110 protein-coding genes, 4 tRNA genes, 1 pseudogene and 1 riboswitch (2 of these 116 only partly in view) are annotated in these 115,343 nt (G+C 39.8%); of the genes and pseudogenes, 45 read left to right on the top strand and 70 right to left on the bottom strand.

The window, feature by feature from the left end:
* Positions 1-624, bottom strand: the 5' portion of a protein-coding gene (locus OCV27_RS07105) for a succinylglutamate desuccinylase (RefSeq protein ID WP_125323319.1). Its footprint begins 405 nt before the window's first position; 624 of the gene's 1,029 nt are visible here — the first part of the coding sequence; the start codon lies at positions 622-624; its stop codon lies beyond the left edge, outside the window.
* Positions 625-1,360: 736 nt separating this feature from the next.
* Here OCV27_RS07105 and OCV27_RS07100 point away from each other — a divergent pair.
* The 7 genes from OCV27_RS07100 to cdd all read left to right on the top strand — a co-directional run bounded on the left by OCV27_RS07100 (position 1,361) and on the right by cdd (position 8,381).
* The gene (locus tag OCV27_RS07100) at positions 1,361-2,020 is read left to right on the top strand and encodes an NAD(P)H-binding protein (protein ID WP_420919483.1); all 660 of its coding nucleotides are present in this window, start codon (positions 1,361-1,363) and stop codon (positions 2,018-2,020) included.
* Positions 2,021-2,184: 164 nt separating this feature from the next.
* Positions 2,185-3,561: an L-cystine transporter gene (locus tag OCV27_RS07095; RefSeq protein WP_337969423.1), complete on the top strand. Its 1,377-nt coding sequence runs from the start codon at positions 2,185-2,187 to the stop codon at positions 3,559-3,561.
* A gap of 255 nt (positions 3,562-3,816) precedes the next feature.
* The gene (locus OCV27_RS07090) at positions 3,817-4,482 is read left to right on the top strand and encodes a substrate-binding periplasmic protein (protein WP_337969422.1); all 666 of its coding nucleotides are present in this window, start codon (positions 3,817-3,819) and stop codon (positions 4,480-4,482) included.
* Between the two features lie 148 nt (positions 4,483-4,630).
* Positions 4,631-6,055: an exodeoxyribonuclease I gene (sbcB, locus tag OCV27_RS07085; protein WP_337969421.1), complete on the top strand. Its 1,425-nt coding sequence runs from the start codon at positions 4,631-4,633 to the stop codon at positions 6,053-6,055.
* Positions 6,056-6,207: 152 nt separating this feature from the next.
* Positions 6,208-6,573 (top strand): CidA/LrgA family protein, encoded by a 366-nt coding sequence (locus OCV27_RS07080; RefSeq protein ID WP_337969420.1) that lies wholly within the window; start codon positions 6,208-6,210, stop codon positions 6,571-6,573.
* Complete coding sequence (locus tag OCV27_RS07075; protein WP_171359662.1) at positions 6,573-7,250, top strand: CidB/LrgB family autolysis modulator; 678 nt, start codon at positions 6,573-6,575, stop codon at positions 7,248-7,250. The genes OCV27_RS07080 and OCV27_RS07075 overlap by 1 nt, the downstream gene beginning before the upstream one ends.
* Before the next feature lie 243 nt (positions 7,251-7,493).
* The gene (cdd, locus tag OCV27_RS07070) at positions 7,494-8,381 is read left to right on the top strand and encodes a cytidine deaminase (RefSeq protein WP_337969419.1); all 888 of its coding nucleotides are present in this window, start codon (positions 7,494-7,496) and stop codon (positions 8,379-8,381) included.
* A 50-nt stretch (positions 8,382-8,431) separates the two neighbouring features.
* Here cdd and OCV27_RS07065 read toward each other — a convergent pair whose 3' ends face one another.
* From OCV27_RS07065 to OCV27_RS07055, 3 genes are all read right to left on the bottom strand, one after another.
* Entirely contained in the window at positions 8,432-9,634 is a 1,203-nt protein-coding gene (locus OCV27_RS07065) for a cyclic di-GMP phosphodiesterase (RefSeq protein ID WP_171359660.1), read from the bottom strand.
* Between the two features lie 258 nt (positions 9,635-9,892).
* A complete protein-coding gene (locus tag OCV27_RS07060; protein WP_337969418.1) occupies positions 9,893-11,743 on the bottom strand; it encodes an RICIN domain-containing protein in 1,851 nt (616 codons plus the stop codon).
* 250 nt (positions 11,744-11,993) lie between these two features.
* On the bottom strand, positions 11,994-12,641 hold the full coding sequence (locus OCV27_RS07055) for a thiopurine S-methyltransferase (protein WP_125322850.1): 648 nt from the start codon (positions 12,639-12,641) through the stop codon (positions 11,994-11,996).
* Positions 12,642-12,957: 316 nt separating this feature from the next.
* Between OCV27_RS07055 and OCV27_RS07050 the strand changes: the two genes are divergently transcribed.
* Both OCV27_RS07050 and OCV27_RS07045 read left to right on the top strand, forming a co-directional pair.
* The gene (locus tag OCV27_RS07050; RefSeq protein ID WP_125322851.1) at positions 12,958-13,731 is read left to right on the top strand and encodes a nucleotidyltransferase family protein; all 774 of its coding nucleotides are present in this window, start codon (positions 12,958-12,960) and stop codon (positions 13,729-13,731) included.
* Between the two features lie 110 nt (positions 13,732-13,841).
* Positions 13,842-14,840: a DUF3187 family protein gene (locus tag OCV27_RS07045; RefSeq protein WP_125322852.1), complete on the top strand. Its 999-nt coding sequence runs from the start codon at positions 13,842-13,844 to the stop codon at positions 14,838-14,840.
* Here the strand turns inward: OCV27_RS07045 and OCV27_RS07040 are convergent.
* Positions 14,837-15,580: a sporulation protein gene (locus OCV27_RS07040; protein WP_125322853.1), complete on the bottom strand. Its 744-nt coding sequence runs from the start codon at positions 15,578-15,580 to the stop codon at positions 14,837-14,839. The two genes, OCV27_RS07045 and OCV27_RS07040, sit on opposite strands and share 4 nt — an antisense overlap.
* 166 nt (positions 15,581-15,746) lie before the next feature.
* On the opposite strand from OCV27_RS07040, the gene hutC reads away from it, so the two are divergent.
* The 5 genes from hutC (at position 15,747) to hutH (ending at position 22,149) form a co-directional block, all read left to right on the top strand.
* Positions 15,747-16,460: a histidine utilization repressor gene (hutC, locus tag OCV27_RS07035; protein ID WP_125322854.1), complete on the top strand. Its 714-nt coding sequence runs from the start codon at positions 15,747-15,749 to the stop codon at positions 16,458-16,460.
* A 108-nt stretch (positions 16,461-16,568) separates the two neighbouring features.
* Entirely contained in the window at positions 16,569-17,807 is a 1,239-nt protein-coding gene (gene hutI / locus OCV27_RS07030) for an imidazolonepropionase (RefSeq protein ID WP_125322855.1), read from the top strand.
* Positions 17,800-18,798: a formimidoylglutamase gene (hutG, locus tag OCV27_RS07025; protein ID WP_125322856.1), complete on the top strand. Its 999-nt coding sequence runs from the start codon at positions 17,800-17,802 to the stop codon at positions 18,796-18,798. The genes hutI and hutG overlap by 8 nt, the downstream gene beginning before the upstream one ends.
* A 93-nt stretch (positions 18,799-18,891) precedes the next feature.
* Positions 18,892-20,589 (top strand): urocanate hydratase, encoded by a 1,698-nt coding sequence (hutU, locus tag OCV27_RS07020; protein ID WP_125322857.1) that lies wholly within the window; start codon positions 18,892-18,894, stop codon positions 20,587-20,589.
* A 27-nt stretch (positions 20,590-20,616) separates the two neighbouring features.
* Positions 20,617-22,149, top strand: coding sequence for a histidine ammonia-lyase (hutH, locus tag OCV27_RS07015; RefSeq protein ID WP_125322858.1), 1,533 nt, complete (start codon positions 20,617-20,619; stop codon positions 22,147-22,149).
* 55 nt (positions 22,150-22,204) lie between these two features.
* Here hutH and OCV27_RS07010 read toward each other — a convergent pair whose 3' ends face one another.
* Positions 22,205-23,026, bottom strand: a complete 822-nt coding sequence (locus tag OCV27_RS07010; RefSeq protein WP_125322859.1) for an ADP-ribosyltransferase — start codon at positions 23,024-23,026, stop codon at positions 22,205-22,207.
* A 43-nt stretch (positions 23,027-23,069) separates the two neighbouring features.
* Complete coding sequence (locus OCV27_RS07005) at positions 23,070-25,715, bottom strand: hypothetical protein (protein ID WP_125322860.1); 2,646 nt, start codon at positions 25,713-25,715, stop codon at positions 23,070-23,072.
* An 826-nt stretch (positions 25,716-26,541) separates the two neighbouring features.
* On the opposite strand from OCV27_RS07005, the gene OCV27_RS07000 reads away from it, so the two are divergent.
* Positions 26,542-27,267, top strand: coding sequence for a DUF3581 domain-containing protein (locus OCV27_RS07000; protein WP_125320660.1), 726 nt, complete (start codon positions 26,542-26,544; stop codon positions 27,265-27,267).
* A 47-nt stretch (positions 27,268-27,314) separates the two neighbouring features.
* Here the strand turns inward: OCV27_RS07000 and OCV27_RS06995 are convergent, their stop codons facing one another.
* Positions 27,315-27,776 (bottom strand): methyltransferase family protein, encoded by a 462-nt coding sequence (locus OCV27_RS06995; protein WP_125320659.1) that lies wholly within the window; start codon positions 27,774-27,776, stop codon positions 27,315-27,317.
* Positions 27,777-27,843: 67 nt separating this feature from the next.
* Positions 27,844-30,873, bottom strand: a complete 3,030-nt coding sequence (gene ydiJ, locus OCV27_RS06990; RefSeq protein WP_125320658.1) for a D-2-hydroxyglutarate dehydrogenase YdiJ — start codon at positions 30,871-30,873, stop codon at positions 27,844-27,846.
* 202 nt (positions 30,874-31,075) lie between these two features.
* Here ydiJ and OCV27_RS06985 point away from each other — a divergent pair, with 202 nt between their 5' ends.
* The 5 genes from OCV27_RS06985 (at position 31,076) to OCV27_RS06965 (ending at position 34,963) form a co-directional block, all read left to right on the top strand.
* Positions 31,076-31,762 (top strand): DUF3334 family protein, encoded by a 687-nt coding sequence (locus tag OCV27_RS06985; RefSeq protein ID WP_125320657.1) that lies wholly within the window; start codon positions 31,076-31,078, stop codon positions 31,760-31,762.
* A 167-nt stretch (positions 31,763-31,929) separates the two neighbouring features.
* Complete coding sequence (locus OCV27_RS06980) at positions 31,930-32,625, top strand: DUF2786 domain-containing protein (RefSeq protein ID WP_125320656.1); 696 nt, start codon at positions 31,930-31,932, stop codon at positions 32,623-32,625.
* Positions 32,626-32,794: 169 nt separating this feature from the next.
* The gene (locus OCV27_RS06975; RefSeq protein ID WP_420919476.1) at positions 32,795-33,463 is read left to right on the top strand and encodes a YiaD family glycine zipper/OmpA-like lipoprotein; all 669 of its coding nucleotides are present in this window, start codon (positions 32,795-32,797) and stop codon (positions 33,461-33,463) included.
* A 99-nt stretch (positions 33,464-33,562) separates the two neighbouring features.
* Positions 33,563-34,609 (top strand): J domain-containing protein, encoded by a 1,047-nt coding sequence (locus tag OCV27_RS06970; protein WP_125320654.1) that lies wholly within the window; start codon positions 33,563-33,565, stop codon positions 34,607-34,609.
* 174 nt (positions 34,610-34,783) lie between these two features.
* A complete protein-coding gene (locus OCV27_RS06965) occupies positions 34,784-34,963 on the top strand; it encodes a hypothetical protein (RefSeq protein WP_125320653.1) in 180 nt (59 codons plus the stop codon).
* Between the two features lie 91 nt (positions 34,964-35,054).
* Here OCV27_RS06965 and OCV27_RS06960 read toward each other — a convergent pair whose 3' ends face one another.
* The 3 genes from OCV27_RS06960 to OCV27_RS06950 form a co-directional block, all read right to left on the bottom strand.
* Positions 35,055-37,253, bottom strand: coding sequence for an amidohydrolase family protein (locus OCV27_RS06960; protein ID WP_125320652.1), 2,199 nt, complete (start codon positions 37,251-37,253; stop codon positions 35,055-35,057).
* Between the two features lie 320 nt (positions 37,254-37,573).
* Positions 37,574-38,926: a S8/S53 family peptidase gene (locus OCV27_RS06955; protein WP_185759759.1), complete on the bottom strand. Its 1,353-nt coding sequence runs from the start codon at positions 38,924-38,926 to the stop codon at positions 37,574-37,576.
* Between the two features lie 322 nt (positions 38,927-39,248).
* Positions 39,249-41,057 (bottom strand): hybrid sensor histidine kinase/response regulator, encoded by a 1,809-nt coding sequence (locus OCV27_RS06950; RefSeq protein ID WP_125320650.1) that lies wholly within the window; start codon positions 41,055-41,057, stop codon positions 39,249-39,251.
* Positions 41,058-41,194: 137 nt separating this feature from the next.
* On the opposite strand from OCV27_RS06950, the gene OCV27_RS06945 reads away from it, so the two are divergent.
* Positions 41,195-41,392: a hypothetical protein gene (locus OCV27_RS06945; RefSeq protein WP_125320649.1), complete on the top strand. Its 198-nt coding sequence runs from the start codon at positions 41,195-41,197 to the stop codon at positions 41,390-41,392.
* Positions 41,393-41,637: 245 nt separating this feature from the next.
* A complete protein-coding gene (locus tag OCV27_RS06940; protein WP_125320648.1) occupies positions 41,638-42,564 on the top strand; it encodes a universal stress protein in 927 nt (308 codons plus the stop codon).
* A 137-nt stretch (positions 42,565-42,701) separates the two neighbouring features.
* On the opposite strand, the gene maiA is transcribed toward OCV27_RS06940, so the two are convergent.
* The 8 genes from maiA to OCV27_RS06900 form a co-directional block, all read right to left on the bottom strand.
* Positions 42,702-43,355, bottom strand: coding sequence for a maleylacetoacetate isomerase (maiA, locus tag OCV27_RS06935; RefSeq protein ID WP_125320647.1), 654 nt, complete (start codon positions 43,353-43,355; stop codon positions 42,702-42,704).
* Complete coding sequence (locus OCV27_RS06930; RefSeq protein ID WP_125320646.1) at positions 43,355-44,365, bottom strand: fumarylacetoacetate hydrolase family protein; 1,011 nt, start codon at positions 44,363-44,365, stop codon at positions 43,355-43,357. The genes maiA and OCV27_RS06930 overlap by 1 nt, the downstream gene beginning before the upstream one ends.
* Positions 44,366-44,379: 14 nt before the next feature.
* Entirely contained in the window at positions 44,380-45,519 is a 1,140-nt protein-coding gene (locus OCV27_RS06925) for a homogentisate 1,2-dioxygenase (protein ID WP_125320645.1), read from the bottom strand.
* A complete protein-coding gene (gene hppD / locus OCV27_RS06920; RefSeq protein ID WP_125320644.1) occupies positions 45,512-46,585 on the bottom strand; it encodes a 4-hydroxyphenylpyruvate dioxygenase in 1,074 nt (357 codons plus the stop codon). Before hppD ends, OCV27_RS06925 begins: the two co-directional genes overlap by 8 nt.
* A gap of 298 nt (positions 46,586-46,883) precedes the next feature.
* Positions 46,884-47,348, bottom strand: a complete 465-nt coding sequence (locus OCV27_RS06915; RefSeq protein ID WP_125320643.1) for a GNAT family N-acetyltransferase — start codon at positions 47,346-47,348, stop codon at positions 46,884-46,886.
* A 131-nt stretch (positions 47,349-47,479) separates the two neighbouring features.
* A complete protein-coding gene (locus OCV27_RS06910; protein ID WP_125320642.1) occupies positions 47,480-47,995 on the bottom strand; it encodes a flavodoxin family protein in 516 nt (171 codons plus the stop codon).
* Positions 47,996-48,016: 21 nt separating this feature from the next.
* Positions 48,017-48,418: a putative signal transducing protein gene (locus tag OCV27_RS06905; RefSeq protein ID WP_125320641.1), complete on the bottom strand. Its 402-nt coding sequence runs from the start codon at positions 48,416-48,418 to the stop codon at positions 48,017-48,019.
* 141 nt (positions 48,419-48,559) lie between these two features.
* On the bottom strand, positions 48,560-49,090 hold the full coding sequence (locus tag OCV27_RS06900) for a GNAT family N-acetyltransferase (RefSeq protein ID WP_125320640.1): 531 nt from the start codon (positions 49,088-49,090) through the stop codon (positions 48,560-48,562).
* 206 nt (positions 49,091-49,296) lie between these two features.
* Here OCV27_RS06900 and OCV27_RS06895 point away from each other — a divergent pair, with 206 nt between their 5' ends.
* Positions 49,297-49,818 carry a DUF2058 domain-containing protein gene (locus OCV27_RS06895; protein ID WP_125320639.1) on the top strand — a complete coding sequence of 174 codons (522 nt, stop codon included), beginning with the start codon at positions 49,297-49,299 and terminating at the stop codon, positions 49,816-49,818.
* Between the two features lie 32 nt (positions 49,819-49,850).
* On the opposite strand, the gene OCV27_RS06890 is transcribed toward OCV27_RS06895, so the two are convergent.
* The 11 genes from OCV27_RS06890 to OCV27_RS06840 form a co-directional block, all read right to left on the bottom strand.
* Positions 49,851-50,207, bottom strand: coding sequence for a VOC family protein (locus OCV27_RS06890; protein ID WP_125320638.1), 357 nt, complete (start codon positions 50,205-50,207; stop codon positions 49,851-49,853).
* Positions 50,208-50,213: 6 nt separating this feature from the next.
* Complete coding sequence (locus tag OCV27_RS06885; RefSeq protein WP_125320637.1) at positions 50,214-50,645, bottom strand: GNAT family N-acetyltransferase; 432 nt, start codon at positions 50,643-50,645, stop codon at positions 50,214-50,216.
* A 179-nt stretch (positions 50,646-50,824) separates the two neighbouring features.
* Positions 50,825-51,235: an MmcQ/YjbR family DNA-binding protein gene (locus OCV27_RS06880; RefSeq protein ID WP_125320636.1), complete on the bottom strand. Its 411-nt coding sequence runs from the start codon at positions 51,233-51,235 to the stop codon at positions 50,825-50,827.
* Positions 51,236-51,325: 90 nt separating this feature from the next.
* Positions 51,326-51,871 (bottom strand): AAA family ATPase, encoded by a 546-nt coding sequence (locus tag OCV27_RS06875; RefSeq protein WP_125320635.1) that lies wholly within the window; start codon positions 51,869-51,871, stop codon positions 51,326-51,328.
* A gap of 153 nt (positions 51,872-52,024) precedes the next feature.
* Positions 52,025-52,444: a GNAT family N-acetyltransferase gene (locus tag OCV27_RS06870; protein WP_125320634.1), complete on the bottom strand. Its 420-nt coding sequence runs from the start codon at positions 52,442-52,444 to the stop codon at positions 52,025-52,027.
* A 214-nt stretch (positions 52,445-52,658) separates the two neighbouring features.
* On the bottom strand, positions 52,659-53,006 hold the full coding sequence (locus OCV27_RS06865; protein WP_125320633.1) for a PilZ domain-containing protein: 348 nt from the start codon (positions 53,004-53,006) through the stop codon (positions 52,659-52,661).
* A gap of 184 nt (positions 53,007-53,190) precedes the next feature.
* On the bottom strand, positions 53,191-54,066 hold the full coding sequence (locus OCV27_RS06860) for an NAD(P)-dependent oxidoreductase (protein ID WP_125320632.1): 876 nt from the start codon (positions 54,064-54,066) through the stop codon (positions 53,191-53,193).
* 421 nt (positions 54,067-54,487) lie between these two features.
* Positions 54,488-54,712, bottom strand: a complete 225-nt coding sequence (locus tag OCV27_RS06855) for a hypothetical protein (RefSeq protein ID WP_125320631.1) — start codon at positions 54,710-54,712, stop codon at positions 54,488-54,490.
* An 88-nt stretch (positions 54,713-54,800) separates the two neighbouring features.
* Positions 54,801-55,277, bottom strand: a complete 477-nt coding sequence (locus OCV27_RS06850) for a Dps family protein (protein ID WP_125320630.1) — start codon at positions 55,275-55,277, stop codon at positions 54,801-54,803.
* A gap of 141 nt (positions 55,278-55,418) precedes the next feature.
* Positions 55,419-55,766, bottom strand: coding sequence for a DOPA 4,5-dioxygenase family protein (locus OCV27_RS06845; RefSeq protein ID WP_125320629.1), 348 nt, complete (start codon positions 55,764-55,766; stop codon positions 55,419-55,421).
* 189 nt (positions 55,767-55,955) lie between these two features.
* A complete protein-coding gene (locus OCV27_RS06840) occupies positions 55,956-56,327 on the bottom strand; it encodes a MarR family transcriptional regulator (protein ID WP_125320628.1) in 372 nt (123 codons plus the stop codon).
* 221 nt (positions 56,328-56,548) lie between these two features.
* Here OCV27_RS06840 and OCV27_RS06835 point away from each other — a divergent pair, with 221 nt between their 5' ends.
* The gene (locus tag OCV27_RS06835) at positions 56,549-57,238 is read left to right on the top strand and encodes a DUF2982 domain-containing protein (RefSeq protein WP_125320627.1); all 690 of its coding nucleotides are present in this window, start codon (positions 56,549-56,551) and stop codon (positions 57,236-57,238) included.
* A 56-nt stretch (positions 57,239-57,294) separates the two neighbouring features.
* Here OCV27_RS06835 and OCV27_RS06830 read toward each other — a convergent pair whose 3' ends face one another.
* The 9 genes from OCV27_RS06830 to OCV27_RS06790 form a co-directional block, all read right to left on the bottom strand.
* Entirely contained in the window at positions 57,295-57,948 is a 654-nt protein-coding gene (locus OCV27_RS06830) for an MBL fold metallo-hydrolase (protein ID WP_125320626.1), read from the bottom strand.
* Between the two features lie 84 nt (positions 57,949-58,032).
* Positions 58,033-58,590: a peptidoglycan L,D-endopeptidase MepK gene (mepK, locus tag OCV27_RS06825; protein WP_171361897.1), complete on the bottom strand. Its 558-nt coding sequence runs from the start codon at positions 58,588-58,590 to the stop codon at positions 58,033-58,035.
* Positions 58,591-58,752: 162 nt separating this feature from the next.
* The gene (locus tag OCV27_RS06820; protein ID WP_125320624.1) at positions 58,753-60,306 is read right to left on the bottom strand and encodes a L,D-transpeptidase family protein; all 1,554 of its coding nucleotides are present in this window, start codon (positions 60,304-60,306) and stop codon (positions 58,753-58,755) included.
* A 109-nt stretch (positions 60,307-60,415) separates the two neighbouring features.
* Entirely contained in the window at positions 60,416-61,498 is a 1,083-nt protein-coding gene (locus tag OCV27_RS06815; protein ID WP_125320623.1) for a DUF1513 domain-containing protein, read from the bottom strand.
* The gene (locus OCV27_RS06810) at positions 61,488-62,504 is read right to left on the bottom strand and encodes an imelysin family protein (RefSeq protein WP_125320622.1); all 1,017 of its coding nucleotides are present in this window, start codon (positions 62,502-62,504) and stop codon (positions 61,488-61,490) included. The genes OCV27_RS06815 and OCV27_RS06810 overlap by 11 nt, the downstream gene beginning before the upstream one ends.
* A 9-nt stretch (positions 62,505-62,513) precedes the next feature.
* Entirely contained in the window at positions 62,514-63,902 is a 1,389-nt protein-coding gene (locus tag OCV27_RS06805) for a di-heme oxidoreductase family protein (RefSeq protein WP_125320621.1), read from the bottom strand.
* A 115-nt stretch (positions 63,903-64,017) separates the two neighbouring features.
* Positions 64,018-65,280 carry an imelysin family protein gene (locus OCV27_RS06800; RefSeq protein WP_125320620.1) on the bottom strand — a complete coding sequence of 421 codons (1,263 nt, stop codon included), beginning with the start codon at positions 65,278-65,280 and terminating at the stop codon, positions 64,018-64,020.
* A 165-nt stretch (positions 65,281-65,445) separates the two neighbouring features.
* A complete protein-coding gene (locus OCV27_RS06795; protein ID WP_125320619.1) occupies positions 65,446-66,042 on the bottom strand; it encodes a GTP cyclohydrolase II in 597 nt (198 codons plus the stop codon).
* 197 nt (positions 66,043-66,239) lie between these two features.
* Positions 66,240-66,425, bottom strand: coding sequence for a hypothetical protein (locus OCV27_RS06790; protein ID WP_125320618.1), 186 nt, complete (start codon positions 66,423-66,425; stop codon positions 66,240-66,242).
* Between the two features lie 375 nt (positions 66,426-66,800).
* Here OCV27_RS06790 and OCV27_RS06785 point away from each other — a divergent pair, with 375 nt between their 5' ends.
* Positions 66,801-67,220 carry a BLUF domain-containing protein gene (locus tag OCV27_RS06785; RefSeq protein ID WP_125320617.1) on the top strand — a complete coding sequence of 140 codons (420 nt, stop codon included), beginning with the start codon at positions 66,801-66,803 and terminating at the stop codon, positions 67,218-67,220.
* On the opposite strand, the gene OCV27_RS06780 is transcribed toward OCV27_RS06785, so the two are convergent.
* Entirely contained in the window at positions 67,217-68,128 is a 912-nt protein-coding gene (locus tag OCV27_RS06780; protein WP_125320616.1) for a LysR family transcriptional regulator, read from the bottom strand. The two genes, OCV27_RS06785 and OCV27_RS06780, sit on opposite strands and share 4 nt — an antisense overlap.
* Positions 68,129-68,251: 123 nt before the next feature.
* On the opposite strand from OCV27_RS06780, the gene OCV27_RS06775 reads away from it, so the two are divergent.
* Together OCV27_RS06775 and OCV27_RS06770 are read left to right on the top strand one after the other, a co-directional pair.
* Positions 68,252-69,307, top strand: a complete 1,056-nt coding sequence (locus tag OCV27_RS06775; RefSeq protein ID WP_125320615.1) for an HlyD family secretion protein — start codon at positions 68,252-68,254, stop codon at positions 69,305-69,307.
* A 3-nt stretch (positions 69,308-69,310) separates the two neighbouring features.
* Positions 69,311-70,861, top strand: a complete 1,551-nt coding sequence (locus tag OCV27_RS06770; RefSeq protein WP_125320614.1) for a DHA2 family efflux MFS transporter permease subunit — start codon at positions 69,311-69,313, stop codon at positions 70,859-70,861.
* Positions 70,862-70,981: 120 nt separating this feature from the next.
* Here the strand turns inward: OCV27_RS06770 and OCV27_RS06765 are convergent, their stop codons facing one another.
* From OCV27_RS06765 to OCV27_RS06750, 4 genes are all read right to left on the bottom strand, one after another.
* Entirely contained in the window at positions 70,982-71,482 is a 501-nt protein-coding gene (locus OCV27_RS06765; protein WP_125320613.1) for a GNAT family N-acetyltransferase, read from the bottom strand.
* 152 nt (positions 71,483-71,634) lie between these two features.
* Positions 71,635-73,407 carry a putative bifunctional diguanylate cyclase/phosphodiesterase gene (locus tag OCV27_RS06760; RefSeq protein WP_337969417.1) on the bottom strand — a complete coding sequence of 591 codons (1,773 nt, stop codon included), beginning with the start codon at positions 73,405-73,407 and terminating at the stop codon, positions 71,635-71,637.
* A 133-nt stretch (positions 73,408-73,540) separates the two neighbouring features.
* Positions 73,541-74,272, bottom strand: a complete 732-nt coding sequence (locus tag OCV27_RS06755; protein ID WP_125322336.1) for a chromosome partitioning protein ParA — start codon at positions 74,270-74,272, stop codon at positions 73,541-73,543.
* Positions 74,273-74,290: 18 nt separating this feature from the next.
* Entirely contained in the window at positions 74,291-74,449 is a 159-nt protein-coding gene (locus OCV27_RS06750) for a hypothetical protein (protein WP_171360678.1), read from the bottom strand.
* A 245-nt stretch (positions 74,450-74,694) separates the two neighbouring features.
* On the opposite strand from OCV27_RS06750, the gene OCV27_RS06745 reads away from it, so the two are divergent.
* Positions 74,695-75,033 (top strand): 50S ribosome-binding protein YggL, encoded by a 339-nt coding sequence (locus OCV27_RS06745; protein WP_125322337.1) that lies wholly within the window; start codon positions 74,695-74,697, stop codon positions 75,031-75,033.
* Between the two features lie 40 nt (positions 75,034-75,073).
* Here the strand turns inward: OCV27_RS06745 and OCV27_RS06740 are convergent, their stop codons facing one another.
* Positions 75,074-75,316: a hypothetical protein gene (locus tag OCV27_RS06740; protein ID WP_125322358.1), complete on the bottom strand. Its 243-nt coding sequence runs from the start codon at positions 75,314-75,316 to the stop codon at positions 75,074-75,076.
* A 396-nt stretch (positions 75,317-75,712) separates the two neighbouring features.
* Positions 75,713-75,817: riboswitch (glycine riboswitch) on the top strand.
* A gap of 105 nt (positions 75,818-75,922) precedes the next feature.
* Here OCV27_RS06740 and OCV27_RS06735 point away from each other — a divergent pair.
* Positions 75,923-77,293 carry an alanine/glycine:cation symporter family protein gene (locus OCV27_RS06735; protein ID WP_125322338.1) on the top strand — a complete coding sequence of 457 codons (1,371 nt, stop codon included), beginning with the start codon at positions 75,923-75,925 and terminating at the stop codon, positions 77,291-77,293.
* Between the two features lie 65 nt (positions 77,294-77,358).
* On the opposite strand, the gene OCV27_RS06730 is transcribed toward OCV27_RS06735, so the two are convergent.
* Together OCV27_RS06730 and OCV27_RS06725 are read right to left on the bottom strand one after the other, a co-directional pair.
* Positions 77,359-78,012 carry an isochorismatase family protein gene (locus tag OCV27_RS06730; RefSeq protein WP_125322339.1) on the bottom strand — a complete coding sequence of 218 codons (654 nt, stop codon included), beginning with the start codon at positions 78,010-78,012 and terminating at the stop codon, positions 77,359-77,361.
* Between the two features lie 18 nt (positions 78,013-78,030).
* Positions 78,031-78,744, bottom strand: coding sequence for an NUDIX hydrolase (locus tag OCV27_RS06725; RefSeq protein ID WP_125322359.1), 714 nt, complete (start codon positions 78,742-78,744; stop codon positions 78,031-78,033).
* 259 nt (positions 78,745-79,003) lie between these two features.
* On the opposite strand from OCV27_RS06725, the gene pncB reads away from it, so the two are divergent.
* Positions 79,004-80,245 carry a nicotinate phosphoribosyltransferase gene (gene pncB / locus OCV27_RS06720; protein WP_125322340.1) on the top strand — a complete coding sequence of 414 codons (1,242 nt, stop codon included), beginning with the start codon at positions 79,004-79,006 and terminating at the stop codon, positions 80,243-80,245.
* 50 nt (positions 80,246-80,295) lie between these two features.
* On the opposite strand, the gene OCV27_RS06715 is transcribed toward pncB, so the two are convergent.
* A complete protein-coding gene (locus OCV27_RS06715; protein ID WP_125322341.1) occupies positions 80,296-80,922 on the bottom strand; it encodes a LysE family translocator in 627 nt (208 codons plus the stop codon).
* Positions 80,923-81,149: 227 nt separating this feature from the next.
* On the opposite strand from OCV27_RS06715, the gene OCV27_RS06710 reads away from it, so the two are divergent.
* The gene (locus tag OCV27_RS06710) at positions 81,150-82,631 is read left to right on the top strand and encodes a carboxypeptidase M32 (protein ID WP_125322342.1); all 1,482 of its coding nucleotides are present in this window, start codon (positions 81,150-81,152) and stop codon (positions 82,629-82,631) included.
* A gap of 213 nt (positions 82,632-82,844) precedes the next feature.
* Here OCV27_RS06710 and OCV27_RS06705 read toward each other — a convergent pair whose 3' ends face one another.
* Both OCV27_RS06705 and OCV27_RS06700 read right to left on the bottom strand, forming a co-directional pair.
* A complete protein-coding gene (locus OCV27_RS06705; protein WP_125322343.1) occupies positions 82,845-83,111 on the bottom strand; it encodes a Txe/YoeB family addiction module toxin in 267 nt (88 codons plus the stop codon).
* Entirely contained in the window at positions 83,104-83,358 is a 255-nt protein-coding gene (locus OCV27_RS06700; protein WP_125322344.1) for a type II toxin-antitoxin system Phd/YefM family antitoxin, read from the bottom strand. The genes OCV27_RS06705 and OCV27_RS06700 overlap by 8 nt, the downstream gene beginning before the upstream one ends.
* A 611-nt stretch (positions 83,359-83,969) precedes the next feature.
* Here OCV27_RS06700 and OCV27_RS06695 point away from each other — a divergent pair.
* The 4 genes from OCV27_RS06695 to OCV27_RS06680 all read left to right on the top strand — a co-directional run bounded on the left by OCV27_RS06695 (position 83,970) and on the right by OCV27_RS06680 (position 87,556).
* Positions 83,970-84,539, top strand: a complete 570-nt coding sequence (locus OCV27_RS06695; RefSeq protein WP_125322345.1) for a hypothetical protein — start codon at positions 83,970-83,972, stop codon at positions 84,537-84,539.
* A gap of 102 nt (positions 84,540-84,641) precedes the next feature.
* A complete protein-coding gene (locus OCV27_RS06690) occupies positions 84,642-85,556 on the top strand; it encodes a hypothetical protein (RefSeq protein ID WP_125322346.1) in 915 nt (304 codons plus the stop codon).
* Positions 85,557-85,731: 175 nt separating this feature from the next.
* Positions 85,732-86,196, top strand: coding sequence for a hypothetical protein (locus OCV27_RS06685; RefSeq protein ID WP_125322347.1), 465 nt, complete (start codon positions 85,732-85,734; stop codon positions 86,194-86,196).
* Between the two features lie 124 nt (positions 86,197-86,320).
* Positions 86,321-87,556, top strand: coding sequence for a hypothetical protein (locus tag OCV27_RS06680; protein ID WP_125322348.1), 1,236 nt, complete (start codon positions 86,321-86,323; stop codon positions 87,554-87,556).
* A gap of 101 nt (positions 87,557-87,657) precedes the next feature.
* On the opposite strand, the gene OCV27_RS06675 is transcribed toward OCV27_RS06680, so the two are convergent.
* The 6 genes and pseudogenes from OCV27_RS06675 to OCV27_RS06650 all read right to left on the bottom strand — a co-directional run bounded on the left by OCV27_RS06675 (position 87,658) and on the right by OCV27_RS06650 (position 94,806).
* Positions 87,658-88,395 (bottom strand): DUF3726 domain-containing protein, encoded by a 738-nt coding sequence (locus tag OCV27_RS06675; protein ID WP_125322349.1) that lies wholly within the window; start codon positions 88,393-88,395, stop codon positions 87,658-87,660.
* Entirely contained in the window at positions 88,392-90,101 is a 1,710-nt protein-coding gene (locus OCV27_RS06670; RefSeq protein ID WP_125322350.1) for a hypothetical protein, read from the bottom strand. The genes OCV27_RS06675 and OCV27_RS06670 overlap by 4 nt, the downstream gene beginning before the upstream one ends.
* A gap of 57 nt (positions 90,102-90,158) precedes the next feature.
* Positions 90,159-91,670 (bottom strand): annotated as a pseudogene (locus tag OCV27_RS06665) (BCCT family transporter); the annotation flags it as partial.
* 165 nt (positions 91,671-91,835) lie between these two features.
* The gene (locus OCV27_RS06660) at positions 91,836-92,825 is read right to left on the bottom strand and encodes a membrane dipeptidase (protein WP_125322352.1); all 990 of its coding nucleotides are present in this window, start codon (positions 92,823-92,825) and stop codon (positions 91,836-91,838) included.
* 65 nt (positions 92,826-92,890) lie between these two features.
* Positions 92,891-94,351 carry an aldehyde dehydrogenase family protein gene (locus OCV27_RS06655; RefSeq protein WP_125322353.1) on the bottom strand — a complete coding sequence of 487 codons (1,461 nt, stop codon included), beginning with the start codon at positions 94,349-94,351 and terminating at the stop codon, positions 92,891-92,893.
* A gap of 38 nt (positions 94,352-94,389) precedes the next feature.
* Positions 94,390-94,806, bottom strand: a complete 417-nt coding sequence (locus OCV27_RS06650; protein ID WP_125322354.1) for a RidA family protein — start codon at positions 94,804-94,806, stop codon at positions 94,390-94,392.
* Positions 94,807-94,960: 154 nt separating this feature from the next.
* Here OCV27_RS06650 and OCV27_RS06645 point away from each other — a divergent pair, with 154 nt between their 5' ends.
* On the top strand, positions 94,961-95,839 hold the full coding sequence (locus OCV27_RS06645) for a LysR family transcriptional regulator (protein WP_125322355.1): 879 nt from the start codon (positions 94,961-94,963) through the stop codon (positions 95,837-95,839).
* A 24-nt stretch (positions 95,840-95,863) separates the two neighbouring features.
* Here OCV27_RS06645 and OCV27_RS06640 read toward each other — a convergent pair whose 3' ends face one another.
* Positions 95,864-96,487, bottom strand: a complete 624-nt coding sequence (locus OCV27_RS06640; protein ID WP_125322356.1) for a bifunctional 4-hydroxy-2-oxoglutarate aldolase/2-dehydro-3-deoxy-phosphogluconate aldolase — start codon at positions 96,485-96,487, stop codon at positions 95,864-95,866.
* A gap of 447 nt (positions 96,488-96,934) precedes the next feature.
* On the opposite strand from OCV27_RS06640, the gene dld reads away from it, so the two are divergent.
* Positions 96,935-98,638, top strand: coding sequence for a D-lactate dehydrogenase (dld, locus tag OCV27_RS06635; protein ID WP_125323358.1), 1,704 nt, complete (start codon positions 96,935-96,937; stop codon positions 98,636-98,638).
* On the opposite strand, the gene OCV27_RS06630 is transcribed toward dld, so the two are convergent.
* Positions 98,635-99,597: a LysR family transcriptional regulator gene (locus OCV27_RS06630; RefSeq protein ID WP_125323357.1), complete on the bottom strand. Its 963-nt coding sequence runs from the start codon at positions 99,595-99,597 to the stop codon at positions 98,635-98,637. The two genes, dld and OCV27_RS06630, sit on opposite strands and share 4 nt — an antisense overlap.
* A 104-nt stretch (positions 99,598-99,701) precedes the next feature.
* Here OCV27_RS06630 and OCV27_RS06625 point away from each other — a divergent pair, with 104 nt between their 5' ends.
* Positions 99,702-101,051: an MATE family efflux transporter gene (locus tag OCV27_RS06625; protein WP_125323356.1), complete on the top strand. Its 1,350-nt coding sequence runs from the start codon at positions 99,702-99,704 to the stop codon at positions 101,049-101,051.
* A gap of 69 nt (positions 101,052-101,120) precedes the next feature.
* On the opposite strand, the gene OCV27_RS06620 is transcribed toward OCV27_RS06625, so the two are convergent.
* Entirely contained in the window at positions 101,121-101,570 is a 450-nt protein-coding gene (locus OCV27_RS06620; protein ID WP_125323355.1) for a GyrI-like domain-containing protein, read from the bottom strand.
* Between the two features lie 262 nt (positions 101,571-101,832).
* Between OCV27_RS06620 and OCV27_RS06615 the strand changes: the two genes are divergently transcribed.
* Genes OCV27_RS06615 through OCV27_RS06605 form a run of 3 tightly spaced genes read left to right on the top strand, consistent with a single transcriptional unit; the run spans position 101,833 to position 103,282 of the window.
* Entirely contained in the window at positions 101,833-102,339 is a 507-nt protein-coding gene (locus OCV27_RS06615) for a helix-turn-helix domain-containing protein (protein WP_337969416.1), read from the top strand.
* Positions 102,326-102,646 carry a hypothetical protein gene (locus OCV27_RS06610; protein WP_125322565.1) on the top strand — a complete coding sequence of 107 codons (321 nt, stop codon included), beginning with the start codon at positions 102,326-102,328 and terminating at the stop codon, positions 102,644-102,646. The genes OCV27_RS06615 and OCV27_RS06610 overlap by 14 nt, the downstream gene beginning before the upstream one ends.
* A gap of 3 nt (positions 102,647-102,649) precedes the next feature.
* On the top strand, positions 102,650-103,282 hold the full coding sequence (locus tag OCV27_RS06605; RefSeq protein ID WP_125322566.1) for a queuosine precursor transporter: 633 nt from the start codon (positions 102,650-102,652) through the stop codon (positions 103,280-103,282).
* 61 nt (positions 103,283-103,343) lie between these two features.
* Here OCV27_RS06605 and pheT read toward each other — a convergent pair whose 3' ends face one another.
* On the bottom strand, positions 103,344-105,731 hold the full coding sequence (pheT, locus tag OCV27_RS06600; protein ID WP_125322567.1) for a phenylalanine--tRNA ligase subunit beta: 2,388 nt from the start codon (positions 105,729-105,731) through the stop codon (positions 103,344-103,346).
* Positions 105,732-105,749: 18 nt separating this feature from the next.
* Complete coding sequence (gene pheS, locus OCV27_RS06595) at positions 105,750-106,733, bottom strand: phenylalanine--tRNA ligase subunit alpha (protein ID WP_125322580.1); 984 nt, start codon at positions 106,731-106,733, stop codon at positions 105,750-105,752.
* Positions 106,734-107,021: 288 nt separating this feature from the next.
* On the opposite strand from pheS, the gene OCV27_RS06590 reads away from it, so the two are divergent.
* A complete protein-coding gene (locus tag OCV27_RS06590; RefSeq protein WP_125322581.1) occupies positions 107,022-108,125 on the top strand; it encodes a PQQ-dependent sugar dehydrogenase in 1,104 nt (367 codons plus the stop codon).
* Here the strand turns inward: OCV27_RS06590 and OCV27_RS06585 are convergent.
* On the bottom strand, positions 108,122-108,700 hold the full coding sequence (locus OCV27_RS06585; protein WP_125322568.1) for a TetR/AcrR family transcriptional regulator: 579 nt from the start codon (positions 108,698-108,700) through the stop codon (positions 108,122-108,124). The genes OCV27_RS06590 and OCV27_RS06585 overlap by 4 nt on opposite strands.
* Positions 108,701-108,834: 134 nt before the next feature.
* On the opposite strand from OCV27_RS06585, the gene OCV27_RS06580 reads away from it, so the two are divergent.
* Positions 108,835-109,875 carry an alkene reductase gene (locus OCV27_RS06580; RefSeq protein ID WP_125322569.1) on the top strand — a complete coding sequence of 347 codons (1,041 nt, stop codon included), beginning with the start codon at positions 108,835-108,837 and terminating at the stop codon, positions 109,873-109,875.
* A 178-nt stretch (positions 109,876-110,053) separates the two neighbouring features.
* Entirely contained in the window at positions 110,054-110,872 is an 819-nt protein-coding gene (locus OCV27_RS06575; RefSeq protein ID WP_125322570.1) for a substrate-binding periplasmic protein, read from the top strand.
* 61 nt (positions 110,873-110,933) lie between these two features.
* Here the strand turns inward: OCV27_RS06575 and OCV27_RS06570 are convergent.
* From OCV27_RS06570 to uvrY, 7 genes are all read right to left on the bottom strand, one after another.
* Positions 110,934-111,009, bottom strand: a tRNA-Gly gene (locus OCV27_RS06570).
* Positions 111,010-111,022: 13 nt separating this feature from the next.
* Positions 111,023-111,109, bottom strand: a tRNA-Leu gene (locus tag OCV27_RS06565).
* A 70-nt stretch (positions 111,110-111,179) separates the two neighbouring features.
* Positions 111,180-111,255, bottom strand: a tRNA-Gly gene (locus tag OCV27_RS06560).
* Positions 111,256-111,258: 3 nt separating this feature from the next.
* Positions 111,259-111,332 (bottom strand) — tRNA-Cys (locus OCV27_RS06555).
* Between the two features lie 232 nt (positions 111,333-111,564).
* On the bottom strand, positions 111,565-112,122 hold the full coding sequence (gene pgsA / locus OCV27_RS06550; protein ID WP_125322571.1) for a CDP-diacylglycerol--glycerol-3-phosphate 3-phosphatidyltransferase: 558 nt from the start codon (positions 112,120-112,122) through the stop codon (positions 111,565-111,567).
* Positions 112,123-112,199: 77 nt separating this feature from the next.
* Entirely contained in the window at positions 112,200-114,032 is a 1,833-nt protein-coding gene (gene uvrC, locus OCV27_RS06545; protein WP_125322572.1) for an excinuclease ABC subunit UvrC, read from the bottom strand.
* Positions 114,032-114,676, bottom strand: a complete 645-nt coding sequence (gene uvrY / locus OCV27_RS06540) for a UvrY/SirA/GacA family response regulator transcription factor (protein WP_125322573.1) — start codon at positions 114,674-114,676, stop codon at positions 114,032-114,034. Before uvrY ends, uvrC begins: the two co-directional genes overlap by 1 nt.
* Positions 114,677-115,024: 348 nt before the next feature.
* On the opposite strand from uvrY, the gene OCV27_RS06535 reads away from it, so the two are divergent.
* Positions 115,025-115,343 carry the 5' portion of a DUF3015 domain-containing protein gene (locus tag OCV27_RS06535; protein ID WP_125322574.1) on the top strand. The gene runs 167 nt beyond the window's last position, so only the first 319 of its 486 coding nucleotides appear in the window; the start codon lies at positions 115,025-115,027; its stop codon lies off the right edge, out of view.

Here is a 115,343-nt window from a genome sequence, read left to right as displayed (position 1 = left end):
GGCACTATACCAGCTAAATGTACTAGACGGCGCATTAGAAAACATCATCGCATCTAGATGAGCACTTGCTGAAAAATCCATCAATTCTTTACTTCGAACAGGATGACGTGTTTTGGGGCTAACCCCAAATGTATAATGTTGCGAAGAACGAATCGCGCAGTGTAAGTCTAAATGCCAACGTTTATCTTGCGGTGTATTGTAATAAAAAGAGCTAACAACACGTTTAAGGTTCTGCGCAATAACTAATTCTTTTGTTGGCTGATATTCTTTTTCGTCAAATAAACGATTTAAGTTCATTTCAATAAAACGGGTATGAGCATTTGTCGATTCAGGATGAGCAATAATAAATAACAAACGCTCTTTTACGGGCTGAAATCCTGTTTGGATATCTAAAATGACTTTATCAATTAGCTCCATAGGTGCAGTTTCATTACCATGGATACCTGAGGAAAAGATAATATGTTTGCTGTTCCCATCCAATTTAGACGGAATGATTTCCAAAATTCCACGCTCATGAAGCTTAAATAGGGTCCCATTAGCAACGGTCATTTCACCGGCTAACATAGGTTGTTCTATATCTAGGCTGTCAAAAAGAAAAGATTGGCGAAAGAGGGTTTTCGTCATGCGCTACTCCTTTATTGCACAGCGAGCATGTTAATAAATTGTGTAATTAAAGTATGTTGACATGATCTCAGTTATTAAAGAGAACAGTCATGTTTATCTATAAAATTTAGCTTTAACACTCTAAACGAACTAGGTATAGAAAAACTCACTGTCCATACATAATTTTTTCAATTTAGGTAGCAAACTAGCTTATTGTCAATCATATCATATTTCTAGTGAATTGAACTTTGAACATAACAAGATTGAGAATATTAATTTGAAGGCAACTCAAGTTATCTAAACTTCGCTTAAACAACGAAAAGATGACGCTTTTATCATTATGATAATCAAATTGACAGAAAACATAAGTCATTATTCAATTTTTTGCTATCTTATTAATTGGATACAAGTTAGTAACGTTGTAACCTGTTGAAATATATAATACGACTAATTTGATGGCACGAAGGCTGCTTTAAATCTAGGGCAAAGTTTGATAGAGCATGGAGGTTTGTATGTTTGCCAATCAAAGATCTAAGAAACAGAAACACCCTAAATCCACTCCGAAAACGCTTAAACGCGTTCCGTTTTCACTCACATAGCGACTGTCGTATTCAAAGGCCTCGATGGTCGAGGCCTAACAAAACTCGCAACCTCAAAGATGGATCACAGATTTTTATAACTTGATAGTAGATTCTCTACCCATCTATGATGGTTATTGAGGACATGGTCATTGTCTGAAAAAAACGAGCGTGCAATTATGATTGCCGGAGCAACAGGCTTAATCGGTACCGAGCTTGTAAAACAGATGCTAGAAGCGCAACCTATCACACATTTATACGCATTGAGTCGTAGCTCTATACCCTTTTTTCATCCAAAGCTCGAAGTCATAAAAGATTCCCAACTACAAGTGAAAAACTGGCAAGCTGAAAAGTCTTCGCCAAAATACGGCTTCATCTGCCTTGGCACGACTATCAAGCAAGCTGGATCTAAGCAAGAACTAGAGCGCGTTGACTATCACTTAGTCTGTGAAGTAGCTCAAACGATGAAACTTTTAGGTGTCACACATATTGCTATCGCTTCAAGTTATGGCGCTTCTACTCATGCCCTTTCTCATTATTTACGATGTAAGGGAAAAATGGAGATGGCGATAGAACGTATGGGTTTTGAACATATCACGTTTGTTAGACCTGGACCTCTTGTGGGTTTAAGAGATACACCACGTAAAGATGAAGCAGTGGTTCAACTGGTGCTTAAATCCGTCCGTCCATTGATGCTTGGTAAGCTGGCCAAACTTATCCCCATTCAAGCGAGCGAAGTGGCAAAAGCAATGCAGTACAGCCTGTTCTCTGACTCTAAATATAGAATCCGAACGTTAGATAGTATTCAAATGAGAAATTTAATCAACCAATACCAATAGACGAGTTATTATTTAACTCTGTGACGAATGTCCAATTCTAACCGCCTAATAACTAATGGTTATATTTTATATCCAATTTTCATTTCATTGCTACTTGGCAAATCATTATCGTTCATTACAGAATCACATGCTGTCATAAAATTTTTTAATATAGGTTATCTGCTATGTCACTCATATCTATCGCTTCTTTGGCGATATTTTTCGCAATTTTGTTTTTTATTATGCGGCAACAAAACAAAGAAAACAGTTTGTCTCGGTTGGTTCTCCTCGGCTTAGTTTCAGGGAGTACCTTTGGACTTATAATGCAACTAGTGTTTCACCAAAATTCTCAGGTTATCAATGAAACGCTTGAATGGATAAATATTGTTGGTAGCGGGTATGTTAGCCTACTGAAGATGGTAGTCATGCCTCTAGTTTTAGTTTCGATGATTTCTGCTGTCGTGAAATTAGAAAAAGGAGGCTCACTGGGTAAAATCTCCGGCTTAACCATATCAATATTATTGGCGACAACCGCAATATCTGCGCTAGTCGGTATCATGATTACTCAAGCCTTTGGTCTAACTGCACAAGGCCTAGTAGAAGGTACTAGAGAAACAGCCCGTATTGCAATTCTAGAAAATAGGGTTGGAGCCGTCAGCGAGCTAACTATTCCACAGATGCTAGTCAGCTTCATCCCGACCAATCCATTTGCAGATCTCACAGGGGCACGTTCAACATCAATTATTGCCGTGGTAATTTTCGGCGTCCTCACTGGTATTGCAGCCCGTAAAGTAATGATGGAAAAACAAGAGCTAGAACGACCGATAAGCATATTTGTCGATGCTACTCAATCTATCATCATGCGTCTTGTTAAAATGATTATGGCCTTAACACCTTATGGTATCGCTGCACTGATGGCAAAAGTCGTCGCAACCTCTAGTGCCAATGATATTCTTAACCTACTCGGTTTTATCATTGCTTCTTATGTCGCTATCGCTCTTATGTTTGTTGTGCATGGTATTCTGGTTTCCTTTGTCGGCGTCAGCCCCAAGAGCTACTTTCAAAAAATTTGGCCAGTCCTTACGTTTGCGTTTACTTCTAGAAGCTCTGCGGCAACAATCCCACTCAGCGTAGAAGCTCAAATCAATAAACTGAACGTTCCACCAGCGATTGCTAACCTATCGGCATCATTTGGTGCAACAATTGGTCAAAACGGTTGTGCGGGTATCTACCCTGCCATGCTTGCTGTAATGGTCGCACCATCTGTAGGTATTGACCCTACAGATATTCATTTTATCTTATCTCTAGTCTCGATAATCGTTGTGAGTTCATTCGGTATCGCTGGCGTTGGTGGAGGCGCAACTTTCGCAGCACTAATCGTGTTGCCAGCAATGGGCCTTCCAGTCACTATAGCTGCATTGCTCATTTCGATTGAGCCTTTAATTGATATGGCTCGAACCGCCCTGAATGTCTCAGGTGCAATAACAGCAGGCACTATTACCAGCCGACTACTAATTGGTAAGGGATTGCCTGACGAAAAGCTAGAAACACAAAAAGCTTAAGGTGAATTTAGCCATTTCTGAGCCTCGAACCTAACTTTCGAGGACTTTGTTTTCAAGATTATATATGGCTTGTTTACCCTAGATACAATGCTGATTGTTCAAATTTGGCCTATCCTCGATTATAGAACCTTTACTTCGCCCTTAACGATACTGTGTATTATGCTCCGAACGCTTTTTGTAACAGCATTAGTATTACTGTCCTTTGTCTCGAGAGCTGGTCTGCCATTGTATGACCCGTGGGGAGAACTCAAGTTTATGACCGAAGAATACCCTCCCCTAAACTTTATCGATGCTAATGGGAATTTAACAGGGCTGTCTGTTGAAGTTTTATTGGGTACAGCCAAACATGCCAAGTCGGGGCTCAGCCGCGAAGATATCCTCGTATTACCTTGGGCTAGAGCTTATAAAGCCACACTTAAAAGAAAAGGCAGAGTGCTATTTGCTACATCTAGAAAGCCTGAACGAGAGAGTTTGTTTTTGTGGGTAGGTCCTATATCCGAAGGCACTCCTTCTTTCCTGATTGCCAGAAAGACCAGTAATATTAACATTATTTCAAGTAAGGATTTAATGAAATATCGCATCGGTGTAATAAGGGGAGATAGCTTAGAAAAACGTGTCGAGAAATTAAAAATCCCAAGCGAAAATATCATACGCTCACACGACCCAGAGCTACTTGCTCAGCAACTTATCAAAGGTCGTATCGATTTGTGGGCAACAAACTGGACAGGAGCTAAAACTCTGTTAGAAGAACTTAATGTATCTACGACGTTAATAGAACCAGTATATAAATTCAAATTCAATGACAACTACTTCGCGGTAAACAAAACCACACCAATAGAGATCGTCAACAAGATGCAAGCCGCGCTAGATGCCTTTAAGAAAACCCCAGAATATAAATTGCTAGTTGAAAAGTTTAAGTAACCCACCCTTTTTTCAATAGTGAAAAGTAAAGTACGAGTGCTTCCCCCATAACTTTAATCAGCCATACATTAAGAAAACAGCGGCCTTAGCTGACCAACTGATATACAATACTCGTGGTGAAGAATCACAAATATAGAGCAACAAGCGAATGAGCAATAAAGAACAACCTACATTCTTCTTCTTCGATTATGAGACCTGGGGAACGAGTCCAGCCCTCGATAGGCCATGTCAGTTCGCAGGCGTACGCACTGATATGGACTTTAATATTATTGGTGAACCTCTAGTTATCTATTGTCAACCACCTTCTGATTACCTCCCTTCGCCAGAAGCAGCTTTAATCACTGGGATTACCCCACAAACTGCGGTTAACCATGGCCTAACTGAACCAGAATTTATTGCTCAGATCCACCAACAATTTTCTGTACCAAATACCACCAGTTTGGGCTATAACAATATACGCTTTGACGATGAAGTCACACGCTATACCTGTTACCGCAACTTTATTGATCCTTACGCTTGGAGTTGGCAAAATGGTAACTCACGTTGGGATTTACTAGACGTTATGCGTGCCTGCCACGCTCTTCGCCCTGAAGGTATTAATTGGCCAGAAAATGAAGAAGGTTTCACTAGCTTTAAGCTGGAGCACCTCTCTGTTGCCAATGGCATAGAACACGCTAACGCGCACGATGCGATGGCCGATGTTATAGCCACAATTGAAATGACGAAAAAGCTTAAAGCGGCTCAGCCTAAGCTGTTTGATTACTTTTTAAGTATGCGCCATAAACGAAAACTCAACGATTTGGTGGATATCGTCAATATGACACCATTGATGCACGTCTCTGGTATGTTGGGCCGCGATTGTCAGTATACTAGCTGGGTTGTACCACTGGCATGGCACCCGACGAATCAAAATGCTGTGATTGTGGTGGATTTGGCCAAAGATCCTCAACCACTTCTTGACCTTGATGTAGAGCAGCTTAATCAACGACTATATACTAAACGCTCTCAACTAGGACCAGACGAGCTTCCTGTACCAATTAAGCTGATACACTTAAATAAATGCCCGATCCTAGCAAAAGCGAAAACACTCACTGCTGAAAATGCGGCAACAATTGGCATCAATCGAGAGCAATGTCTTCAGAATCTCGATATAATTAAACAAAATCCTGAAATACGTGAAAAGCTTGTCTCGCTCTACTCAATAGAACGAGAATATGTCAATAACAAAGATATTGATTCGCAATTATATGACGGTTTTTTCTCACCTGCTGATAGAACCTCAATGAATATTATTAGAGAAACGGATCCAGAAAACCTAGGTTCATTGGACATCTCTTTTCATGACCAACGCATTGCGCCACTTTTATTTCGATACCGAGCAAGAAACTTCCCATCAACATTGAACGATATTGAACAACACCAATGGGCTAATCACTGCCAAGACTATTTTGGCAGTCGTATTCAAGACTATATCCTCAATTTGGAAAACTTAGTTCATGAATATGAAAGTGACGAAAGTAAGGTTGTTATTTTAAAATCAGTCTACAAATACGTTGAGAAGTTAGTCTCTTAAACAGCTTATTACCTGCACCCTAACCAAAGCAGCGCTTATGCAATGACGTCATAACAATAATTTAGTCATGCGAAGTCGGAGAATACACTAGGCAACACCACCTAGTGTGTTTGTGTTTATAGTTAAGTTGTAATTGTACAATAGGACTAACCATGACAAAAAAACTACTCAAATATGTCATTTCTATGGGGCTAATCTTCATATGTTTATTGATAGGTAATGCAATTCAATCATTGCTTGGCACTTCAATACCAAGCAGTATTATAGGTATGTTAACCCTGTTTATCCTTCTTGTTAGTGGAATAGTATCTTCAAAATGGGTCCGTCCCAGCTCAACGCTTTTTATTCGCTACATGGTGCTGTTATTTGTTCCGGTTAGCGTTGGCTTAATGGAACACTTTGGTATGCTTTATACCAACGCATTACCTGTGCTAACAAGTGTTATCGGAGGCAGTTTTATTGTCATTATTACATTAGGGTTGATGCTCGATCGCCTACTAAAAGAGGGCAAAAAATAATGTGGTTAACCTTTACCATAATCGTTTTTTTCTCTGCTCGATGGCTTAGTCAGAAAGTGAGAAACCCTTTAATGAATCCGCTTTTAATCAGTTTAGCGGTCATCATACCTTGTCTTAGTTATCTTAAAGTGCCTTTCGACACCTATTATCAAGACAACCAGTGGATAAACTACCTACTTCAACCAGCAGTCGTAGCGCTCGCCTACCCTCTATATGAGCAGCTTCCGCAGATACGTTCAAACTGGCGTATCATTATCCTTTCATGCACAGTGGGCAGTATCATGTCTATGCTTACTACCACACTAATTGCCTCCTATATGCATGCTGATCTAAGCTTGATTGCCAGTCTACTTGGTAAATCCGTAACAACACCTATTGCTATGGAAATTTCAAGCCACCTTGGAGGAGAACCCTCTATCGCGGCCATTTTAGTGATGTTAGCAGGATTATTTGGTGCTATTTTTGCCTACCCAATATATGCCTTACTTAATATTACTCACCCCATTGCAAAAGGTTTAACTATGGGGGCTGTATCTCACGCCCTTGGTACAGCTACATGTGCGGAAAAAAATGGCCAAGATGCCGCATTTAGTTCTCTTTCACTAGTTCTATGCGGTGTCATCACATCCGTTATTTCACCTATTTTCTTTACGCTTGCAGTATGGCTAGCAGCATAAGCATGTTGGATTATATTTATCTAATTTGATTCAGTTCGCTATCCGTAGTTATGCAATCGTTAATATGTGTGAGATCACCCATAATGTGCAAAAATTATTTCCGTTACATTAATAATGCAGATCAAAATCACAGTAAAAATTTCTTTGTACCATAAAATGGACTGCCACATCAGATTGCGCCACGCTGATAACCAAAGTTTAGTGGTCTGCAGATGTTTAATAATATCAATACAAGGATTTATAATGAGAAGCCGCCTTGAACTCGTACTCGCTGAAGCACCAACAAACATTGCCGACTTCCTATCTCCTATTGTGCTTACTGATGACTTTGATGCCACACTATCAAAAGAGCAATACTCTCGGTTGCTACAAATATCTGGTATTGCCGATAAAGATCTAAGAGTCACTCTACTTCCGTTCGCAGCTGCATATGCTCATGCAAGCATTTCAAATTTTTATGTTGGCGCCATTGCTCGAGGATTATCTGGACGTTTGTATTTTGGGGCAAACCTTGAAATGGTAGGAACTCAATTAGGACAAACTGTTCACGCGGAACAGTCTGCTATTAGTCATGCGTGGATGAAAGGGGAGCAAGGCATTTCAGATATCACCATCAATTTCAGTCCATGTGGCCATTGCCGTCAGTTTATGAACGAGCTGACAACCGCCGATAAACTTGTGGTGCAGCTGCCAAAAATAGAAGAGAAAACACTCCAAAGCTACCTACCAGATTCTTTTGGCCCAGCAGATCTCGGAGTGACATCTGGTCTAATGGCACAAGCTAACCATGGCAATGTAACTACAGAAAATGATGAAATGATCGCTTCAGCTCTTAATGCTCTCAACAAAAGCTATGCCCCCTACACTAAAAACCACAGTGGCGTAAGTATTAAGGTCAAGGATGGCAAAATTTATCAAGGTTCTTATGCTGAAAATGCTGCATTTAACCCTAGTCTACCCCCACTACAAGTTGCACTTAGTCAGATCCTTCTCAATGGTAAAACATTCGACGAAATAGAAGCAATTGCATTAGTTGAAAAGTATGAAGGAAGTTGTAGCCACTTAGAAACCACTCAATCTACGTTGGAAACAATTAATCCCGATATTCCACTCAGCTATTTAGCCCTTTAATCGTACTTAGTGAAATAAAGACATCGTAAACAACGCCTTTATTTCACTAGTCACAAGTCGAAAAATGGCGTGGGATCTATCTCTAAGTCACACGGTGCTATTGCCTTTTCAATCTTGTAGCGTTTATCTTTCAAGTCCATGAACTTAACATCGATAAATCTTTTGTATTTACGAGAGTAAAAGCACTTCACCTCAGGCTTAAGTGGCTCGCTAATATTGGAGGTCCAAACAATACCAATTTTCCCGTCATTAAGCTCAACAATTGCTCCAACCGGGTACATGCCTACGCAATTAATAAACTGATACACTAGATCTTTATCAAGATGAAAAGGTGTCAACGTTAGTAGAACTTTAAATGCATCAGCAGAGCTCATTCCATCTTTATAACAGCGGTTTGCAGTAAGTGCATCATATATATCGACAATACAACTCATACGACCATGTAATGGGATATCATCTCCTTTAAGGCCATTTGGATACCCCTTCCCATCAAGTTTCTCATGATGCATCAAACATACATCTCGACTTATCTGACTAATACCTGATACTTCAGAGATAATTTGCTCAGCATATACTTGGTGTAACTTCATATGCTCAAATTCTTCAGCTGTCAGTTTTCCTTGCTTATGTAACACCTTATCATCGACTTTTATTTTTCCGACATCATGAATAATTCCACCTATCGCCATATTTTTTAGAGTATCACTCGGCAACCCAAGAAATTTGCCAAATGTAACCAGCAAAGTCGCCACATTAACCGAGTGTTCAAGCAGATACTCATCTTTATTTCGTAAAGCAGATACACAGTGAAGTGCATCCGTGTCATCCAATGCCTCACTTATAAGATCTTCCGCCCAACGTTCAAGATTTGGGACTATGAGCTCAGTATCATCGAAAGTTTCATTTAAAAGTTTATTGGCTAACTCTTTTGCATCACGGATTATCTTCGCTGCCGTCGATTGCCTTATTTTTCGGTTAGGCAGCTGGCGTTTGACTGTTGTCACTAGACGTGGAGTAGTATCTAACACGCTATCGGTAACAGGATTAAACACACTACCCTTAGTAGATAGACTCTGATCCACCCAAGCGAATTTAATTCCACTTTTTTCTAACTGTTTGATCGCTTTCTCTGAAGAAACTCTACCAGCATTGGCAAGATGGACACGCTCACTATCTTCAATGGCAGTAACAAACATCCCGACTGTCAGTGTGTTAATGGGTATCTTTATAGAATTATTTGGATCAAACTTCATCTAATCACTTCGTCAGCCAATGATAATGGCATAAATGTAATTTAAATTATAAACTCAATTTATTCAGGTCATTGGAAAGTTATTGCAATTAAAGAGAAGATTGTTGTTCAGTACGAAGCAATTCTGATACAAAACAATTACATCGGCTTAGTATTTAATTTTTAGCAATGTAGATATAGGGTGATCATATAAAAACCCAACAGATGCTGGTTCTGTCGGGTTTTGATTCATTATTTTTTGCTTTTCAGCTAACAGCTGTTATTCGATGCTACTGCACAAACATGTTGCCATACCAAAGTCTGCAAACCGGCTAGTAAATTGTGTCCCATTAGGTTTAGATTCATCATATCCAACCTTTAATATTTTAGGCTGGTTGGTTGAAGCATCGATTAAACTGATTGATTGATCTGAATTGATAGTAAACAAAACATCATTAGTGAAACGGTCTGGCTCTTCCCAATACCAAACTTGAGTATTAGAAGCATAGTCATCATTACATTCATCACTAAGTTTAAGTTGTTGATTTGAAGAATCCAAACAATGATTTAAATTGGCGACACTTCTGTAGCGTTTCTCTTGGTCATAAACAAATGCTTGTGCCTTACTACCTTCGACACACTCCCTAAATGACAGTTGATGATTGGCTTCGGCTGTTAAACACATCGCATTATCTTGGCTTAGATAAACAGACTTTATTGTTACGGCGTCACTCCCGAGAAACCAAGGACTATCCCAATCAACTAAGATGGTAAATTCATCTGCATACTCGTGTTTCTCATAATTTCTATCTTTACGCCAATTTGAGTTATTTCCTGACGAGAAAAGCTCATTAGAAATGATATATCTTCTACCTAAAAACATTCTATTTTGACCAAATAGAGATAACGTGTTCACTTTTGAGTGAATACTTATGGTGGAAAAGCCTGAAACTTGAGGTTTAGCAGCTATTTTGGCTACAAAGTCTGGTCTAAGACCTTGCAAAGAAAGTGGATTCCTGTCTCTTAATTTAGAAAAATTCCAAGGTTGATCCTCTGATGTTGCCCAGTCCCAGCACCAGCCATCTGCCGTTCCTAAACTGCAAAAACCTGCTTCTGGTTCTTTATGGGAACCATAAGTATTATTAAGATATTTAAGCTGATATCCATTTTTATGTGCTTCAGTTTTTAAACCAAATTGCTTACTACTATTAATTTGATATTTATTGGTAAGTCGATATTCTATATTTTGTATCGGAAGCTTAGGAGCAAGCCCAAGGCCAAGTTTTATCGATGAGGTGGTTTCTTTTTCAATCCTCGTATCTGTTTGGTCCTGCATCTTAGGCTCTAGATCATTGAGATAAATATCACCGTTTTCTAGCCTTTCGCTTTCATTAACATTTATGCCAATACTGGTCGAATCTATATATTCTCGATAAACATAACTGGTATGACTATTTTTTTTCCAAGATGCATATATATCTTCTTCGTCTCCCATATTAAGACCAGCTCCTTCATCAAGGATAATCTCTACAAATTTATCCTTGTCACCAAATTTATAAAAATATGGTGATTTTCTGTAGTATCTCACCTTAAACTTTAGATTTGTGTTTCCTTTCCCTTCTCTACCAATAGTAAATCTGCGGTGAAAAGCAAATTCTATAATTTGTGAATTATTAACATTTGGCACACTCCCTACATCAATCGAAGATTTGTTTGATTTATTATGAATATTGTGATCATCACTGATGACTTTAGTAATGTAATCTAGTTCTCTTTCTTCCATAATATATATTTGTCGGCGGACTACATTTTTTGGAGAAGTAATTAACGTATATGGAGATGAAAATCCAATACCTATGACCTTATTTGTAAAATCTTCCCTCTCATTAATTGAAATATTGGCTAGGTCTAAAAAATAATATTTACATCTAGCAGGGTATTTTGTTTCATAACCAAATAAAGTACATCTATCTATATCGAGAGTAGTAGTATTATCCTCAGCACATACTATATGTGTAAAAAAAACCAACACAACTAATAAAAACAGTCGGGAAGAGTATTTAGTCATCATGATTTCTCTAATTTTAATTATTATTACATTATGAAATATACTGGCAACAAAAATATCCATCAACAATTATTTAACATCTAAGATCACATTAAAATAAAATGATACTATTATTAAAATATGACCATGACGGTAAAGAAAAAATTCATTTAAATATGGGATTTAGAGTAAATATTTTAAAATTACAGCACGATTTTTTGAATTTAATCGATAAGGAAATAAATAATTGGTTTATAAATAATGATTTCTATCTACAACATTAACATCAAGTGAGTCATAAAAATATTGACTCACTTGATGTAAAAAGTAGAACTTAGCTTTCAATTAAGTAAACTTCCTCAGCAAATCTTGAAAGTCCGTGCTTTATAACTCTGGGATGCGTTTGTTCCGCATCTTCACGGTATAGCTTAGAAATTTTATACTCTGAAAACAGTTTATTGACTTCTTGTTCAGTTACAGAGAACGGTGGGCCTGCCATTTCTTCTTGCTGATACTCAGTAGTGATCAGTAATATTCTTCCACCAGCTTTGAGCAAGCTTTTAACACGTTCAACATACCCACCCCGCATAGATTCTGGTAAAGCAACTAATGCTGCACGATCGTAGATAATATCAGCAGGTTCGAGCGGTGCAGTAAAAATATCTCCAGTGTAGATAGATAGCTCATCAAACTGATACAAGTCATGTTGGCCATTAACTGTAATCACCGTTGGAATATAAAAATGCTCCGCGAAAAAAGAACGAACCGCTATTTCGCTCAACTCAACACCTTGAATATGTTCGTGCTTAGTTGCGAGCCAGACCAAATCTTCTGTTTTACCACATAAGGGAACAAACACCTTATCCTTACTACTAGGTTTGGTCTCAGGCCAGTACTGAACAAGTAGCGAATTTACGTCTTCAAGGTGAAAGCCAATTTTATTTGCCGCCCAGCGACTGTGCCAAAACTCTGCATCTTTCATTATACCTACCCTTCGTCATTTCTGTGCTTCATAGCCTATATGAAACACTGGATTAGTGGTATCCCTTAAACTGTATTAATCGTTCAGATTAGGTTCAGGTTATATGGCTATAATTGTTTGTACTTAGTATGCAGCATGTGGATGTAAGTAATTCAAACTTAATGAGGCTTACTTCAAATAATTGCATTGATGATTTTTGAATAGGTTGTTTTTGTCCAAAACCTCCCACATGTAGATAAAAGAGATAAGTACCTCTTGGCGGCCAGAGCCTTTAATATTCCCTTTGTCCAAGTAGCTACAAATCTAAGGAGAGTAAATGAGCTTATTTTTGCGAACAACTGCACTGATGCTTTTAATGCTCAGTCGTGCACCTGCTTTCGCCTCCGTTCAGACCACACAAGACACTGAGCAGAAATGCTCTATCGACCAAAATCAAGTTTGTTCTAAAGCATTCAAACATAATCTCAGTGGCTTATACAGTGTTCAAACCATGTCCACAACTCCAATTCAACCCTATACTGATTTTGATGTGCTCTACAGCAAAGCGCATCAAGCTCAAGCTGAACTTGAAATGATCTGTAAAAGTGCGGCTATGTTGACATCAACCAATGCGAGCTTTTCTGGTATCAAATCTGCCCAACGAGCAAGTGAAAAAATCATCCATGAACTTAATGGTCAGACAGAACGTATCACTGATCTTGCTCGTGCAACCATAGTTGCAAATGATATTGAAAGCCTGATGTCTGTGTATGAAGTTCTTAATCGTGAAACTACTTTAGTGAAAGTTAAAAATCGTTTCAAAAAACCAGCAGCTTCAGGTTACCGCGATCTTAATTTGCTTGTTCAGTTGCCTAAAACTAATCTTGTCGCGGAAGTGCAATTACACCTTAAAGCTATTGCTGATGTTAAGAATGGGCCAGAGCATGATCTTTATGAAAGTATCCAAACGATTGAACGTCAGGCAGCATTGCAAAACCGTATCCTAAGTGAATTTGAACTAGCGCAAATTCGCTCAATGAGAACAGAATCTAAAGCTCTTTATCAAAACGCTTGGCAGCCATACATCACTACTCATCTAAGTGCTGCCTGATTCACAAATAAATAGCCAATCCAAATGGCTATTTATAAAAAACCAATTAAGCAAACGTCAATAACCTAAGCTAACCTTATAGCAGTCATATAAGAATTAGAATAGGCATTATGAATGGCATAAAGACGTTTTGCTTTTTTTATCTTGCAGTACTGACAATTGCTGGAAATGCATCAACGCATAATGATTATGGTCCGGTACAAAGTTATACCCAGTCACCCTTTCATACTAACAGTTTGTCTCCTCAACTCCGGTCTGGATTCTCATTGAACGAAAACCAAGTTGAGGCTTATGGAACAGGAACAATTTCCAGTATCTGGGCAGTGACTCCAGACTATGAACTCGATTACTATCAAAACCAAATAGCAATTGGTGGGAAATGGCAACTGCATCAAGACTGGCAGCTTGAAATGAATTATCGATGGAACTATGCCGGTAATAATCACTTGGACCGACTAACAACTTCTTTCCATGATTGGTTTAACATCGATCAAAATGGGCGTGAAGACGTAAACAATGACCGCTTCATTATCGATATTCCAGCATATGGTATTGAACTTGAAAATTTTCGCAGTGAAAGTCTCAGTCACGCTCTTACCAGCTATTTGCAATACCAATTGATGACAAAAAAACACCATGGTCTGTCTGCTGGTCTATCTCTATATTATAACAATACTCATCACGGTATCTTTTCATCTTCTGAGTTTGAACAAGGTATCCAAGTCAACTATGGTTATCGCAGAGATAAACATTCACTAGACGCTATATTAGCTTTAACTTTCCGAAATACACCAACTGTGTTTAAAAGTATGCCATATCGTTCTAGTACTTGGACTATTGGCAGTAGCTACCGATACCAATTTTCTGAAAAACACCACCTTATAGGACAACTTGCTGTACATGAAGGTGTCTCAGGTGGTGACGATGAGTTTTCCAAACCTTCGACTGAGTTTACCTTCGGATATCGATACCAAATGGAAAACTCAGCGATAGAGTTGACAGCAATAGAAAATATGTTTAACGCTGATAACAGTACCGATATCGCATTTGGCATTGGATACCGATACCTTTTTGGTTCAGTAGATAACCTTGAACCAGAAACTCCTTAAACCGATAGTATCCGACTTAATGCAGAGCGTATTTCTGCATCTGTTGCGTTTCTATTTAACGAGAACGAAATGTATTGGTCTCCTCGAAAACTCAACGAGCGATCAACCTCAGCGAGGCAGTGAATGACATCAGCATCGAGAATAAAAGATAATTCAATCTCTTTTTTATTAATCAGACCATTATTTCTAAATTCAATTTCTTGATAACAACCCGACTTTGACGAAAAGTTACTGCCTTTTAGATAACCTTTTTCAACATCGGCTTTCACCATTGTAAAACCTGAATCTTCAACGCCAGTAATAAGTTTAGCAACTGCTGGCAAAGGTTTGATTTCCAAAAAATCTCGATCTTTAGGGTCAATAGCGAAATCAATATCAAGACTCGTTTCTAGCCAAACCTGACATTGATTTTTTAAGGCGCTCAGGGCTGTTATGGGCGTTTCTGGTTCAAGTTTAAATTGAAATGGTACTTGCTTATTTTGATTGGCTTGAATAGTAAAAGGTTGGACGGCCTGAAGTGTTCCAAGAGTAAAATGTTGGTAACTTGTTCCATCTTCACTTTCTACTTTAACTTCAGTACAAAGTTTTAAATTAATAGCATCAACCTGCTGATCAACGTCGCCACCATAGATATTCATCGAACCTTGTAGCGTATCTCCTTGAACATAAGAAATGCTATTTAGAATAGTATCGACTTTTGCAGCACCAATACCCAATGACGCTTTTAACTGACCAAACATAGTTTTCCCTTTTTATGATAATAATTAATGCTTTACTAGCATGCATTACAGTTCAACCGCAAGTAATTTCTACCAATGTATCAGTAATCGTTAAATAACTAGAGTTGCAATTTTTTCCAAAATCAATCAACATTTGTATAGTCAAATAATAATTAGATAAATCACGATGAATCAAGCACCTTTATACCTTCAAATAAAGCAGTATATTGCGAATAAGATTGAGTCAGCACAATGGCCTGTTGGGCACCGTATTCCTACAGAACTGGAGCTTACTAAATACTTTAAAGTCAGCCGAATGACTGTTAACAAGGCAGTGCGTGATCTGGTAGCAGAAGGAAAACTTCAAAGAAGACCCAGACTGGGCACCTTTGTATGTGTCGCAGATGATAAAGCAGAATCTCCTTTAATAGATATTCAAAACATCGCTGATGAAGTCAAGCTTCGTGGAAAACATTATTCGAGTAAAGTGATTAAGCAAATAGCTTTACTGGCCGATGACTCGATTGCTACTAAGCTGGGAGTAATGCTAAATAGTCATGTTTTTTATAGTGAAATCATACACTTAGAAGATAAATCTCCAATACAGTATGAACTTCGATGGATCAATAGCCTTTATGCTCCAGATTATCTCAGTCAAGATTTTACCCAAATGACACCTAATCAATATCTATCGGATAACTGTCCGCTAAGTGCAATAGAACACACGGTTGAAGCCATTGCTGCATGCGATCATGTCCGAGCTGCATTAAAATTAGGATTGAATGAGCCTTGCCTATTACTCAATCGCAGAACATGGAGTGATGACAAGCTAGTCAGTTCGGCTCTATTATACCATCCAGGAACACGTTACAAACTAAGCTCTAAAGTACTACTCATCTAGTTGTTAACATTCTTCTTGGCGATCACATTTTTTCAACAATTATCTTGATCAAATTCTAGACTTGAATGATTATTTGTATATACATTTTAATTAATGGATGAACATAAGATGCATGGTAGTACCATCTCCCCCCCTCATACAAAGAATCAAGAGTTGTTATTAACCAATGCCCGATTAGTTACCATGGTATCTGGTGAACATGGGTACACAATTTCTAATCCGACTGATTTATACATTAAATCGGGAAAAGTAGAAGCGCTACCTTCTCAAATTCCAATGCATACCAGAACTTATGATTGCCAAAACAAACTTGTTACGCCTGGCTTTATAGATTGCCACACTCACCTTATCTATGCTGGCAATCGAGCTAATGAATTTGAGATGCGCCTAAATGGTGTACCTTATTCAGATATTGCAAAACAAGGGGGTGGTATTCTTTCCACAGTAAGGGCAACGAGACTAACATCTGAAAATCAATTAATTGATCTTGCACTTCCTCGCCTCGATGGCTTGATTCGATCCGGTGTCACCACGGTTGAAGTCAAATCCGGTTATGGTTTAACGGTAAAAGATGAAGTTAAAATGTTACGCGCTGCAAAAGCATTGCAGGATCATCGCAAAGTTAATGTTGTAACAACTTTGCTCGCTGCGCATGCCGTTCCGCCTGAATATCAAGGTAAGCCTAATGACTATATTCAGCTTATATGTCAAGAGATTATCCCATTGGTAGCTGAAGAAAATCTCGCTTCTTGTGTCGACGTTTTCTGTGAATCTATTGGGTTTAGCCTAGAGCAAACTGAAAAAGTATTTAGTACCGCAAAGCAGTATGGCCTAAATGTTAAAGGTCATACAGAGCAGCTATCAAACTTAGGTGGAACTATGCTAACTGCGCAATATGGAGGCTTATCGGCTGACCATATCGAGTACCTTGATCAACAAGGTGTCAAAGCATTAGCAAAGTCTGGCACTGTTGCAACCTTATTGCCTGGTGCTTTCTATTTCCTTCGAGAAACCCAACTCCCTCCAATCGAACTGTTACGCCAGCATAACATTCCAATGGCAATCGCAACTGATATGAACCCAGGCACTTCACCTTTCTCAGATTTGACTATGATGATGAATATGGGGTGTACACTTTTTGGCTTAACACCTGAAGAAACATTACGTGGAGTGACCTCTAATGCAGCCAAAGCCCTAGGGTTTGGCTGTACGAAAGGGCAACTCAAAGCTGGATTTGATGCTGATATTGCGATTTGGGATGTCGAACATCCAGCAGATTTTAGCTATCAGCAGGGAATAAAACGGCTGTCAGCTCGAGTGGTAAATGGAGAAGTTGATCATGTCTAAACTACCGACAACGAACCAAGAGTTCCATTGGCAAGGGCGCCATGATCAAGAAGATGGCGCTTTGGGAAAGCGTGTTCACCACATAATTAAACAATTGCAAGTCAAAGATCTAGAACCATATCATAATGCGGTGAGTATATTAGGTTTTGCTTGTGATGCCGGAGTTGCTCGGAATAAGGGTAGAATTGGAGCACGAAAAGCTCCGGATTTAATTCGACGCGCACTAGCAAATATGGCTTGGCACAAAGAAAGTACAGTGATTGATCTTGGTAACATAATCTGTGAAGACGATCTACTCGAACAGTACCAGTCAGAATGCGCTGATGTCATTGCAGCAGCACTTCACTCTACCCCTGTGATCACTTTGGGTGGAGGTCATGAAGTCGCATGGGCCTCATTTTTGGGACTCGCACGCCATTTTGAATACCTCAACCCAGTTAAAGCACCTAAGATTGGTATTATTAATTTCGATGCTCACTTCGATCTTCGAACATTTGAAAGCAACAACACAGAAGTCAAACCTAGTTCAGGAACACCATTTAATCAGATTCATGACTACTGCATAAAGCATGATTGGCCATTCCACTATGCATGCTTAGGCGTCAGTCGAGCAAGTAATACCCAGGCTCTTTTTGAACGAGCTAAAGAGCTCAATGTTTGGTTTGTGGAAGATAAAGATCTCGCACATCTAAATCACATATATCATCTTACTCAACTACAACATTTTATCGATAACTGTGATTATATCTACCTCACGATCGACCTTGACGTATTCCCAGCTTCTACTGCACCTGGTGTGAGTGCACCAGCTGCGAGAGGAGTCAGTATGGATACAATGGCACTGTTTCTGGATAGGGTCTTACATTACAAAGAAAAGTTAGTTATCGCTGATATTGCTGAATACAACCCAACTTACGATGTCGACAGCCAAACCGCACGCCTTGCAGCAAGGCTTTGTTGGGATATAGCTAACGCCTTTTCTGAAAAATAACCAATAACGATTTAGCGGCCCTTTTACACAAAAGTCATGCTTTTGTGTCGGCTGTTTTCAAACCAAATAACTGGAAATAAAAGGAGTTTACTAATGACGGAACGTCAAGTTGAAGATATGCGCCTCGATACTAGCCGTACTATACGCGCCCCTCAAGGAACCAAACTTAGAGCGAAATCATGGTTGACTGAAGCACCACTTCGTATGCTGATGAATAACCTAGATCCTGACGTTGCAGAACATCCACACTCACTAGTTGTGTATGGTGGCATAGGACGTGCTGCGCGAAATTGGGAATGCTTCGACAAAATCGTAGAAGTGCTTGAGAGACTTGAAGAAGACCAAACATTATTAATTCAATCCGGTAAACCAGTTGGCGTTTTCCCAACACATAGCAATGCCCCAAGGGTTCTAATTGCTAACTCCAACATTGTACCTCATTGGGCTAACTGGGAGCATTTCAACGAATTAGATAGACAAGGTCTAATGATGTACGGCCAGATGACGGCAGGAAGCTGGATCTATATTGGTTCACAAGGTATTGTCCAAGGCACCTATGAAACTTTTGTCTCTGTTGCCAAAAAACACTTCGGCGGAAACGCTAAAGGACGCTGGGTAATCACTGGTGGCCTCGGTGGTATGGGCGGAGCACAACCTCTTGCCGCTACCATGGCAGGATTTTCCATGATAGCTGTTGAATGTGATGAATCACGTATCGACTATCGTTTACGTACTGGTTATGTTGATAAAAAAGCCACTAGCCTTGATGAAGCACTCGCCATTATTTATGAATCAGAATGTCCAATTTCAGTGGGATTATATGCTAATTCAGCTGATGTATTCCCTGAACTTGTTGAACGGAACATCACCCCTGACGTAGTTACTGATCAGACCTCTGCTCATGATCCACTTAATGGGTATCTACCTATTGGGTGGTCCATGAATCACGCTTCAGAAATGCGCCAAAAAGATCAAGCGGCTGTAGTAAAAGCTGCTAAGGAGTCCATGGCGATTCAAGTAAGAGCCATGCTTGAACTGCAAGAAAGGGGGGCGGCAACGCTTGACTATGGCAATAATATTCGCCAAATGGCACTTGAAGAAGGTGTCGATAATGCTTTTGATTTCCCAGGTTTTGTCCCTGCTTATATAAGACCCCTATTTTGTGAAGGTATTGGACCTTTCCGCTGGGCTGCGTTATCCGGAGACCCTGAGGATATATATAAAACCGATCAAAAAGTGAAAGAGCTGATCCCCGATAATCCACATCTACATAATTGGCTAGATATGGCGCGTGAACGTATTCAATTTCAAGGTTTGCCAGCACGAATTTGTTGGGTGGGCCTCAAGGATAGAGAACGCTTAGGCCAAGCATTCAATCAAATGGTTAAAAATGGAGAACTTAAAGCGCCGATCGTCATTGGTAGAGACCATCTAGACTCAGGTTCCGTTGCCAGCCCCAACCGAGAAACTGAAGGCATGATGGATGGTTCAGATGCTGTATCAGACTGGCCTTTACTCAATGCTCTACTTAATACAGCGGGAGGTGCAACCTGGGTTTCACTCCATCATGGTGGAGGCGTTGGTATGGGCTTTTCACAGCATTCAGGAATGGTAATTTGTTGCGATGGTAGTGATGATGCTTCGCAACGTATCTCACGCGTTCTACACAATGATCCAGCAACAGGAGTCATGCGTCATGCTGATGCTGGTTATGATATAGCTAAGCAATGCGCCGCAAATCAAAAGTTAGACCTGCCTATGCTCAATGAAGAATTGAGCAAACTTAAATAATCAAGGTTGAAGCAAGGAAGTATAAAAATGTTTAATTTAACGCTAAAACCAGGCTGTATTAGCTTAAAACAACTACGTCATATAACTCGTTCGTCGTTCAAACTATCTCTCGACCCAGAAGCGATACCTGCTATTGACGAAAGTACCAAAATTGTTGAACAGGTCATTGCAGAAAACAGAACTGTTTATGGTATTAACACTGGTTTTGGCCTACTCGCCAACACTCGTATTGAACCCCAAGATTTAGAAACACTGCAAAAAAGTATCGTTCTCTCCCATGCTGCTGGTATTGGTGAATATATGACGGATGAAACCGTATGCTTAATGATGGTACTAAAAATCAACAGTCTTGCTCGGGGGTTCTCCGGAATCAGACTTTCTGTCATACAAGCGTTGATAGACTTGGTCAATTCTGAGGTCTATCCCTGTGTGCCTAAAAAAGGTTCCGTTGGTGCATCTGGCGATCTCGCTCCCCTAGCACATATGAGCACTGTATTGCTTGGCGAAGGTCAAGCACGCCACAATGGCAAAATCATTTCAGGGCTTGAAGCACTCAAAATTGCGGGGCTTGAGCCCATCACATTAGCCCCTAAAGAAGGTTTAGCATTACTGAATGGCACTCAAGCCTCAACCGCTTTTGCCTTGCAGGGACTCTTTGCAGCTGAAGACTTATTTGCATCAGCAATTACATGCGGTGCCATGTCTGTAGAAGCGGCGCTAGGAAGTCGTCGTCCCTTTGATCCCCGAATTCATAGAGTCCGTGGGCATCGTGGACAAATGGATGCCGCTTTCGCCTACCGAGAACTTCTGGACGCGAAAAGCGATATTGGTGATTCACACACCAGCTGTGAAAAAGTACAAGATCCTTATTCACTTCGCTGCCAACCACAAGTCATGGGAGCTTGCCTGCAACAAATCCGCAACTCTGCTGATATTCTAGAAGTTGAAGCAAATGCTGTTTCTGACAACCCTCTGGTTTTTGCTGACGATGGGGATATTATTTCAGGAGGAAATTTCCATGCAGAGCCTGTCGCTATGGCTGCAGATAATCTTGCCCTTGCCATTGCAGAAATAGGCAGTTTATCGGAAAGGCGCATGGCCTTGCTCATCGATAGTGCGCTGAGTAAACTGCCTCCTTTCTTAGTTGATAACGGGGGAGTCAACTCTGGTTTTATGATCGCTCAGGTAACATCAGCGGCTTTAGCAAGCGAAAATAAAACCTTTGCTCACCCAGCATCGGTAGATAGCTTACCAACCTCAGCAAATCAAGAAGACCACGTATCAATGGCAACCTTTGCTGCTAGGCGGTTAAGTGACATGGCTGAAAATACACGCGGCATATTAGCAGTAGAATATCTCGCGGCTGCTCAGGGTCTTGATTTCAGAGCTCCCAATAAATCATCCACCAAAGTCGAGCAAGCAAAACACATTCTGCGTGAAAAAGTACCTTTCTACGATAAAGACCGCTATTTTGCACCAGATATTGAACAAGCGAATAATCTGCTTCTACTTGCTGTTCATAATCATCTCTTGCCCGAAAAGCTCTTACCTAGTATGTAAAAAACGCCTTACGAGCTAATTTGTCGGCTACGCAAGCGCTCAGCCGACATTTTTATCATAGGCAGCGCAATGCTGAACGTGAACGAACCGAGACCTCCTCACCACTATAACTATCATAAACATGAATATCTGGTTCAGCACTAACGTATTTTACTGGATTTTTTACTTCTCTTATTTTGATGTAATTTTTATTGGTAGACACTCGCTCTATTGCCTCAACACGAAAATAGGTGTTCGGTTTAGCTAAAATTTCAGCTTCATAGTCTTTAAACGTATAACCATTTATCGCCCGCCCAGATGATTTTAGTTCAATCTTAAATTGAGCAATAGAGCGGTCTTGAGTAACGCCTGTCGAAGCAAAATCACGAGCAACACTTGGAATAGTGGATGTGGATAAAAATGCTTTTTCGTAGAGGATATCTCCAACATTCAGTTTTTCCAATAAGCCGTTTCTAATTGACGATCCGCGATACACAGTTCCTTTGTAATTTGGAAGTTTGTTCAGTGCACTACGTATATTAGACACACTTGACTTGATTGAGTTATCAAACATTGGCCCTAAATACCGCTCAGGCTCACCCGCTCTCATATATTCATTAATCACATCGTAATCAACTCGGCCATAGCGCTCAATGGCCTTGTATTCACTAGGCAACATTTTTTTTTCCGCTCTCGCATTATGAGCAGTAGACCATTGCATTAGATCTCGAGCTTGCTGTTCTTCCTCTATACTAGTTAGGTGGCGGTCTTTAAACTCGGCAAAATCTTCTGCATTAACATAACTTTGTACAGAAAAACATAGTAAAGAAGTTATTAAGATAGTTTTAATGTTTACCCACTGCCAATTATTATATTGACGAGATAGTGTGCTGGACATATTGAAATCCTTTATTGCATTCATATCGATATTCATCCTTTATTTAACGCCAATATTCAGGGTTATTAGGGCTAAGATCACAGCCAATATTGAGTTCATTTTGCTTCATTACCGCAAATCGAATCGTGCTAAACAGCTTAAATTGCTGACGAGTAAGACTATCAAACCACTCCGAAACAGGTGCTAGCCAATATAGACTTTCATTTGCAGACACTGACATTAATGCGTCTTTAAGCCGCAAATAAACAATCGCACAATTCTGGCCGGGCATATTGGTATATATTGAGTTGACTTGCGTTAACTGCTGAATATCACCTGCTATAACTGAGTTTGAACCAAATAAAGCATCAATAGAAAAATGCAAACGAGTATCGTAGCTCATCTCGGCATAATTGTTAGTAGAGTAATAATAGCTGGGCTCCTCTTCATTAATATTCTGGTACTGGTCTAATATCATGTAACGTAAAAGATGTGCAGGTAAGGGCTCAGAAAAAATGCCCGTTGCACCTGGTTCTCCAGAAGCATAATGTCCAGTTGAAGTATTTTGGGCGTGGACAATGGATATATAGCGATGAAAGTCACCAATCTGCTGATTAAGCCAACCTTCATTTTTCTGCTCAGCTGTATTCACTGCTTCAGCAATATGTGTTTTAACAATACCTTTAGCCAAAGCTAGTGTTGCAGCCAAGTCTGTTACGTCAAGATTTGAATCTTTAAGTGCAGAAGAAATAAACGGCGCAAATTTATCTAAATCAAAGCTACCAGGGTAAATATAGCTATAAAAACCTTTGATATGATTGGCTTGCCATTCGCTTTCCAAAGCTTGTGGGATAAGACTCTCTAGCTTCTTCCTTCGTTTAGAGTGTACGTAATAGCCTGAATTTTTAGTTCTTGCATACCAATTGGCAATATGGTGTAGAGAGGAATCACGAGAAAGATGCTCTTTATTCAGATACTCAGTTGACCATCCAGCACAGCCATTACCTCCTCCGCATTCAGAATCTATTGCTTGTGAAGAGTCAAACAACCAACGCATGACAATAGATTTATCTTGTTCAGCTTTAAGAATAATTCTTTGTTTCTCGGAGAAATTTAAGATCTGTTTTTCAAGCCAATGCTCTTCTTGATGAGCGTTCCAGCCAGAATCAATTAAGTTTTCCAAAGATTGCTCAAACACTTGCTTAATAACTTCTGGATTAGGCATCACCATTTGTGAAATCACAGCATCTTTTGAAGAATCATACTTTTCAATTTCAGCTGGTATCCAAGTATATTGAGTGCACCCTCTAAAATTAGGGTCTCCGCCTAAGATACCTATCTTGGTACATTTTCGATAACCTTCCTGTACCACAAAGTATTTTTGGCGAAGTTCAGTCGCCGTAGCTTGTCGGCCAAAGATACTTCGAGACATTTCGTCGATGGCTAAATAGTCAGCTTGGTTTGTAAAATAATGGTGGGCCGATTCTACCGCACCTGATTCAAATAATTGTTCAATAACTGAATGACCTTCAGAGCGCATTTCAGCAATAAGTTTTGTTTTGATTTGTTCCAGCTGCAGAGCCGCCGTTTCAACAATAATAATTTTTGCGTTGAGAGTCTGTTGATACAGTCGGTGCATCGATTGGCCATCTAGCCCTTCAACTGAACCACTTCTCACCCTATTAAGTAAAGAGAGTGCAGAGTCTAGCTGGCCTTGTTGGCAGTGCTGTAAATTAGCAAGTGCGCGGCTGGCTTGCCGCTTAGAGGGTATAAGTGGTGGACGATTATTATTGATTTCTTGCTCGGGATATAGTGCAAGCAATGCATCGACCTCAGCCTGACAAGATGAAGAAAAATCAGATGAAAAGACACGTTTTCCTGACTCTTCAAGTGATAGTTTGTTATAGATTGCCTTGTATTTTTCTTCCTCAATTGCACTGACTAATGCCTCAGTTAATCTTGTTTGAGCTAACACCGCCTCTTGGTAATACTGCTGATATTTTAGCGCAACATCTGCAGCAAAACCTCTTACTAAATCCTCTAGCATAGCTTGTTGACCTTTTGATAAGTCTGCCCAGTGTTGTTTGTCTTTCTTATCTTGCTGCGTCACAATGTCATTGTGAACTGTAAAACTATAATGTTCTCCCGCAGCTACTTTATTCCAGCGTGAAACCAATATTTGGCGATCAATTTCTCTTTCTGGTAACCTCAATACACCAAACCAGTCAACAAGACTCATTACTGTCGCAAAACGGTCATAGCCAGTGTTTGTCTCATTTTTGAAAGACTGAGCTACCTCATTAGCCCACAAACCAACCATTACAGCATCACCAACAGGGCCTAATACTTCTATCGCACCTTTTGCAGCCCCCATGGCCGAATGTCCTATTGTCTTTAACATGCTTGCAGCCTCTTCGGCTTCAAGAGTCACAACGCTAGTAGGACCAACATCAAGTAAGGACGATGTCTCAGGGAAGATTTCTTCTGTTTCAATTAAAGAAGGTTTGGTTTCGGACTGATGAATAGGGTTTGAACCAAATAAGTTATTTGGGGTTAGGTCTTCACTAAAAGTTTGATAATTAGATTTGCGTATTTGATGCAAACCTTCACCTTCAAGCACTCGATATTCGTCTCCTATAGTGCAAACCTGCAGCGCATTTGCATAGGGAGACGTCATGGCACAAATCAGTGCCAGCTGTCGAAACTTCATATTAGATTCCTATTTAGATTGAAATTAATCTCTTCGCTAGAGCGATCAAATCAATCAGATTTCAACCTGATCTAATCCAATGCTCTTTACAATTCCCAACCAAAAAACAAATATGTGTAAAGCTGAAAAGGAGAATCGGTGAGACATTCCTAGATATATAAAAAATCTAGAAAAATCAAAGCTATGTGATTCCTGTTCAAATAAAATGTTATTTTGATTAAAAGTCAGTAATTTAAATAGTATCTATGCATTACCCACTCCTAATAAAACAAATATTAAGAATTTAGAAAATATTGTTTCTGACTCAAACTTCAACCTATCACGACTATAATTTCATGACATTATCTATTAAAAATATAAACCATTAATTTAAAATAAGATATTTTGAAATCATATATATTTATCTTACTAATTATTTTTATGGTAATAAAAACCAGTCAATTACCTGGATAAAAATTCAAGATTCATATCAAGACCAGAACCAATTTATAAATTGGTAAACATAGGAAAATGTAAGTAAGTGTTGATATATAATTATCGATTAATTTACGAACTTTCTATTTTCATACTATTAAATCAGTTGGCTTATAACATATTAAACTAACCAATATAAATCTTCTTGCAATACAATTTGCTACTATTCCATCAAATACTGTGAAATAAATCACATAATCATATGGTTTAGTATGAATTGGCAAGTTCTAAGTGAGTTACTCTCTTCATTCGGCAAACTAAGACCTAACTAATGCAACTTGTCACTGGATGGACCATTGAAAAGAAAACCTCATATATAATTCAACTCAGTTTTGGCTAATTAGCGTAAGTTATGTTTTTAAAACCCTATTTTTCTAGCAATGACAAGAAGTTCGATTTTACCCGTCAACAGGCAAGTTACTTTGCCAAACTAGTCGCAGGTGACTTCAACCCTATCCATGATGAAGATAACAAGCGCTTCTGTGTACCAGGGGATCTTCTGTTCGCTGTACTGCTGAAAAAGAAAGGCGTCAGCCAAAAAATGCGTTTTGATTTTTCTGGGATGGTTAGTGAGGGCATTGCACTACATATTGAGGACAAATGTGATAAGCAAGCAAGCGTTGTCGATTGTAATGGTAAAGAATATCTGCAAATGACGCGTGAGGGTGATATAAACAACAATCCAGCTTTTATTGAGCACATTATCACTAGTTATGTTAAATTTTCAGGTATGAACTTCCCTCATATCATGGTTCCACTGATGCTAGAGCAGCAAATGATGATTAATTGCCAACGTCCATTGGTTATCTACGAAAGTATGGAAGTGGAATTCTCACGATTGGATATAACTAACCCCGAAGTTGAATTTAACGGTGCAAGCTTCAACGTTGAAGGAAAACGCGGTGTTGTCACTCTCAACTTTGACTTTAGGCAAGGAAGTGAAATTGTTGGAAATGGTATCAAACGGATGGTAGCTAGTGGTCTCAGACAATATCACCAAGATGATATTGATGATTTGGTCACTCGCTTCAACGAGCGCAAAAAATCTTTTTTAGCGCAGCTGAACCAAGCAGCTTAAAACAATAATTTCAGCGACTCAGCCCTGCTATGGTATGTAGGGCTATTTTATAGCCAGCGTCTAACACGTTGCTTGTAATCAAGATAAGTCGCTCCAAATAATCCCTCTAACGCATTCTCTTCCGGCTCAATCTGAAACCGATTAATATACAAGACAAAACTAAATGCTATAAGCATACTAAGTATGTTTTGTTGCCAGTATGCAAAACCAAATAGTAAAATAAACATGCTCAGGTACATGGGATTTCTAGTATGTGCAAATATTCCACTATCGACAACCATTGATGCCTGCTCAACATTAATCGGATTAATCGTTGTATTTGCTTTTCTAAATTCATACACACCAGCAAATCCAATTAACATTGACACTATTAGGCATATGCATAAAACAATAGGTGCCAGCGGAACTTGTAATGACAAATTGCTAAATTCATCGCCAATAAATTTGATTATTAGACCCAAAACAATAAACACGATAGGTGGAGGAAGCTTTCTTTCAAGATTCTTCATAACCCAAGACCAACCAAACTGACATAACTAAAAAATAGCCCAGCCTCACGAACTGAGCCAAGATTATTCACACAATTTTTAGTAGTGCCTGTAACGGATGCCTCATTTTTATATTATCGAATCGCTTAACTTGGCTTCGACATGAATAACCTGTAATCAGACATCTATCTTTCGGTAGTTGTCCTATCTGCTGCTTCCAACTCAAATTATAAATATTCTTAGAAATTTCAAGCTTATCAACCTCGTGGCCAAAAGTACCTGCCATACCACAACAGCCTACAGCAACCGTATTAATATTCGCACCGAAATGGGTAAAAATCTTGCCCCATTCTTTTTCAGCATTCGGCATTTTTGTTTTTTCCGTACAGTGAACAAACAAATACCATGCTTCATTTGAAGTGGAAACAATAGGATCAAATTCACCTAAGCGGGGCTCAAACCACTCATGAACATTAAGTACTGCAAAGTCTCCTCGCTTATCACCCAAGACTTCTTGATATTCATCTCGATAACAAAGTACTAATGCTGGATCAACCCCTACCATGGCAATGTTGATATCTGAAATTTGCTGTAAAAAACTTGCGGTAGTTTTAGCACTATTGGCAAACCGTTTCAAAAAGCCCTTCACATGTTGAGCTTTACCATTAGGCTTAAAGGGCAACAAAATGGGGGTTTTACCTAATTTTATTAATAACTTAGCAAAATCTTCGACAACATCAGCATCATAATAGCTGGTAAAGGGGTCTTGTACGATAACAACATGGTTAGCTTTATCATCGTCTGACAAATACCGCAGTTCATCCAAATTAAATTGCTTATAACTCTGCAATCGTGAACACAGAGTCGGGACTGACATCAATGGAAGATCGGTATAACCTATCACTGAGGAAGTCAGTTTCTGTACCCAAACTTGTTTCAAAATACCATTTATAAGCTTTGGTGTTTTAGCCATGATAGGCAGCAGAGATTCGATATCTGCGACAAGATAATCTTTTGCTGGACGTTGATAACGGGAATAATAGATATTCAGAAATCTTGAGCGGAAGCTTGGGACATCGACTTTAATGGGGCATTGGCTGGCACATGCCTTACATGCCAAACAACCATTCATTGCCTCTAATACTTCGTGAGAAAAATCATATTCCTTATGCTTTTTCAATGAATTTCCAACTCTACCAATCATGGTTTTGATAGACACATTACCAGTAAGCACTTTATTTTCTAGATCAAGAATATCAACACCTTGTTCGGTAAGTTGCCGCAACCATTCTCTCACTAACCCTGCTCTGCCTTTCGGAGAATGGCGACGGTCAGCAGTAACCTTCATTGACGGGCACATTGGCGAAGCCGTATCGTAGTTAAAACACAGGCCGTTGCCATTGCACTCTATAGCTTGCTTGAAGCTATCTCGAACTTTGACATCTATCTGGCGGTCATAAAAGCCCCGCTTAGTACCCGAGACCTTAACCAGCTGTGATTGGCTATCCAACGGTGTACAGATTTTTCCTGGGTTCATCTTATTGAGAGGATCAAAAGCGGTCTTAACTCTCCTTAGCTCAGTAAAAAGTTCATCACCAAAGAACTCAGGGCCGTATTCAGAACGAAATCCTTTCCCATGCTCTCCCCACATTAAACCACCGTATTTAGATACCAGTTTCACCACTTGATCAGAGATTTCATGCATCAGGGACTCTTGCTTGGGATCGCATAAGTCGAGTGCAGGACGAACATGTAGGACCCCTGCATCAACATGACCAAACATCCCATAGGAAAGCGACTTAGAATCAAGCAACTGACGAAACTCAACGATAAAGTCAGCTAAATTTTCTGGGGGTACACATGTGTCTTCAGCAAAGGCAACTGGCTTTGCTCGACCTTTTGCTGCACCAAGCAGACCAACGGCTTTTTTACGCATGTTATAAATACGGCCAATACTTGCTAAGTCACGGCATACTTGATATCCAATCACGCCAGCTTCATCTGTTTCTATCATAGTATCAAGCTTTTGAGTCAGCGTGTTTAATTGCCGGTCGACTTCCTCAACATCATGGCCTGCGTACTCCACCATGTTAATGCCTTGCATCACTTTGCCTGGAACATCCGTCAACAGGTCACTCACCGTATGCCAAACAATATCTTGCTTAGCTAAATTCAATACATTGGAGTCGATAGTTTCTACCGATAATGCACTCGCCTTAACCATGAAAGGGGCATTACGCAAAGCCGAATCAAAGCTATTGTATTTAACGTTAACTAAAATTCTTACTTTAGGAATTAGAGTAAGGTTTAACTTAGCTTCTGTAATGAAAGCCAAAGACCCTTCGGCCCCACAAAGTACTCGAGTAATATCAAACTGATCACTTTTCTCGTTAATAGCATTGTTTAGGTCATAACCCGTTAAAAACCGATTGAGTGGTGGAAATTTCGCTTTAATCTGTTTACGTTTCTCACGGCAAACTCGCTCTGTTACTTGTAACGCTTGATGGACATAATTATTGTTACTTGGTTTTTGAGAAGTGTCAGATTCGAGTAGAGAGCCGTCAGCAAGTACAGCTTGTACAGATAAAACATGATCCGATGTTTTGCCATACTTTAATGACCCCTGCCCAGAAGCATCGGTATTAATCATTCCGCCGATTGTTGCTCGATTACTGGTTGAAAGATCTGGTGAGAAAAAGTAACCATAGGGTCTTATTACATCATTGAGCTGGTCTTTTATCACACCACTTTGGACCCTAACCCAACCTTCCTCTTGATTAATTTCGAGCACTTTATTCATGTGACGTGATAGATCAACCACAATTCCATGAGTGAGAGATTGACCGTTAGTGCCAGTACCGCCACCGCGTGGTGAGAAAGTAATTCTCTCATATTTCTCTTGACTACTTATCTTACCAATTAAAATAACATCTTGAGTAGATTTAGGGTGAACAACAGACTGAGGCAGTTGTTGGTAAACGCTATTATCGGTAGCAACGGCCAGCCGACTAGAGTATTGGCTTTCTATATCTCCCTCAAAGCCTGAGTTTTTCAGTACTTCGAGAAAATTGAGTACAACTGGATCGACATCAGATTGTATGTGTAATCTTGGTAACATTTGCTTCCTGCCCCTACCTCACTATTCCTAACAGTAACGGGTCCTAATAAAAGGATAAAATTTTATGATTTCCGTCACTTTACAACATTTGAAACGGTGAATAAAACAGAAATACGATTTGAAAATGGCACTTATCTAATTTCTTATCCACACTTAGTTATTATGCATTAGTTAGAACGTATCTTTTACAAGAGAGCCCTCAATGAAAAAGAATCAGATCATCACTACAGAAGATATTCTATTAAAACTCTGTCAATCCGTATCAAGTATACTTAGCGAAGCAACAGGCTCAGAGATCCATTATTCTGCAATGGTACAAAAAATCACCAAAACAGGCCTTAAACCCGACTTTGGCTGCTTTGTCTTGTTTGATGGAGGATTTTCTGGGTTAGTTGTCATCAATTTCGCATCAAAAGCAGCATTAGAGCTTTATACGAACTATATGCGTCATATGGGCATGCCAGAAGAAGAATTAGCTACATTACATACCTCAGATGAGGTAGCAGATGTATTAGGTGAGCTCATGAACCAGATCGTGGGGGGGTTTACTAACCAAATTCGTAAAGATTTACAAACTCATATCACTCAAAACCAGCCGAAAATGCTTACTTTAAATAAACAAGTGATCTTATCAGTCGACACGAACCTTGATCGACCTCAAGCTCGTCGAGTAACGTTTTCTACCGAGACTGGCAATATTTTCTATTTAGAGCTTGCCATGGATAAAACGGAGTTTATTCAGCTTGAGGAGTTTGAGACTCATGAAGAAGAAAGCGCTGACTCGATTTTAGAACAAGCCTTAATGGATATGGATACAAAAGAAGATAAAAAAAGTAAAGGGGAATCAAATGCACAAGCCTCTGATCTGTTAGATGATCTTGGTATTTAAGCTTAATATTTACATTTTGTCTCAAGCCGCTCTTTGATGCAGCGGCTTCTTGTTGTTATTTAATGAATGTTTTTTACCTCAGTTTCTTACTTCAAGAGTTCCGTTTTAATGTCAGAAGAGTTAAAATAATCGACTTCTTTAGAAAGCAGTGAGATTTTCTGTTGTCGATGGATAAACAAAAAGCCTTAAAAAAGATTGCTAAATGTCTTGAGCTTGGTAACTCTGCCAATGTCAATGAAGCCGCCAATGCGATAAAAATGGCGCATAGTCTAATGCTCAAATATGGCTTAGACAAAGATGATATTGAATTTATCAAGATGGGTAAAACCCAATCGACACATCTCTTACCTTCTAGCATAAGCTCCACCCTGCTTCGAATAATTCGTGGTATCAATACCAAATTTGGTGTTGAAGCAGTCTTAACAAACCACAAAGGGCTAAAGAGAGCCGAGTTTATTGGAGAAGCAGATCGCGCAATATTTGCTGCATTTGCATTTGATATCGTTTATCGTGAACTCAATGAACAGACAGGAAAGTTTCGCAACAGCTTCGCGGGAACTGGCACCTCAAACACAGAAGTCACTCGCCGAGTTAATTCTTTCGTTTCTGGTTGGGTGGAAGGTGCACTTGAAAAGCTACCTATGATTAATCCAGATGAAGACTCCTGTAAAAAAATCGATGATTATATAGATAAAGAGTTCAAGAACATCGATCGTGAAACCTTCAAAAAACAGTTGCAAGAAGCCATGAAAAACCTAACCGAGGACTACGAAGTCGGTTTAAAAAAAGGTCGTTCAGTCTCTGTCAACCGCCCTATTGATGGTGCACAATCTCCTAAAATGCTACGTAAACAGTCACAATAACAAGTATAACATGGCTAAATATCAGCCAGTTATGTCTGATATCAGTAAATATTTAGCAAACTAGTGTTTATATAATTGACACAAATATCATCTATGGCATTAATTGGGTTTGGTACTATGGCTTACACATAGGCACCTCTCAACAATGAGCACATATGGAGATATACTTGTGAACAAATTAGCTTTAGCAGTAGTGATAACTGCTGCACTTTCAGGTTGCCAAGCAACTCAGCGAGAAAATGCCACCACAGGCGAAAGCGAGACGAACTCAGCAACCAAAGGTGCTTTATTAGGCGCACTTGCAGGTGTTGCCGTCGGCCTAGCTACTGGTGATGATGCGACAGAGCGCCGTCAACACGCATTGATTGGTGCTGCTGGCGGTGCTGCTATAGGCGGTGGCGTGGGTTATTACTTCGATCAACAAGAAACCGCTTTACGAAAAGAACTATTAAATTCTGGTGTACAAGTTGAGCGTGTGGGTGAAAATCAGCTATTACTTCGAATGGAGAACGGTATTGGATTTCAGAGTAGTGCTTATAATCTCGACCCTAGTATCCATAATACACTGAACGGCGTAGCAAAAATCCTGGTTCAGTACCCTGATACAAGCCTTGTTATCGAAGGGCATACCGATAGTACAGGCAGCAATAAGACCAACCAAGTACTGTCTGAGCGAAGAGCTGAGTCTGTGCGATCCTATCTTATTTCTAAGGGTGTTGTCTCTGGCCGTGCAGTTGCTCGTGGTAATGGTGAACGCGTTCCCATTTGCACTAACACTACCAGTGAAGGTCGTGCCTGTAATCGTCGCGTAGAAATTAAAATATTACCTCTTAAATAGACAATCTTGACCTGACTTATTGTAGTATTTTTCTCATTATCAAGATAAATACATTACACTATAGGTCAGGTCCATTAGCTTACTTCGTAAAGGAATACATTGAAATTTGTTAGCCTTTCACTGTTATTGTTCTGCTCTTTTTGTATGGCGGAGTCCATTGACGCTTTAACAGAAAAAGCGCAAAATAATGACGTTCAGGCTCAAATACAACTTGCTGAGCAATTTTTGACAACTTCTTCACCAACTTCACGTGTCGATGCACTTTACTGGTTTGAACAAGCAGCAAATAACGGTAGTTCACAAGCAGCTGCTCGCTTAGCGGCTCTTTACTTAGAGGAAGGGGCTTCAAAACGCGATATCCAAGAAGCCATCTACTGGTTAACTCGTTTGGCACTCGAAGGCAGTACTGATGCTCAAATCAATTTAGGCAAAGTTTACGAAAGTTTGTCCCAATTTCCAAAGACACTAGACTTAGCGGAGGTATGGTATCGAACCGCATCAGCTGGAAATACGCAGGCCGAAGAAGCCTATTCTGGTGTGTTAGAAAAAAAGTTTAACGCCCAAAGGGCAAAGCAAATCTCATCAATAGAAAAGTTGGAAATTCAGTTTAACGATCTTAGCCTTAAACTTGATCCCATTGCCAAAAAAGTACTAGGTTCGTCAGTCAATAACGATAGTTTAATCTATGTCCTGTTGGGATTCACCTTCCTGCTCATCCTAGTTATTGTTTGGTATCATATAAAAATGCGCAACCTATCCCTTAAATCTGGGACCTCAGAAATTGATTTTGGTTTAGAAAAGCATCAATTCCAATCCCAGCTTAATGAGAAAAACCAACAACTTAAACAGCAGAAAAAACAACTAGAAACTCTTTATCGACAGTTTAAAAAAATTCAATCATCACAGCAACAAAGTGCGGCAAAGCCTACTCCCCCCCCAGCCAAAGATCAAAAACTTCCCCTTGCTTGTGCTTTGTTTGGCTTTCAGATCAATGCTATTCCAAATGAAAAAAATATAAAGATTCGATATAAGCAGCTATGCAAAATTTATCATCCTGATCTAAAAGGCAGCGATGATGAAATGAAACGCCTCAATGGTGCACTCAAGATTATCCTTCACCATGTTAGCGCTCAACTACAAAGATAACGTGCTTTCATTAACCATTAACCATTAACCAAAGCCTACAACCCTTTTTCTAAACACTCACTGACGTAATCGATTCCACTCGCATTTCAAATAACAAATAGTTAACTTTTATTTATTAGACATGTAATAATTCGCGCCGAAAATAACACCGAAGAATAGCTCTAGGAGAAAAGGATGTTTACTATTGAAGGTGTTTGCGACTGGTGCAAAAAGCTAAGCCTAGTTGCTAAACATGAGTATATTGATGGGTTATGCCATCAATCATGTGCAGAGTGTAATGACATAGCAAAATTAGACGTTCGCCAATTCAATGCAGACGAGCGCCAGCAGCAAGCAAAAAACATTCAGCCTTAGGTACTCAACATTTTTATAAAGAAGACCTAGTCGCGTACATACTGAACAGCAATATGTACGCTTACTATTGCTTTGCTATTTAAGCAACAGGTCAGTAATAACCCTTTGTAAACGTCGTGTTAGGTAAAGGCGATGCTATTAAGTTTAACTCGCTAATATCTATTGGATAAATATAGGACTCACTGGTATTTGCTTCTGCTCGTTCCCACATCTGTATATAAGCTTCTGCTGAACTCATGATTCCTTCATAAACTCGCTCTGAACCTTGCTCGCGCATATCTTGAATATGATCGGCCAGCATACCGTAGTGCGCCATCCCTTCCTGATTAAAATCAAACACCCGATTTCCTGATACTTGCTTGTCAAACACTAAGCCAAATTCAGACACAAAAGGATATTTGAGAGGATTGCTAGACGAATCAAACCTCGGACCCGGCTGAGTACCCAAGCCATTCATATCGGTGCCGACTCCAACTCCGGCAAGATAAGGTGTTTTTTCTAACTCATCGAGATACCTAGACACCTTGCCTTGCATTTGATACGCATCCCCATTGTAAGGTCCAACAAAGCCGCCAGCATGAATTAAGCGCTTAGTATTGTTATGTAGCCCACCTATTCTTGATGTATTCATCCAGCTGTGAGATGAAATTACACCGCTGTATTGCCTCTGCTCAACGATATCCATTACAGTTGTTGCCGTATCAGGACTCATGTGGTCCATCTCAATCATCATCTTTTTATCAATCATTCGGTTTACTAAGTACTCACCCAGTGTACTTAAACCATGCTGATTACAATGCAAAATACTTTCATCATATTGAGGGTTTAAGTCAACAGCATCAAGGATAGTCTTAATAAAAGGCAGCTGACCAATCAAAGGAAAACCAGGGTAAAAATGTTTGTCTGTACCCGTTTGCAAATCACACTCTTTGGTTTCAAAAAAGTACCCTGTCGAGAGCAGTTGGCCAATATTAATAAACTCATGTTCAACTCGAGAACCTGCGATTTGGTTATCAAACTTATGAGTAGGAAAAACCACTCTCACCCCAAAATCATAAATTTCATTGAGCCCTGCTTCAATGGTTGCACGATTACAGACATCCTTTTTACCACAATTGAAGGTTTCAGAAGCTTCCACTCCCATCAAGACTGCCATTTTCCCTTCAGAAATAACCTGTCTAGCTTGACTAGGCGAACTCACCAAGCGGAAAAAAACCTTCCCTTTGCCACCCGCTTGAGCATCGATATAGTCCTGCATTTCATTTAATCTTTGGATTTGTAACCGAATACTGTCCATTGTGTTGCAGCTATTAGGGTTTATCCAACTACCTGGATTCACTGTTGACTGGACATGACAAAGCACTTCATTTTCCACCAAATGACTGACCATTAACCTCAATCCAGATAAATATGCCCGCTCTATCCACTTGTAGTAATAACCCATATGACTCATTTCTTTATGGTTGGGCCAAAAAGGAAAATCAGGCCAACCGCGAGTATCGTATCTATGTTTAATATCATTAAAGGCGAGTAAGTTACCAATGATATCAAGTGAACCATTTGGACCGTGGGCTTCGGCGCTATCTTTTAACGCTTCTTCAACCCCCCACGGATGAAACGGCTTACCATGCATCATTTTTCCGCCCATAAACTCGTATGACGTAATATGAGTATGCGGATCCGCATACCCCCTAATTGGCTGTGTCATATCTCCAACTAATGCCAAGTGATTTCCTGTCACGTTTACTTCAACTTCAGGAAAGGGCTTACAACCTGATTGCTCAACCAATTGGAATTCTCTCTCGCTGTTTTTATATCTTGGATTTAGTAAGTCAAAAAAGTACAACCCACCATCTTGCCAGTTATGCCTTAAACCCATGTTCAGCGCCTTGTTATATAGCCCAAAACGCTGCTCACCTTCAGTCACAGTTGACGACACTACCCACTCAGTAAATGTGCCTACATAACGCCCAGCACTTAGCTGTGCTGGCAAATGACTGGCTAGAAACCGCCCTTCTCTGTCGGTCAGTAAGTAGTTTGAAAATGATGTCGGCTTAAAATAAAACCGCTCTGCTTGGCTTTCAGGGACCGGTTCAAACCGATAGCTCAGACCATCATTAACTGGCCCTCCTTGATCGTATTTGGTTAGAAAAGTTCCATTATGGGGAGATTGGATGGAGTAGCACCCTTGTGCTAGTTGGTTTACAACTTCGTTCATTGGTTCGGCATGAGTATTTGCAGAAACAGCAACAGCGCAGATCACCAAGCCAGAGCAGAAAGTATTTTTCATTGTGCTCTTTTCCTTGTTATTTGCATTAAGCCTTACTACTGACGTTTGAGTTGATATTAAGCAACAAAAAAATGTGACTCGATACATATCAACATTAACAAAATAGTCAGAAAAAGAGGCGAATGCCAGAACAAGATCACAAAGAGTTTCACTTTAAATGATAGAAGAAATCTTATATTTGTCTGAGTTGGCAGTAGTGAGGTTTACGTAAGGTTTAATACTTCTCACCAACGTATAAGTGAAGTGGTTCTTCTCGATGTGAAAAAAACCACCTTGCTTAGCTGGATCATTTGGTTGTATGCACTTGGGCTATAAATCCGTCAAAGTATGCTCTTACCCTGATGACGCCCTAAGATATATTCTAATGCTTTATCAGCATCGACCAATCCTAATCCTGTATTGAATGAACCTAAGCCAGAAGGACGTGTATTTATTTTGAGTGCTTGGACTACATTGTTGACTACATTTGGTGCTTGTTGAGGATGGTGTTCTAAATAAGCTTGCCACAATAATGCACTTATAGCGGCTAATTGCGGGGCAGCAAAAGAACTCCCTGATTCGAAATTACCAGTAGACCAAGTGTATACCGCATCAGCTGGTGTGCTTAAACTTCTTGAAATTGCCATAGCGTTATGACCAGGAATAGTTGCACTTAATGCTATTTGACGAGCAAAAGTGTCTAGATTGATCGCCAGTAATAGGTTATCGGTATTGGTGGTAATCGTTGGCAAAAATTCTTTAATTAATGTTAAGTCATAGGAAAATAAATTTCCGGTAGCTTCTAAGCCAAGACTTTGCCTTAATGGTGTCACGTTAGCATCCAAATCTGTCCCTGTATTACCAAGAGATTTGGTGACGATTGTCCGGCTGAGTATATTGCTTAATTGTTGTGAAAATTGTGGATCTAACTCGTTATCTACAGCAGAAAATGCGCGACTCATATTGATGATGTTAACGTCAGTTCTACTCTGAAGGTAAGCCATGGCTTGATGGTAGGTATTGGATTCCGCGCTTATGGGTATAATTGTGGCATAAGGAGCAATTGAGAGAATAATATCAATAACAGAATTGCCATGGTTAAGTTGTACAGGATCGCCGAAATTCTGTATTGCTTGTATATTAGCATTAGAATAGTGTTCAATTTGCTTTGCAAGTAACACAGGGTCAAATAAATCAAATACAGCTATTTTTATATTTAACCCTTTATAATCATTTGTAAGAGTATGGTGATTTAAATTAAAATTCGGATGTATACTGAGTACGATCTGATTGATATTGTATCTAAGGTTATTTATGGTGAATTTAGCTTGATCGAATTCAAGTTTTACGCTTTTCTGGTACTGTTCTGATTGAAATGATAATAACAATGTGGCCAAGTCTAAAAAATTTGTTATGTCTTGCCCCCAACGATGCATATTAAGCTCATTAATAACATAATTAGAATTTATTCTGCTATAGTCAATATTGTTATAATTTTTCAACAATACCGACACCTCCTCTTCCCATGTCCAAAACGAAATACGCTTTAATGTATTTAATGCAGATTGATGCTCAAGTTTATTATTTGAATATAGATATTCACTTGCTGATAATGGGAATGTGTAAAATAATATGGTTGCTATTAAAAGCTTCATGAAATTATTGATCTTATTATATTTAAACTTATAGTACATACACTTCATCCTTGCGTGTTTATTGTATTTAATATGTTATACACTTATGTTTAGGTGTCAAAATAAAATAATAAAACCATGATAAAAAACACCTTAACACTATTATTTCTGATTAACATAAATCAGGAACGTCTATCTAAACCACATATCGATTTATCTGCATTTTTGATAACTTACGCTAACGCTGAACCTATTCAGTTAGCCACAACAAATCGCTTAAGCAAAGTAACAACGGGTAGAAATTGTAGTAGTGTGATGGTGAATCCTAGGAGGAAAGTGCCTGTCCTCGTAAACCCTCCTAGCTGTAATGATTTTACAAGGACTAAGTAACAGCGACCCTGTAAATAGACCTATATAGGTCTTCCATTTTGATTGGTTTGGGTAGAACGTCTTCAAACCCTTTACTAAGGTAGTCCTTGATTTCACTCTCTTGTACGTTCGCGGTAACCGCTATAATAGGGATATCTGGTCGTGATAGCTTAATCTTTTGGCAAGCGGTCACTCCATCCATGATCGGCATTTGGATATCCATAAGAATTAGATGAATTTCATCAGAAACCATGTCCATAGCTTCTTGCCCATCACTAGCAATAACTGGTGAAATACCAATATTATTAAGGAATTTAGTGATAACAATTTTATTAACTCTATTATCCTCTGCCACAAGGACACCTAAGCCTTTAAGTGCAGAGTAATACTCAGGATCTTTTGTAGCATCTACCTTTACTACCCCATCATCAATAAACGGAAAATTGAGATGTAAAATAACCGTAGTTCCAGTACCTAGCTCACTTAATACTTCTATTTTTCCGTCCATTACGTCCATTAGTGATTTAACAATGGACATTCCCAAACCAGTACCACCATACGTACGTGAAATAGAGCTATCACCCTGTTCAAATTCATTGAAAAGTTTTGCTTGAGAGGTAGGGCTCATCCCGATTCCAGTGTCAGTAATATCAACCCGAAGATCTCCTGCCACACCTAACTCTTGAACGGTTAAAGTCACAGACCCGTTTGCGGTAAACTTTATTGCATTATTTAGTACATTAAATATAACTTGTTTAAAGCGTAAGCCATCACAGAGGCGAATTGGCGAGTCGATATTATTAGATAAATGAAAATCTACGCCTTTATTTTCGCATACCGTTGTATAAATCTTCTCAACGGAAGTTAACAAATCTGTTATATTATATTCTTCTATATTAAGGGTGTATTTATTTGAGTTAAGTTTAGCGAAATCAAGAATATCATCAACTAGCTTCACTAGCATGTCACTACATAAAATTGCATTCCTCACCAGTACCTGAGTTTCTTTGCCTACTTCATTAGAATCAATCAGTTGTAAACTGCCATGAATACCATTAATAGGCGTTTTAAGCTCGTGAGATATTTTCGCCAGTAAGTCAGACTTGGCATGGTTTGCATCTTCTAACTCTGATGTTAATGCTTCGAGATCTTGCACTTTGCTTTCCAGTTCTTCAACGTTTGAGCTGATAATACTCTCTGTTTTTTTGTTATAACGATAGAAATAGATTAATAATGATAAAAATAAGACAAATAATAAAAAGACTGAGCTGAGGAGCCAGTTTTTTGTTGCCGTTATTTCTTGTAGGAGCAAGACTTCGTTGTGATGTATGGACTTTCTCAGTGCTTGAAGCACGTACTTTTCGTACTCTGCTTTGATAACTGAGTATTTATTATTTAACAATAAAGATTGTGCATCAGAATAGCGCTGCTTTTTGACTAGATCAATCGCCCTCATTTCTATCGCTATAAGCTGCTCATTAGTGTGTGCAGTAGCTTCAATGACCTCTTTTATTTTAGGCTCTAAAGATTTAGCCATCTGTAACGCGTTATCTAGCCTATGCGCTGTTTCTAAGTAACGTTCTTGCCATAGAGGATTTTGAGTGAATGCATACATTCGAGCAGACATGGTTAATACTTCATCAAAATATATAATGTCTTGAGTAACTTGCTTAATCGCTGATAGGTGCTTTTCTATAGCGTTTCTCTCGTGAAGATTATTGAACAAAAATGGAGTGAGCAATAAAACACCTCCACCAAAAACACAAATCAAGATGATGATATTGATTTTGAGAGTATTCATTTTGTTCAGGTCTTGTGGCATAAATAGCTCTATAAAATATTGTATATTTTCATTTATTATAGAATATCTACAAATCTCTTATGTAATGTGGATTAGAGAAAAGAATGGGGGTTACATGACAAAATCACTCAGTAGTTAAAATACGTGAGAATAGCTTCGTGAAGACAGACAGGAAAGTCGGGAATTACGGGGACACACACCATATCGACACTGAGTTGATAAATAGTGAAAAGAACTGCGTGACGAACCAAGTGATGGGAGCCAATGTGTTATTGGCCGGCTTACTTGGTTTGTTAGCTGCTCTTCGCCAATGCCAATTTAGTGCCGAACCCAATAAATACAACACCCGTAATTGAGTTTAAACAAACTTTGAATCTAGGATGGCTCGTTGCGCTTTTCACCTTGATTAGAGTAAAGACCATAGCCGAAAACCAAACCCAAGTTTGCAACTAGATAACAGTTGTATAGGTGCTGGCAAATACATCAAAATAAGCAGCACTTCTAGGTTACTGAAGCCAATATGCCTAATATTGTTAATTTCATAAATTTAAGTGGCAATTTCATCGCCTAGCGTTAAAACTTTAACAACACGGAGGTGGCTATGAAAAAATTCAATAATATACTGTTCTTGAGTAAAGGTGTGATGAATCATAATGATTCTCTTGCTCAGTCAATTCATCTAGCTAGTAGGAACAAAGCTAAATTGACAGGCCTTGTGGTTTGCCCTCACCTTCCCGACGATATGATCGAATATGAAGAACATTATGAAGGTTCACTTATAGAATCGCTACAAAGTCAAATCCAAAGTAGCTTATTGATATCTATAGATGATATGGATATCGCAGTAGAACTGATTGTAGCCGAAAAGCCGGATATAGAAACCATTCGGTATATCCAAAAACACAAGATTGATTTAGTCATCAAAGAGGCCGAATCTAGCAAAAATCATAGTTACGGCTTACGTGCGATTGATATGAACTTACTACGTAAATGTCCATGTCCAGTCTGGCTTAACCGTCCAAACAATCAGCCAAGTGGGAAGCAAAGAGTTGCCGTTGCCATTGATGCAAATGTAACCACAGAAGAAGAGCGAGCCCTATCTATTGATCTTCTTCAGCTAAGCCGCACAATTACCGACAATTGTGATGGTCAGCTTCTTATTATTTCTTGCTGGGAATATGTGCTAGAAAGTTATTTGAAAGATAATGTGTGGCTTAAACCTTCTGAGGAAGAGCTAGAAAACCACATAAAGTCAGCTAAACAGAAACATTCAGTTGCATTAAAAGCGCTAATCGATGATTCAGGTATTGGGGGAGATATTAGTGTTCATCAACTTCATGGCACACCAGATGATGAAATTCCCACTTGTGTTGAGCAGAACAAGGTAGATATTCTAGTTATGGGTACTTTAGCTCGTACAGGAATAGAAGGTGTCATTATAGGCAATACCGCCGAGAATATTGTACAAAATGTCAGTTGCTCACTTGTAGCATTGAAATCAAAACAATTCAGCTCTTCGATAGAGTAGCCAGATTTTGCTGATATAGATTTTTAAACACTGTAATTTAAATACTATGTAAAAATTGATGCCATCTTGCAGGCTAACCCACAAGGTGGCATTTTTATTTATGATAAAGAGAAGAACGAACTTACGATATAGCAATTTTAAACAACAACAGCATCAGGCTGTTGTTCTGGCGCTGCATCAATAAAAGCGGGTAACTCTCTTAATGCAGCTGTGACATCTTTTATCATTGGAAATCGGTTTAAATCAACGTCAAAACGCTCGGCGTTATATACTTGTGGGACAAGGCAAACATCAACCAAACTTACATCGTTACCAACGCAATATGAACCTCTGGTGCTAGCCAATTTTAGTTCCAAACCTTCAAAACCAAGAGAGATCCAGTGCCTGTACCAACTCGATTTATCAGATTCTCCAACCGACAATTTGCCCGTCAAGTATTGCAATACTCTAAGGTTATTAAGCGGATGAATATCTACAGCAATATCCTGAGCCATGGCTTTGACCAAGTAGCGTTTCTGCTTATCCAAAGGGGTCAATAAAGCATTTGGATAAGCTTCATCAAGATAATCAATAATCGCCAGAGACTGGTTAAGCTGCATATTGCCATCAATCAACACGGGTACAAGCTGACTTGCATTTAGAGACTTGAATTCACTCGCATGTTGTTCACCACCATTTTTAACTAAATGAACAGACTTTTGTTGATACTCAAGCCCCTTATGATTTAATGCGATCCTGACTCGATAAGCCGCCGACGAACGCCAATAGCCATAAAGGATGATATCCGACATTAGTATTTCACCACTTTCTGTTCGATTGAACCAAAAATAGAGTCACCAGCTTTATTCTTCATTTCAATCTTTATCGTGTCACCAAACTTCATAAATTGCGTCGAAGGTTTGCTGTCTCGAATAGTTTCAATCATTCGCACTTCTGCAATACAAGAGTAACCCACTCCACCTTCTTTTATTGAGGTACCAAACTCAGTACCCTGTTTATTTGATACTGTGCCAGAGCCAACAACCGCACCAGCTGAAAGAGGCCTAGTCAAAGCCGCATGTGCCACCAGATGAGGAAACTCAAACGTCATATCAACACCCGCATTTGGGCAGCCAAATGCTTCACCATTGTAGTAAGTCAACAAAGGTAAACTTACCTTACCACCGTCCCATGCATCCCCTAATTCATCAGGCGTAACGGCAACAGGTGAAAATACCGATGAAGGTTTAGATTGAAAAAAACCAAATCCTTTTGCCAATTCATTAGGGATCAACCCCCTTAAAGAAACATCGTTAACCAACATGATTAGGCGAATAGAGTTGGCCGCTTGTTTAAGACTTGCGCCCATAGGTACATCATCAGTAATCACCGCGACTTCACCTTCAAAGTCGATTCCCCATTCCTCACTTGCTACCGGAATATCGTCACGTGGGCCAATAAAAGCATCAGACCCACCTTGATACATCAAGGCATCATTCCAAAAACTTGGTGGCATCTCAGCACCACGAGCTTTACGCACTAACTCAACATGATTCACATATGCACTGCCGTCTGCCCATTGATAAGCTCTTGGCAATGGTGATTCGCACGCCTCTTGCTTAAAAGGCATAGAGTCGGCAACATGCCCATCGTTTAACGCGATATAAACCTCATTGAGTTGATATTCCACTTTCGACCAATTATCAAGTGCGGACTGTAATGTTGGCGCAATATCTTTCACTACCGAGCAGAGAGTAAGGTTTTTACTTACCACGACAAGTTGCCCATCACGAGTTCCATTTTTTAGGGTAGCTAACTTCATTCTGATTCCCTTTTTTATTTCTCTGGTTGCGATTTCCAGCTGTAAACGTATTCCTGATTTTCAACCGAATGAGCTTCATCACTAAAGCTGAGCGCATGACGAGTATCTACCATTACCGCTACTTCATCGGTAAACTTCTTCTTATATTCTCGACCAGCCTTGAACGCTTTCGGATGAGGCCCGTGTGTAAAGCCTGCTGGGTGGAAAGTCACCATACCTGCTTCGATGTTATCTCGGCTGAAAAAGTCTCCTGCATGATAGAAAAGCACTTCATCATAATCATCATTATTATGATAAAAAGGCACTTTTAATGCGCCCGGATCGCTTTCAATTGGACGAGGTACAAAGGTACATACAACAAACCCTGTCCCGACAAAAGTGGTATGGGCAGAAGGCGGCAAATGATATCGATGCGACATCAATGGCCTGATATCACGCCAGTTCAGTTTTACAACCGCTAAATCACCATGCCAACCGACAGCATCAAGCGGGTTGAACGGATAAGTAATAACACTCACCTGACCATGCCTTTTAATTTGCACTTGAGTATGTTGCTCTGAATATTGGTCTTTGAATTGCTGGTTGATTGACGGGACTTCTAATACCGCTGGGTCAAAAACAGCATGGTTACCCACCATGCCTTTCTCCGGTAGCGAGTATGCCGCATCAGTGTTTTCAATCATTAATATGAACATCGGCGCTAATGGTTCAATGCGCCAATTAGTCGAACGTGGAATGACTACATAATCACCCTCACCGACTTCTAAATGACCGTAATCACTATATAGGTTTGCTTTACCTTGGTGAATAAAAAGTAATTCATCACCATCTGCATTTCGTACTAAAAAATCCATCCTTTCTTCAAGACGCCAAGTACGGATCTTACAGTCATTATTAAACAACAGATCAGGTACAGCCCATGGCGAGATCTGCGCCGCTTTCTCAACCAGATTAAAGTTGAACGCTCTTGGCCGCAGATCGCCCTCCCATTCAATCCAACCTGTGGGAGCATGTTGGTGATGGAAATGTGAGGCAGGTCCGAAGAAACCGCTTCGGCCTGTTTCACGCTCATATATGGCCTCATCCGGAAAGTCTGCGTGTGCCTGTTTTGAACACACTCCCTCCCGGTGAGGGAATGTAATCCACTTATGCATCGCTCAGAACTCCTCGGCGAATTTGATCTTCTTCGATTGATTCAAACAGTGCTTTAAAATTACCTTCTCCAAAACCTTCATTGCCTTTACGTTGAATGATTTCAAAGAACACTGGTCCTATCACTGTTTGGGTGAAAATTTGCAATAAGATGCCATCTTTCATCGGCGCACCGTCAATTAAGATTTGCAGCTCCTTTAGCTTGTCGACATCTTCCGTATGCCCTTCAACTCTGGAGTTTACCTTCTCGTAATAAGTATCAGGTGTTGGCATGAAATCCATGCCTCTGTCACGCAGTGTCTTAACCGTTTGGTAGATATCATCAGTTGACATCGCAATATGTTGAATTCCCTCACCATTGTACTCACGAATAAATTCTTCAATTTGTGATTTATCGTCAGACGACTCATTAATAGGGATACGGATTTTTCCACATGGCGCGGTCATAGCACGACTGACTAGCCCTGTTAATTTACCTTCGATGTCAAAATAGCGGATTTCACGGAAGTTACCGATTCGCTCATAAAAACCTGACCAAGTATCCATATTGCCTTGCTTAACATTATGCGTAAGATGATCAATTTCAAACATACCCACATTGGCTTTTTTCAAACGTTCTGCGGCGTCATCATAAAATTTGAAGTCCACATCATAGATGCTCTTCTTACCATAGCGATCAACAAAATAAAGCAGGCTTTGACCAATTCCATATACTGCTGGAATACTTAATTCCATTGGCCCTACTTCCGTTTTAAACTCCTCTGCTCCATTTTCAAGTGCATGTTCGAGTGCAACTGCCGCATCTTTGACGCGAAATGCCATACCGCAGACTGACGGGCCATGTATTTTAGCAAACTCTTCTGCTTGACTATGCGGTTGGGCGTTGATGATAAAACTAATATCACCTTGGCGATATAACCATGCTTCTTTAGAGCGGTGTTTGGCTATTTCTGCAAAACCCAAAGAAACAAACAACGCTTTTAATTGACCAATACCCTCTTCTGACGCGGCCGTATACTCGACAAATTCAAATCCATCTGTTCCAAGTGGGTTATATTCTTGAGTCATTGCTTTTTCCTCTGTGATTTATTGATGTCCTTTCCTATTAACTTGTACTAACTTTTACGTTAAGGGAATAAGAGACACTTAAATTATCAGCTCAGGAAAATGCTTGGTTTTTGTAAATAAAACGTAACATCCTACGATTGGGCCATAGAGGGTCTGTCGGATAAGGAAAAACTCACATATATATGTAACATTTTCTTTACAAATTGTATCCTTATATCTCAAGATTATACTTATTCACATGGATATTGATAAACTTACACTGCTGCTGGCGTCCACTCCTTTTACATTTGGGGTGTATTCATAATTGTTGCTCCATAGCAAAATTTGTCAGCCATTGGCCTCGCATTTCTACCTGTTGTTCTCGTACAAGTTTAAACCCCATACGTTCATAGAAAGGCCGGGCTGTTATACTGACTTCAGAATAAAGCCTTGAGATACCGCGCTGAATTGCCTCTCGCTTGATATGCTCCATCAATGTTCGTCCAACACCTTTACCTTGAAATTGATAATGACAAAAGAAATGGTCAATTAAGCCAGAATCTTGCAGATCTGTGTACCCTGCTATTTGACCATTAATTTCCGCGATATAGGGATTGATTTGCAGCATTTTCTCATGCCAGATGTCTTGATTCCAACTATCCTGTGCCCATGCTTCAACTTGTTGCTGGGAATAGTGCTGACGATTAATCTTACGTACCGTGAAGAAAAACACCTCCCACAAGGCCTGCGTATCTTCAATTTGATATCGGCGAATTGTGATCATAAAATACTCCCTAACACTCAAAATAGACTCACACATTCTGAGCTATAAGTATTTACAAATCAAAGAAATAGTATAGTCATCAAGTACATATTGAGTGATAATAACGAATTAAAAATATTAGGATAATAAATCTAATCAACAGACTCATGACAAATACTTTCACTAAACCACTGTGCAATCGTAGCAGCTCGTAATACGTCATTTTCCTGATTAACGGGAAGGTAGCCAAAGCCTCTGAATATCAGTTGCATGTATTTGGCTGTCAATTCAAATGGCTCAATAAAACAATCTGGTAGCTCTTGTTCATAACCCGTAGAGAGGACAGAAATTTCTTTGCCCTGTAACTTGCGTCCAAGTGGTTTTTCTATAGTCAACAAATCGGATAGACGATCAAAAAAGATTTTGAGCTGTGCTGACATTGAATACCAATAAACAGGGGATGCGAAGACAATATGATCATAATTTTTTAGCATACGAATCAATGGAATAAAATCATCATTTCGATTTTCATGAAAATAATCGTAATACGAAAGCTTGTAATCTGATAAGTCAAAGACTTCAGCTTGGGTCAGTTCAACAAACTGATTAACCAAATAACGAGTATTACCATCTGCTTTCGACGTACCTACCACTACTGCTATCTTCATTGGAACCCTCCAATAATTTAGCTATTCCACATTTTCACAAAAATGCTCACATTCACTACATCGATAACCATGCTTATAGAAAAACAGTGGAAATCCGAGCAATATAAACACCAAAAAAGCTGACCGTTTTCCTTTGGTAAATGGTTCAATATTTACACTACCACATTCTGGACAACAATCTTGTGAAGTGGCGCTTTTTTCAGCACTTAATGCTGTAGAAAAGTCGGTATCTAGAATGAGCGAAGCTTGTTCTAAATCCTGTTCAGCGATCATTAGGCGTACCCCGCCGATCGCATTTGAATACAACCATTGCGTATTCACAGTGTGCTCATCGGCAATGTAGCTTTCAATACCAGCAGCCTCAAGGCTTGTTTTAGCAATATGAGCTTCGTGTGGAAACGAAAAACGCGCAACAACAATCATACTTCACCCTCCGGTCCTAGACCTTTAGAACAAAAGATAGCATTAATAACTATTAAAATTATTCATACTAACCAAATCAATACTAAAGCAGCCGAGAGTAAAGATTTTTACATGCTTCTAACATAAAGACTCAACAAAGAGCTAGTTTTGTAAATCATACGCCGTTTTTTGATCAATAGAGAATGTAATGAGTTCATCGCAATCCTGATAGATATTTAAATTTGGTTCTGGTGTCATCCCAAGTTTTCTAAGAACTGAAACCGATGGTAAGTTTTCTATCATGGATACGCCATATATCCGTTTGTGCTTGTTCAAACCGAATGTTTCTCTAATAACTGCTACTGATGCTTCTAGAACATAGCCTTTACATTGATACTCTTGCAGCATACCATATCTGATATCACTAAAGTTTGGATCTTCACATAGCTCAACGCCAACATAACCAATTTTTTTGTCTGGGTGAGACTTTAAGTTTATAACGTACGATCCAAAGCCATGGACCCAGTGTGCAATTCTATTTCTATGTGTACATTGGATTTCAGTCTCAGTATAAGCCTTACCTTTAGGTAAAAACTTGGTCAGATGAATTGAACTAAGTATTTTGCGATAAATATCTATATCAATCTCTTTGACTTGGCTCATCACTAGCCTCTCTGTCTCAATCGTCTTCATATTCCCTCTATATATCCCCCACTTTTCTCAGCACTTAACTAATAACAAAGGTTATAATAATGTTCGAACTTAGCACAAAAGAGCCGAATGAAACAGGTCAACTTTAAATTTGAAGAAGCCATAGAATTGAGTAAGTTAAACCCTCTTTATTTGCTCGCCATGTATCTATAAAATAGCGGCATTTATTTATTAATAATGGAAACACCATGGCAAAGCTATCGCTGCAAGAACAAATGTTGAAAGCTGGTTTAGTTAATGAAAAAAAACTAAAAAAGGTCAAAAAAAGCTCCAAAAAATCGCGAGTTCAGGCGCGTGAAGTTAAAGCGGCTGTTGAAGAACAAAAACTTCAGCAACTAGAACGCGACAAAGCGCTCAGCACTGAACAAAATGAACAACGCCTTAGCAAAGAGATCCAATTCCAAATCAGACAACTGATTGAAATGAACAAGCTCAACCTGAGTAATGGTGATATCAAATACAATTTCACCGATGGGACTCTGGTTAAGTCATTGTACGTAGATACTCTAATGCGTGAGCAGCTCATAAAAGGAATTCTCGCCATTGCACGTTGTGGTGAAGGATATGCCGTAATCCCTAGTGTTGTTGCAAACAAAATCACTCAACGCGATAACCAGACCATTATTGAGCTAAAAGAGCCTGAATCTGACATCCCGGCAGAAGACGATCCGTACGCAGACTTTGCCGTACCTGATGACCTTATGTGGTAATTCAAACAGCCACTCAATATTGAGTGGCTGTTTTAAACATTAAAACCACGCAAGCCTATAAGATTGCCAAACGGGTCTTCCATCTGGCATATAGAAATACCTCCCTTTATCTCCATAGGACCGCGGTATAAGGTTGCTCCGATAGAGTGCAGAAAATCCATCGACTCCCTAAGATTTTCTACCGACCAATAAAGAACGATTCCTGATTTCCCAGACGGGACCTTGTCATCTGCTTGGACAAGCTCTAATGAAAAGCCTTCGATATCGAGCACAGTAAAATCAAACTCTGGCAAATACCGAGAAGAAGCAAAAGGAAATGCTTTTTGGTACCATTTAAAGCCTTGAGATACATCAGGCACATGCACAAGAAGTGCAACTGGTTTGTGCAAAATACTCTATTCCTTATAGGTTAAATAATGGTATTCACCAAATTCATCCATGTGTTGTGATTGGCTAATAAAGCCCTGAGATTGATAGAACTTTAACGCTGGTGTATTGGGCTGCATGCATTTTAGGCTTAATCTAGCGTAACGGGATTTAACAAACTCAAGTAACTTGAAACCAACTCCTTTTCTCAAATATTCAGGCGAAACATAAAAATGATGTATAAAGTATTCTGGCTCCCAGATAGAAACAAATCCAATTGGTTTACCTTTATATAGGGCTACCCATATCTGCTCGCCTTCCACATCTTCATCATAGTCAGAAATACAAAACTGATCGGCATTCAACCACTCGAAAGTCGCTTTTCTTGAAGCCAAATATATCTGTCTAAGCGTTGGCAAAAATGTATTTTCATTAGAAGTGATTATAACGTCATTTAGCAATCTATTTTCCTTATACCTCACAATAAATATTTTGGCCTTAAATAAAGTGGGACGTTATTGGCATCCCATTTGTTCAATCTACCAATAAAAACGATTATAATTCGTGACAAGAGCCACTTATGAAAACTATATGTTAGTTTGAAACGGATGGAATAGATTCTACATAACTACAAAGAAAATTATTGCTTAGTTGACTGACTGTTCAACCCATTGTAGTTTCCGATACCAAGTGCAACATCGCCTGAGTCCGTTTTCTGGGTCTTATTTTTGCTCTTTAATACCATACGATAAGACTCCGTTATATAATGCTTCAGCTCGTCATCTCGATACCAAGTCGTATCAAGTTGCTGGATCCATTTCCCGCCACGGCTCCCCGCATGAGGGGCTGGAGAATAGCCTTTATGGCCTTTCAAAAATTCGTAATTTGAATCTGACGTTTTGAAACTAAAAGAAGGTTTACCACTGCGGCCTCTACCACCAATAGCAAAAATTTTTTCGTTAATTTTCCATATGTGGCTATTACCACCTTGAACGGCATATGATGTATCCGGGAGCGAACGACAAAATGCATTAAACTGCTCATAATTCAAAGTAAATTCCTCTTCACTTAATAACTCACTCTAAGAAAAAGGTGCAGCAAAAGCATTAAAGTGGCACAAAGAGCTAAGAACGATAAATACTTAAACTATTCCCCTGACGGACAATTGATTAATGATAAACTCTGCTCGCTCGACAACTGAAGTTTTGGGTACCTCAATCAATTTATAGCCAAAATTTCTGTATGCTTTTACCATCTCATAATACGTCGCAACCGCTTGACTAAAATCTTGCCTGCGCTCAGCATCATTTTCATAAATTTCCTCCCAAGGAGGAAATATAAAAACCTTTGGGTTATACATGAGTTCATTACATCGATTTATCAGATCTGTAGATAGGAAGATTTGCTCAAGTTGACTGTATCCATAACAATCTATGATGCTTCGATCATAAAACATTATGTCTGAGCCGGTGTATTGTTTGTGGTTAAGAATCTCCTGCATAGCCATTTGGTCGCGAAATGCTGTCTTGTCTTTCCATGGAAGCGCCATGCCACCTGATGCCGTCTGATCTTGGATCACTCGCCGCCCTGATTCTGGTGCGCACTCATAACCCAAGCGATGTAAATACGTTAATACTGATGTTTTACCGCCACCTGGACCACCTGTAAAAACAATTCGTTTATTCAAAATAATTTCCTCCAAAAATATTTACGATCAATTATTTTTAAAGAATGGAATGCACCACTAAGTTGAGAGAATTAGACTTTAGAGAAAAATACCGTGACCAAAGCTTAGCTTTCAATAATGACAATATCTGTTACTAAAAAAAAATTACATACACTACAAGTTGAATTGCATACAATAAAACTTCTCTTCTTCCTTCTCGACAATAAAACCTAATCGCTGATATAAATGATATGCAGGACTAGTTTTAAACACTCTCAATCTAACTATGTTTGCACCTGCGGAAATAGCTAAACGTTTAACTTCTTCGAAAGCTGCCGCACCAATGCCCCTATTTTGGTGGCTTTCACTAACTTGTAAATCTCGCAGATAAAAGCTTTCAGAATCTTTCTCTAAACGAATAACCCCAACCACTATTCTGTCAAACAAAATATCAATATTCTTTAACGTTGAGATCTTCTGCTTTATGGTATTCAGATCCCAATCTGCTCCATAACCCAGGTAGTATGGTTGCATATTGCTGTAGGTTATCTCAGCGGATTTACTCAAATCAGACGTATTCTGGAATGTAATCACTTGATGTCCTTATTAGTGCATATGGGTTAACTGTATAATATCTACTTTTGGTAAAATGCAGAACCTCTATCATATCGTTAGATTAGTGCTCAGAAGCAATATCGATAAAAATAAAGATTGTAAACAGCCCTTAAAATAACAATTAACTTTAAGTGAGGAGTGTAATAATTTTTATTGTGGGAGTGTGAAACAATTGATTACTGCATCATTCTGTTTAAGAAGCCACACGAACAAAATGCGTCGGATATTCTTGGCGGATATGTCGTTGCTCTTCTACCATATTCTTGAAAGTAGGACCTTGCTTCAACTTGACAACTACTTCTCCATTGTCAAAACGCAACACAGCACCTTCAACATCTATTTTTGTACTACTATTCAGCTCAAGGGTACCCGACATTGAAAGACCTTTATACCAGTCAGTAAACATGTTCATGACTACACGTATCCCACCCTCAGAAACCTCGGTTACATAGAAAATCTGATTATATAAACGTACACAAGGCCTAGCTTTCTTAGGATACTTTAAGCGATAAAATTCTCGTTTTTGCTCTAACTCATTCATCAACTACCTCCTATCACTCCAGTTAATCAAGCTTATGACCTTATCTTCCTAACAATATAGTCTCTTCAACCTACATTAGTATTATCGACTGTTATAAGAATAAGTTTAGTGCTTTCTATAGTTTCAAATTCTCAAAAATAAGAAATTAATTGCATTTAAATCATAATGCATTACCAATATCATATCACGATTTTTTATAATATTTAATTAAAACAGATGTATCCATTCGGCCCAGACCTTGCTCCTGAAGAGAAGCATACTTAGCATCTGTCTCTTTTGTCATTGGTAAGGTCAAATTCTTACTTTGTGCTTCATTTAAACAGATTCCGAGATCTTTTCGCATCCAATCAATGGCAAAACCAAAATCAAACTTTCCTTGTGACATAGTCACAGCACGGTTTTCCATCTGCCATGAGCCTGCTGCTCCATGCTTTAAGACATTAACTACTTTTTCTATATCTAAACCAGCAGACTGTGCAAGTTGTAGCCCTTCACTCAGTCCCTGTAAGACACCTGCGATACAGATCTGATTAACCATTTTGCAGCGTTGACCTTGTCCATTATCACCCAGTAAAACCGCTTGTTTTGCATATACCTCAAATATTGGAGACACTATGTCAAATGCTTCGGGGGCTCCACCGCACATAATCGTCAAAGTACCACTTTCTGCACCTGCTTGACCTCCGGATACGGGAGCATCAATAAAATATACACCTTTATTGTCACAGGCTTCAGCCAGTTCCAGAGCTAGTTCTGCTGAAGTAGTAGTGTGATCGACTAAAATAGCCCCTTGTTTCATTGCTGCAAGTACACCTTCCTCACCCAAAACGACGCTACGAACATCATCGTCATTACCAACACAGACCGCAACAAGATCACAACCTTGAGCTGCCGTGTTAGGTTTTGAAGAGAACTCACCTTGATACTGTGCAACCCACTGCTCGGCTTTTGCTTGAGTACGATTGTATACTCGCGTTTCAAAACCTGCATTAGCAAGATGACCCGCCATAGGATACCCCATCACACCTAAGCCAATAAACGCCACCTTTTTTGCAATCATGAACTTACATCCTAATTCATTAGACAATTCAACTAATTGAGTATGATATCACATACATTAATGCTTCAACTAGGTTGGCGGTAAGAAAATTTTTTATCTCATATGAGCTCATACATTAGAAATGCCAGCTTTACGAGTCATTTTTTAAACCAAGTTGAAACTACTAAAGGGAGTATATCAATATTGCCGATACTGCTGGTTGCACTATCTAGTAAAGGTAAAATACAAGGGATAAGCAGTAGTAACACCGCAAGTTGGATGGTTGCTCTATTCGGCAGAAATGATGAAGCAAAAGCTACAGTAACTTCAATAATTTCTTCAAAGTCCCACTGCGATAAAAAACTTGCAACAGACGCAACAATGAAGGCCTATTTTTACACGTCATAGACAGGAAAAGCAGGGCTTAGCCTGCTTCTTCTAATTAATGAGGTGAATCACATGGGTCATATCCAAACTCTGACTGCTGGTAAATATCTGATAGAGCCTTTTCTTTTCTTGATTTAGCTGAACATTTTAAAGCCTTAGCATTATCAGTTTCCTGCGAATCTAGCGCTTTTTCATGTGCTTTAGCCGAACGAATAAATTCTGGGTTATTTAACGCCACTTGACGTAGGCGATTAACGCGTTCAAGGGTATCCCACAACATAATTCACCTCCAGTAACTGGTCATATACACAGTATATGTATCCTTACCAATAACTCAAGAAATAACTGATCATTTAACCAAATACATATTAGTTCATATATGCATTAAACATCCACATTAATTTTTCTTGTTCACGAATATAATCACCCATTAAAGCTGAAGTTCCTTCGTCATCTGCATCTTCTGCTTGAACTAAAATTTGGCGCTGTTGGGTTAGTAGCGTGCTAAACCCCTCGACAAGCCCGTGAATACACTCTTTACCAGTTGTCGCATTTTGATGTTCTTGAATCTTACTTCTTGATAAATATTGGCTAAAACTATGATCTGGCGTAGAGCCAATAGTTAAAATACGTTCTGCTAGCTCATCAATTTTAGTTTGAAGATCAACATAGATTTCCTCAAATTTTTCGTGAAGTTCGAAAAACTGTTGGCCTTTAATATTCCAGTGATAGCCACGTGTATTCATATAAAGCACCTGATAATGGGCCAACAAACCATTTAATTCGTTTGCCAGTGCTTGTGATTTTTCGTTGTTTAGGCCGATTAAGTTTACTTGATTTGTCATAACCTATTCCTCATCAATCTATTTAATTACTCAGGCATTTGCCTTTCTTTAAGTTCAATATACGCACTTCTTTTTGATTGATGAAAACATTCTTATCTATAAAATCAATAGGTTTAAACTATCAAGTATAAAGGTCGTTCATTAAGAAAAGTTAAGGGCCGTAAGATCAAGTTCAACCTCTTTTCCCAGCCAATAGGCAAAGTCTGTATGATCTTTAAAGTCATCACCCGTAAGAGCATGAACCAAGACTGAAAGCTTGCCACGAGCACTATCTAGCCATGGGACCAATACCTCAAAGTCTTCTTTCTTAAAAGTGATGGAAAAGCTCCACATTGTGTGTGGCCCCACAAGTTTTCGATTGAAACGCCCCACCGATAACGTGAATTTTTGAGTAACTTGTGATCTTAACTGGGCTGCAAAATCACTACTCTTATCGTTAAAATAAACGTGGGCATGATACGACTGATGGATATTAGTTGGAAAAGCCATAGAGATACTCTTTCAATGGATATATTTTCTACTGTATCACAGTATTATTACGCCAGACCATGAGCCAAATTATCGCGTATTTTCACTTGACGCAAAAAAAGAGCCTCGACATTATCGAAGCTCTTTTTGCAAAATACACAATGTAGCAAACAAAACCGATTTACTACATTACGCTTTATACTGTGTAAATCAAATAGGCTTGTAAATAACTTTGTTTCCCGCAAGTTGTTCTTTTGCTACTAAGTTTTCTTCTAATAGTTTTTTAAGTGCAGTGGACGCCCAAGAAGCGGCTTTGGCTTCTTCCTGACCAGCAGCAAGGCCAATACCTTTAGGGTTGATGCCATCAGCATTTTCAGCAACAATTTCTAATACTTGTTTCTGTTTTGGTGTCAATGAAGCGTTCGTATCTTTAGCTGCACCTACTTTCTTTTTTGCAGGAGCGGCTCCAATTTTTTTCTCGACCAGCGGTTTATCTTCTATAGGGGTTTCGACTTTTGCAACCGTTTCTTTAATTCGTTTTTGCAATTTCATCTGCACTTTACGCTTGTGAGCTAATCTCATTGAGTATCTCTCCATTTCACTGCATCAGGCGCAGTGGTGAAAATTTTAATGGCGTTTTATAGCAAAAATCTGACTCAATTTACAGTATATAGGAAGGTTAATAGCGTAAAAATACGTGATACGCTGTGTTAAGACTACAATTTAATCAATACTAATTGTGATCCTTATAGACCCTATTGAATATATAATAGAAGTTAAGGTTCTTCGCTCTGGAACGGTTTATGAAAACATTACATATAACTCATCAACCCATCCAACTCTCTTCTCCTGGGGCTAGGTTTATAGTAGCGGTCATTATAATTAGTCTAATTTGTCTGGTCGTACTATCTCCTAATTTACAGCTAGCAATTCTTACATTAATTGCTGTTTTAGTATTGCTTGGATTCGCTCAATGGCTCGTATTAAAAAGTACGGTGTCTTTTACCCTAACCGCCTCTCATTTCCAGCAGCATTTATTCAAGGGAGGGTGGGTCGTAAAATGGAATAATATTCACAAGATCGGCATTTGCCATTATGACAATCAAGGTTGGCAACAGCCACTACCTTGGATTGGTATCAAACTTAAGAACTACTCTCCTTATCTAGACAGTATATGCCCAAGAATAGCAACTGATATTCTTTTAAATCAACGTGCTTTGCTTTATGTAGGTATGAAGCAAAGCTTAGTCAATGCTCATTTTGAAGATATTGTATTGGATTCACAGCCTTATAGAAATGAGCAAGGAAATGAATATCGAGGATTACAGGCAATGTTAGCTAACCGTATGAATTACCAGAGGAGCTATTTTGATTATGATATCTTTATTTCGGCTCAAGACTTAGACCGAACAGCTGAAGAGTTCATTGGCTTAGCAAGGCGTTACATTGCATCAGCAGAATCTGAAACAGAAAATACGCCAACACCTTCTTAAATAGCATAAGGCGATTTAACCTCAAACCAAAGCTCTCCAACAATTAAAGCTAATATCTAATATGGTAAATCGTCTGCAACGAATGGGTTGGATAAACGCTCATGTCCAAAGGTTGACTCTGGTCCATGACCTGGAACAAACCGAACATCCTTACCTAATGGCCATAGTTTAGTTTTAATCGAGTTGATTAAAGTATCAAAATCACCTTTAGGAAAATCTGTACGCCCTACCGAACCATTAAATAGAACATCTCCAACAAACGCTAATTTAGCGGTTTCACTATGTAATACAACATGCCCCGGAGTGTGCCCCGGCGTATGGTAAACATTCAATGATTCATGACCAAAACGTATTACATCACCGCCATCAAGCCATCGGTTTGGCTCAAAAGCTTGGGTTGGAGGGAAACCAAACATCTGACTTTGCTCTGAAAGCCCCTGAAGCCAGAAACTATCATCTTTATGCGGTCCAACAATATCAACCGTATCCAACAATTTTGAAAGTGATTGAGTACCACCGACATGATCTAAGTGCCCATGAGTTAAAACAAGTTGAGTTACCTTAATGGCACGATCTTTTATCACCAACAATAACTGTTCTACATCTCCTCCGGGATCCACAACAATGCCTTCCATTGTCTCGTCACACCAGACAATAGAACAATTTTGTGAGAAAGAAGTAACAGGAACAACTTGGTACTGGAGGGACATATGGTAGCCTTAATCAATATCGAAACTGGCAAGACTATGACATTTGGTAAGGTTTTTGACAACCTTATGGCTAAAATCTATGGTCTACCAGTAGCGAACAGGCCCCGTGTCTATATGAATAAAATCACTTTGGGGATAATAACCAACACCACCTACTTTAAAATCCATTGCCACATCACGCACTTGTTTCAAATTGACACCATCTAAGCGAAAATCAATTGCTTGGCCTAACATGTGGTAGCTTTTCTTAGCAACACCAATTGATGAAGAACGTAAAGCTTGGTTAGTTTCAGGTGAACGATAACCGGAGATAATTTGGACTTCAGTTTTAACACCTAATTCAGATTGGATCGAAGAAATTAAATCGAATAGATTCTTATCCATCTGATGGACTTCATTTTGACGAAAGTCACGACAGATATTATCAAGCCGTGCTAACTCATGATTAACATAATTGTTACCATCAAAATAACAGGCTTCTAAAGCTTCACCGGTGTGAAGATTGTTAAGTGCCAGAGTTCTAGGTTGATTGACACAAGCTGCCAAAGTAAGAGACGGTGTGCAACTTGTCACAACAACGCTACTACCAACAAATTTAATAAAATCTCTGCGAGATAACTTCACAGGAAGGCCCCATAACATCTTTAAGTGAGTTAATTTTGAGCGGCGACCTTACCTAACAATAAATCGAAGTGCAAACTAACAAAGTAACTATTCAAGAGGATCACAAAATCAGCCAGGGCTTAGTTCCTGACTTGATTAAAAAAATACAGAAATATGAAGAAATCTTATTTTTTGTTAACTTCAGATTTTTCCATGGATTCGTCTATCAAAACGGTAGATATCGTCCCTATACTGAATTTTGCCACCTTCTGACCACGCAGTTTGATAAATAATGTGTACTGGAACCTTTCGCTTAAGAGGGATAGATTGATTTGCAGCTAGTTCGTCCTCTCCAACAAAAGACATGTCTGCTCCCTGGCTTTTAAGGAGGACTGATGCAAACTGCTCAGCGTTCTCGACTCGAACACAACCTGAACTAAACGCCCTACTCACTTCTTCAAACAATTCTTTACTCGGTGTGTCATGCAAAAAAATAGCCCGTCGATTTGGGGTGTTAAACTTGTATAAGCCTAAGGCATTGTTGTCACCTGAAAGTTGCGTCATTTTATATGGAAAAGAGCTTGGGCGAAGATTTTGCCAATCGATTTCTTCTGGATTTATTAATTCTTTAGAGCCCCATCTAGGGACGATGGTAATATTTTCTTTTACTAAATATTCCGGATCTTTTTTAATTCTAGGGATGATGTCACGCACCATTATTCTCCATGGAACATTCCATGTAGGATTTAATATCAGCGATTCAAGTTCAATCGTCATTAGAGGCGTGGGTCTTCCTCTTCGCCCGACCACTACTTTGGATTCAAAGACTTCTTTTCCCGATGACCAATATTTCATTTCAAAACCGGGAACATTAACAATGATAATATTGTCAAAATTGATTGGCCACAAGCGGCTTCGCTCTGCGTTAAGCGCAAGAATGGAGAGCCTTTTTTCAGGCGTTATATTTAGCCAACGGAGAGTCTTTGACCCAATCACACCATCATCTTTAAGCCCATGAAGCCTTTGAAATTCCTTCACAGCGGATTCTAATGTTACATCATACCAATCGATATCACGACGTACTTTAGATAAATCAACATCAACCATTTCCATTCGAACAAGCAGTATCTCTCGATCGTCCAATGGCTCACCAACTCCTCTCAAGCCTTCTTGCGTATAAACTGGCAAATCTAGTTTTGTAAACTTGACTACGTGCAAGTAGCTATCGAGCAATTTTTGGTAATCAGAACTATCTGGGGTGTAAGCTTCTATTAGTTCGCTCAGTTGTTTTTGTGTGATAGATTGAGTCACAATCTGCAAGAGAGAGCTGCTCAACCTGGGAAGAGGTTTATAGAGCATGGATTTGAAAAACCAATCATACCCTAACAGCTTGGCCTGCTCAGCATAACTAATGTAAAGAAGAAGAGTATCAGTTGCGAGCACATCATATTCATGCCAGCGATTACTCTTGCGGTAGTATTCCAAGTATCTTAGTTGCCGAGAAAAAAGAGGACTAAACCCAGCACTTGCTATAACTTCCAACTGAAATTCAAGCCGAGTACTTTGCTGAAGATCAAACCAGATAAAACGATTATTGTGTCCATGATATATATTTTCAACATCTTTCGAAAACTGTAGAACTCGGAGAACATGGCTATCTTTTTCCAACCAGCCAATACGTTCAAAATAGTTAGCTGACAAAGCTTGAAATGGCATCAATATTAGCAGTAGTAATAAGGGGTACAGCCTAGCCATCTTACTCTCCGATTCCTTCATTTAGAATGAAAGTATGGCAGAGAAATATAAGGCCAGTATGAAATGTTGATAAGAAAGTTAATTTCTTTTGGCGATACAATAAGCTAGGTTAAAAAATTAATGACCAGTGGTTATCCCATTGAATTTTAGAATAAATTTTCTCCTTATCACCTGGGGAAGATTGAGTCACAACCCCGCCAGTACCAGAGCTTACTTGGAAATAGCCTTCTTTGGCTATCACGCCTGAAGCATCAGGTAAAACATTCAACTCCTCTAGTTGCCCTGTGTGCTTAGACCAAATGCCGTAACAATTTCCTCTTGGAGATGTCGCAAGAATCCATTGGTCGGTCGCTGCAATGCTTGCAATATAATGGTTAAACCTTGCCCATTGCTCTGGTGCTGCTATAAGAGGCCTCATTTGTCCTCCTGCCGTATGCATAGCTAATAGTGACGGGGATTCATCTGGCTCACCTCTATATTGCTGCCCACAAAGAACCGTTTTGTCTCCATCGTGAGCAAGATGGCGGATGCTCAAATGATGATCTGGCAAAGAAACTTGTTCAACCAGTTCACCATTAGAATCTAGATAACTCAAACTGGGCTTCATTGATGACAGGTTTAGCGGGTTTCGTCCATCGGTATGAACACCTCCCACACCTATAGCAATTTTATCATCAGGCATAACTATCACTTCATGAGGACCAAGGCCAAAGCCCGTGAACTCAGCAACCTTATCATAGCCCGCTAGTACATCATAAACCCCAATAATACCTCGACTAGTATCTCGCTCCCCTTCGGTTGCATATAACCACTTGCCATCATTCGAATACACCCCATGGCCATAATAGTGGCGTTGAGGGCTTGCATTTAAATGTGCAACCACTTCACCAGTCATATAATCAAAAACAACAAAGTATTCACCGGGACGGCGGGCAAAAGCAACCGCATGGTTCAGTGTTTTATGGGTAGCAACGCCATGTCCACGAGAAGGAAGTGGCAGTTGTTTGAGCGGTAAGCCTTGCTGATCTGCCACCACTAGTGAATATTTTCCTCTGCCACGCAAAGCACAGCCAATAAGTGCTGGCTGAGCAGGTGAAGTCCCTTTGCTGACGCACCCAAATGGTAATATAGGTGTCGCAATACCCAATAATGCCGCTTTTAGTAGAGTTCGCCTCGTATTATCAGTCACCATCTGTTGCGTTAAACCCTATCACTACACCCAGTTTAATGGCCACTTCTTCGTGGATCAGATATTGAAGCTGTTCTAGCTTATTGTATTGTGCATAAGCTCTGCGATAGCCTTCTTTAGTCTGGAGTAAATCAAACAAACTGCTATCAACTGGCCATGTTTCCAAAGCTGTTGAAAATTGACGGGTGATACTGTCAGCTAGTTGAACATGCCCTTGCTCACGCAGCATATGGTCTAAGCCATGGCCGTAGGACAGATACAATGCTTGCATCGCAGTTATGTTCGCTTTTAAATTTACCATCGAAGTACCAGAGCGCCATGACTCTGCAAAGTAAGGCCTGGGATTGCCAAAACTTGCAAGAGGGCGGCTCATTTTTTTCAGGCTGTATTCCAATTGGTTGGATAGCAAGGATATATACTCTGACGTCCAAGCCTGTTTATCCAACTCATACCAAGGGTTTACATCCCATTCAGAAGCAATAACCTCAGCGTTGGTAGAAATGTTATTGGCAATCGCTATCGCGACTTCGCAACTCTTAGATGAAGAACCAAGGGTGGAGTGCTTGTCATATAAAAGCCATTCGATTGAACCTAGTCCTTGTACAGTAACACTTTGCTTAGCAATATTTTCTTGAGTCCAGCTTTCTTCGCTGTTAAGCAATGTCATCATTTTACGACCAGTTGTATTTTTTTTATCAGGCCAAAACTGGATACTCCAACTTTTCTCGAGTGCGCGCTCAGGTCCCCTTTCTTGCCCTTGCAACGCCATCCACGACAGCATAGTTTTATGCCACTGGTCTTGAACCTCATTTATTTCAGCACCTCGGCAAAAAGCCAATATTTCACTCTGTAACTGATTAGCTTGGTTCATAAAATTTTGTGCGGCAGCATACTCAACCTGGTAAACCTCTTTACTTGGATGTTCAACCTGAGATGCCCCTGACATCATTTCACATCCAGACAGACCCGTTAGCGAAATGGCGATAGCTAATAATGATAAAGGCTTCATTCCTCTTCCTTACAATGAATTTAAAAATGCTATCAAAGCATCACGTTGCTTTTGGTTAAATGTAAGTACGACCTGTTTTGACGATTCAGCTTCGCCACCATGCCAAAGCACTGCTTCCATCAAGCTGCGAGCTCTTCCATCATGAAGAAAATATGTATGCCCATTAACTTCACGCGTATAACCAATCCCCCATAGAGGTGCCGTTCGCCATTCTCTTCCATTAGCTCGATACTCAGGTCGATTATCGGCTAAGCCCTCTCCCATATCGTGAAGTAGTAAATCTGTATATGGGTGGATGGTCTGATTAGACAAAGCAGGCAAACCTTCACGCATTGTGGTGGTGACTTGGCTTTTATGACAACTATCACAACCCGCTTTAACAAATAGATTTTGTCCAAGTTTGACATTAGATTGCTTCATATTCCTTCGAACTGGCACCGCAAGATGTTGCGTGTAAAACTCAACAAAATCAAGTATGTTATCACTTACTTCCGGAGTGCCTCCACTGGGAAGCTCCGTACAAATAGTTTGCTTTGAAGTACAGTTTTCATTTGGAAATAAGCGACTAGTTAAACCGACATCACCATTAAACGCTGCTGCATTTTGCTGCATCAAAGTAGGCTGACCTGACTTCCAGCCAAACCTTCCTATTGAAAAGTCATTTTTCTCTATATCCCAAACTTTGTTAGCTTTACCTGAAATACCATCATTATTTGCATCATGTTCATCTGCCCATGATATGAGAGTTTGTTCGGAAATACTCTCTAATAAACCCAACCCAATCATTGGTGGTGCAACACGAGCAGAAAACTGCGTATCTGGATGCATCTCACCATAGCCAAGCTGTGTAATTTCTAAATTCGGTTTACGTAGAATGAGTTCTGTACTATCAGAAAAACTCACAGGAACATCGCTATAAGTAATTTTAATCTGACCTTCAGGCACTTGGTTTTGCAATGCAAAATCTTGAAGCTGTCCCCCATAAGTGGGCTCAGGGATAATGCCATTCTTAATTAACGCTGTTTTCTGTTTTGCTGATATTGCAGGGACACTTAGTCTAACCAGCATTGAAACTGCATGGATGTCTTCTTTCTCAGGAGGATGACCTCTGCCATCTTTTATATGGCAATTCTGACAACCATTTGTATTGAATAAAGGGCCTAAGCCATCTCTTGCATCTGTTGTCGCTGGCGCTTGAATCCAAGGGTTGCGGAAAAAACTATTACCTACACTGAAATCGAGTCGTTTCTTAAGGGGGAGATTGGATGCAGGAAGAGAAAATGCGTTAGAGCCATTTTTTGAAACACTTGTTGCACCACCAGATTCTAATTCGTAAGCTGACACGCTCGCACTGATGATAGCCAAAGTGGTTAACAAGAACTGTTTATACAACTTCATACCAAAGCTTCTTAGGTAAATAACACCACATACTTGAGAAAGGTTCTCATTAATATGGCGATTTATAAAACAACAAAAGGGCCCTTAAAGAGCCCTTGGATTAGAATTTTTCTTTTTAGAATTCGTGGTCTGCGGTATCAGGGTTCAAACTGCTGATTCCGACAATTTTTGCAGCACGCTCAATTGATGCTGTTTGATCAACAAGAGACATAATCGTCTTATTGACTAATGCATTGCCTTTGACGTTATTAGCTGCGATCAATTGATCAAAATACTGAGCATTCTTTTCTGCAGACGTTACCAGCTCACCGACTTGTTTTCGGGTCGTATCAAACTGTTGTTGTATTTCCTTCGCGGCCTTAACGCTTTTCTGAGCAATAAGCTGTGCAATACTTGCTCCTGATAACTGAGAACCATCTATGCGCTTGTATGAACCAGTGTAAACATTGTAGATACCTTGCTCATTGTAGAAGTGTGAGTTATGAGTATTATCTGAAAAACAATCATGCTCATCTTCAGTCGAGTTAGCCTCTAATGCCACTTTCATCCGTTCACCAGCAAGTTCCCCCAAAGATAGTGAACCCATACCAAATAGCATTTTACGTAAGCCATTGTCAGCGGATTCTTTCAAAAGCTGTTCACGATAGTTCCCTTTGACTTCAGCGGACCACTGCTTTTCCATCCACTGTAAGTCTTGTACCAGAAGGTCAGCCGTTGCTTTCAAATACTCACCACGGCGATCACAGTTGCTGTTAGTACAACCTTTACCAACAACAAAATCTGTATATGCACGTTCACCAGCCCCGGCGTTGTTGCCATTGAGATCTTGCCCCCAAAGAAGGAATTCAATCGCATGATAACCACTGGCAACATTTGCTTCGGAGCCACCGATCTCATTAAGATCGGCAATCATTTCTGGTGTTAGCTTATTGATATCTAACTGAGTTGCTCCAATTTTAAGTTTTTTATTGGCAACGATATTTGCACTCGCACCTTCATTACCTAGTTCATATTGATAATCAGTTGAGACATAGTCGATAAGACCTTCGTCGAGAGGCCAAGCATTTAGCTGCCCTTCCCAATCATCAACAATCGCATTACCAAAGCGGTACACTTCTGATTGCTGATAGGGAACACGGGAGTCAACCCATGCTTGTTTGACTTGATCTAGTTTTTTTTGTGAAGGCGCTGCTAAAAAGGATTCGATAGACTTATCAAGCGCCTGAGCTGTTGTCAGTGCATCAGAAAAAACGGCATGGGCAACATTCGCATATTGCTCAACTACCTGCTCTTTTGTTACATCTGCTGCAAAGACTGAGCTACTAGCAACAACAAGCGAAGTGACCACGGAACGAGCTAAAAGTGATTTTACATTCATTGAAAAGCGTCCTTGTTGAACTTAAAATTATTTTCAAACTGCAAGTGCTAATTATTCTCATTTGCACTCATTGACGCAAATAATACAAACTTAGTTTTTTTTTGCAAGTCATATACAAAAAAGCCCCATTAAAATGAGGCTTTTATCAGGAAAAACTTAGGGTAATTACAATTTTAAATCATGGTTCCCATGAGCAATTTTTGCCTTCAGATAGTGCTTGTTACCATCTTTAACATGTGCTGACGTATTAATTGACTGAGTCACATCTATTCCATGTTCTTTTAGCTCGCGAATTTTTTTGGGGTTATTAGTTATCAATTGAATACTAGAAATACCTAGTGCTTTAAGCATTTGCGCCGCTTCTGAAAAATCACGTAAGTCATCACCAAAGCCTAAATGATTATTTGCCTCATACGTATTCATACCTTTACTTTGCAACTTGTAGGCATCTATCTTATTGTACAGGCCAATTCCTCGTCCTTCCTGACGTAGGTAAAGAATTATACCGCCTTGTTTCCCAAGTTTATTAATCGTTTCATCTAGTTGCTCACCACAATCACACCTAGAAGAATGGAATACATCGCCAGTCAAACACTCAGAATGTATACGAACAATAGGAGTGGTTTGGGTTTTGTCGGCTTGTTTAAATATGATTGCTACGTGTTCTTTATCGGTCTTAAGCCCTTCAAAGGATAAGAGTTCGGCCTCTATATCACTATTACTGCCAACTTTAAAATCTACTCTGGCTCTAACTTCCGCCATAACCCTACTCACTTGATTCATTATTATTTTCTATTTCTATGATGATAGAAACCTTACAGGTGACTAACTATGGGGATTCATCTGGTATAAATCAATGGTCAGCACTCTTTTGTTATAATATAACAATTTTAATTTTAGGCAACAAAAACCCCCAGTGGATTTTATCACTGGGGTTGAAATTTTAATTACAAAACTGTCTACGACTTATAGTGGTTATTGGCTTTCTTCCATACGGACAACTCTACCCACATATCTTCAAGTAGTTGTAGTTCTTCTTCGGTTAACAAAGAAAGTGTTGGTTTAGTCTGAGGTAAAGAATAAGCCTGTAAAGCACTAATCTGGGCATAAAACTCTTTGCGTAACTGAGATATGTTTGTATCCACTATGGTTCTCTAGCTCTCTTAGCAACAAATTTATATAAATTAATCACTGACACAATGTGTATGAAAAATGATAACAAACATGTTAAACGCATCAAATGAACAAGCTTTATTTTGCTATAAACATCACATTAGAGGGTGATTTTATACCTTTACAATTCAATAGATTACTTAATCAAAAGAAAATTCTCATAGCCAAACTTTTGCTAGGAAATTCTTAGCATTCACTATCACTTCGATATTGAAAAATTTAAAAATGACAATAACAGAACCTTATTAAAACTGAATACGGAAAATCAAAATTTCACAACAAAGTGAATCTTATTGCATATAATGATAGCAGAAACAGTTCACCACTAAGATAAAATGGAGTGCAAAATGTTCCTAGTAAAATTGGTCTACACAAGTTCAATTTCTGAAGGTGTAACAGAGTCAGACATCCAACATATTCTTGATACAGCCCGCAAAAATAACGTAGCTACTGATGTCACTGGAGTATTACTTTTTAACAGAAATTACTTTCTTCAATGCTTAGAAGGTTCGAGAACACAAGTAAGTAAGGTGTATCACCAGATTATCAATGACAATAGGCATGATAATATTGTGCTACTGGATTATTCAGAAATTTCCGAACGTGAATTTGCTGACTGGAGCATGGGTTATATACCTGAGATGGCAACAACAAGACCGCTCACTCTAAAATACTCAGGCAGTTCAAGTTTCGAGCCATACAAAATGTCAGGTTCCAGCGCACATAAACTACTATCAAGCTTAACTAAAGTCGTCACAGTAGTTTAAGTATTTACGCTTATATCAGCCTTAAATGCTTCCAGTAGAAAGTTGATGAACACTTTTTTACGTTTAGGCATCAACTGGCGATCAGTGTAGACAAGACTCACAGACACCTCTGGCATTGTGTATTCTGGAAGCAACTGAACAAGTTTGCCGCTAGAGAAATGTTCCCGGCAGATGAATTCTGGTAGTACTGCGATACCAAGTCCATCAAGGCAGGCTTTAAGGCAAGCGGTAATCGTATTGACACGTAAGCGATATGGTAAATCAATTTGTATAGACTCTTTGCCTTCTGGAGGGATAAGGTGCCACTTGGGTAGTTTTACTGCACGATTGAATACATCAACCATTTGATGTGGCGAACAGAGAGCTTGGTGTGACTTTATATACCCATATTCTTCTAAATAGTCAGGGCTTGCAGCCAATACGCGTTGAGATTTAGTTAAAGATCGTGAAATTAAAGAAGAATCTTGCAGTTCACCAACTTGAGCATAGAGGTCTATGCTCTCAGATATCATATCTACTTCCCTATTAGACAGTTCTAGATTAATGGTTACATTAGGGTAGTGTTTCAGAAAAGAATTGATATAAGTACCCAGAACCTGATGACCGAGCTCTACAGGTAAAACAACTTTCAAGGGACCACGAATTAAGTTTTGATGAGCCGAAACCTCCAGCTCAGCTTGGTTCAATATTTCTAGCATCTGCAAACTTGATCGATAAAAGCGCTCACCTTCTGGGGTTAAAATTAAGCTTCTAGTAGAGCGCGTAACTAATCGGACCCCCAAATGCTTTTCTAATTCAGCCAATTTTCTGCTCACGGTCGACTTTGTCATATCTAATGCATCAGCCGCATGCGTAAAGCTTCCACAATCAACCACTTGAGCAAAAACAGTTATGGCATTTAAGTCCATTTACCCTACCTCTCATATTAATTGGTTAAATTTATGCAACAGTGTTTCCTTTTTTTCCTATGTTATCAATCAATCTTTTTCATTTACAATTCAAAACCGAACAAACAACTAAAAAGGTATAGCATGGCAAGCCCAAATAGCACCAAAGTTCAAATAAAAAGTAACAGGGTAATGCTTATTACAACTGCTATTATGCTCATTATTGGATTACTCTGCGCTAGTTATTGGTTTGGGTATGCTCGGTATTTTGAATCAACCAATAATGCTTACCTTCAAGGAGACATAACGACAATTCGGCCGAAAGTATCCGGGTATATTGCAAAGTCTTTCGTGAGTGATAATCAAAAAGTCAAAAAGGGTGATTTATTAGTTGAACTTGATGCACGTGATTATGTTACTGAGCTTGAACAGGCAAAAGCGCATCTAGCAGTCTCCAAATCAAGTATTGATAACCTTGTGGCTCAAAAAACATTACAAAAAAGTCATATCCTTCAAGCTGATAGCCGTGTAGATTCTGCCAAGGCTGAGTATCAGCGTTCAACACAACAAGTTAGACGCTCACGTAGCTTACTAACCAAAAATTATGCCTCGCAAGATGAAGTCGATGACATGCTAGCTCAGCAAAAGGTCGCACTTGCTGAACTTAATGAAGCTAATGCAAGCTTAGTTTCAGCCCATGATCAACTCTTAGTCATTGACAGTGATATACACCAAGCTGAAGCATCAGTTGTTGAATCTGAAGTGGACGTTGACCAAGCCAAGCTAAATCTTAGCTATACAAAAGTCTATGCCCCGGTCGATGGCATAGTAGGAAAAAGAAGTGTACGCCAAGGGCTTCTTGTTCAAGCAGGCTCTCCTTTGCTAAGTCTCGTACCTACAGGAAATATATGGGTAGAAGCTAATTTTAAAGAAACCCAATTAGTCGGTATACATCAAGGACAAAAGGTTACCATAGAATTCGATGCATTCCCTGACCAACGTCTTATTGGCATTGTAGATAGCTTCTCTCCCGCAACTGGGGCAAAGTTTGCTCTGCTTCCACCTGAAAATGCCACAGGAAACTTTACGAAAATTGTTCAACGAGTACCGGTAAAAATCGCCATCCCAGATCAACAAACACTAAAAGGACGTCTGCTACCCGGTTTGTCTGTTGTGACTACAATAGACACTAGAGGCTAATGTATGTCTGAAGCTATATCAGAAGCTCATCCAAGCACCGAGAATGAAATTCCACTAAGAAATTGGATTGCTTTAATTGGCGGCTTGATCGGCGCTTTTATGGCTATTCTCGATATTCAAATTACTAATTCATCGCTAAAAGACATTCAAGGGGCTCTTTCTGCAACATTAGATGAAAGTTCTTGGATATCAACTTCCTATCTAGTTGCTGAAATGATTGCTATCCCCCTTAGTGGATGGTTATCTCAGGTTTTGGGTAAACGTAGATATCTCACTTGGACGACAAGTATCTTTACTTTGTCATCACTGTTGTGTTCACTTTCTTGGAACATGACGTCTATGATCACTTTTCGCGCTATACAAGGCTTTAGTGGTGGAGCTCTTATCCCATTAGCTTTCTCGCTGGTAGTTCAATTGCTCCCTCTTAATAAACGTGCCGTTGGCATGGCTTTATTCGGGGTTACTGCGACATTTGCGCCGGCCATTGGGCCAACATTTGGTGGCTGGTTAACAGAAAATCTTTCTTGGCATTACATTTTCTACATTAACGTTCCACCAGCACTCATTCTTATATTAATGATACGTTATGGCTTGGATGATGAAACATGTAGCTTTTCAGCTTTTAAGAAAGCAGATTGGTTTGGTATTGCATCAATGGGAATTGGCTTAGGCTGCCTCGAAATTGTGCTCGAAGAAGGTAATCGAGAAGAATGGTTCAGTTCTCAGTTTATTATTGTCTTGAGTGCTATCTCTGCTGTCAGTCTCATCTATTTTGTGATCAACGAACTTCAACATGAAAAGCCGCTTGTTAACCTGAGACTACTGCGAGAGCGTCAGTTTGCAATGTCATGCATTGCCTATCTAATTTTAGGGATGGCGCTACTTGGATCAATTTATGTTTTGCCACTCTATTTGACTCAAATTCAGCAATATAACGCTATGGAAATCGGCCAAGTTCTTATGTGGATGGGGTTCCCACAACTGCTATTTTTCCCATTAGTGCCAAAACTCACACAAATTATTAAGCCCAAATTTTTGGTTGCATTTGGCTTTATTATGTTTGGCTTAAGTTGCTACGTTAACACCCATATGACTATCGACTTTGGTGGCCAGAAACTTATCCTATCCATGCTTCTGAGAGCTATAGGAAGCCCATTTATTATGGTCCCTCTCTCATTGGTCGCGATGAAGAACATCGGTCATCATAATACCGCTAATGCATCAACATTAACCAATGTCATGCGTAACCTTGGAGGTGCTTTTAGCATTGCTATCATCGCCACTCTGTTAGATAACAAAACTCGAGAACACTTATCCCATATAAAAGAATCCCTACCCTATGTAAGTTCTACAGCATGGGATACACTTCGCGAGCAGCAAGCATATTTCATTCAATCTGGAAGTGACACCGTAACATCTCTTCAGCAAGCAGAAGCTGTTCTACTCAACACCATGCAGCGTGATGCCGCTATTATGGCGTATAATGATGTGTTTTTAATGATGAGCGTTTTTTTAGCTCTAGCGGCCGTGCTAATTTTTTGCATAAAAGATTAACTTGGAAAATTTGAACCAAGCCATAATCTTATATTGTACTTCTATAACTCTAGTAAGGAGAAATGATGGCTAGCTATGTTAAATCCATTACTTAGATAAAACTATGATTAGTAAAAAAGATTAATTATTGGTTAGGTTGGCAAACATTATATGTTGAGGCCCTGCTTCACCGCCTAAGTAGAGCTGCTGTGGATCAAGAAAACCACCTTTTTGATAACATGATTTGGCTGCTGGGTTTTTGCAGTTTACAGTCAAATAAACACTTTTATATTCAGGATAATTGGCTTCAAGATACGGCAATAACTTTTTAACTACTTGAGTACCTATACCTTGCCCTTGAGAGTCGATATCAATAGCAAACGCCTTTAAGCCTAAGCTATTCTTGGGACAAAATGGAAAGCTTTCAGAATAAGCAGTATCAATTTTAAAAAAGCCTATAATTTTATCATCATTCTTTATGACATGAAGATATGTGGTGTCGTTACCTCCAACAAGAAAGCCTTCAGCCGTTCCTGCATACTGAATTTGTTCATCAGTTAGAGTGATCTTTTTAATTTCATTATTCTGACAAATATAATGCTTATCGACCGATATATTGCTCTTTAATATGTTTCTTGCCATTTTTAAGGGCATTCCTTTTTACTGCGCATTTAAATCATAATTCATTATGCAACACAAACCATTTTAGACTCAATATATAATAAATATTTCATCCAGTAGAAATAATACATATTTGATATTAAGATCGAATAAAGTGCAGAAGACCTAACTTATTAACTTCGTATATTTTTATTATAATTATCAACTAAAGATATGAATTCACTCGATGTGAGAGGTTGAGAGTACAAATAACCCTGATAAGAATCGCAATTTTCTTGACGCAAAACCTCAAGTTGCTGCTCGTTTTCTACCCCTTCCGCAATTACACTAATGTTCAAGCTATGCCCCATTTGGACTATGGTTCTAAGCAGGATTCGGTCAGCTTCATGTATCGCGCATTCATTAACAAAATATTTATCTATCTTCAGAACATCAACAGGCAGGTGTTTTAAGTATTTCAAACAAGAATATTCTACTCCAAAATCATCCACTGCGATTGAAACCCCTAAAGCCCTTAATTGACCGCATATCTCAGTTACACCTTCTGGGTCTTTCATTAACGTTGATTCAGTAATTTCAATCTGTAACAGATGAGAAGGTAGCTGAACTTCTCTAAGGATTTCACAGATTGCCCTAAAAAGATCGGCGTCATCAAACTGAACAGTAGATACATTAACCGAAACACAAACATCAATACCTTCATCATGCCAAGCCTTTGCTTGCTCGCACGCTCTATTAAGAATCCACTGGCCCAAAGGAACAATTTGTGCGGTCTTTTCAGCGATAGGGATAAATTCAGCAGGTGAGATCACGCCTAATTGAGGATGTTTCCATCGAATCAAAGCCTCAGCCCCAATTATTTTAGCGTCAACTATCGAAACTTTTGGTTGGTAATACAAAACAAACTGATCACTCAATAAAGCCGCTTTTATTTCAGTTTCTATCTGGTGCTGACGAATTGTTTCATTTAATAACTCTTCGTCAAACCAACATACAAATCCAGAGCCCTGTGAAAGGGCTTTGTAAAGGGCAAAATCAGCATTTTTTATCCAAACTTCTACATTATCAGCAGCGTCTTTTGCCAAAGCAACACCAATACTAAAACCGAGCCTGTGGCTAGTATTTTCCATATTGAATAGTGTTTTCTCATGCTGGCGCAGAACATCAACAGCTTCGACCAATTTGGGTCGAAGTTCAGAGCTTTCAACCACTAATACAAACTCATCCCCCCCAAGTCGATAAAACTTACCATACTCTCCCACCAAACGATTGATATGTTTGGCAAAGGCAATCATTAACATATCACCATATCGATACCCGAGACGATCATTTATATTTTTAAAACCATCCAGTCCTATATGGAGTATTCCAAAGCGCTCAGCGTTGTGTATATCAACAATTTTTATATCTTCATAAAAAGCTTGTAAATTAGGCAGTTTTGTTAAATAGTCTGTTACGCTTTGCAGCTGATAAATCTGAGCTTGTTTACGACTCTCCATGTAGAAATAAGTCATCATAGTCGCGAAGATCGTAATGGCACTAGCCTCAGACGCTATCTCTATGAATAGACCAACATCCACAAGACTCAATTGGTATAAGTAACCATTAATTAGCCCGGTTGCCACAGCTATAGACCAAAGAGAACCAGGAAAAAGGACAACATAGCATAGTGGGAGAAGAATCAAGCCGCTTCTAACAACCCCTATGTCTAACGGTTCAACTAATCCACTAAGTAAAAAAAGTGCGACTGCACTAAAGGAAAATAGATGTTTGAGACGGTAATCCGATACCAACAACGCAGTGACCATTAATATTGGCAGCAGAAGAAATACTTTACCCCAAACATGAGCTTGAGCTACCAAACCATATGATACAACCATCACTGAACATAAATAAGCGAGGTAAGCAATAATTGTCACCCACTCTACACGAACATTTTTGCTCACCTTATTACCCTATGATTGCTGAACACACCTTCCTACACAACTTTAAAGCTAGTCGTAAATTACTCCCTTGCCCAATCTGCCACAAAAAAACCTCCTAGCGCGGAGGTTTGGTGTGTTAGTCAGACCAAATTATTTATAAACCTAGATCATCGGCCAACCTCTGGATTTGTTTTAAATCCATTTGATGCACACTGATCATTTGATTGACATGACTCAGGCGAGAGTTTGCTGCGTCTTGCTTATCACACGCATCAGATTTGGCTTCCCATGATGTACCAGCCAAATATAAATCGCAGTCAGCTTTTAATTGCTTTAATTTAGGTTGGAGGCCATCACGCTCTTTTTCCAAAGCCTCAAGCTCTTGCTTCACTTTCAATTCTTGCTGAAATAGCTCACGTGAACGCTCAAGCATAGTCACTTGTATATCTGCCTGCCGATTAAGCTTACGATTTTCTTGGGTCGCTTGTGCAATACTTTGCTTTTGTTGATTAAGCTGTTCTTCAAGAGACATATTGACTTTTTCAAGTTCCGCTACCTGTGAATGTAACGTCTCCAATGTCTCATCATAGGCTAGCTTTTTTTCTTCCATCGCTTGAGATAACTTGGTTTGAATTTCAACATCGACCTGATCAACTTTATCTTTTACTTCATCAAGCAGCTGCTTTTTCTCTTCCACTATTAACTGGTATTTCTTCTCCAAGCCATGATAAGCCTCTTGCCATTTCGACGACGTCAAAGATGAGCCTATAAGGCCACCTAAAGCTGCGCCAAGTATGCCAGCAATGATTATGTATAAATAGCTACGTTTATCCCTCTCTTCAATAACTACCACATCATCATTTTCAACATCAGACTCGTTGTTCACTATTTTGCTCCTACTGATTTAACGCATAAGTTCAGTTACGACCAAGGTGGTGGTATAAACTAAAAAACCTGAAACCAAGGTAATAACGACATATTTTTGCAATTTTTCATTAGTCCTATATCGAATCAACACGAAGGCTAACGCCACTAAAAATACAATAGCAATTAATCTCGTCATACACTCTCCTTAGCCAACCCCAAAATACTCGGACTTTTCTGTCTCTAACTTATACCATTTTTCGACAGCAGTTGGTCAGCATTACGTTCGTTTTACGCGCTTATGACCCAATTATATACATTAATGTATCGGCATCGCCCAAAACAACAGCACACACATCAATTCTTACGCATAAGACAACTTACAGATTTGGGTAGACGCTTAAAATGAGGTATAAATAACTATTTTTTGCCCGAGGTACAATAATGAAACCATTCAAGTTAGATAACAAAAAACGTCGTATTCAAAAGAAACTATTTCTTGGTGAATTTGCAATGCTGGGATTTGAAGTTAGTTGTGATACAAAAATTCAAGATTTCGAAAATTACGACACCTTTGTTGATGAGTTTATCGATTATATTGACGCACTAGACCTAAGTTTTGGTGGCGGCGGCTTAGAGCTTTTTGAAGGTTTTATATGCCATGCACAAAGATATGAAAGTGTAACCAAACAGCAACAAGCAGAAATCGTTACTTGGCTGGAAAAGCGCAATGATGTTAAAGCAGTTCGAGTCGGTGAGTTGGTCGATGCAAACTATTTTTAAATATTAGTGTAGCGCCTTAAACAAGGCGCTACACGTTTTCTTATCTTACTTCCAAACCAAGATTGTATTGCGCTAGACATCGAGTGACATAACTCACCTTTAAAAACGCTGCAATAATAATTGTACTGATATGTGCGGCTATCTGCGCCTCTAGACTGAAGGCATGTGCATACGGATAAGCAATTATCACGCTCACAACCAGCGCTAAAAATGTGATCACTAGACCGATATTTGAAACAGCTAATAGTGTATTAAAAGTATTTCGAGTTGGTTGATTAAGCATAATGACCTCAGTAATTAAGATTGTTTCCAATACATACTGCACTTTCCCTGCCAACTTTAAATTCCATTATTTATCAGAATATTATAAATATTAAATTTACATTGAAGTCAAAATGACCACACAAAATAGTGAGTCATAAAGACTTTATCATGTTAATAACTATTAGTTTAAAATCATTGTTGGATGTAATAAAAATATTGAATTGCATCATAAACATGATATGGTTCTCACGTCGACCACAAGCAGTGGTATCGACTTACTTTTGTTCAATATTTGAACAATCGTTCCGATGAAGATGGCAGGAGAGTGGTTTTTAGCCAGTTTATGTAATTTTGGCCAAATAACCTACCGAAGAAGTAAATCTTTCAGGTGCTGTATACAGCGTGGACTGTCATCGGAGGAACCTCTGGAGAGAACCGTTTAATCGGTCGCCGAAGGAGCAAACTCGCCGCTACATAAGCTGTGAGTGAAACTTTCAGGCAAAAGGACAGAGGAGTGTAAAGAATAAAGCAGCGATTATAACTTTCTGTCCACAATACTTGTAGACCCATTGTTTCTGCCCTTTCACTCTTCTCCTTAGTAACGTTTTATCACTTTGGGGAAATAATGAATAACCTTCAATCTTTACTTAACACTGTCGACAGCTTTGTCTGGGGCCCGCCACTACTTATTTTACTTGTAGGTACAGGTATTTACTTTACCTTTCGTTTAGGATTGCTCCAATTTCGATACCTCCCTACAGCGCTAACAATGTTATTTAGTAAAAATGATTCAAATAAACAGGGAGATGTGTCAAGTTTTGCCGCATTGTGTACAGCCCTTTCCGCGACGATTGGCACAGGTAACATCGTCGGTGTTGCAACCGCAATTAAACTAGGTGGTCCAGGCGCACTATTTTGGATGTGGCTTGCGGCTTTATTTGGCATGGCAACAAAATATGCAGAATGCCTGCTAGCAGTTAAATATCGCAGAGTTGATGCTAATGGCCAAATGATAGGCGGGCCTATGTACTACCTCCAGTACGGCGTCGGTTCAAAATTCCTTGCGATCATGTTCGCTATTTTTGCTCTACTTGTTGCTTGTTTTGGTATTGGGACCTTTCCACAAGTCAATGCCATTTTAGATGCGAGCGAAATTTCATTTGGTGTACCACGAAATGTTTCAGCGATAATTGTTACTGTTTTGGTCGCTTTTGTTACTTTGGGTGGCATCAAATCAATTGCTAAAGTTGCAGGTAAGGTGGTCCCTGCAATGGCTGTATTTTATGTATTAGCATGCCTAAGCGTCATTGTTATCAATGCCGAACACTTGATGAGCGCCCTTAAACTTGTTGTGGTTTCAGCTTTTAATTCTAGTGCTGCAACGGGTGGTTTTTTGGGAGCCAGCATCATGCTCGCCATTCAGTCTGGGATTGCTAGAGGTGTATTCTCTAATGAGTCTGGTCTTGGTAGTGCTCCAATGGCGGCCGCGGCGGCAAAAACAGACTCCTGTGTCAGGCAGGGGCTAATTTCAATGACTGGAACCTTCTTTGATACCATCATCATTTGTACCATGACTGGATTAGCGTTAATTCTAACCGGAGCTTGGCAAAGTGATTTTTCCGGAGCAGCAATGACTACCCATGCATTTGCTGTCGGACTGAATGCAGAGACTCTTGGCCCTGTACTTGTTTCTACTGGACTCATTTTCTTTGCTTTCACAACAATTCTTGGATGGAATTATTATGGTGAGCGCTGTGTGGTGTTTCTATTAGGTACCAAAGCTGTTCTGCCCTACAAGATAATTTTTGTTGTACTCGTTGCATCAGGTGCATTCTTGCATCTGGATATGATTTGGATTATTGCCGATATTGTTAATGGACTGATGGCAATCCCTAACCTTATTGGCTTGCTTGCCTTGCGTCATGTGGTTGCTGAAGAAACGAAACTCTATTTTAATCAAGTAACTGAAATAACAAAAAGTAAAGTCCTTACCTAAATAATTTGTTTTTACTTCCAGCAATGCGAAGCTCTTCAGCTTCGCATTCTTTGCTCACTAAGCTGTTATTCGCTGATTATATATTCAGAGCTTTGAACCAAACGTACTCCCTTAGTAACAAAATCTTGAGCTAATGTATCTGTGTTTTTTGGAAATACGGCACGCGTTGAGGCTAAGTTTAAAATTACGTTAAAACCAGCGCCAATAAGTTGGTCAATCGATTTCTTAACACAAAAGTCTAAAGCCAAGCCACCAACAATCACCGTTTCAATCTTCTTTGAACGTAAATACTCTATACCACCTGTAGACAAAGCTTCAGCCTGATCATGATAGAAAGCTCCATAAGGGTGTGCATCAGGATCCATACCTTTATTTATCTGAAAATCATAATCTCGAATTTTTGGTAGACCTGGCAGTAATTCAGCACCTAACGTCCCTACTATACAATGTGGGTTCCACTTAATATCAACCTCTGGGAGTCCAACGGGTTCAAGCATGTTCTCAGGCTTTTCTGCTTCCCATGCGGCCCCCGAAGGATGCATATCTCTAGAAACTAGGCAAACATGAGCCTTGCTGTGGTTTTCTATTAACTCACTTACTATATCGATAGCCCCCATCACGGGAAGCTCACCTGGACACAAGTCACTGAATCCTTTTTGTGGATCGACATCAATCGATGCTGTTTTATTTTTATCAACTTTTACTGCTTGCAAATACATTTCTTACTCCTAGCATTCCTAACGCAGACAGGTTTGAAAATAAGTCACTCTATTTTCCGCCAGACTAAATACTTGAGCAGGCTTTCCGCCTTTTCCTCGATTGGTCGAAGCCACTTTGTTAGCACTGACAATAACGCCCGTATCAATTAAACGACGTTTGACTGTCATTCTGTTCACCTCAACACCAAATTTTTCATAGGCATTGATAATATCTGACACTAAAAACTCCTTGTCCAAGGTAAATAGGGCTACAGAAGTGTACTCAACGGCTGCTCGAAACTTTTTCCATGCCAGTTTAATCAAATCAACATGATCAAAAGCAAGCATAATTTGATCGTCTAAGATTGTGTTTAGTGGAAACCATTTGAGTTGCTCTTGATCAAGTCCACAATTCTCTATCTGTTCAATATTGGCCATATTAACCAAAGCATAGTGAGCAATAGTGACACTCCAACCCTCAGGATCACGTTTCGGGTTCCCCTCAACCATCGGCTCGCTGATATAATTTGGGTACGTATGAATTTTTTGGCGACAAATACGTTTTCGCGCAGCCTCAAAATCTTTATCTGCCTGTTGACCTCCATCGTGGGACATATCTTGCTCGAAAACAAACCCGCCAGGAATCGCCCACAAACCTTGTTGTGGACGATCAGGGTTAGTTCTTTTAATCAACAAGGTTTCTAATCCTTTTCCACCGAGCCTAAGGCATATCATGTCAATAGTGACAATCATCATAGATTCTCTCAGTACTTTACTGGCAAGTACATTACCACTGAAAAGTAGCAGGTCAATAAGAAAGTAACAATTGGTGATTAACCTCATTTAAATCGTATCTTCATACGATTAGATATGTAGATTAGCTTTTAATTCTACCTACAAATTATTCTTTGGAATATTGATCCATAGTTAATAACAAAATTTGACAAACTATATATGCATTGATTAAAGTTCCCTAGATCGAGAATATAACTGACATAATTAGGATGGCTTAATGAGCGCCGCATTGTTTAAAGATACTATCATCCAAAGTGCATTAGACCTTGATGTATACAAGATCAATATGATGTTCGCTGCTCGAAAGTACTACCCTAATACCCAAGTTCGCTACGAACTCATCGTTCGCTCAAGTGAAGACCTTTCAGATATAGAAATCGATGTTGCAAGAGAAATTAACAAGCTTGCGAGCTATCAATTTACGAAACAAGAAATAGGCTACTTAAGACAACAAGCTTCTTATCTGGACGATGGTTTTTTTTCCTATCTTAGTAAATTCAAGTTCAAGCCAAAGCAGCAAATTTCAGTGACAACAGTTGGTGGCCAGTTACGTGTTTCCATCGGTGGTATTTGGCATGAAACCATTCTCTATGAAACACTTGTGATGAGTATCATTTCCGAAGTACGCAATAAAACTCACTGGAGCAACATTCCATATCAACAGTTTATTCATGTTCTCGAGAGCAAAATAACCTTCTTGCGATCTGAATTGAAAAAAAAAGGGATAAAGAACTTCCAATTTTCAGAGATGGGAAGCCGCCGCCGCTTCAGTTCAAAAGTACATTATGATTTAGTCCATTACCTCCACCACAATGTGCCCGATTTAATGTCTGGCACAAGTAATTATCACCTAGCAAAACAATTAGACTTAAAACCAATAGGTACCGTCGCTCACGAATGGTTTATGGCACACCAGCAACTCGGTGATCCTCTTCTTTCACAAAAAATCGCCTTAGATATTTGGCATCAGGCTTTTAACGGTATGCTTGGTATCGCCTTAACAGATACCATAGGTATTGATGCATTCTTAAAAGATTTTACTTACGAGTACGCTACAGCTTATGCCGGTGTCCGCCATGACTCTGGTTGCCCATTTAAATGGGGTGATAAAATCCTGGCCCATTATCAATCACTAGGTATTGACCCCAAGTCAAAGGCTTTGATATTTACTGATGGACTTAACTTTGAACGCGCACTCGAAATATGCGAGTACTTCAATGGTCGCGCAACGATTAGCTTTGGTATAGGTACATTCCTAGCCAATGACATGGGTGATTGGTCTGACTCACATGATACTTATCAACCTTTATCTATGGTGATTAAGATGACGGAATGTAACGGAGCTGCTGTTGCAAAAATCAGTGATGAACCAGAAAAAGCCATGTGTGAGGACCCCGTATTTCTCACAGATCTAAAGCAATATTTCGGTCTTCCCAATACACTCGATAAAGCGAGCTAACACTAAAAACGTTTGAAGTGCCTTAGGTGAATCGCTAAGTCATACTTGATTCAGTCTTCGCTCATTAACTTAATACCTAACCCCACCAAAACCGCACCTGTTGTTGCCTCCATCCTACGCAAGAAGTTGGCATTACTGATAATGTTTTTAGCACAACTTAGCGACACAGCTAAACCACTTTGCCAAACCATGGCAATTACAAAATGAATACTTGCCATCGCCATTGTTTGGCCGATTACAGAACCCTCGGGGTTTATGAACTGGGGTAAAAAAGCCAAGTAGAATACGGCCGTTTTAGGGTTAAGCACATTCGACAAAAAGCCTTCTCTTACCGAGCGTTTTATGTTGCTTTTGTGTTGAACTCTTGACCAACCGATGGCATCAGACTTGCCCTTGTATATATCTTTGATTGTGCTTACTCCTAGCCAAATGAGGTAAACAGCACCTATCATTTTGACCATGCTAAACACCTCTGCTGATTGTGCTAAAATTGCGGAGATTCCCACAGCAGACAAGGTCGCATGCACAAATAGACCAAAACAGATGCCAAGACTGGCAGCTATCCCATCTTTAGCCCCTCCTCGTGAAGCGTTTCGTATCACTAATGCCGTATCTAGACCAGGCGTTAAGGTCAAAATGGTAATGGCAATTAAAAAGGCTTCTGCATTGGCGATCATCCTGACTCCTAAACAAAGATTTCTACGGTACTCTCACTTTTCACAACTCTTTTTAACATCAAATTGTATTGTTGGAAAACACTAATATTTATTTTGAGTTAATGAATATGATTCCAAAACGTGAGATATAAAAGATATTTAATCGCATTATTAACTCGTGGGCACTTGGTCTCAGCGATTGAGATTGATACACTTTTAACCTTATAAATAGTCAAGGAAGAACTCTAATGAGCGCATTCGAAAAACTAAAGCAACACTCCCATAAGATCTCTCATTTCAATCACCTTGCAGCTATCTGCGGCTGGGACCAAGCGGCAGTTATGCCAAGTGGTGGAAACCAGGCTCGTTCCAAGGCCATGGCTGAATTATCTGTCCACATCCATAATCTGCACACTCTGCCACAACTAGAAGATTGGTTTAATCAAGCGGAAAATGAACCTCTTGAATCATCAGATAAAGCAACATTACAAGAGCTAAAGCGCCAATGGCAACAAGCCAACGTATTACCAGAGACCTTAGTCCAAGCCAAGTCTTTAGCCGGCTCAAAGTGCGAACATGCATGGCGTACCCAGCGAAAAGACAATGACTGGGCTGGCTTTGAAAAAAATTGGGCTGAAGTCGTTCAATTTTCTCAAGAAGAAGCACAGATCAGAGCAGAGGCAAATGGCACAACACCTTATGACGCCATGTTGGATATTTATGAGCCGGGCACCAATTCTGCATCTCTTGATAAGCTTTTTTCCGATGTAAAAAGTTGGCTACCCGATCTTATCAACCAAGTGATCGAACAACAGTCAAGTGATCAATACCTAATTCCTGAGGGAAAGTTTTCATCGGCGAAACAAAAAGCGTTAGGTTTAGAAGTCATGAAGATGCTTCAATTTGACTTCAACCACGGGCGTTTAGACGAAAGCATGCACCCTTTTTGTGGTGGTATTCCTTCAGATGTTCGCATCACAACTCGCTATGATGAGAATGAATTCGCTCAGTCATTAATGGGGATTATTCATGAAACAGGCCATGCCCGCTACGAGCAAGGATTGCCCAAATCATTATCTGGCCTTCCTTCCGGCCAAGCTCGTTCTATGGGTATTCATGAATCACAGTCACTATTTTTTGAAATGCAAATAGGCCGAAGTAATAGTTTCATCGCTCATTTAGCGGATTATGCCGCAAAACATTTTGATGGGCATAATCCTGAGCTTTTCTCACAACAAAACTTTCATAAGTTATACACTCGCGTGAAAAAAGATTTTATCCGCGTAGACGCCGATGAACTCACCTACCCTGCTCATGTGATACTTCGCTATGAAATTGAGCGTGATTTGATCAACGGAAAGATTAAGCATACCGATGTACCAGAATTGTGGAATGATAAAATGCAAATCTATCTTGGCCTTTCAACCGAAGGCAACTACCGCAATGGGTGCATGCAAGATATCCACTGGACCGACGGAGCATTTGGTTACTTCCCTTCCTACACTTTAGGTGCTATGTATGCCGCTCAGTTTATGGCATCAATGCAAAACAGTGTCGATGTGGATGCTGCTATTCGATCGGGTGATCTCACTCCTATCTTTAACTGGCTATCAGATAACATTTGGAGCAAGGGAAGCTTGTTGACCACAGATGAGTTGGTCAAACAAGCGACAGGTGAAACACTCAATGCGGCACATTTCCAAAACCATTTGAGAAATCGTTATCTCTGATAATTTTGATTAGGTGGGTGCCATGCACTCACCTTTCTGGCACGCTTCTGGACAAAAGTCATTTACGCAAAATCAGTGATACATCAAAGAAAACCTCAAAATGACGTGGATAATTTATCTTTTTCTTTACTGGTGTATGTCCAATATTAAACGCCAAAAATTAACTATTGACGCCATAGTCTCGTGTTAGATGCCAGTTCGCTGAACCTGATTTTAGTAGTGGTAACGACACGAAATTATCGTTATCGCTTGATCATCGACTGCGTAAAAGAGTCTATTAGTATCGTCAATACGACGAGACCAAAAACCAGATAAGTTCTCTTTTAACGGTTCAGGTTTACCAATGCCCTCAAAAGGAGAACGCTTAACATCATTAATGAGTTTGTTTATGCGCCTGAGTGTTTTCTTGTCTTGAGTTTGCCAATACATGTAATCATCCCAAGCGTCATCAGTCCACGCCAGTAAACGTTGACTACTCATCAATCAACTCTCGTGCTGTTGTTTTACCAGCGCGATACTGTGCTATTGAACGGTTTAAGTGCTCAGCATTTTGAGGAGAGCGTAGTAAGTGAACTGTCTCCATAAGGCTATTGTAATAGTCTAAAGACATAACCACAGCATCTTCAGAGTCACGGCGAGTAATGACGGTTGTATCAGCGTCATTAACTACACCGTCCAAAATAGCTTTCAGACTATTTCTAGCTTCAGTAAAAGATACGATTCTCATAAGAACCTCCACATGTACGTTTAATGGAACAAGTATAGTATTCACCATTCTACTTGTACAGTAAATTGAACATGTTATATTGATAAGGCAACTAACATTGTGAATAATCGGCCGACTCGTTTTCCGGCATGTACACTTTCATCTAATCTAACATAAGCCACTAAAAAACCAGTATATACATCATATTTCACATTCTGGCATCACATAAAAACGAGCAGACGCGTTATCACTTTTCAATAGTGCATGCTATCTAAAGATAAAATAACGATAATCCACTTACTTAACAATGACTTATAACTACCCTTATCGACAAAACAAGCCATTTTTATACTTAAATTCAATAAACTGTCTAAAAGCAGGGATGGGAGGCAAGAGATGGCAAGCAAATTTTTAGAAGACATTCGACTACATATGCGAATGCGAGGATACAGTCTCAAAACTGAAAAGGCTTATTTATATTGGATTATAGGCTAGTAAACCACAGCGAGGTTCTAACCCGCTTATTCTCACAGAGTACCCCCACTCAATCTGGTACGACCAGTTAATGATACAATTAACAATAAAAAGATGATAGTCTGCCCAACTGTTCAAAAATTAATCAGGCCATATCTATGGAATCAGTGTTAAAAAGATCTAATAAATGTTTTTCTGATACTTCAGATTTTATCGAAACCCACGAAGACTCAAAAAGAACACGCGTGATGGCCATGGATGATGTGAATAACATTATAAGACAAAAGCTATTCAATCATAGACTGGCTATATTAAGCGGTTTTTGGTTACCTTTACATACTCTAAGCCATAAACTTGAAACAATAAGAGATACTCAAGATCCCAATATACCCGCATTGATTCCACTAGGACTTAAAGAAAGAGGGCATTTCAGAACATGTGACCACATCGTCCTCGGTATTATCCAAAATGGACATATGTATGTTTTAGATTCAAAGTTGAACCCATTACATAACTTCGATTATAGTGCAAAAATCAAAGCGTTGAGCACTGGATTTCAAGACATTTCTGATAGAACCAACTGCGGTAGGTATGCCGTAAATACCGCCATACAACTTGGACAAGCGCTTGACCATAACCCGAACTCAGATCTAAATCAGCTAGTAGAAACCATGCAAAGGCCTAATCTCATGAAGATTCAGCGCGAGTATGCGAAATACATGTGGTGATCTGCTCTAAAGCCGAATTCTGAATCAGTCTCTGAGCATTTTATCTTCCCTCAATAACGCGACGATTCTTTACCCAACAATTTAATGTAAGTAGGAATAATTATGAACTCAATCTCATTAAGTTCTATTGGACGCATCACAGAACATAGCAATGAGTTGAAGAACAACTCACCAACAACAATCCTACTAAATGGACGTTCATATACGGCAACAACCTTGGAAAATGGAGAAATAGGAGTAAACCGAAACTATTCTGGGTTAATGAGCAACTTACTTAGGCCTTTGACCGCAATCTATGATTTTTTTGCACGGGGGGGCACCACTGAAACTCGGGCAAATACTCTAGAAAATTTGATTAGGCAAGCTGGATTTAGCCAGAATAATTTAGGCAATGATTCTCTTGTTAGCAGACAGAATTCAATTGAAGAATTTGAAGATCTTGAGATTGATGATGAGGATCTCTCGTTGATGAATCAAGATGCCATAGCTCGTAAAGAAATGAATAAAACCGAAATGCTCTCACCAACCAATATTTCTCTGGCAATCAAAGGTGAATTGGGCGAAACGTTTTATCAAGAGAGTAAGATAGGCATCATAGACTGCCAGCAATCGACTCTCAATGACCTCGATAACACCATTAATGAGATTAAAGTTGCTAATTCACCCCATAACACACTACTCATACCCATTGGATTGACAGAAAGACCGAGTAGACCTACAGGGCATGCTGTATTAGGAGTGGTTCAAGGTGAAAATACTTACATCATTGACCCAAAAAGAAACCTTTTCTACTTGACTGATTACAAGGGCACTAATATCACTGCGCTTAGTACTTACTTCCAAGGTTTGACAGATGGAAAGAACTGCGGGCGTTACACCGCTTATACCGCTATTCAACTGGCTCATAGACTTCAGCTCGAACCTGATACGGATATACCAGAGTTCGTAGAAGCAATGGCTAAGACCAAACCGAATCTTAGCGATATACAAGAGAAATACGCAGAGTTTATGCTTTAAAGATATCTTTAAAGCTCTCTAAACTACCTAACGATTAGTGCTAATAGCTAAAGCACTAGTCCTATCAGATATAGATATTGTTTATCTATATGTTCGACCTCGGTGATAATGAATGATTGTCAAAGAGTACATCATTGTTTTTATATAAAACAATATAATATATAAGGGTATAATAATGAATGTATTAGTAGAGACTTTTGAAGAGTTAGGTATTGATGCCAAGTTTGATTCTACAGGAAAATTTAGCTGCATACTGCAAAGTCAAGAAAGTGATCCGCTTCTTCTTGTCGCATACCTAGATCATGATAATCGAGTACTTAAACTTTCGGTTACCACTCACAATGAAGTGCCAAACACCATACACTCAGAATTTTTCTCTGACTTTGCTTCAAAGGCAATGGAGCCCTTTCGCGATGGCATCGGAATAGGTGTACTAGAAGGTGCAAAAAACATCACTGTTTATCAGTCCATTAAAACTACGGATATCCGAAAAGAATTCATCGTTATAACGCTAGAGTCCCTAGTTAAAGAAGCTGAGAACTGGAATAAAAAGTTAGCCCATTATCCTGACGAAATACCCTCTAAGCGTACTGATAGCCCATTGCTGAAACCTCAAATACGACCATTTTCTAGATTCTGAGTTGTCTCAGCTAAACCAAATCGCTATCAAGCTGTTAAATTAATCAATATAAACCTAAACTACTGATAAATACACAAACTGAATCTGCATAATAATGTTACTGTACTTTGTGCTGGAGGCTGACATGAAGATGAATCTACTAAAGCGGTTTATCAAAGATAAAATATTTGGTAAAACCTCAAATTCTGCCACTGGCATTCAGGTCGCAGAAATGGCCGATGCTCGCATGGGCGCCATGTATATGTTAGCCAGCACTGAAATCACCAAAGTAGCAACAATATCCAATGCCCATTTTTTTAGTGCGTTTGTCGTAGGTACTGAACCTCTTTCTGATTTTAAGCAAGCTGCCGATAGCTTGCTTAGTAATACTGAAACAATGGCAAAATTAAAGAGAACTAAAGCGGCGAAAAAATTATCCAAAGCCGCTAATAAAGTCTCTGAAGTTACCACCGCCATGAAAAATAACATCAAGGAGCTATTCGCAAAATTTTTCCGTACTTTGCTTGATAAAGTACAACACATTTATGGTGATTTACTCCACGGGATAGAATGGCTAGCAGAAATGGGGTCTTGGCTTATTAGCAAATTCGCTGGTAATTTGGCGGATGTAGTTCCTGGCTGGGGGCACGTAAGAGGTGCTTCAGCACTATATTCAGATGTAAAAAAATCTGTATTGAAATCTCAAGACCTCATCACCCAAATTTATAAGGGAAGAGGTGTAGAACTGCTAAGTGGTCATCCTAGTATTATTTCTAAAGCTCTTGCTCGCCACTCTGCTGCAGGCGCTCTAGGTGGCATAAAAGACTTTACCTTCACTGTAGCAGGTATTGCTGGTGCTACTGCCGTTGGTGTAGGTACACTCGTCAGTTTTGTCATCAGTGTTTTAGAGCGCATTATTAAGCTGGTCGATTTTTTTGTTCAGCGTTCGCTACTACAAAAAACACTCAGCCGCGCAAAAAAAGAGTGGTTAAACCGTACTTCTAACGCCAGCATGATCAATAATCACAAAATGTTTTCCGAATGGTTCCAGAGCGCTGTTATTACTACCCCTATCATCGCAGCACTTGTGATGGGTAGCGGATTTGTCGGCCACCCATATAGATTTGCTCGGCTACTCACGCCCAAACTAGAAGCGATATCACAGGGTGAATTTGATAAATCCGTCGTTTATATTGATAAACTAAAATCGCTATCAACAAAATATGTCCAAGAATATATAGGCAGCTATAAGATAGACTTTTCCAGCTCAGATGGCGTAGTTAATGCGAGACTTAATGAGCTTAAAAAAGGAAAAGGATTACTCGATGGTCATGAGTATGCGGTTCAATCATCACCTCAGTATCAAACCACATCTGTCTAGAAGATAAAAACCAAGGTAAAAACCTTGGTTTTAACTCGGTAACAGCCTGAGTTTGCTAAAGGTAAATAGTTACCCAATTTACTTTCTACATATCAATTTGATCAGCTCACAACACTCTCGCCAGCTCCCCTTGCCGAATGTTCACTTTTCTCAACTAAGTACAAGGTCGCTTGTCGCTTGAGTTGTTCCCATTCCGCATCTTCCACAAAAACTCCATCTCGCCAAGCAATCTCTTTAGTAAAAAGCAACTTATCTGAACTTATATGGCGTGTATACTCTGGCGTATACCTTGGTATATCAAAATCATTCGTAGACAACTCGATTTCAACAGTACCACCGAGGTTTGTAGAGAGATTAGAGCTATGTGAATACCATATTTCTGGTGCTATTTTACCCAAATTTAAAATATAAGTGACTTGCTTGGGTTCTGAATAATCAGTCCAAACAGCTCGACAAGCTTTTCCCTTCTCAGCCAATTTAAGTAACTCACCATGAATGAACCAAGGGTTGTGACACCGTTGAAGAGTAATAGAAATAGACTTATTGACAGCCATTTTATCAATAGCAAAATCAAGCACGGTAGGAAAGTGGCAAGCAACACTACTCGAATGAAGATTAACGTTAAGACAGCATTCATCATGGTTAGTAACGGTCACAGCACGATCCGTCCCCCAACTATTGCGTTGGTTCGCATTGTTAAAATGGCGAATTCCATCTAGGCCAAACATCTGTAAATCCGCTACCATCGCTGCTATAACATCAGCTTCTCCACATACACGTCGTGCTCCTAGAAAAGCCTTCTCCACGGTAGAAACCAACTCATTGTGCGATACAATCATAATTTTGGCTCCTTAGCTGGATTACTGCTTGGCATCAGTGGAAATAGCCAATTTTCATTCATTTCAGCTAACTCAAGATCACTAAATAGAGGAGCGCCCTGATAAAAAGTGACTCGCACCCAACGATCAGAACGTGGATCAAATTTAGTTGCACCGAGAATTGCCAATTTGCAACGTAGTAAATGAATAGGCAATGCGTCTTGCCTAAGGATATTGACTTGAATCTCTCCCATTTCTCCTTGCGCCATTGTCCAAACTCTGCGCGCTATGGTTCGATATTGTGGATAATGCAATAGAAACTGGGCGATGGTAGAATTAGCAGCGTATTTACGTAGCTCGATATAAAGTCGATTAACTTGGCGACCAATATCTAGTGGCAACTCTTTCTCTTCGCCATATTCTTGACCACGAACTCCTAATCTTGGCTCTTCCTTATCTTGAGAACGGTACCAGAACCAATAATTATTCTCTGGTAAAGAATAGTCTTCATCGATAGCCCAGCGATACTTTTCTTTTAGAAGCACAATTAAGTCATCGACGGAGCTCTGAGCACTAATCGTCAGAGTCTCCTCAGCATTCATCTGCTCTTCTAACTCATCTACTAGTGTTGGATACATTTCTATCAAACAAGAAAGAATCACCTCCTGTGTTTCGACACTAAACTGATTAAAGTACTTAAGGTTATCCCGCCATGGCCGTTCTTGAATAACTTTGCCTGTAAGGTGTTGGATGATGTTACTGAGTTCAGCCATCGTTTGATGATTAGACGCAGCTTGGCCTGAATTAATGGTCTTTGCCTGCTTTAAGTGCTTGACTGCTTGATCAAGTAGTTTACAAAATCTTGGCTGGGAGCCTATGTCACATCTCATAGACAAAACCCTTGATATCGCTTTTTCTCGGGCTGTCATCCATTGATCCACAATACAAGGGTGGTTAACCAGATAAGGTGCCATACCAAGACCGGTCGCATTGCCAATACCTAAATAACGTCTTAGTCCTTTTTCAAGTTTTACCGCTTTATCTCCACCAACCTGCTTTGCAAGATAATTGACCCAATCTAAGCTAAATTCTCTTAAGAGGTACACCGCACACATTTGAGCACTGAAGGAATATCGAAAGTCAGTATTGGTCTCGAGTAGTTTGAAGTCAGCAATTCCAAATTTCCCATTGCCATATACCGCCGTTGTGCGTAATACATAGCCAACCTCTGCAAGTGAATCTGGCAGAGGTTGCTCACCTTTAGCTAATTTAGCAACAAGATGACCAAACACTCGCACACTTTTATTCGCCCGACCAAGTACTAGCACTTTATTTCTGAACCTTCCGGCTTCCTGCAATGGGACATTAGCACGCAACTGTGCCATAAGTTGTTCGTCAAGCTCTCCAATAATAAGGGCGAATGTCACATCCCATTTTTCAGCAATAACTCTATCATTTCGTTCTGTATCACTGATCTGGTCACAAAAGACTACCAAGTGATAAGTGTTTTCAACTGTCGTTAATCGATAAACAACATGCCCAAACCCTAATTGATCAAGCTGCCACTGTGTGTGAGTTAACTGCCATTTTTGACGTGCCATTTTACGAATCAGACTACGTGAGAAACTGATTCTATTTTGGTGCATAGCGCCTAGCCTTTCTGGTGCCATTACAATATCTGCATCGCGCAGTGACGTATTTATATCAGTAGTTTCATGTGCATCCATTTTACTCACTACCTCTTGTTGTTATAGAAAAGATTGTAATTTTTAAATTGCGTGGCCTTATAGGCCCTGCTCTTTGGCCATACGTAATGCAAACTGAGGGGCATTCCATAATGAAGGAAGTAATATGAGCGAAACTGGTACTGCTGTAATAACGATAAAAGACTGCAATGCAGAGATTCCACCTGAACCTAATGAAATCAATATTAATGCCGTTACACCCATCATGACTCCCCAAAATGTTCTAACCAAAGCATTGGGTTCAGTATCACCACTGATTACCACGCTGATGGTGTAAGTCATCGAGTCTCCCGTTGTGACAATAAAAATCGTAGTAAGGATTAGAAATAAGACAGAAACCAACATGGGAAAAGGCAGTTGTTGCGTCAAGGCTAGTAAAGCCCCAGGCAAATTAAATCCTTCAAACGCATTACTAATACTTCCAGGTTGTGCAATCTCGAAAGCTAACCCTGAACCACCGACTATGGTGAACCAAAAGCAAGTTGTTAGTGGTGCAATAATACTAATGGTGACAATAACTTTTCTAATGCTTCTTCCTCGTGAAATTCTCGCAATAAAAATTGCCATCATAGGCCCATATCCAAGAAACCAACCCCAGAAAAACACCGTCCACCAACTAAGCCAATCCTCGTCACCTCGGTAAGTCGCCATTGGAATAAAGGTATCAATCATGGTACCAACGCCTTGGATATAAACATTAAAAATAAAATTAGTCGGACCAAACACTAAGATGTAAATCATTAAGGCGATAGCTAACATCACGTTATATCGACTCAGTATTTGCATACCTCGATGTAACCCACTTAATGCAGATAAGGTATAAAGCGTAATTGCGGACAAAACGATAATCAGTTGCGTAACAAACCCATCAGGAATATCAAAAAGTGAATTTAACGCATAGCTAACCTGTAAGCCGAGAAAGCCAATTGGTCCAATAGTGCCTGCGGCCACAGCGACAATACAGCAAGCATCAATAAGCGCTCCCGTATGACCATTTAATGCTCTTTTGCCTAAAATTGGATAAAGTAAAATCCGTGGCTTAAGTGGATAACCTTTGTCATAGTGAAGGTGCATGACCACAATCGATGTCAAACTGCCTACGATTGACCAAGCAAGAAACCCCCAATGCATAAAAGATTGTGACAGTGCATTAATAGCAAGTTGATGAGGGTTATTTTCCGCAGAATAGATGGGAGGAGGGTTAACAAAATGCGCTATAGGTTCAGCTGCTGCCCAAAAGACACCACCACCAGCCAACAAAGTGCAGAAAATGATTGCTGTCCAGCGAAAAGCATCCATATCAGGCTTTCTGGTTCCGCCCAAAATTACATTGCCCGTTTTTCCTGCTGCGAGTACCAAGGCAATAAGAAATGTTAATAGCAATAACAGTTGCCAATATGGGCCAAAGACCTTGACCGACCATGCGAAACCAGTAGTCACTATTGAGGTAAGTAATTGATCATCGTATAACGCCAAGCAAACAAATAAAGCAATAAACCCACCGCTATACCAAAACGCGGGGTTCTTTAACCCAAGTTTGTCCGGAGAAGAAGTTCTGCGAGTAACATAGTGTTGATCAGGTGCCGAAACACTTATGCCATGAGGTAAATTAGACATACACTGACTCCAAAGAGTTTTACTAATTGTGTTGTCGTAGAATGCCTACCAACGAAGAACTCAATGGTAGGCAATGCTACGTTTTATTTTTGGGCTGGGTTAGAAATGGGCTTCAAGTCCCTGCTCTAGGAAAGAAAACCAATTTTCACCGAGTATTTTTGCTGTTTCATATGTACTAAAACCGGAATCGAGTAATCCGTTGTAGATATTTTCCATGCCTTGACTACCACTAAACCAAGGTAGAGCATCTGGCCATCCGGCATTCGCAGAGGATCCTTCACCATAATCCATCAGCTTTGACCAACGGCCATTGCGCATCCACTCCAATACATGTTGGGGCTGATTTAGACATAAATCACTGCCAATACCGAGGTGTTCCACACCACATAATTCAGCGGTTTCAGCGACCATTTGACAGAAATCTTCCAACGAACATTGACTCCCATTAGGCAGATGAAACGGGTATAAACTAAAGCCGATCAAGCCACCACGCTCAGTAAGCGCTTTAATAACAGTTTTTGATTTGTTGCGTCGCGCATCATAGGCAAAGCTTGGGTTCGCATGGCTAATACAGATTGGGCGAGATGAGAGATCAATCGCTTCAAGTGTTGAACGCTCGGCACTGTGAGACATGTCAATAATCATCCCTACTCGGTTCATTTCTTCAATGGCCTGTCGACCAAAACGAGTGACTCCAGCATCATCTTGTTCATAACACCCTGTCGCAAGTAAGCTTTGATTGTTATATGTGAGTTGCATAACCAGCAAACCCTGACGTCGCATTACCTCAATCAGACCAATTTCATCCTCAATAGGTGAACAGTTTTGTGCTCCAAAAAAGATACCAACTTTACCTTGCCGCTTTGCATCTTCTACATCTGCCATTGAAAGAACCGGCATAATCAGATCTGAGTTTTGCTCAAAGTGCATATTCCACTGCGCAAAACGTGTTAATGTCTGGCGGGCATCCTCGTGGTAAGCAATCGTCGCATGCACTGCGGTGATCCCGCTTGCTAGCAAAGTTTGAAAATACTCTCTGTTCCAATGACAATATTGCAGTCCATCGATGATAATTCGCTCTTGGTACATAACCACCCCTCAATAATTTGTATCATTTTCATACTTAAAGCAGCCTTGTCACTGCTTGAGAAAAATTAGTAAGGACGCTGATAAGCGGTTTTAACAACGGTGTAAAATTCCTTAGCATATTGTCCTTGCTCGCGGGGACCAAAACTGGACTCCTTCCGTCCACCAAACGGAACATGGTAATCTGTTCCAGCGGTTGGAAGATTGACCATCACGCATCCTGTTTGAGCCTGTTGCTTAAAGATGGCGCTGGTTCGTAAACTTTGTGTGATAATGCCTCCAGTTAACCCAAAACGAGTGTCATTGGTAACCTGAATGGCTTCTTCCAAATCTTTTACCCGTATTACGCTTGCCATTGGCGCGAAAACTTCTTCCTGATTCACTTCCCAAGCATTTTCAGTGTTGATAAATAGAGTTGGAGACATGTAGTATCCTTGATGCTTTAGCGCTAAGCGTTCTCCACCAAAAGCTAACTCGGCACCACTTTGGCGAGCCTTTTCTACCCAACTTAAATTAGCTGCTAATTGCTCACCATCGACCACTGGCCCCATGAAAATGCCCTCTTCCAAAGCATGACCAACCTTAATTTCACTCATACGTTTAATCAGTGCTTCAACAAAGGTGTCGTGGATATCATTCATTACAACAATGCGAGATGAAGCCGTACATTTCTGTCCTGCCCCAGAAAACGATCCTGCAATGGTCGCTTCGACGGCAATTTGAATATCTGCATCATCAGCAATCACTAATGCATTCTTACTGCCCATTTCTAACTGACAACGAACAAAGTTTGAGGCTGTCGCCGCTGCAACTTTTCGCCCAGTATCTACCGATCCAGTAAAGCTGACACCATTCACATCAGATGAATGAATTAAAGCATTCCCAACTTCGGATCCGGTACCTAATACCAAGTTGAACGTACCTGCAGGCATTCCTTGACGATGAATTATTTCAGTCAATGCAACGGCACTCGCTGGAGTTAGGTTTGCAGGCTTCCACACCACGCTATTACCAAATGCTAGCGCAGGTGCAATTTTCCAAGCGGCGGTAGCGGTGGGGAAATTCCAAGGAGAAATAATTGCCACTACACCTAATGCCTCACGCGTAACTTCAACCGATACTCCTGGACGCACAGACAACGCGCTATCACCGATTTGGCGTAATACTTCAGCAGCAAAGTACTGGAAAAACTGCCCAGCTCGATATATTTCGCCACGCCCCTCCACAAACGGCTTACCCTCTTCACGAGAAAGTATCTCGCCAAGTTCATCACAGCGAGTTATAAGTTCATCGCCAATCGCTTGTAGAATGGACTGCTTATGTTCAATCGGTGTTTTTTCCCATGTCGGTTGAGCTTGCTTCGCCGCCTGAATAGCTTGTTGTACTTGCCATTCACTGGCTTGGGAAAACTCCCCTAAATTTTCGCTTATATCAGAAGGGTTAATATTAGATACTGTGCTTTCACCTGCTTGCCACTCCCCTTGAATGTAGAGTGACTGCTCTGGTTTAACTTTATCAAATAAGCTCATATATATTTCCTTTGAAAATTTCTTAACTGTTAAATAGGTTATTTAGTCGATATTGATAGGCTGTTTGGGTTGGCAGCTGCATAAACCACAAATTCGACATGCATTTCTTCTCTTGCCAAGCCCGACACTATGACTGCGGCTCGATTTGGATATGGTGCACGAAAATATTGTGCGTAAATCCGATTAACACTCTCCAAGTACTGTCGGTCAGTCACATAAATCATGACTTGGAGTACCGAATCCAGAGATTCACCTGCACATTCTAAGGTATGAACTAGGTTACTAAATACTTGGTGAGTTTGTGCTTCAATACCACCACTGACGACAATCCCATCAGCATCAATGGGAATTTGTGCGGTATATAAAGTGCCATCTCCAACAACTGCCCACTCTAGAGGTGCCTTTGATGCAAATAACGAGGTTTTGATTGGGTGCTTTGGTATTTTACTATTCATGGGCCTTTAACCTTTGTTACATCATTGTTTTACAAAGGTTAAATCCTGCACTTTGACATTCGATAAATCTAACGGTAAATTCATTACACTTGATAAATAAAACTTATCATTGTATCCCTAAGTCAATAACTACAATGCACTTGGAGACAAACTCGTGAGTATTAAACTACAACAATTAAAGCATTTTGTGATGGTCGTCGAGGAAGGCGGTTTTCGTGCAGCTTCCCATCGAGCTAATCGCTCTCAAGCTGCGTTATCGACATCAATAAAAGAGTTGGAAAAAATCCTTGGGCAGTCGTTATTCGAGCCGGGAAATAAATCAAGATTAACTCCTTTTGGAAAAATCTGCTTACCCAAGATTGAACGATTTATAAACATATATATTGCATTAGATAATGATTTACGTGCCGCTGCTGCTGGCCAACAAGGAAGAGTCAGTATTGCTAGCGTCCCATCTGTAGCAGCAAAACTTATTCCAAACATATTGGGTGAGTTTAATCAAAAATACCCCAATGTAGAAGTGAGTTTGATTGACGATAATGCTGCTGGGGTTGAATCAAGGTTGTTATCAGGAGAGGTCGATCTCGCAATAGGTAATCACTCTAGTGTTAATGAACATAATATTGATTTAACACCATTGATGTCTGATCCCGTGGGGGTCGTATGCAAGCATGACAATCCTCTTGCGAGTACTCACCAAGGCGTTGATTGGCAGACCATACAAAAACAGCCCTTTATTCGTAATGGTACCTGCAGCTTACTTGATTCAACCCCAGCTAGAACGTTAAGCCAGAAAGCGCTGTATTCAGTTGAAAATATTACTTCACTCTTTTCTGTTCTGGAATTAGGTATAGGGATAACGACCCTGCCTAAACTTGCATTTCCAACCAAGCAAACCTCTCTCGTTTGGCTACCATTAGTAGAACCAAAAATAGAAAGAAAAATTGGGGTGTTCACCCTTAAAGACACAACCATGTCTCCACAAGCGCAAGCATTTCATGAACTATGCATTAAGCATTTAAGTGGTAGATAAATTAATTAAATCGTGCAATACAAGTTAAAACGTAATGAGTGACGCCTGTTTAACGAGTTGACCTATCTCTTGCCAACGGCCGCGGTCAATCAGCTGTTCCGGCACCAACCACGTTCCACCACAAGCAACAACTGAATGTATAGCAAGATAATCATCTACATTGTTGATGTCTATCCCCCCTGTCGGCAGAAACTTAACTGGGTAGACTGCCGATAACGCTTTGAGCATCGCGAGGCCACCTGATGGCTCTGCTGGGAAAAATTTTAACGTTTTAACCCCCATATCCATCGCCTGTTCAACCAAACTCGGATTATTGACGCCTGGAATAATCGGCACATGTTTATCCAAACAATATTGCACCGTTTTGGGGTTAAAACCTGGGCTAACAATAAAATCGACTCCAGCCTCGACTGCTTCATCAACTTGATCAGTTGTCAGTACTGTCCCCGCACCGATCAGCATATCGGGGTAAGTATCCCGCAATAGCCGTATCGCTTGAGCTGCACAATGCGTACGGAAGGTAATTTCAGCGCTTGGGATACCATTTTCGATCAGGGTGTGCCCTAAAGGCACGACATCATCTATCTTATTGATGGTAACAACAGGAATTATTTTTAGTTGTGTTAACTTCTTATCAATGGATGTCATAGCGTCATTCTCATACATATGTTCTTAGAAAGGTCATACATTCGTTTTCACATATACTGCAAATCTGAGTTTAAAGTCTCGATGTAATATTTCACTATAATAACGGATTAAGTTTTATTTTTCAGAAGTCGGCGCAGCTTAGTAAGCGAACAAAAAAATGGCACCATGTATTCATTCAAATGTTAATGAGATCACACGTTTGATAACTGAAAATATCAGGTTATGGACATAATATTATATTCTTTTTGGAAAAATACTTTGCTTTAAAATCCAGCAATCAACCCAATGGTAAATCTTAAGAAATTGAAATTATTGAACTTTTCTAAACTATACATTCATCCTTTTCCGAATGTATATACAGACTTTCGAAATAAAGTGGTGTCGTTTAAATTTCAAAATTAAACTATCTCTCATTACAAATCGTTTACTAAGAAAGTAAAGAACACTATGGATAATCACACGATAATTCAAGCTTTCATCGATATCGTTGGCAGAAAAAACGTTTTAACCGCTGAGAAAAAAACTGAATACTATCGATCCGGTTTTCGTTCTGGAAAAGGTAAAGCGCTTGCGATACTGTTTCCCGGTTCACTTGTTGAACAGTGGCGCCTCTTAGAAACAGCGGTCAAATCTAATTGTATTATTATCATGCAAGCCGCCAAAACCGGACTTACCGAGGGCTCCACACCCAGTGGTAAAGACTACGATCGCGATGTCGTGATTATCAATATAATGCGCATCAATACCTTACACCTTATCGATGGTGGTAAACAAGTCGTGAGTTTGCCCGGTGTTAGCCTTCACCAATTGGAAAAAAAACTCAAAACGGTCAATCGTGCTCCCCATTCGGTTATTGGTTCTTCTTCAATTGGTGCAACTGTTATCGGTGGCATTGCCAATAACTCAGGAGGTGCACTTGTTAAGCGCGGCCCTGCCTACACTGAGCTTTCACTATTTGGTCAAGTAACAAAGGATGGCAAGTTAGAGCTGGTAAACCACCTTGGAATTGAAGGATTAGGTAATACACCAGAAGAAATTCTCACTAATATCGAGCAAGGTAATTTTACACCCGACAATATACTTAACAGTGATGCTATGGCTTCAGATAAAGAATATGAGGCTCGAGTACGCAATATAGATTCAGATAGCCCATCTCGTTTCAATGCGGATCCTAGACGTCTATTTGAAGCAAGTGGCTGCGCTGGTAAGCTTGCGGTGTTTGCGGTTCGAGTCGACACCAATACTGTCCCTGAAAATGAACAACTTTTCTATATAGGATGCAATGACTCTGCAATGCTTAGTCAACTTAGGCGCGATATGCTGAGCCAGTTTACGCATCTTCCTGAAATGGGCGAGTATATGCATCGAGATATATTCAACTTAGCTGAAAATTATGGCAAGGATGTATTCTTATCAATTCACCATTTAGGTACAGATCGACTGCCAAAGTTCTTCGCTCTTAAGGCAAAAGTAGAAGCCATACTAAAACGTATTCCCTTTGTTTCAAATGAACTTCCAGATATCCTTATGTATTGGCTTAGTCAGGTGTTCCCGCAACATTTACCACAGCGTATGTTACAATTTAGGGACAAATATCAGCACCATTTGATTCTTAAAATGAGTGATGGTGGTATTGTTGAAGCCAAAAAATATCTCGAAGACATCTGGGCTAAAAACGAAGACTGTGAATATTTTATTTGTAGTGAGGATGAAGGCAAAAAAGCGTTACTTCATCGTTTTGCTGCAGCTGGTGCCGCTATACGTTACGAAACCATACATTCTAACGATGTCGAAGAAATTCTAGCTCTAGATATCGCATTGCGCCGTAATGACATTGAATGGGTTGAGCAATTACCAAAAGAAATAACGAAAGACTTAGTTGTTGGGCTTTATTATGGGCACTTTATGTGTCATGTATTTCACCAGGATTATATCTTTAGAAAAGGGGCTGACACGAAGAAAATCAAAAAGGAGATGCTTGAGCTCCTGACTCAAAAAGGTGCCAAATACCCTGCCGAACATAATGTGGGTCACCTTTATGAAGCCGAAAAACAGTTGCAGGCATTTTACCACGCACTAGACCCAACCAATACCTTTAACCCTGGTATAGGAAAAATGAGTAAGTATAAGCGCAACTGCAATTGCTGTTAAAATGAACCAAAATTCACTTGTTGGCTATCCCAGCCAAAACTTTCACACATCGCTTTGAGCTGACCCAACTCACTTTGGGTTTGCTCAACAATCCAGTTGTGTATTTCATCAATAACCAAATTTCGACTAGGTTTATAGCAAAAATATTGCCATTGGCTATGTTGCAAAATTACATCATCTGGGCATTTAAGAAACTCACGCTTAAGCTCTGGCAATACTAGTAATAGATCGGTAACCGTCACTCCTTGACCAGCTAAACACGCACTTAGTGCTAAATCTAAACTATAAAAAACGGTGTCTCTGCTTTTTTTTATTCCTTGCAAATTAGCCTGATTTAACCAATTCTTCCAGTCTTGGTGGTCGAGTGTGGCATGTAAATGAGGTAGTGTAAGTACATCTTGGAGCGGCACATTTTGATCTGATAGGGATTTAGCATACACTGGCGCCATATACTCCTCACGCAAAAAAGTCACATCTTTCCTGCCTTTGTATTTATCTCTTCGGCAAGTATTTACAATCAACAAATCACAGTCTTCCGAGTCTAAGTCTGGATCTTCTTCGATTGAAGGAATAATAACGATTTCGTGTTCAGGGTATTTTTCATTAAGGATAACAACTTGAGGTAAAAGAATACGAGTTGCGTAACCTAGCGCACTTTTTATCACAATCCTTTGCTTATGAGATGAAGACCAATCACCTATTAATTTATCCAATGCATGATAGCTTGCACTCAAGCTCTGGTATAACTCATAACCTTTTGCCGTAAGCTCAATCGCTCGATGCTTACGTAACACCAATGGAGCACTTAATGCTTCTTCAAGCTGTTTAACTTGTCGACTCACAGCACTTTGAGTCACATTTAATTCATCGGCAGCTTTAGTAAAACTCATCAAGCGTGCGACAGACTCAAATACTTTAAGCCCATTGTGCGAATAAGGAAGAAAATTATAACCAGACATTGCTTTCTCACATGATTTTAACTCATGTAAGGGTGACATAAATATCATTTGAAGGCCAGAGGCCAAAAGCGTAGTTTATGCTGGTAAACTACCCGAGGCATATAATGAAAACAATTCTCTCATTAGCATTCCCATTAATCATTTCACAGCTCATCACCATGGCATTAGTTTTAACCGATGTTTGGATGATGTCACAACTAAGTGTGTCTGCACTAGCAGCTGGCGGATTAGGGGCATCGGTTTACAGCTTTGTGTTTATTATTGCGAGCAGCTGTGTCGGCTGTGTCGCAAACCTTATTGCTATCGCTTATGGCCAGCGAATTGCAAGACCAGCATTTGGAAATCAACAAATTCGCCATGCCGTTAAAGGCGCTATATTACTGTCCTTCATTTTAACTTTAGTTCTCACTTTAAGCTTTAATTACGTTCCAAATTTACTCATTCTTTCCGATCAGCCTGAACAGTTAATTAATCCCGCAATGAGTTACCTCAATACCTTAAAGTGGGCAATGCTCCCTTCACTCATTTTGCTTGTCTTACGTGGCCTAACCAGTGCACTAGGAAGCGCTCGTTCAATTATGGCTATGTCGCTGTTGACCGTTGTATTAAATGTCCCGCTAAGTTACCTATTTGCATTTACATTTGAACAAGGTTTATCAGGCCTTGGGGCAGGTACGGCACTAGCATCTTTTATCGTTATGTTAGGTTATGGTTGTTGGGTCTTTAAACGATCAGAATATCGCTCATTTTCACCATGGACAAACATCGATGAATACTCATTTTCATTACTCAGACCCCTATTGTCTCTTGGATTACCAATCACAATGGCAGCATTACTTGAACATGGTTTGATTTATGGGGGAACTCTAATGGCTGGAGCTATTAGTGTCGCAGCCCTTGCATTGCACCAGATCCTGATTCAATGCCTAAGCTTTACTTGGAATATAAATTTTGGCTTCTCACAAGCAGCAGCAATTCTGGTTGGTCGAGATTTCGGCGCAGGAAACGCTGAAGGAATCAAACGCACAGTCAAGCGAAGCTTTATAATAACAACAATACTCAGTTCAGTACTCGCAGGACTCTTTATATATTATCCTGAAGCTATCAGCACACTATTTAACCTCGATACTCAAATGTCTGATTTATTAATAGCTGTGATCTGGGTCGTAGCCTTATCATTTATTGTTGATGCATGGCAGCTACTTGCAATCAACTTACTGCGTGGGATGAAAATAGTTTTAGCCCCCACTTTTGTCACAGCCATTGGCTACTGGTTATTTGGCTTGCCTGCTGCTTGGTTCCTAATGCAGGACTATGGTTTAGCAGGTATCTGGGGTGGTATAGGCATCGGGCTTGGTGTCTCTGGTATTTTATTACTCGCACAGCTTTTATCTGCGATCTACACACATAGAGCTATAAAACCTGATGCCAAAAAACCAAGTTATGCGTCTTAATGACTCTAAAAAGTGCAACGCTAAAAACCTGAACTCAGTAAATCAACGGTTACTCGTGAATCAAATACTTCAACAAATAGAAATACAAATTTCAACCGATTTTTCGTCAAGATAACACTCATAATCTGAAGTATAACTTCGCTCATGTGGACAATCTTCATCACTAAAATAAGACCAAATTTGTCCCCATAAACCAATCACTGAATCAGGCATTTCACCTTTAGCCACAAAAACTAAATATTTACCAGAAGCTACCGCTACTTCTCGAGTATTCTCCACCCCCTTAGAAAGCATACAAGTAGTAGCAAGTGTAAGATCATAATGTCCATTTACATCAGATTCATAATTACTATATATACCATACACACTCGTCTCTGGGCTTAAGTTTGGGGCCGTATGTTGGTAGAAATACTGCCAAAGACCTGCTATTTTTGCTGTCGATGGGGTTTTTTCGGCGAAATTACTAGTACGAATCGTAAAACCGGCTAGTGTAAAACCTTCTAAATATCGAATTTCCATTATGAACCTTTCATCATGTAGCTATGTATATTAGTTACTTAACGCTATTCTATATTACACTAATATACCTACAAAACTCTATCAATATAAAAACTCATTAAAAACGACCTTCAAATAATTTAAAATAAACACTGGAAAAATTGTAAAAAAACATTTAGATTCTCAAAAAATAATAATAAATACACGTAACATCAAGACGAGTTTAATACTTGTCTGAAATAGCTTTTAAACATGAAAACAATCACAGTTTGGCAAATTTAAAATGATAGATAAAATAATAAGACTAATTACTGATAGTAAGCATGATACCGGCGGGGTTAAGTTTCTAGCTCAAGAAATGGGAATAAAGTATAGTACTTTATATAGCTTGTATTCAGGTAAAAATAGTAATCCGACGATAGAAACGGTTGGAAAAATTTGTGATTACTATAATATTAATTTTTCAGATCTTTCAGATGATGCAGTTCCTCCATATCACTTTGATAGACTAAATACTGACATTATAGAGTTATGTAAAAAAAGAGACACTGACATCTACATTAAAAACAACCTATTAATTGACACTTTGCCTAAAAGCAGTCAGCTAATATTTGAACAATTTGTCCCTCCATTAAAAAACAAAAACCATTATATTTGTATATCAAAATCAGGAGAAGTTGTGCTTAGAAAAGTAATAGAAGAAGACAATAATTTTATTTTTATATCTTCCAATAGGATAATTCACGAAGATAACTACCCAATCATGCAACTTAAAAATGTCAAAATTTAACTTATTTAAAATAAGAAAAAAACGCTCTAACTTATATTCTATCGACGGATTAGTAGGATTTATTGATAAGGAGATGTTTAAATATGCTTATATTGATAAGCATGATATCGAGCTTCATAAGGGAATATACTCAATTTCTGATGAACGCATTCGTTCTATTAACGTAAAAGACAAAACCATTGAGATGGAGATATCCGATATTCCGGTAACCGTCTCAATGAAAAGTCTCCTAACACCTTCAATTAGAAAAAAGCTAAGGATAAGTAATGAAAACTTTATAGCTATTTATCACCTTATGGAGCAATGACTCTTGAAGCTGCTTGAAACCTCGACTATGGTGGCAACTCTTGGTATTTTTTGCTTTCTTACAGCATCAAACTTAGCGTCAGAAAAAGCTATAGAAGTATTTGGTATTTACTTAACTGCTGGATTCTTTACCTACCCGTTTGTTTATTTCTTTTCATCAATCATTATCGCTACACGATCACCAAAAACTTATTTTAGATGTATAACTATGGCGTATTTAGGCTATCTTTTTTTTATAAGCTTAATGTATATGGCCGCGATTATTCCAGGAATCAATACTGAATCAAACTACAACCATAGTTTTAACTCAGTTTACAGTTTAGGTAACTATCGTGTTTACTTATCATCGTTATGTGCCTACTTTGTTTCTATGTCTATGTTTGGAGTTTTATTTACTGCAATTAGGATTAAAAATATTGCCTTGCGCATTACACTTTCTACATTTTTTGTTGCTTTAGTCGATGTTAAGTTATTCCTAGTTTTGGCTTTCTTGGGTGTAAAAGAAAACAACTTACTGCTCAATATTATTTTTTGGTCCAGTGTTGTGAAGTTAGTTGCGCAATTAATCCTGCTCCCACCAGCTATTTGGGTCATTAATCTGATCCGTGATAGAGATGAATACTGCTTTTCAAATTAGTGATCTGTACTTACAAAAAAACCTGCCTAGTGGCAGGTTTTTACTATACATTTATTGCTGATTAGTCGCGAAGAGAGGCACCAAATTTTTCAGATACATGGGCAACAATTGCATCAACTGCACCCGCTATATCTGCATCTTCCAAGGTACGCTCTACCGACTGAAGTGTTAGCGCAATGGCTAGGCTCTTCTTACCTTCTTCAACACCTTTACCTACATACACATCGAAAAGGCGCGCATCTTTTAAGAACTCACCACCTTTTTCTACGCACGCGGCAACTATGCCACCTGAAGCGATGGTATCATCAACAACAAGTGCGATATCACGACGATTTGAAGGAAATTTAGAAAGCTGCACAGCTTCTGGAATAACTTTGGTATTGATGGTAGACCACTCGATTTCAAACACAATCGTGCGACCGTTTAGGCCAAGCCTACGCTCAAGCTCTGGGTGAACGGTACCAATTACGCCGACTTCTTTTCCATCAACCATGATTGCAGCAGATTGTCCCGGGTGCAATGCCGGATGCTTGACCGTAGCAAAAGAGTACGCTTTTTCATTGGCAGACAATTCCAAAATCGCTTCAAGATCGCCTTTCAAATCGAAAAAATCAACCGTGTTGGTTTCTATATCCCAATGCTCTTCACTACGAGCACCTGCTATCACACCAGCCAGCATTGGTTCTTGGCGCATGCCGTTTTCTGCAGACTCGCAAGGAATAAAGCGCAGCCCATATTCGAACAAACGAACACGCGGCTGTTGACGTTTTTGGTTGTGAACTACTGTGTTGAGTAGACCTTGGATTAAACCTAGACGCATTGCTGACATATCAGCAGAAATTGGGAAAGGTAGGATCAGAGGCTCAGCATCTGGCACAATCAGTTTTTGCTGCTCTGGCTCAACAAAGCTATATGTGATGGCTTCTTGGAAGCCACGATCCACGAGCAAGTTACGAACGCGTTTCAGCGGAATATTCGCTTCAACATGATCGTGCATTTTCAGATCAGCGGCTGGGCTCTGATTTGGGATATTATCATAACCGTAGATTCGACCAACTTCTTCGATCAAATCTTGCTCGATGGCAATATCAAAGCGCCACGTTGGTGCAGTCGATGCCCAACCGGCTTCGGTTGTCACTACTTGCATACCCAAACGCTCTAAAATCTCAACGACATCTGCGTCGGTAATATGATGGCCAAGTAGACGATCAAGCTTAGTACGTCGCAATGCAACGGTGTTAGGTTTTGGCAAATCGCTGGCTGATTCAACAGCAACAATGGGAGCGACTTCACCGCCACAGATTTCAACCAAAAGCTCTGTTGCACGTTCCATAGCACTTGCTTGCAGTGCGTAATCGACACCGCGTTCAAAGCGCATTGATGAATCTGTGTGTAAACCATAACTGCGAGCACGACCGCGAATATGATCAGGCGCGAAGAAGGCACACTCTAGTAACACATCTTGGGTTTCAGACGTTACACCAGAATCCTGACCGCCAAAAACCCCTGCAATACCTAGTGCTTTATTATGATCCGCGATAACCAGTGTATCAGCATTCAATTCCGCTTCACTGCCATCGAGCAGCGTGAGCTTTTCACCCTGCTCAGCCATACGAACTACAATACCACCCTCGATTTTGTTCAAATCGAAAGCATGCATTGGTTGGCCTTGCTCTAGCAAAATGTAATTCGTAATATCAACTACTGGATCAATAGAACGAATACCGCAACGGCGTAACTTCTCTTGCATCCAAAGCGGTGTTTGAGCCTTAACGTTAACATTTTTAACCACGCGACCAAGATAACGAGGACAAGCTATAGACGCTTTTACCTCAATTGAAACCGTATCATCAATAACGGGAGCAATTGAGTTTATAGAAGGCTCAATCACATCCGAACGATTTAAAACACCAACTTCACGAGCAAGACCACGAATGCTAAAACAATCAGCGCGGTTTGCAGTAAGATCGACATCAACAGTTACGTCGTCTAAGCCTAAAAACTCACGAAAATCAGTACCAATCACTGCATTTTCAGCGAGTTCCATGATGCCATCAGATTCAACATCAATGCCTAGCTCAGTAAACGAGCACAACATACCATGAGAAGGCTGACCACGTAGTTTAGCCTTCTTAATTTTGAAATCACCGGGAAGGACAGCGCCTACTGTCGCAACCGCCACTTTAATTCCTAGTCGACAATTTGATGCACCGCATACGATATCAAGCAGTTCATCTTCACCAACGTCAACTTTAGTCACACGAAGTTTGTCCGCATCAGGATGCTGACCACATTCGACAACATGGCCAACCTTAACACCTTTAAAAGAACCAGCTACAGGAAGAACATCGTCAACCTCTAAGCCAGCCATAGTAATTTGGTGAGTCAACTCATCAGTTGAAACCGAAGGGTTTACCCACTCACGAAGCCAAGTTTCGCTAAATTTCATAGTGATGTATCCCCTAGTTTACTTGAACTGTTTTAGGAAGCGCAGATCGTTCTCGAAAAACGCTCGTAGGTCGTTGACGCCATAACGAAGCATAGTTAGGCGCTCTACGCCCATGCCAAATGCAAAGCCAGAGTATTTTTCTGCATCAATGCCAACACTGCTAAGAACATTAGGGTGCACCATGCCACAGCCCAAGACTTCTAGCCATTTACCATTCTTACCTTTAACATCCACTTCTGCTGAAGGCTCTGTGAACGGGAAATAAGAAGGACGAAAACGAACTTCAACTTCTTCTTCAAAAAAGTTACATAAGAAATCATGCAAAATACCTTTTAGCTGCGCAAAGTTGACATTCTCATCGACTAACATACCTTCCACTTGGTGGAACATTGGTGTGTGTGTTTGATCGTAATCGTTGCGATACACACGGCCCGGAGCAATGAAACGAAACGGTGGCTTTCCATTTTCCATTGTGCGGATCTGAACACCCGAAGTGTGCGTACGCAACATAAGGTTTGGATTAAAAAAGAAAGTATCATGATCAGTGCGTGCTGGATGATCTTCTGCAATATTCAGTGCATCAAAGTTATGAAATGCATCTTCAATCTCAGGACCAGACTCTGTATTAAAACCTAACTCACCAAAGAACTGCTCAATACGCTCAACAGTGCGAGTAACAGGGTGTAGACCGCCATTTTCTATGCGGCGACCTGGTAGAGTGACGTCAATGGTTTCTGCTGCCAATTTTGTTTCTAATTCAGCACGTTGTAGTGCATCTTTTCGAGCCGCAATAGCTTGCTGAACAACACCTTTGGCTTTGTTGATCTCTTGGCCAGCACTGCGGCGTTCTTCTGGTGGTAGTTTTCCTAGGCTTTGAAGCTGAGCGGTCAGCTCACCTTTTTTACCTAGATACTGAACGCGCACTTCATCAAGTGCGACTAACAAATCTGCTGCATCAATAGCAGCGTTAGCGTTAGCAATAATCTCTTCTAGATGTTGCATCGTTTCCTCATCTACCTTTTGGTAGTTTCCATAAGGTTTCCCGATAGGGATTTCAGGCTTCGTAAATAGCCCCACATAGTAACCAAAGCGCTGTCTAAAGCCAATCTGAAATACACATTGAGCTGCAATTTAATGCAAGTTTTTTCCTTGCGGCCCAAGCTCTGGCTCCACACCATATGCTGAGAGCAGAAAAACATGTTTCTAGGGACGAGAGTTAATCACACAGTTGAATAACAGGTTGTATAAAGCAAAAAGCTGTCTAGAGTTGGTTAGAGGTTGATGCTTAGAATGAATAGGGAGGAGCAGCCAGTGATAAGAGCAGCGTTATTGTCGATTTTGGCCACATGGATAAGTTTTGCACATAGCCAAGATTACCAAACTCAGAAAATTGCATCAGGCCTTAAAGTTCCTTGGGGAATGGCGTTTTTTGATGATATTACATTGCTTGTCACTGAAAGAAATGGCCATATACTTACCCTTAATACCAAAACAGGAAGCACATCTAAGTTGATGGAGAACCCAACTAAACTGTATGCGTCAGGCCAAGGTGGCTGGATGGATATTGCCCTATCTCCATTTGAAAAAAATAAGTTCTATGTCACTTATAGCCAGAAAACTCAAACGGGATCAGACACAGCATTAGCAAGTTTTCTCTATCAATCTGGAAAACTTTCTCAGTTCGAAACCATTTTTACCTCAACCTCTAATTCCAACACAAGCCGACATTACGGAAGTCGCTTAGCCTTTGATAAAGATCATGTGTTTATGAGTATTGGTGACAGAGGAGAAAGGCCAAACGGGCAAGATTTTAGCACTCATGCTGGCTCTATCTTAAGGCTTAATCCAGATGGCAGCGCCGCAAAAGATAACCCTTTTATCACTCTACCAAACGCGCAAAAAGAGTTGTGGAGCATTGGCCATCGCAACCCACAAGGTTTGTATTATGATGGCGAGTCAGAAACCCTTTGGTCAATCGAGCATGGGCCAAGAGGCGGTGATGAAATAAACCTCATCAAGAGAGGCGCCAATTATGGTTGGCCAATAACCTCACACGGTAAGGAATATTGGGGACCGATTAATGTTGCTGATGCCACAGAAAAAGAAGGCATTGAATCACCAGTTAAGGTTTACGTTCCATCAATTGCTCCTGCAAGCCTATTATTATACCGAGGTAGAAACTACCCAGAGTTGAATGGCAAACTTCTCGCCCCAGCGCTAAAGCTCAAGCATATCAATGTTATCACTATCAATAATACCCAGTCAGCAACTGAAGAAACTCGCATTCTTGATAACCTAAAAGAACGAATTAGACATGTTATCGTGAGCCCAAAAGGTGAAATTATTTTTAGTACCGATCAGGGCAATATATACCGTCTTATTAAAAGCAGCTAACTTGTAAGATAGTGAATCAGTTCTTGCTTTAACTCTTTCAACACACCCGGTTTAGGTTGGGTATGTGAAAGGGTGCGCATGCCGTAAATACCCATGACGACAAACTGAGTCAGTTGCCCAGCAGATTTATTTTTGTTCACGTACCCCACATCTTGAGCCTGAGAAATTTTATTTTCAATAGAACGATGCCAATCCTGTAACATAGAGCTAATGAGTTGCTCAACTTCTAAGTCTTGCTGCGCCAATTCACTCAAGGACTTTTGCAATAAACAGTCTTTGATCGCTTCTTTCTCACACTCATCCACAACAGAATCTAGGTAACGATTTAAGCCATAGAAAACGTTTTCTTGCTCTTTGAACAAGGTTTCAAATTCACGAGATTTGTCATCACGATACTGACCAAGCGCCGCGATCAAGAGTCCACGCTTGTTTTCAAACGCGCAATAAATTGAGCCAGGATGTAGCCCTGTTGCTGCTTTTAGGTCCTGCATACTGGTTTTGGAATACCCTTTACTTACAAAGGCTTCCATTGCAGAACGTAGCACGGTTTCACGATCAAATTCTGCGCTGCGCATTATCATTCATTATTTAAATTATCAGTAATGGTCTATTTTATCTGATTTTGAACAGACATTCAAAAAACATGTTGAATGTTCATTCAAACTAGACTAATTTGAATGAACATTCAAAAATCAATCAAGGAATACCCATGGAACATTTATTTGAAGCTATTACGCTTAACGACGCCATTACACTCAATAATCGCATCATCATGGCACCACTCACTCGTTGCATGGCAGATGCTAATCTTGTACCAACCGATGACATGGTTAAGTATTATGCTCGCCGCGCAGATACTGGGCTTATCATCAGCGAAGCAACCATAATAAGGCCCGATGCACAGGGCCATCCCAATACTCCTGGAATCTATACTCAAGCACAAATCGCTGGCTGGCGAAAAGTCACTGACGCTGTTCACCAAAATGGGGGCAAAATTTTCCTTCAGTTATGGCACACAGGTCGAGTAGCACACCCATATTTCTATAACGGTGATTATGTGCTTGCACCTTCCGCTATCGGCGTTGAAGGCACGGTTCCGCGCATGCGAGCGCTTGAATACATCACACCAAAACCCGTAAGCCAAGAAGATATAAAAGAGCTGGTTGAAGATTATCGCCAAGCAGCGATTAATGCTCTAGAAGCTGGGTTTGATGGCGTTGAAATCCACGGGGCCAATGGCTACTTAATTGATCAATTCTTACATTTTACCAGCAACCAGCGCGAGGATGAATTTGGTGGAAATGCCGAAAATATGGCTCGATTTGCTTTGCAAGTGGTTGACGCAGTATCCGATGCTATCGGCCCGCAAAGAACCGCGCTTCGCCTCTCACCTGGCGCGTATTTTAATATGGAATCCGATCCAAGAGACAAACAGGTTTTTGACTACCTATTACATGCTTTGGAAAGCAGAGAATTATGCTATCTGCATGTTGGTATATTCGACGATAATATGACTTTTGATTACTTAGGCGGCAAGGTGTCTGATTATATGCGTGCTCATTATAGTAACACCTTAATGGGCGTTGGTGGCTTTACACCTGAAACTGGCAATGCCGCTTTAGTCGCCGGGAAATTTGATTTATTAGCCATAGGGCGCCCATTAATTGCTAACCCAGACTATGTTGCTAAAGTCAAAGCTGGCGAAGCACTCATCGACTACTCGAATGAAATGCTCGCAAAGCTTGTGTAATAAAACATAAATAATAGGCCATATAACAACATGGCCTTCAATTTTGGTAATCTCTATAGTCCATTTTTTTCACCGCATAGATCCTCAATATGTTCGCCATTCCTAGAAATAACGAACCCCTTGTCGCTTTTAAATATCTTACTATATTTAAAGTTAGTAAGGTTAGTAAGGTTAGTATATGAAGGTATCATTTAACCCAGTTTTATTATTTTTATTACTAATATCCGACACAGCTTGGGCAACTTCTAAACCTTTAAGCCCATCTGAACAAAAGGTAACCATTTATTACTACGACCGAGAACCACTTCGTTTCAAAAATGACGACGGTAATGTAACTGGAATATTGATTGATATTAATAGATTAGTGTTCGAGAATGCTAAGATATCCTTTGAATTCAATAAACGACCTTTCAAAAGAATAATGGAGGAACTTAAAAAACCTGATGTAAAAGGATGTGTTTCTGGAGTCTACAAAACAACTCAAAGATTAGAAGGGTATTGGTATAGTGATGAGCCTCTGTTAATAGAGAAGCCTTTTGTTATCGTTATAAATAATGAAAAACGTCCTAGAATATCAGAAACAGTAACTGTAGCTGAAGTTTTTACCTCAGATCTAAAATTAGGCACATATAGTGGTTTTTCATATGGGGCATGGTTTGATAAGAAAATGAATGAATACAATGCTAATAGACGTAATGTCAGTTACGTTAAAGACATAAAACTAACCAAAAGTGCACACTTACTCCATCTGTTGGCAGAGGGACGTGTGGATTACGTGTTAATGCCCTATCTAGAAGCAAAATGGATCTTAAACCACAACGACGAGATATCTAAATACGTTAGTATCGTTAACGTCTCTGATGCGCCTGAGGAACATTCACGCTACCTTGTCTGCAGTAAATCAATATCTAAAGCTGAAGCTACGATGATCAATAAATCCCTTGGCCAAGCAGTAGAATCAATGGAATATAAGAAAATTCTAGATAAATATTATTAAGATATAGGAACTCGATTTTAAAGGCATAAAAAAACCGCCTAAAAGGCGGTTTTTTTATTTTTGGAGCGACACATGAGGCTCGAACTCATGACCTCAACCTTGGCAAGGTTGCGCTCTACCAACTGAGCTAGTGTCGCGTATTTGGTTAGATGGTGCCCCGGGCCGGACTTGAACCGGCACAGCGCGAACGCCGAGGGATTTTAAATCCCTTGTGTCTACCAATTCCACCACCAGGGCACGCAAATCTAAAACTTGCGATGGAGACACCATCTTGATAATGATTTTTGGTCATCACTATCATAAAATTTGGAGCGACACATGAGGTTCGAACTCATGACCTCAACCTTGGCAAGGTTGCGCTCTACCAACTGAGCTAGTGTCGCAAATGGAGGCGCGTCCCGGAGTCGAACCGAGGTCCACGGATTTGCAATCCGCTGCATAGCCACTCTGCCAACGCGCCTTTGTAACTCCAATCGTTTCGCTTTTTTGTTGCGTTCCTCTTGGGTACGGGATGCATTTTACGGATTCGAACTAATGAGTCAACACTATTTTTTATTTTTTGAATCGTTTGACTAATTATGCGCCAAAAAGGGCTAATTTGATTAATAAAGTCGCACAAATTCTTTGAATTTAGCTAAGTTAGCTGTTGTAAAGTCGATGCGATAACAAAAAAACGGGCATAAGCCCGTTTTTCAGTGGTGTTCGTCATTGAGGAGGTCATCTTTGGCAGCAATTAGATACTGGGCCATAGACCAATATGTCAGAAAAGTCGCCACATAGAGGCTGATATAACCTAGCCAAACCATCCAATCATCATAACGCCAGATAAGCACCCACAGTGCAAACATCTGACTGAGCGTTTTGACCTTACCAACCCAAGAAACGGCAACGCTCGCGCGTTTACCAATTTCAGCCATCCACTCACGTAGAGCCGAAATAATAATTTCACGGGCAATCATAGTAACCGCAGGAATGGTTACCCAAATACTATGATAGTGATCAGTAATCAAAATCAATGCACTTGCGACTAAGACTTTATCAGCCACTGGATCAATAAAAGCACCAAAACGAGACATTTGGCCCAATTTTCGCGCCAACATCCCATCCAGCCAATCGGTAAAGCCCGCAACCCAAAAAACCATCGCAGCGGCAAAAGGGGACCAGCTATAAGGAAGATAATACACCACAACAAACACTGGTATCAGAAGAAGTCGTAGTAATGATAAAATATTAGGGATAGTTAAACGCATATTTATTGAGACTCTTATTGTTTGCGTATTGCTCTATTCACTGCTTAACAACAGGGCCCTATGGTGCGGGATTTTTCCTATTGTTTCAATGCTTGATAAATGTTTTCTGCCAAAGAAGCACTAATCCCCGGAACTTTGCTAATTTCTTCTACATTAGCTCGGCGAAGTTCTTGCAGCCCCCCCATGTATTTAAGTAAAGCTTGGCGACGTTTTGGCCCAATACCTTCTATCTCCTCTAAAGCGCTTGTTCTTCGAGTTTTACCTCTCTTCGCTCTATGGCCAGTAATAGCATGGTTATGGCTTTCATCGCGTATATGCTGCATTAAATGTAGTGCTGGAGCATCGCTTGGCAAATGAAATTCATCTCCACTAGGTGTAACTAATGTTTCCAACCCAGGTTTACGAGTAACTCCCTTAGCAATTCCAATCAAGCGAGGACGTTTTGGCCAGTCATTCCAGTAGTTGGAAATAATCTCGACCGCACGGTTGAGCTGCCCTTTTCCACCATCAATGAATATAATATCTGGGATCTTGTCCACATCCATTTGCTTAGAATAGCGACGCTCAAGGACTTGCCCCATCGCGGCATAATCATCGCCACCCGTAATGCCATTAATGTTATAGCGGCGATACTCTTGCTTCAACGGGCCTTCTTGATTGAACACCACGCAGGACGCAATAGTACTTTCACCTTGGGTATGAGAAATATCAAAACACTCCATCCGCACAATACTATCGATATTTAGCAATTCACGCAGTGCTTTAAAACGTTGAGATATGGTCATCTTGTGATTAATTTTACTGGTTACCGCTGTTAATGCATTGGTATTGGCAAGTTTTAGGTAACGTGAACGCGCTCCAGTAGGTTTCAAATGGAAATGAACTTTACGGCCTGCGATATCGCTAAGAACTTGCTGCAATGGTTTAGCGTCATCAATCAAACCTGGATTTACAATAATTCCGACTGGAATAGTACGCGCCTCATTATGGCTTAAGTAATACTGGCTCAAAAAGCTGTAAAACACTTCTTGCTGGGTCGTGTCATTCGGGATTTTGGGGAAGTGACTACGACTACCCAGCACCTTACCCTGACGAATCATCAAAATATGAATACACGCAACACCATTTTCTTGTGCAAAGCCAAGCACATCCATATCTTCTTGAGAATCATGAGAGACAAACTGCTGTTCTTGAACTCGACGTATTGCCTGTATTTGATCGCGCAGCTTTGCGGCATCTTCAAACCTCAATTGCTGGCTGGCCATTTCCATGTTTTCTACCAATGTTGACAGTACCTTTTGGTCTTTACCTTGTAAAAATAAACGCACGAGGTTAACCAATGCTGAGTAATCTTGGTCTGAAATGATGTCGCTAACACAAGGACCGGAACAGCGACCAATTTGGTACATAAGACATGGGCGCGTCCGGTTACTGTATACCGTATCTTCACACTGCCTAACAGGAAGAATTTTTTGAATTAAATGTAGGGTCTCACGTACAGCCCCCGCATCTGGGTATGGTCCAAAGTACTCCCCCTTACGCTTTTTGGCACCTCGATGCATAGATAATCTAGGGTGTTTGTGACCACTGATGAAAACATAAGGATAAGATTTATCATCACGAAGCAGCACATTGTACTTGGGCAAATACTGCTTAATGTAATTATGCTCTAGGATGAGGGCTTCAGTTTCAGTATGTGTAATAGTGACATCGATCTGAGTAATATTACTCACTAATGCTCGGGTTTTTTCACTATCAACTTTGGTGCGAAAATAACTAGAGAGGCGTTTTTTAAGATCTTTGGCTTTTCCAACATAAATAACAACAGCCTCGGCGTTATACATTCTGTAAACGCCAGGCTGGTGAGTGACCGTCTTTAAAAAAGAAGCCGAGTCAAAAGGATCGGTCACTACAAGGTCTCTGTATCTAACATTCCATGGCGAATGGCCAAATGGGTCAGCTCTACATCACCATTGATACCAAGCTTATTAAACAACCTATAACGATAACTATTCACCGTTTTGGGGCTTAAATTGAGCTGTTCTGAGATATCGGTGACTTTCTGCCCTTTGGTAATCATCATCATAATTTGCAGTTCACGCTCAGAAAGCTCCGCAAACGGATTCTCTGAAGCAGAAGAAAACTGGCTTAGTGCCATCTGCTGCGCGATTTCAGGCGAAATATAACGCTGACCACTATTAACGATACGTATTGCGTTGACCATTTCATCTGGCCCCGCCCCTTTCGTCAGGTACCCTGCAGCACCTGCTTGCATCACTTTGGTTGGAAACGGATTTTCCGTATGAACAGTTAAAACGATGATTTTCACATCAGGATTAAAACGCAGGATTTTCTTGGTCGATTCTAAACCACCAATACCCGGCATATTCATATCCATCAAAATAACATCGGTATGATTCGACCGACACCATTTTACTGCGTCTTCACCGCTCTCAGCTTCCCCTGCTACGTTCATTCCACGGACGTCTTCAATAATACGTCGTATCCCTGTGCGAACCAGCTCGTGATCATCTACAAGGAAAACATTTATCAAACTTGTATCTCCACACTTTTTGATTGGCTCTGCACCCACTTCAATGTAGTGGATAACAGCATGGCTGCTTATTCTAACCTAATTATGGTTTGTAACTTACTCTGAATATGTGCTCAAACGCAAACTTTAGCAAGTACTTATTTTCATATCTGCTTCTAGTAGGCTAACCATACGACTATTGATAATAATAGCCGTATAATACTGTTATAACTACAAATTAAGCTTATACACTCATTCACTTATCATAGTAATTGCAAGATAGAAGGATTTAATCTATTAATACTCGGTGCGGCACACATTAGCGCATATTATATCAAAAATTTTAATTATGACTTCTAAGGATATGTTATGAAAAAGCTTCTAGCAGCGACAGTACTGGCATCTACATTACCTATGTCTGGTCTTGTGATGGCAGACAATGACGTTGGCTGTGGATTAGGAACTATGGTCTTTGATGGTAATGAAGGAAAAGTATCTAAAATCCTTGCGGCAACAACAAACGGTACATCTGGCAACCAAACTTTTGGTATCACTTTTGGTACTCTCGGCTGTGACGGTACAGGTAAAGTGACTTCTTCACAGAAATTAGCCATGTTTATCGATGGAAACATCGACAACTTAGCTCGTGACATGGCCAAAGGTCAAGGTGAAACTTTAGCGACACTTT

The organism is Vibrio pectenicida (assembly GCA_024347015.1).
Lineage (GTDB): Bacteria > Pseudomonadota > Gammaproteobacteria > Enterobacterales > Vibrionaceae > Vibrio > Vibrio pectenicida.
The sequence above is the reverse complement of the archived record's forward strand: the minus strand, read 5'-3'. Positions and strand labels throughout refer to the sequence as shown.

Excerpts from the sequence above, each read along its gene's own strand:
- OCV27_RS06980 (WP_125320656.1), top strand. The coding sequence starts at position 31,930 with ATGGATAAACAAAAAGCCTTAAAAAAGATTGCTAAATGTCTTGAGCTT.
- OCV27_RS06740 (WP_125322358.1), bottom strand. The coding sequence starts at position 75,316 with ATGCTTAATCAACCAACTCGAAATACTTTTAATACACTATTAGCTGTT.
- OCV27_RS06780 (WP_125320616.1), bottom strand. The coding sequence starts at position 68,128 with ATGGACTTAAATGCCATAACTGTTTTTGCTCAAGTGGTTGATTGTGGA.
- OCV27_RS07100 (WP_420919483.1), top strand. The coding sequence starts at position 1,361 with ATGATTGCCGGAGCAACAGGCTTAATCGGTACCGAGCTTGTAAAACAG.
- maiA (WP_125320647.1), bottom strand. The coding sequence starts at position 43,355 with ATGTCGGATATCATCCTTTATGGCTATTGGCGTTCGTCGGCGGCTTAT.
- pheT (WP_125322567.1), bottom strand. The coding sequence starts at position 105,731 with ATGAAATTTAGCGAAACTTGGCTTCGTGAGTGGGTAAACCCTTCGGTT.
- OCV27_RS06680 (WP_125322348.1), top strand. The coding sequence starts at position 86,321 with ATGAAGATGAATCTACTAAAGCGGTTTATCAAAGATAAAATATTTGGT.
- OCV27_RS06995 (WP_125320659.1), bottom strand. The coding sequence starts at position 27,776 with ATGAAGAATCTTGAAAGAAAGCTTCCTCCACCTATCGTGTTTATTGTT.
- OCV27_RS06725 (WP_125322359.1), bottom strand. The coding sequence starts at position 78,744 with ATGATTGTCACTATTGACATGATATGCCTTAGGCTCGGTGGAAAAGGA.
- pncB (WP_125322340.1), top strand. The coding sequence starts at position 79,004 with ATGAGCGCCGCATTGTTTAAAGATACTATCATCCAAAGTGCATTAGAC.
- OCV27_RS06940 (WP_125320648.1), top strand. The coding sequence starts at position 41,638 with ATGAAAAAATTCAATAATATACTGTTCTTGAGTAAAGGTGTGATGAAT.
- OCV27_RS06580 (WP_125322569.1), top strand. The coding sequence starts at position 108,835 with ATGGAACATTTATTTGAAGCTATTACGCTTAACGACGCCATTACACTC.
- dld (WP_125323358.1), top strand. The coding sequence starts at position 96,935 with ATGGATAATCACACGATAATTCAAGCTTTCATCGATATCGTTGGCAGA.
- hutI (WP_125322855.1), top strand. The coding sequence starts at position 16,569 with ATGCATGGTAGTACCATCTCCCCCCCTCATACAAAGAATCAAGAGTTG.
- OCV27_RS06850 (WP_125320630.1), bottom strand. The coding sequence starts at position 55,277 with ATGACAAATCAAGTAAACTTAATCGGCCTAAACAACGAAAAATCACAA.
- OCV27_RS06750 (WP_171360678.1), bottom strand. The coding sequence starts at position 74,449 with ATGACGAGATTAATTGCTATTGTATTTTTAGTGGCGTTAGCCTTCGTG.
- OCV27_RS06630 (WP_125323357.1), bottom strand. The coding sequence starts at position 99,597 with ATGTCTGGTTATAATTTTCTTCCTTATTCGCACAATGGGCTTAAAGTA.
- OCV27_RS06765 (WP_125320613.1), bottom strand. The coding sequence starts at position 71,482 with ATGGCAAGAAACATATTAAAGAGCAATATATCGGTCGATAAGCATTAT.
- OCV27_RS06710 (WP_125322342.1), top strand. The coding sequence starts at position 81,150 with ATGAGCGCATTCGAAAAACTAAAGCAACACTCCCATAAGATCTCTCAT.
- OCV27_RS06895 (WP_125320639.1), top strand. The coding sequence starts at position 49,297 with ATGGCAAAGCTATCGCTGCAAGAACAAATGTTGAAAGCTGGTTTAGTT.
- OCV27_RS06960 (WP_125320652.1), bottom strand. The coding sequence starts at position 37,253 with ATGAAAAATACTTTCTGCTCTGGCTTGGTGATCTGCGCTGTTGCTGTT.
- OCV27_RS06900 (WP_125320640.1), bottom strand. The coding sequence starts at position 49,090 with ATGAAGACGATTGAGACAGAGAGGCTAGTGATGAGCCAAGTCAAAGAG.
- OCV27_RS06640 (WP_125322356.1), bottom strand. The coding sequence starts at position 96,487 with ATGACATCCATTGATAAGAAGTTAACACAACTAAAAATAATTCCTGTT.
- OCV27_RS06795 (WP_125320619.1), bottom strand. The coding sequence starts at position 66,042 with ATGGCGGAAGTTAGAGCCAGAGTAGATTTTAAAGTTGGCAGTAATAGT.
- pheS (WP_125322580.1), bottom strand. The coding sequence starts at position 106,733 with ATGCAACATCTAGAAGAGATTATTGCTAACGCTAACGCTGCTATTGAT.
- OCV27_RS06985 (WP_125320657.1), top strand. The coding sequence starts at position 31,076 with ATGAAAAAGAATCAGATCATCACTACAGAAGATATTCTATTAAAACTC.
- OCV27_RS07045 (WP_125322852.1), top strand. The coding sequence starts at position 13,842 with ATGAATGGCATAAAGACGTTTTGCTTTTTTTATCTTGCAGTACTGACA.
- OCV27_RS06625 (WP_125323356.1), top strand. The coding sequence starts at position 99,702 with ATGAAAACAATTCTCTCATTAGCATTCCCATTAATCATTTCACAGCTC.
- OCV27_RS07090 (WP_337969422.1), top strand. The coding sequence starts at position 3,817 with ATGACCGAAGAATACCCTCCCCTAAACTTTATCGATGCTAATGGGAAT.
- OCV27_RS06650 (WP_125322354.1), bottom strand. The coding sequence starts at position 94,806 with ATGAATAGTAAAATACCAAAGCACCCAATCAAAACCTCGTTATTTGCA.
- OCV27_RS06745 (WP_125322337.1), top strand. The coding sequence starts at position 74,695 with ATGAAACCATTCAAGTTAGATAACAAAAAACGTCGTATTCAAAAGAAA.
- OCV27_RS06655 (WP_125322353.1), bottom strand. The coding sequence starts at position 94,351 with ATGAGCTTATTTGATAAAGTTAAACCAGAGCAGTCACTCTACATTCAA.
- OCV27_RS06845 (WP_125320629.1), bottom strand. The coding sequence starts at position 55,766 with ATGGCTTTTCCAACTAATATCCATCAGTCGTATCATGCCCACGTTTAT.
- OCV27_RS06700 (WP_125322344.1), bottom strand. The coding sequence starts at position 83,358 with ATGAGAATCGTATCTTTTACTGAAGCTAGAAATAGTCTGAAAGCTATT.
- OCV27_RS07055 (WP_125322850.1), bottom strand. The coding sequence starts at position 12,641 with ATGAAAGATGCAGAGTTTTGGCACAGTCGCTGGGCGGCAAATAAAATT.
- hppD (WP_125320644.1), bottom strand. The coding sequence starts at position 46,585 with ATGACTCAAGAATATAACCCACTTGGAACAGATGGATTTGAATTTGTC.
- OCV27_RS06835 (WP_125320627.1), top strand. The coding sequence starts at position 56,549 with ATGAAAACATTACATATAACTCATCAACCCATCCAACTCTCTTCTCCT.
- hutH (WP_125322858.1), top strand. The coding sequence starts at position 20,617 with ATGTTTAATTTAACGCTAAAACCAGGCTGTATTAGCTTAAAACAACTA.
- OCV27_RS06770 (WP_125320614.1), top strand. The coding sequence starts at position 69,311 with ATGTCTGAAGCTATATCAGAAGCTCATCCAAGCACCGAGAATGAAATT.
- hutU (WP_125322857.1), top strand. The coding sequence starts at position 18,892 with ATGACGGAACGTCAAGTTGAAGATATGCGCCTCGATACTAGCCGTACT.
- OCV27_RS06775 (WP_125320615.1), top strand. The coding sequence starts at position 68,252 with ATGGCAAGCCCAAATAGCACCAAAGTTCAAATAAAAAGTAACAGGGTA.
- OCV27_RS06820 (WP_125320624.1), bottom strand. The coding sequence starts at position 60,306 with ATGGCTAGGCTGTACCCCTTATTACTACTGCTAATATTGATGCCATTT.
- OCV27_RS06730 (WP_125322339.1), bottom strand. The coding sequence starts at position 78,012 with ATGTATTTGCAAGCAGTAAAAGTTGATAAAAATAAAACAGCATCGATT.
- OCV27_RS06715 (WP_125322341.1), bottom strand. The coding sequence starts at position 80,922 with ATGATCGCCAATGCAGAAGCCTTTTTAATTGCCATTACCATTTTGACC.
- OCV27_RS06910 (WP_125320642.1), bottom strand. The coding sequence starts at position 47,995 with ATGAAGATAGCAGTAGTGGTAGGTACGTCGAAAGCAGATGGTAATACT.
- OCV27_RS07075 (WP_171359662.1), top strand. The coding sequence starts at position 6,573 with ATGTGGTTAACCTTTACCATAATCGTTTTTTTCTCTGCTCGATGGCTT.
- OCV27_RS06575 (WP_125322570.1), top strand. The coding sequence starts at position 110,054 with ATGAAGGTATCATTTAACCCAGTTTTATTATTTTTATTACTAATATCC.
- OCV27_RS07040 (WP_125322853.1), bottom strand. The coding sequence starts at position 15,580 with ATGTTTGGTCAGTTAAAAGCGTCATTGGGTATTGGTGCTGCAAAAGTC.
- OCV27_RS07050 (WP_125322851.1), top strand. The coding sequence starts at position 12,958 with ATGAGCTTATTTTTGCGAACAACTGCACTGATGCTTTTAATGCTCAGT.
- OCV27_RS06915 (WP_125320643.1), bottom strand. The coding sequence starts at position 47,348 with ATGATCACAATTCGCCGATATCAAATTGAAGATACGCAGGCCTTGTGG.
- OCV27_RS07005 (WP_125322860.1), bottom strand. The coding sequence starts at position 25,715 with ATGAAGTTTCGACAGCTGGCACTGATTTGTGCCATGACGTCTCCCTAT.
- OCV27_RS06830 (WP_125320626.1), bottom strand. The coding sequence starts at position 57,948 with ATGTCCCTCCAGTACCAAGTTGTTCCTGTTACTTCTTTCTCACAAAAT.
- OCV27_RS06855 (WP_125320631.1), bottom strand. The coding sequence starts at position 54,712 with ATGTTGTGGGATACCCTTGAACGCGTTAATCGCCTACGTCAAGTGGCG.
- OCV27_RS06620 (WP_125323355.1), bottom strand. The coding sequence starts at position 101,570 with ATGGAAATTCGATATTTAGAAGGTTTTACACTAGCCGGTTTTACGATT.
- OCV27_RS06690 (WP_125322346.1), top strand. The coding sequence starts at position 84,642 with ATGAACTCAATCTCATTAAGTTCTATTGGACGCATCACAGAACATAGC.
- OCV27_RS07060 (WP_337969418.1), bottom strand. The coding sequence starts at position 11,743 with ATGGATATTTTTGTTGCCAGTATATTTCATAATGTAATAATAATTAAA.
- OCV27_RS06965 (WP_125320653.1), top strand. The coding sequence starts at position 34,784 with ATGTTTACTATTGAAGGTGTTTGCGACTGGTGCAAAAAGCTAAGCCTA.
- OCV27_RS06925 (WP_125320645.1), bottom strand. The coding sequence starts at position 45,519 with ATGCATAAGTGGATTACATTCCCTCACCGGGAGGGAGTGTGTTCAAAA.
- OCV27_RS06590 (WP_125322581.1), top strand. The coding sequence starts at position 107,022 with ATGAATAGGGAGGAGCAGCCAGTGATAAGAGCAGCGTTATTGTCGATT.
- OCV27_RS06810 (WP_125320622.1), bottom strand. The coding sequence starts at position 62,504 with ATGAAGCCTTTATCATTATTAGCTATCGCCATTTCGCTAACGGGTCTG.
- OCV27_RS06905 (WP_125320641.1), bottom strand. The coding sequence starts at position 48,418 with ATGATTGTTGTTGCGCGTTTTTCGTTTCCACACGAAGCTCATATTGCT.
- OCV27_RS06930 (WP_125320646.1), bottom strand. The coding sequence starts at position 44,365 with ATGAAGTTAGCTACCCTAAAAAATGGAACTCGTGATGGGCAACTTGTC.
- OCV27_RS06860 (WP_125320632.1), bottom strand. The coding sequence starts at position 54,066 with ATGATTGCAAAAAAGGTGGCGTTTATTGGCTTAGGTGTGATGGGGTAT.
- hutG (WP_125322856.1), top strand. The coding sequence starts at position 17,800 with ATGTCTAAACTACCGACAACGAACCAAGAGTTCCATTGGCAAGGGCGC.
- OCV27_RS06705 (WP_125322343.1), bottom strand. The coding sequence starts at position 83,111 with ATGAGTAGTCAACGTTTACTGGCGTGGACTGATGACGCTTGGGATGAT.
- OCV27_RS06735 (WP_125322338.1), top strand. The coding sequence starts at position 75,923 with ATGAATAACCTTCAATCTTTACTTAACACTGTCGACAGCTTTGTCTGG.
- OCV27_RS06840 (WP_125320628.1), bottom strand. The coding sequence starts at position 56,327 with ATGAGATTAGCTCACAAGCGTAAAGTGCAGATGAAATTGCAAAAACGA.
- mepK (WP_171361897.1), bottom strand. The coding sequence starts at position 58,590 with ATGTTATGGGGCCTTCCTGTGAAGTTATCTCGCAGAGATTTTATTAAA.
- OCV27_RS06955 (WP_185759759.1), bottom strand. The coding sequence starts at position 38,926 with ATGTACTATAAGTTTAAATATAATAAGATCAATAATTTCATGAAGCTT.
- OCV27_RS06585 (WP_125322568.1), bottom strand. The coding sequence starts at position 108,700 with ATGCGCAGCGCAGAATTTGATCGTGAAACCGTGCTACGTTCTGCAATG.
- OCV27_RS06785 (WP_125320617.1), top strand. The coding sequence starts at position 66,801 with ATGTTCCTAGTAAAATTGGTCTACACAAGTTCAATTTCTGAAGGTGTA.
- OCV27_RS06865 (WP_125320633.1), bottom strand. The coding sequence starts at position 53,006 with ATGAATGAGTTAGAGCAAAAACGAGAATTTTATCGCTTAAAGTATCCT.
- OCV27_RS06800 (WP_125320620.1), bottom strand. The coding sequence starts at position 65,280 with ATGAATGTAAAATCACTTTTAGCTCGTTCCGTGGTCACTTCGCTTGTT.
- hutC (WP_125322854.1), top strand. The coding sequence starts at position 15,747 with ATGAATCAAGCACCTTTATACCTTCAAATAAAGCAGTATATTGCGAAT.
- OCV27_RS06615 (WP_337969416.1), top strand. The coding sequence starts at position 101,833 with ATGATAGATAAAATAATAAGACTAATTACTGATAGTAAGCATGATACC.
- OCV27_RS07010 (WP_125322859.1), bottom strand. The coding sequence starts at position 23,026 with ATGTCCAGCACACTATCTCGTCAATATAATAATTGGCAGTGGGTAAAC.
- OCV27_RS06815 (WP_125320623.1), bottom strand. The coding sequence starts at position 61,498 with ATGGTGACTGATAATACGAGGCGAACTCTACTAAAAGCGGCATTATTG.
- OCV27_RS06685 (WP_125322347.1), top strand. The coding sequence starts at position 85,732 with ATGAATGTATTAGTAGAGACTTTTGAAGAGTTAGGTATTGATGCCAAG.
- sbcB (WP_337969421.1), top strand. The coding sequence starts at position 4,631 with ATGAGCAATAAAGAACAACCTACATTCTTCTTCTTCGATTATGAGACC.
- OCV27_RS06670 (WP_125322350.1), bottom strand. The coding sequence starts at position 90,101 with ATGGATGCACATGAAACTACTGATATAAATACGTCACTGCGCGATGCA.
- cdd (WP_337969419.1), top strand. The coding sequence starts at position 7,494 with ATGAGAAGCCGCCTTGAACTCGTACTCGCTGAAGCACCAACAAACATT.
- OCV27_RS06950 (WP_125320650.1), bottom strand. The coding sequence starts at position 41,057 with ATGCCACAAGACCTGAACAAAATGAATACTCTCAAAATCAATATCATC.
- OCV27_RS07095 (WP_337969423.1), top strand. The coding sequence starts at position 2,185 with ATGTCACTCATATCTATCGCTTCTTTGGCGATATTTTTCGCAATTTTG.
- OCV27_RS06695 (WP_125322345.1), top strand. The coding sequence starts at position 83,970 with ATGGAATCAGTGTTAAAAAGATCTAATAAATGTTTTTCTGATACTTCA.
- OCV27_RS07000 (WP_125320660.1), top strand. The coding sequence starts at position 26,542 with ATGTTTTTAAAACCCTATTTTTCTAGCAATGACAAGAAGTTCGATTTT.
- OCV27_RS06805 (WP_125320621.1), bottom strand. The coding sequence starts at position 63,902 with ATGAAGTTGTATAAACAGTTCTTGTTAACCACTTTGGCTATCATCAGT.
- OCV27_RS06660 (WP_125322352.1), bottom strand. The coding sequence starts at position 92,825 with ATGTACCAAGAGCGAATTATCATCGATGGACTGCAATATTGTCATTGG.
- OCV27_RS06610 (WP_125322565.1), top strand. The coding sequence starts at position 102,326 with ATGTCAAAATTTAACTTATTTAAAATAAGAAAAAAACGCTCTAACTTA.
- ydiJ (WP_125320658.1), bottom strand. The coding sequence starts at position 30,873 with ATGTTACCAAGATTACACATACAATCTGATGTCGATCCAGTTGTACTC.
- OCV27_RS07065 (WP_171359660.1), bottom strand. The coding sequence starts at position 9,634 with ATGAAGTTTGATCCAAATAATTCTATAAAGATACCCATTAACACACTG.
- pgsA (WP_125322571.1), bottom strand. The coding sequence starts at position 112,122 with ATGCGTTTAACTATCCCTAATATTTTATCATTACTACGACTTCTTCTG.
- OCV27_RS06675 (WP_125322349.1), bottom strand. The coding sequence starts at position 88,395 with ATGATTGTATCGCACAATGAGTTGGTTTCTACCGTGGAGAAGGCTTTT.
- OCV27_RS07080 (WP_337969420.1), top strand. The coding sequence starts at position 6,208 with ATGACAAAAAAACTACTCAAATATGTCATTTCTATGGGGCTAATCTTC.